We start from the raw sequence: 115343 nt of genomic DNA, 5'->3' as shown, positions 1-115343 counted from the left end.
GCGTCTAAAATGTCTCTGACGGTCTCTTCTGCTTGGCGAAACTCTAAATCGCGGGTGCGATCCCGAATGCGCTTAAGCTCTGTTTGTGCCTCAGTCTGCTGAGTTATAATTCGCAGCATGGAGTCCAAATCCCCACTCTTTGCAACGGCTGGCTAGTCTAGTATAGTAATTGAGAACTGTTTCGGCATCAGTGTAAAAAACACTCTTTGCCTTACCGATCCCAATAGTTACCTTCTAGCTTACCTTGGATTTCAGTTTGCTCGCCGAATTGGCTGATCAGATCAAACGCCCTCTCTAAAACCGATCTATTGTGACTGCTGACACAACTTGTCAAGGATCAGATAAAGTTGTTATAATGGCAGTTCTGATCCGTTTTTGTCAATGTTAACCTAAGCAACCGTTTTATAAGTACGACTGTGGCCAATATAAAGTCTGCAATTAAACGTATTGAAATAGCTGAACGCAACCGCCTGCGTAACAAAGCCTATAAATCAGCCGTGAAAACGCTGATGAAAAAATTCTTGGTGGCGGTAGATCAACATACGGCTAACCCGAGCGAAGAAAGCCAAGCAGCCGTAAATCAAGCTCTATCAGCCGCCTATAGTAAAATCGATAAGGCAGTCAAACGGCGAGTATTGCACCGTAACAACGGAGCGAGGAAAAAAGCTCGACTCGCTAACGCGCTCAAAAAGGTAACGGCGGCTTCATAAGCTCATCGGTTCCCGATGCGATCGCATCGGTCCTAAACTGAGAGCCGTCATAAAAAGTTCCCTCCACCTGAACAAAAAATCCAATTAATCATTACCATAAGAAATGGGCTGTCTGAACAGCAATGAGGGGTAAATGAAGTTAATAGATACTCATGTTCACTTAAACTTCGATGTCTTTGGTGGGGAGCTAACCTCGTTATCGAGTCGCTGGCGAGAAGCTGAAGTAGTTCATTTAGTTCACTCCTGCGTAGAACCTGGAGAATTTAAGAGCATAAGAGCGATCGCCGATCAAATCCCGGAACTTTCTTTTGCCGTTGGACTTCATCCCCTAGATGCCTCGAAGTGGAAACCCGAAATGGCATCAGAAATTTTAAGCCTTGCTAAATCAGATCAGCGAGTCGTGGCCATTGGGGAAATTGGCTTAGACTACTATAAAGCCGATAATATCCAACAGCAAAAAGAAGTTCTCTGGACACAGCTAGAAATCGCCCACCAATTAAATAAACCCGTAATTATCCATTGTCGCTCTGCCGCCGCCGCCTTGAGAGAACTGTTAGAATCCTTTTGGAGTCAATATGATCCAGTAGAAGGAGTCATGCACTGTTGGGGAGGAAACAGCGAAGAAACCCAATGGTTTTTAGATTTAGGTTTTTATATCAGCTTTAGTGGAATTGTGACCTTTAAAAAAGCCAATTCAGTGCAAGAATCAGCCTTAATCGTTCCCGAAAATCGTTTATTGATCGAAACAGATTGTCCTTTTTTAGCCCCGGTGCCCAAGCGAGGAAAACGCAATGAGCCGGCTTTTGTGCGTTATGTGGCCGAAGCGGTTGCCCAAATTAGAAATGTTTCTTTAGAAACTCTCGCTCAACAAACAACCGAAAACGCCTGTAGGTTATTTAAATTAAACATAGAAACTGCTGAAAAAAATGCTAATAAAAATTAAAAGTTATGCTTTTAGCCTCCTGTGGGATTTAACCCACTAAAGAGGGTTGATGGTTGATAACGGGAAAATCTAACCTTAGATTTGAGCCAAAATTAACCCTCAACAACAGACCGCTAATCACCCACCCTTAACCTATACGAAAATCCGACCTCATGAGCAACCTAACTTATAACCTTCTCCCTGATTTAATCTCCATACAACGCTCGAGTTTTCGGTGGTTTCTCGAAGAAGGATTAATCGAAGAACTAGACAGTTTTTCCCCCATTACTGACTATACCGGTAAATTAGAATTACACTTTTTAGGACAAGACTACAAACTCAAAGAGCCTAAATATGCTGTAGATGAAGCTAAGCGGCGCGATAGTACCTATTCAGTACAAATGTATGTTCCCACCCGCTTAATCAACAAAGAAACGGGCAATATCAAAGAACAAGAAGTATTTATTGGCGACTTGCCCTTGATGACAGAACGGGGAACATTTATTATCAACGGGGCCGAACGGGTCATTGTTAACCAAATTGTCCGCTCACCGGGGGTGTATTATAAATGCGAATACGACAAAAATGGTCGTCGGACCTACTCGGCTTCTTTAATTCCCAACCGGGGAGCTTGGTTAAAGTTTGAAACCGATAAAAACGGATTAGTCTGGGTCAGAATAGACAAAACTCGCAAACTATCGGCACAAGTTCTCTTAAAAGCCATCGGATTATCCGATAATGAAATCCTTGATGCCCTACGTCATCCCGACTTCTATCAAAAAACCCTAGACAAAGAAGGCAACCCCAGTGAAGAAGAAGCCCTCTTAGAACTCTACCGCAAACTGCGACCCGGGGAACCCCCAACCGTAAGCGGCGGACAATTATTACTCGAGTCTCGTTTCTTTGACAACAAACGCTACGATTTAGGAAGAGTCGGACGATATAAACTCAATAAAAAACTGCGGCTAAACGTAGCAGATACCATCCGAGTCCTCAGACAAGAAGATATCTTAGCCGCTATCGACTACCTAATAAACCTAGAATTCGACATTGGCAGCACCGATGATATCGACCATTTGGGCAACCGTCGGGTGCGTTCAGTGGGAGAATTACTACAAAACCAGGTCAGAGTAGGACTCAACCGCCTAGAAAGAATTATTCGCGAACGCATGACAGTCAGTGAAGCCGATAGTTTAACCCCGGCTTCTTTGGTCAACCCCAAACCCCTCGTGGCGGCTATTAAAGAATTTTTTGGTTCGTCCCAACTCTCTCAATTTATGGACCAAACTAACCCCTTAGCAGAATTAACCCACAAACGACGTTTATCAGCCCTTGGGCCAGGAGGACTAACCCGAGAACGGGCCGGCTTTGCGGTGCGAGATATTCACCCCTCCCATCACGGAAGAATCTGCCCTGTAGAAACCCCAGAAGGCCCCAACGCCGGCTTAATAGGCTCTTTAGCCACATATGCGCGAGTCAATCAATATGGATTTATAGAAACTCCCTACTATCGCGTAGAAAACGGACGAGTCCGTCGAGAATTAGCACCTGTTTATCTCACCGCCGATGAAGAAGATGATTTTCGCGTAGCGCCTGGGGATGTAGCTACCGATGAAGCTGGGGTTATTGTTGGGGAGAGTGTGCCGGTCCGTTACCGTCAAGAATTCTCTACCACTGAACCCGAACAAGTGGATTATGTCGCGGTTTCGCCGGTGCAAATTGTCTCAGTAGCGACCTCCTTAATTCCCTTCCTAGAACATGATGACGCAAACCGCGCCCTGATGGGATCTAATATGCAGCGTCAGGCAGTGCCGCTACTGCGTCCAGAACGTCCTCTCGTGGGAACAGGTTTAGAAGCCCAAACAGCCCGAGATTCAGGGATGGTCATCGTCTCGCGCAGTCACGGGGTAGTAACTCATGTAGACGCGACGACCATCAGAGTTAAGGTTAAAAGCGAAGAGCGAGTGATTGAATATGAATTGCAAAAATATCAACGCTCTAACCAAGATACCTGTCTCAATCAACGTCCCCTGGTATATATGGGAGAAGAAGTCGTGCCCGGGCAAGTATTAGCCGATGGTTCAGCCACCGAAGGCGGAGAAATCGCCCTAGGACAAAATATTCTAGTAGCTTATATGCCTTGGGAAGGCTACAACTATGAAGATGCTATCCTCATCAGTGAGCGGCTGGTCTATGACGATGTTTATACCTCCATCCACGTAGAAAAATACGAAATCGAAGCGCGCCAAACTAAACTAGGGCCAGAAGAAATTACCCGAGAAATCCCTAATGTAGGCGAAGACGCTTTAAGAAACCTAGATGAACGAGGCATTATTCGCATTGGGGCCTGGGTAGAAGCCGGAGATATTCTGGTAGGAAAAGTGACCCCCAAAGGAGAATCAGATCAGCCGCCAGAAGAAAAGCTCTTACGGGCAATTTTCGGCGAAAAAGCTCGAGATGTGCGCGATAATTCCCTGCGAGTGCCCAACGGAGAAAAAGGACGGGTAGTAGATGTGCGCGTGTTTACCCGAGAACAAGGCGATGAATTACCCCCCGGCGCGAATATGGTAGTCCGCGTCTATGTGGCCCAAAAACGAAAAATCCAAGTAGGCGATAAAATGGCCGGTCGTCACGGCAATAAAGGGATTATTTCCCGTATTCTGCCCATAGAAGATATGCCCTATCTGCCCGATGGTCGCCCGGTCGATATTGTTCTCAACCCCTTGGGTGTGCCCTCACGGATGAACGTCGGACAAGTATTTGAATGCCTTTTAGGATGGGCCGGCGAAAACTTAGGGGTACGCTTTAAAATTACGCCCTTTGATGAAATGTATGGAGAAGAAGCCTCCCGAGAAACAGTACATGGACTGCTAAATCAAGCATCCAACCGCCCCGGCAAAGAATGGGTCTTCTCTCAAGACCATCCCGGCAAAATAATGGTCTATGATGGGCGCACCGGCGAACCTTTTGACCGCCCCGTCACCGTCGGACAAGCTTATATGCTTAAACTGGTTCACCTAGTAGATGATAAAATTCATGCTCGCTCTACAGGACCCTATTCTCTGGTTACTCAGCAACCCTTGGGCGGCAAGGCGCAACAAGGTGGCCAACGCTTCGGAGAAATGGAAGTATGGGCGCTCGAAGCTTATGGCGCGGCTTATACCCTCCAAGAACTGCTAACAGTAAAATCTGACGATATGCAGGGACGAAATGAAGCTCTTAATGCCATTGTTAAAGGAAAACCCATTCCTCGCCCCGGAACCCCTGAATCATTTAAAGTCTTGATGCGAGAATTACAATCGTTAGGCTTAGATATTGCCGTTCATAAAGTAGAAACCCTTACCGATGGAACCTCTCGAGATGTAGAAGTAGATTTAATGGCTGACATGGGCCGTCGTACTCCTTCTCGTCCTACTTATGAATCTTTGACCACCGAAGACCTACAAGAAGAAGAAGCCTAAATTAGTCCTTAGTCAATAGTCAATAGTCAATAGTCCGCGCGTAAAGAGGATTTCATCTTACATAATCCCTTTGCTTATAACCAATAACTAATAACGCTCCGACTAACGACTAACGACTAATGACTAACGACTAATGACTAATAACTTAACTGTTAACTGTTAACCGAAAAAAAGATGTTCTACAATTACATTGTCGATAAAGGACGCTTAAAAAAACTCATCGCCAGAATATTCCGCGAACAAGGTTCTGCCCGTTGCGCTCAATTAGCTGATGAACTGAAAAATCTCGGCTTTCGTTTTGCCACAAAAGCCGGTGTTTCTATCAGCGTCGAAGACCTGACCGTGCCGCCCGCTAAACGGAAAATGCTCGAAAGCGCCGAACAAGAAATTCGCATCACCGAGCAACGTTATGCCCGAGGCGAAATCACAGAAGTAGAACGCTTTCAAAAAGTGATCGATACCTGGAATAGCACCTCAGAGCAACTCAAAGATGAAGTAGTCAGTAACTTCCGCCGCACAGATCCCCTCAATTCAGTGTATATGATGGCTTTTTCTGGGGCACGGGGAAACATGAGCCAAGTGCGGCAGTTAGTCGGGATGCGGGGCCTAATGGCAGACCCTCAAGGGGAAATTATTGACTTACCCATTAAAACCAACTTCCGCGAAGGGTTAACCGTAACTGAATACGTCATCTCCTCTTATGGGGCGCGTAAAGGCTTAGTAGACACCGCCCTGCGAACGGCAGATAGTGGATATCTCACCCGTCGTCTGGTGGATGTCGCTCAAGATGTGATTGTGCGCGAGCATGATTGTGGCACTAACCGGTGCATTGTAGTAGAACCGATGAAAGACGGGGACCGCGTTTTAATACCCCTGTCTGACCGCCTAATGGGACGAACTTTAGCCGAAGATGTCGTGGTAGATGGCAAAATCATCGCTCAGAGAAATGACGAAATAGACGACGATACCTCCATCTTTATTGGTAAGCAAGTAGAGCGCGTAAAAGTCCGTTCTCCCCTCACTTGTGAAGCCGTGCGCTCGGTGTGCCAAAAATGCTATGGTTGGAGTCTAGCCCACAGCTATCTAGTAGATTTAGGCGAAGCAGTGGGAATTATTGCCGCTCAATCCATTGGGGAACCCGGTACACAATTAACCATGCGGACCTTCCACACAGGCGGGGTATTTACCGGCGAAGTCGCCCGTCAGGTAAAAGCCAGCCAAGACGGAACCATTAGCTTAAAAGGGATTAGTACCCGTCGAGTCCGTACCCGTCACGGAGAAGAACGCGAACAGGTGGAAGTCGCTGGCGACCTAGAACTAATTGTAGCTGGAGAAAAAACTCCGATCAGCTTCTCCCTGACCCCCGGCTCACTGATATTTGTCGAAGATGGGCAGCAAGTCGAAAAAGGACATCTTCTGGCCGAAGTCACCAGTGCAAAAGTTCAACGCTCTACAGAAAAAGCCACTAAAGATGTAGCCACAGATTTAGCCGGCGAGGTAGTTTTTGCCAATGTGGTGCCAGAAGAAAAAACCGACCGTCAAGGAAATACTACCCGTATCGCTCAAAGAGGCGGCTTATTGTGGGTATTATCCGGCGAAGTCTATAATTTACCCCCAGGGGCCGAGCCGGTGGTGGCTAATGGCGATAAGGTAGAAGTGGGCAGCGTTTTAGCAGAAACAAAGTTAGTCTCGGCCAATGGGGGTGTAGTGCGCTTTGACCCCAATAGCCGCGAAATTGACATTGTCACTGCTTCGGTATTGTTGGATCAAGCTCAGGTAAAAATTGAAAGTAGCGCCGGGCGCGATCAATATGTTATTTACACCACTGATGGACAGCGATTTTTACTCAAAGCGACCCCAGGCACTAAAGTTCAAAATCATGCGGTAGTGGCGGAGTTGATCGACGATCGCTATACCACTAAAACTGGCGGCGTGATTAAATATGCCGGGGTTGATGTGGCTCGGGGAAATCGTAAAATCGGTTATGAAGTGGTGCAAGGAGGTACCATTCTTTGGATACCTGAAGAAACTCATGAGGTGAATAAAGATATTTCTCTGCTACAAGTAGAAGATGGACAGTATGTCGAAGCCGGTGAAGAAGTGGTAAAAGACATTTATTGTCAATCCTCCGGCGTAGTAGAAGTGATTCAGAAAAATGACATTTTGCGGGAAATTATTATTAAACCTGGAGAACTTCATCTCGATTTAGACCCCGATGAAGTGGGCATAGAAAACGGACAAATCGTCGCTCCAGGAACAGAGGTATTACCCGGCATAGTCACCAGCGAACTGCGCCAAGCTGAATGGATAGAAAGCACCGAAGGATTGGGCTTATTACTGCGTCCGGTCGAAGAATTTACGGTTTATGATGAACCGGCGGCCCCTTCTCAAGGTTCTATTAATCAAGAAGGCGGGCGCTCCATTGAATTGCGCTCAGTACAACGTCTCTATTTTAAAGATGGAGAACGGGTAAAATCCGTCGATGGCTGTCAGTTACTTAGCACTCAATTGGTCTTAGAAATTGGCAACGAGGAAACCGATTCTGTAGCCAGCAATATTGCCGCAGATATTGAGTTAAAAGCCGATGAAAATGATGGCCAAGAGCGGCTACAGTTGGTCATTTTAGAAACCCTCGTGCTGCGCAGAGAAACAGAAATTGACCCCCTAGGCGGCAGTGTTCAAACTCGCGTCTTAGTTCAAGATGGCGATGAGATTCCCACTGGTGCGGTAGTGGCCCGTACAGAAATCCAATGTAAAGAAGCCGGACAAGTGCGAGGGATTAAAAGCGGCATAGAAGCTATTCGCCGCATTTTGATCGTCAGAGATTCAGACCTTAAGCAAGTGACGGTACCGTCTAAACCATCGGTTAGTTTTAATGATTTGGTGGTGGCCGGCACAGAAATTGCCTCAGATTATCAAATAGAAGAATCAGGCCAGGTTATTTCTATTGAGAAAAAAGAGTCAGAGTATGAAATTACCCTACGCATAGCCCGTCCTTATCGGGTGTCTGCCGGTGCCATTTTACACATCGATGATGGCGATTTGGTGCAACGGGGGGATAACCTGGTGCTGCTGGTGTTTGAACGGGCGAAAACTGGGGATATTATTCAAGGTTTGCCGCGTATTGAGGAGCTTTTAGAGGCTCGCAAACCGAAGGAAGCTTGTGTGCTGTCGCGTAAGCCCGGAACCGCTCAGGTAGAATATTGGGAAGATGAGAGTGTGGATGTCAAGGTGATTGAGGAGGACGGAACGATCACTGAATATCCGATCTTACCCGGACAAAATGTTATTGTCAGCGATGGGCAACAGGTGACGGCGGGGCAACCTTTGACGGATGGGCCGGCTAATCCTCATGAGATCTTGGAAGTCTTCTTTAATATGTATGTGGATATTAAGGGGGTTTATGAGGCGGCTTTGATTGGTTTGGAAAAAGCTCAGTTGTTTTTGGTGGCGCAGGTGCAGTCGGTTTATCAGTCTCAGGGGATTGATATTTCTGATAAACATATTGAGGTGATTGTGCGGCAGATGACTTCTAAGGTACGCATAGATGATGGGGGTGATACCACTATGTTACCGGGTGAGTTGGTGGAGTTGCGCCAAGTTGAGCAAGTGAATGAGGCCATGGCCATTACTGGAGGTGCGCCGGCCCGTTATACTCCTGTGTTGTTGGGGATTACGAAAGCGTCGCTGAATACGGATAGCTTTATTAGTGCGGCTTCTTTCCAAGAGACCACTCGGGTGCTGACAGAGGCGGCTATTGAAGGCAAGTCTGATTGGTTACGAGGACTTAAGGAGAATGTGATTATTGGGCGCTTGATTCCGGCAGGGACTGGGTTTATTCATAGTGAACCCCAAGGATTAACCCCTGTAGAGGCGGTTGAAGATTATAGTCCAAGGATGTCTCCTTATGATACAGGTTCATCTCGGTTATTAGTCAAAGACTTAGAGGATGATGGGGATATGATTCTCGATGATCATATTGCTCGCGCTTATACTGAGGGCGATGATCTCGATGAAGATGAGTTTGATGGGGACCTCTTTGCTACCGATGATGGTTATGATGAGGATGATTTTGATGATTTTTCTGATGATGAAGATTAAAATTTTTGTCTAAATAGACACAATTATTCTCATCTTTATCACTATTAGCACAGGTCTAGTACCTGTGTTTTTTTTTAGAATACAATTATCAACTATATTGAATAATATGACTTATCCTCTCGCACCTTGGACATTAGAAGGATATGCTTTTTTAAGCGTTTATTTAGTGGATATCGACGTGAGCCGATCTTTTATTCCTTCTGAATTAGAGATTATTTCAGTTTGGCCAGGAAAAACCCTAGGGGGTGTATATTTTGCTAATTATCAAGGCGGCTCGGTTTTAGAATACAATGAATTAATTGTTGTGCCGGCATTCGTTCGTTATCAGGAAAAAGTTGGCAGTATCATTTCTCATATTTACGTTGATCATCAGGACTCGGTATCCGGTGGCCGAGAAATTTGGGGTTTACCTAAAGAATTGGCTCAATTTACCTGGGATAATCAGGGCGTAAGTATTTCTCAAAATCATCGCCAGCTTTGTCATTTTCGTCATCAGAAAGGTTTTTTTAATCTATCCACTGGATGGCGGCAGCAATTGAGCGGCGAAAGTTTTGGCGGTTTAGAAACTGATTTACTATATTTTAGTAGTACATTTAAGTCTCATATTGGTCTAGTGGAAGGTCACTTAGAAATTCCTCCCCAAAGCCCTTTTTATCAGTTAAAATTGAGTCAACCGATGTTAACTTTGCAATTAAGCCAGTTATCCTTAATGGTCAATCCTCCAACAATTGTTGGACAAAAATCTATTTGACAATCCATTTATGAAAGCTAAACATTCTATTAACCTTCACAAGGGACTTACTTTTGTATTTATCCTAGCTTTAATGGCTATTTATCAAAATTATAATCTTGGAGCTTGGGTTTATCTTGCTTTACATGGAACTTATGGGATATTATGGTTATTAAAGGATCAATTATATCCCGATAAAAAATGGGAATAAGAACTCTCATTTGGGTTAGCTATTATTACCTTTTTGCTGTTGAGTTTATTCTGGGTTGCCCCTTTTATATTAATTAGCACCCGTTCTGAACCTTCACTTCCTTTAATGGCTGCTGCTATTTCATTAAATCTTCTTGGAATTTTTCTTCACTATGGCAGCGATGCTCAGAAATATTATACTCTTAAATACAAATCTGGATTAATTACCGAAGGCTTTTTTGCCCGTTGTCGAAATCCAAATTATTTAGGAGAAGCTTGTATTTATATTAGCTTTGCTATGTTAGCTCAACATTGGCTTCCTTTTCTCATCCTAGGATTTATGGTGGCTATGGTATGGATACCGAATATGTTAAAAAAAGATCAGTCTCTTTCTCGTTATCCAGAATTTGAAAATTATAAAGCTAATTCTGGCTTAATTTTTCCTAAGTTATGGTCAAAAAAATTTCAAGATTTAGAGGAGATTAGTTCGTAGAATGGGTTAGACGTAACGATAATTTTAAGGATAAACCGATGAGTTAATGGGCGTTTTTAACCCACCACAAAGGATTAGCCAAAATTGGGATGATGGGTTACGGGGGATGAGTAATTCATCGTTAGGTGTCAAGAGTTAAATGCCGCCTAACCCACAAGCGATGACAACTTTACTCAAAAAAAAGGGTATTCTAGTTATATCGTTATTAAATATCATCCCACTGGAGATAGAGGAAGAAATGCTATTTAGATTAATTGGTTTAGCTTTGCTATTGCTTGGAATATATTTACTCGGACAAAATATTTACTTTACCACCAATGTATCACCCTATTGGTGGCGCGGCATTGCCGCAGATGGTTCTATCCTATTTTTAACAGGGGGTATTGTCGCCTTGTTTTTCTTTCCCTCTGGGGTTAAAAGTGTAGGGTGGATGTCTTTATTAATCGGAATTTTATTGGTGTTTATTAGTAGTCGTGCCATTCTCAATCCTACAAGCTTGTGGGAGTTTTGTCTATCTATAGCCTGTTTTATGGGAGGTTATCAGTTATTAACTACCGGTCGTCTTAATCTTTAATGATAATTGTAGTCGCATCTTTTAAAAGTGTTACTCTACCTTTATTCCAATTATTTAAAAGAGGGTCTCTCAAAGCAGAAGTTAGGGCGGCAAAGTCATTTATCCTTGGGTATCAAAAGTTAAAGCCGCCTCACCTACCCGACGAATTTTCCTTTTAACCTTTACCTAAACCATTCATTTTGAGTGTAGCCGCCAAAAACGCCCATTTATCAGCCACTTCTTCAATCATTTTCGCAGTGGGTTTACCGGCACCATGTCCGGCTTTAGTTTCAATGCGAATTAAGACCGGGTTTTCTCCTTGATGAGACGCTTGCAAAGCTGCCGCAAATTTAAAACTATGGGCCGGCACCACCCGGTCATCATGATCAGCAGTGGTTATCATAGTAGAGGGATAAGTTGTACCCGGTTTGAGATTATGTAAAGGAGAATAGGCATAAAGAACTTTAAATTCTTCCTCATTTTCCGGCGAACCATATTCAGAACACCAAGCCCAACCAATGGTAAATTTATGAAAGCGTAGCATATCCATCACCCCTACAGAAGGTAAAGCCGCCGCAAATAAATCTGGGCGTTGTGTCATACAAGCACCCACCAATAAGCCGCCATTACTTCCCCCACCAATAGCGAGTTTTTCCGATGAGGTATAGTTATTTTCAATTAACCATTCGGCGGCGGCAATAAAATCCTCAAAAACCGTTTGTTTTTTTAACTTCATACCGGCTTGATGCCATTCTTCGCCATATTCGCCGCCCCCTCGTAAATTAGGCACAGCATAAACCCCTCCCATCTCCATCCAGACAACATTACTAACCGAAAAATTCGGCGTTATCGAAACATTAAAGCCGCCATAAGCGTAGAGATAAGTGGGGTTATTCCCATCTAGCACTAATCCTTTTTTATGAGTAATAAACATGGGGATTTTTGTCCCATCTTTACTGCTATAAAAAACTTGTTCAGTCACATAATCATCCGGGTTAAAGTCTACCTGCGGCTGACGAAACAGGGTACTTTTTCCACTAATGAGATCATAACGATAAATAGTGGAGGGCATGGTAAAGCCGGTAAACATATAAAAAGTTTCTGTATCGTAGCGCTTTCCGTTGAATCCGCCTACACTTCCGAGTCCGGGTAATTCTACCTCTCGCACCAATGACCCATCTAAGTTAAAAATTTTAATCGAGCTATGGGCATCTTTGAGATACTCTACCACAAATTGATTATTGAGAAGGCCCACTGATTGAAGCGTGTCTTCTGTTTCGGGGATAATTTCTTGCCAATGGTTTTTATCTGGGTTATTAATATCAATAGCAATTACCCGACCTTTAGGTGCCATTAAATCCGTCTGTAACCAAAAAATTGAGCCTTCATGATCAATTACACTATAATTGGCTTCAAACTCATTAATTAACTCAATAACGTTGGCCTCGGCATTTTGTAAATCTTTATAAAAAATTAAGTTTTTCTGCTCAGTCCCTTTCCAGACACTAATAATTAAATAGCGTCCATCTTCTGTCACTCCTCCATTAAATCCCCATTCTTTTTGATCTCGACGTTCATAAATGAGAAGATCTTCAGATTGAGGAGTTCCTAAACGATGATAATAAAGCTTTTGAAAATAATTAAGGTCTTCTAACTTAGTTTTTTCATTCGGTTCATTGTAGCGGCTATAGAAAAAACCTTGATTGTCGTGAGTCCATGCCGCACCGGAAAACTTCACCCATTTGAGATGATCGGCTAAATCTTCGCCGCTTTCAATATCTTTAACTTTCCATTCTATCCAATCTGACCCCGAAGTTGATAACCCATAAGCCAGCAAATTTCCGTTTTCACTAACGGCTAATCCCGACAGAGCAACCGTGCCATCTTCTGAAAAAGTATTCGGGTCTAATAAAACTCGCGGCGTATCATCTAAAGACTGTAAAGTATAGAGAACACTTTGATTTTGTAGCCCATCATTTTTAAAATAAAAATAACGCTCACCCTGTTTAAAGGGCACACTATATTTTTCATAATCCCAAAGTTTCGTCAGACGTTCTTTAATCTGATCACGGGCAGAAATTTGCGCTAAATAGGCAAATGTCACCTGATTTTCTGCTTCTACCCAAGCACGAGTTTCTTCTGAATCGGGGTCTTCAAGCCATCGATAAGGATCAGAAACTTCAACACCGTGATAAGAGTCTACTTGATTGTCTTTGCGGGCAAGGGGATAGTTAAAATTGGAGTGAGTTGATACCATATTTTGAGGTTATTGACAACTTAAAATATTATAATCGATCACCTAGCCGTGTCACAAATATTAGATAATAGAAAAGCCATTGCTGAATTTTTAATATGTTAAACGAAGCCTTACCAGATGCTTCAGAAATCAAAGCATTATTTGATCGCATTGCCCCAGTTTACGACCAAATGAATAATTGGTTAAGTTTAGGGCAACATCGAATTTGGAAACAGATGACCGTTAAATGGAGTGAACCCCGTCCTGGGGACCGGGGGTTAGATGTCTGTTGTGGGAGTGGGGACCTCAGTCAACTGTTAGCGCGACAGGTGGGGAAAAAGGGCCAAGTTATCGGAGTAGACTTTTCCCCTCAACTTTTGGCGATCGCCCGTCAACGAGCCGCCCTCACTAGCCCTCATCTTCGCCTAGAATTTGTAGAAGGGGATGCCCTAAAATTACCCTTTGAGAATAACACTTTTCATTGTGCTACGATGGGATATGGACTACGCAATGTAACAGATATTCCCCTTTGTCTGCGAGAGTTACATCGTGTTCTGTCGTCAGGAGCCAAAGTAGCGATCTTGGACTTCCATCAACCCCAAGGGCAACTGATGCAAACCTTTCAACAGTGGTATTTAAAAACCATTGTGGTATCCACTGCCGAACGTTTGGGGTTAACGGCGGAATATGCTTACATCACCCCTAGCTTAGAACGATTTCCTACAGGCCAACAACAAGTTAAACTCGGGCTAAAAGCCGGATTTAGCCATGCAATTCATTATCCCATTGCTGGTGGCATGATGGGGGTGCTAGTCCTCACTAAATAACGCTTAATTTTCAATTTTTAATTGCCTTGGAACTATCAACGATATGGACAATAGCACTTCCCCCTATTACTGGGGCAATTATTGGCTATTTCACCAATGATATAGCCATCAAAATGCTATTTCGTCCCTACAAACCTATCCTAATTTTTAAGCGGCGCGTACCTTTTACCCCGGGTTTAATTCCCCGCAACCAAGAAAGACTTGCCCAACGAGTATCTGATACCATTATGGGGTCTTTACTTACCCCAGATGAAATACAAAACTTAGCGCGAAGATTACTGAAAACTGAACGAGTCCAAGCCGCTATTTTATGGTTATTACAACTATTTTTAAAGCAAATTCGCGCTGATAAAGAACAGAAAACCGCTAAAATTTTAGCCGATATTTTAAGAGATTTATTTGGGCAATCCCTCCCGAGACTCTTAAAAGTATTAGCCCGTCGAGAGGATTTTTTAGAAGATCAGATCAATCATATTTTTGAGCAAATTTTACTCGAATTTAAGTTGACTGATGCTCAAGCGCGGCAATTAGCAGATTGGCTAATTGATAGTGTTATTCCTCCGGATATCCTCAGACAAGCCTTAATAGACTTTCTCACTGACCGCAATATTCAAGTCATTGATGAAGGTTTCCGCGAAAAAACAAGCGGCACTTATTGGGTGGTGGCCAATATATTTGGACTACGTAATACCTTAACGCGCTTAAGGACATTTTGTCTCGATGAGAAAGAAACCGCTAATACTCGTCTAAAAGAATTATTGCTATCTCTAGAAATGCGTAACCGTTTAAGAGACTGGTTAAAAAGTTTGTCTCTACAAAATTTGCCGATTTCTACAGTCCGTCAACTCCGTAAGACTACTCGGGATACCGTTCGCTTATACATTCAAGAAAGCGGTTCCGAATTTTTACAAGAGTTTGGTCAATCTATTGATTGGGAAAAATTATCGATTGTGATTGTCAATCGTCTCCAATCTTCCACAACTTTTACAGGGTCTTTAGATCTGATTAGCCAAGAGTTAGCCTTAATTTTGGAACGATATTTAGAAGAAGATTTAGAAAAAATTGTCAGCGAAGCGATTCCGATTTTATCAATTGATCAGATCATTGTTGAGAAAATTGTCGCCACTTCTCCGGAAGAATTAGAAACGGCAACCGAAGGAATTGTTAAAAGCGAGTTACAAGCTATTGTAAATTTAGGAGGAATTTTAGGTTTTTTAGTGGGAATTATTCAGACAATAATTTTGTTAGTGCGTTGAAGGGTTTAAAAATATGATCCCCCTGCCGGGGGATTTATCGATGTTAATAACGGAAAACAGCCGCTAAGGATGCGCCATCAGGTACCTGTTCCGGTTCAACCGCGTAGACTGTACCGCCATTAAGAAGCGTTTGAACGGCGGCAGAATTTAATAAATCTTCGTCTCCGGGTTCAGGTTCAACATGAATTTGTAACTGGTTAGCTTGGGGGTCAAAATTGCCCCATTGTTGTTGTCCAACCGCGACAAATAATTGCGCCACACGACCATAATAAGCGGCAGAAACCACTTCAGTTAAATCATTAGAAGCTTGTCCGAGTCCGATTAATTCTTGATACTGGTTGATGGCTGTTTGTTGATCTTGAGTAAAGTAAGGCTCTACAATTGGCCAGGCTAGAGTATGTAATTCTTCTGAATCGAGCGTTTTTGGGCTGCCGGTAATAGCATCTTCAAGCAGATGTTTATAAGTATTCGCTTCTTTGTAAATGGGTAAAAGATAGTCAACTCCCATCAACACTAACGGCGCTCGTTTATTAGTAAGATATTTCTGTACCCCACTGTCAAGCTGAAGAAAAAATTGCAGAATATTACGTCGATTATCATCGGTATCAGGACTTCCTTGGCCGTGAAACTCTCCCGCTTGTTGAAAAGGATTATTTGTTCCGCCTTTTGAGGTTGAAATGCGATTTTGTAGGGTATTTTCTGGCGTATCGTATTGTAAAGCCTCATCCATATTCTGGGGGACATCTTCCATCTCGATTTCTTTAACACTATGGCGAGTTCCCGCAAATAGTCTCACTTCCTTTTGACTTAAGGCGAGGATATAAAATTCTCCATCTCCTGTCAGTAGCGGCATTAAAGGTTTAAGATGAAACTGATCAGCTACCACCACTAACTCTTCAAACTGAAGGGGTAAGCGGTAGTAATGCAAGACGTTTTCCGCTATAAAAATCGCTAAACCTTGGTCTTGTTGCTGCCAAAACTCTTCTTTATCTAAGTCTATTGCCGCTTGCAATAGATTTTCAGCATTTGTGCTTCCCAATTGGTATTGTTCTTCTAAATAATTCTCAGCTTGTCTAATTAAATTTTTAAACCGGATCGGATTTTGTCGGATTTCTGGCCCGGCTTTGCAAGTCGGCATATAAATAGAGACACATAGTCCTTGCGGCTGTTCCACTAAGGTTTTCAGTTCATCAATTGACAACAAACTCATAATTTTAACTCGGCTTCAACAAGGTTTTTTCTTAACGGTTTTTATCAAAAATTTTTAAATGGTTTAAAACTTACGCTAGACTAATTTACCTCCTAGTTCACGTAAGTTTTTTTTCTTTATTTCCTTAAAGAGTAACGAGAGTTATTTGAACAAATCTTCTTTCTTAAGACTGAACTGAGGTGAATGCTTCTAACTCTTCGGTAAGATTTAAGTCACTATTGCTCCTCCTTCACTTCCCTCTTTTCGTCGGAGAGGGGAAACAATTAATCGGAAAAAGATTTGATTAGCTCGCTATTTTTGGCTCAAAACTTAACAAATCTGTATATTTATTGACACTTCCTACAGGAGATTAACATACTGGTTATCAGTTGAGCCTTACTTAAAACCCTTTTCCATCCATGAATAATAAGCACTTATACTTAGGAATTTTAACATTAACAGGATTGATAGTCTTGACTCTCATCTCACAAGTCAAACCCGATCCAGTTTTAGGCGATACAAACCCTTCAACCGTAGATCAACTCAGGCACAGAGAACCACAACCTTTAAGATGGCTTTTAGCCGCTAGTGAAGAAGAAAAAATCCGCATCCAAGTGTATGAACAAGCTAGTCCGGCAGTGGTTACCATTATGACATCTGATGCGATGGGTAGCGGTTTCATCGTTTCCAATGATGGGTTAGTGATCACCAATGCTCATGTGGTTAGGGATGCCACCTCACCGGTTAAAATTGTTTTAGCCGATGAAAGAGAAGTCGTGGCTGATCTTGTGGGTTTTCAGGGACAAGGGTTAGATTTAGCCGCCTTAAAAATTCGCAATCCTAGTAATTTAAAAACATTGCGTTTAGGCGATCCAAAAGCGGTTAAAGTCGGACAATCAGTCTATGCAATTGGGACTCCTTTAGATCCTCAACTTCAAAATACTTACACCAGTGGAATTGTGAGTCGTGTCGATCATAAACGAGGATTTATTCAACATGATGCCGCCATTAATCCGGGTAATTCAGGAGGACCTTTACTCAACTCTAATGGTGAGGTAATTGGCGTTAATACCATGTTAATTAATCCCAGTGGCAATACGAATATTGGTATTGGTTTAGCCATTTCCATCGCCGAAGTACAACCCTTTTTAGTCGCGCTACAAAAAGGCGATAGTTCAATGATTGCTCAACAACCCCCTCAACAAGAAACCGAAGAGACGACCACCATCGCTCAATTACCTGTTGACGGTCAACCGATCAGCGCAACTCTCAAAGCCGGAGATCAGGTGTTACCCAATAATACCTATGTTCATTTGTATGCTTTTCAAGGTCGCAAAGGTCAACAAGTGGTTATTGAAATGACCAGTAAACAAATTGATCCATCTCTATTTTTATATTTAGCGGATAAAGAATTATTAATTGAGCAAAATGATGATGAGTCAACGTCAAATTTTAATGCTAAATTAGTAGCGACTTTACCGGAAGATGGACTTTATTTAGTTTTAGCTAATGCTTATGAAGCTGGAGAAACAGGCAGTTACGAATTACGGGCAATTGTTAAATAAAAATTTTTTAGAGTTCGTGGTTGAAGTAGATTCCACTTGAAAAACTGAACCAAATATAAAAAAGTAGATTTTTTCTAGGAGGACAGACCTTATGACACTGAAACTTTGCACAACAGGACTGGCATTCATAGTAATGGCGCTTGTTCAAATAAGCGAAACAATTCCACAAGCGATAGCACAGCAACGGGTAAAGTTTATTTGTGGGACAAGTTTTGATGCTTCTCGTAACCAGCGTTTCCCGGCTACTTTAGCCTGGACACCAGCCAGAAAACAACCCATTATTGTTTGGACGAAACCGGTAGCAAACTACACCCCTCAACAGCGATGTGAAGAGGTTTCTCCTCGCTTTCAAGAAGCTTATCAAACAGGAACATTACAATTCATTACTAATGGGTTTATGCGGGGTCAACAGGTTATTTGTGCCGCCAAAGGTTATAGACAACCTTGTTCTACTTTATTAATGACTTTACGACCCGGTGAAAATTCTTTAGAAGCATTAAATGAACTACGAGATATTCTTAATGGTCGTCAAGTCGGCCCGGCACAACATAGTTCTGGAACTCCCCAAATGTACTACGAAATTAACATAGACGAAGTTCTCAAAAATGCTCCCGTTGAAAATGAGTAAAACATAACCCTCTTGTCAGTGTGGGGAAATAGAGAACATAATAATTCTGTTGTCCTTGCTGTTTCTTCCCACACGGCCACACTCATCTTCATAAAAAACTATCTTTATTCATCTGCTAAGTAGGTGGACATAAATAAATATCTCTGTGTTAAAATTAGAATAATAATAACTGAAACTAGATGAAAAATGCTCAGCTAATAATTTTATTAATTTATCTATCATTATTTGACATCAAGCCGTCTTTATCGTTAACCACTTTCTTACCCATTACCACCTCAAAAGAAATCTCTACCATATCCCCTCCCGCTAACTCCCCTGAAACTGATAACAATTTAACCTTTGCCGAGGGAAGTATTAAAGTAATTGATGGGCAGATTTGCCTGAATGAAGTTTTACAAAATGAATTAGACCGGCAAATAGAGGAAGCCAAACAAGAATTAAACCGTTTAAGAGAAACCCTTGCCCTAGATTTTACAGAAGAATTGGGATTTGCCTATTTTCATCAGGGTCAAAACCGATGGAGACTTAGATTTACTTATGGGGGCTTACTGCTGAAAACTTCGGCTAAAATTTCTCTTCCCACTGAACAAATATTTCGCTTAAAAGAGGTATTTGATCATACAGAATGGATAGAAGTTAAAGGGATAAAATATAAGACGACTGGTTCAATGCGGCAGTTAGGACCGATCCTGCATGAAGAATAATTAATAATAAGTTATACAGATGATTTATTCCCCCTTCCCTCCTAGAAAAGGGGGCTAGGTCTTTTTTTTGCAACAAAGGAGTAAACGATTAAACTAACAATAACCCTAAAATCATCCCACTCAATAAAATAAAACCGATCCAAACATTCTGAGCAAAAATTTGTCCATAAGCCACCCTAGGAATCTCATTTTGACGCAGGCGAATATATTGCCCAACCCAAGCCACCACAGCAATTAACCAAGCACTCCAAAACACCATATTTAAGTGCATTTCTACCCCCACACAAGCCAATAAACCGGCTGTAGCGGCAAAAAAGAAACCGATAGCATCAGCCGCATAATCTCCAAAGAAGATCGCACTGGAATTGATCCCAATTTTTAAATCATCTTCGCGATCCGAAAGGGCATAAACCGTATCAAAACCGAGAGTCCAAAAAATCGTTGCTCCCCACAGTAACCAAGTAGAAGTTTCTAACGAACCTGTAACAGCACTCCAGCTAATTAACACCCCAAACCCCCAAGCAATAGACAACACTAACTGAGGAATGGGAAAAAAACGCTTCGCTAGGGGGTAGCCAATAATCACCGGCACCGCCGCCACACACAACCAAAAACTCAGGGAATTTAGATAAAATGCTAATATGGCCGCACAAGCTAGAGCAATAAAGGCAATAATGATAGCAACCCTCACCGACAAAGCACGGGAGGCAATGGGGCGGTTACGGGTTCTTTCCACTTGCGGATCGATATCGCGGTCCCATAAATCATTAACCACGCAACCCGTCGCACTGGTGGCTAAAGTTCCTAAAATAATAACGCCCACCAAAGGTAAAGGCGGAGTCCCTTGGGCCGCCAAAAATACTGCCCACAAAGCAGGAATCATTAAAATGAGTCGTCCTGCGGGTTTATCCCACCGCAGCAAGCGAATAATGGTTAACCAGGTAGGTTCTAAAGCTTGTTGTGATTGAGTCATGTGAGTTTGTTTCCGGATGAATTAACTGATGTTAAGTTCTGTATTTCCACTAAACATTTAAACATTATCAATAGCGGCCAGCAATAAAGCCTGTTCCTTGCCCCAGCCGCACCAGGAGCCTTCATCGCCGGTCATCTGGATTTGATTTCTGATTGTTTTGTAAAAAATATGTGAATGTTTTTGAAAAATTATACAATTAAATTAAAATACTTATATTTTCAAGTTACGAGAGTACAAATGCAGTTATTTTTTCAATCTCCCGATGCAAAAACAAAAAAACCTGAAAAATCTAAAACCGATGCTTCAAGAGTCCGAGAGCATTTAGCCAATGAGCGAACCTATTTAGCCTGGATGCGAACCGCCATTAGTTTAATGGGGTTTGGAGTCGTTATTTCCCGCCTTAAAAGCGCTCATGCGGCTTTGGTGCTTCGTTTTGGTTATGCATGGAAGTTAGGATTAGTTTTTGCCATCGTTGGTTTGTTGACGGTGTTACTATCTACTCAGCATTATTTCGCTGTTCGACATGATATTGAAGAAGATACTTATGAATTTGCCGAGCGCTGGCTCATTCTTTTAAGTATTACTGTAATTCTCTTGGGAACGGGAATTATTTATTTAGTCGCCACGAGTCCCTAAGTCAAATCATGGGCATTAAACTTCTAGAGTTTGGTCACTGTTACAGTTGAGCATGATTAAACTCATACTGCTGACTATTAAAGTTAAGATAATTAAGGCAGGATTTTCTAAAGTATGACTTTCGATTAAAATGGTTAAACCCAACCCAATTAAAACAAAGGGAACTAGATAGTTACCGTAACGAGTCAAATTATCAGCAATGACCGGCACACGAGTTAAGCCATAGGCCACATAACACCAAACACCTATTAAACAGAAAAATACGCTTAAAATAATTAGAAGATTTTGCGGAGTACAATGGGCAAATAGAGGTACATAAATTCCCACATTATCACCACCATTGGCCAAGGTAACTGCTGCTACTCCATAGGTTTGAGGAGATAAAAAATTCCCCCAAGCAGAATGTCTTTTAGGTTGAGAAAGGGTAGGTTTTTCTTCTGATTCGTCGTTGTCTCCATTCAGTAAACGATTAATCCCTATGGCTATGGGTGCAAGTCCTAATAATCCAATCCAAGACTCAGGAAGTAGTAAGCCGCCAAAGAAACCTGTCAAACTAACTAGCACTAATGCCATAACGCCTAAATATTGACCGATGACGATTTGGCGACGGGAAAACAGGGATTTTGCCTGAGAAAAGAACAGCATTAAAATCAGAATATCATCTAAGTTTGTGGCACTGAAAGCGGTTATTCCAGTAGCAATTGCCGTGATTATGTTAGTCATTTTTCTTGGCTTAAGGTTCTAAGATTTCAACAGTTTACTTGAGGGAAAAAAATAGGGTATGGTAGGCAATGTCGGTCAATATTTTGGATTTTTTATCGAGAAATCTTTATCGATATTGCCCACCCTACTATTAAATAAGACCATCTACTTATCCAAGTTCATTGGATGAAGGCCTAAAAAGGGATTTTGTGAAGCGTGAGTGAAAAGACCTTGGTTGATTTGAGGGGTAGAACTGTTAGCATTTACAGTAAAATCCACTAAAAAGGGTAACTCAAAATTGGGAACGACAGTTTCCGCTTTTTCTTTTTCCATTGCCGACCCGGCTTTGGCAGGTAAAACAACAACTTTGATTTCATTGGTGGCGGCTTGCTGTTGCTTCAGGATTTCCATCATTTCTGATAATTTCTGAGAGTATATCTCATCCATTTTTGCATGCAATAGTTCTATATTAGAAGCCGCTTGTAAATTGACTTCATGATTCAAGGAAGCATTTTTACGGTCTTCATCAGATTGACGATTTTGACTCATTAAAACAATGGGGGCTGTATAAGCAGAGGCAAAAGAAAAAACCAAATTCAGTAGAATAAAAGGAGATTCATCCCAATGAGGAAGTCCAGGGGTTAAATTGATGCCAACCCACCCCGCTAAAATGGCACTTTGTCCAATCAGAAACGGCCAAGAACCCACCTTAGAGGCTAGTCTATCCGCTAACTTTTGTCCGAAAGTTAATTCTTGTTTTTCGCTTTTTTGAGCTTTAGATTTGAGGGATTTTTTGGCTACATTCAGGGCGGGTTTGTTTCTATGGTCGTTATTCATTTTGGCAGTAGAGTTAGATAAAATCATGGCAAATTTCCTAACAATTCAAGTTTTTTCTATACCTTCACTTTATTCTCATAAATCAATAAAAGCAAATAGTCTTTTTTCTTAATTTAATAAATAAAATTGATGATTTTTTTTCAAATCCTTACTCCTAAAGCTCTTACCCTATTTGTGTGATAAAATGAAGACCTCACCCTTTAAGGGCGGAGTTTAAATTAAGCTCACTTTCTCTGTGAGTGGCATCAAGTACAAAACCACTTAAACTCACCATACTTTATCAAGTTAATTTGATGCAAGTTAAGACTTCTTCTGACTTAACCACTGTTCTAGCAGGTTTTCATGCTTTGTCAGACCCAATCCGACTTAATATTCTAGATTTATTACGCTCTCAGGAATTATGCGTCTGTGAGCTATGTGAACAGTTGGATCTCGCTCAGTCTAAGCTTTCTTTTCACCTCAAAATTCTCAAAGAAGCAGGGCTACTCATGTCACGTCAAGAAAGACGTTGGATTTATTATCGTCTTAATTTGGCACAATTTATCGTTTTAGAGCAGTATTTAGCCGACTTTAGGCGCTATGCTTCCCTATTGCCCGCCCGTCCCTGTCCAGACTTAGAAGATTAGCCTTGTACAGGCATGGGTAAACCCTTAACATTTTTTTACTTTGACATATCAAAAAAAATTGATATAAATGGTAAGCTTAGTATTAAGTCAACCTACTTGAGAGAGGAAACAAGCGCAGAGTTTTCCCTACTGATCAACGCTTGTCCTTGCTGTATCTCCTATTGTTTTTGTTTATGGCTAATCAGAATTTTCCCATCAATCCAAAAGCCGTCAAGGCCGGAGGAACCCTCAGCGTTTTTGAAAAATATCTCACTGTCTGGGTTATTTTGTGTATTCTTGCCGGTATTGCTTTGGGGCGATTTTTCCCGGGGGTTGCTCAGACATTAGATGCCATGAGTATCTATCAAGTTTCTCTTCCCATTGCCATCTGTCTTTTTTTTATGATGTATCCCATCATGGTTAAGATAGATTTCTCTCAAACCGTCAAAGCCGCCAAAACCCCTAAACCTGTCATTCTGACTTTAGTAGTAAACTGGCTAATTAAACCGTTTACGATGGTGGTATTTGCTCAGTTTTTTTTAGGCTGGTTGTTTCTGCCCCTCTTAAAAACCACAGAATTTATACACGGACAGCAAATTACTCTGGCTAATTCCTATATTGCCGGTTGTATTTTATTGGGAATTGCTCCCTGTACGGCGATGGTTTTGATGTGGGGCTATTTATCTTACAGTAATCAGGGACATACTTTAGTGATGGTAGCTGTTAATTCTTTGGCCATGCTTTTTTTGTATGCACCGTTAGGAAAGTGGTTACTGTCTGCTAATAATTTAATCGTCCCCTGGCAAACGATTGTCTTATCGGTTTTAATTTATGTCGGGCTTCCTCTCGCCGCCGGTATTTATAGCCGCTATTGGATTTTTAAACATAAAGGGCGGGAGTGGTTTGAAAGAAAGTTTTTGCATTATTTAACGCCGGTTGCTATCAGTGCTTTACTGATTACTTTAATTTTGTTATTTGCCTTTAAAGGAGAATTAATTGTTAGTAATCCTCTGCATATTTTGTTAATCGCTATTCCTTTATTTATTCAGACCAATTTCATTTTTTTAATCAGTTATGTAGCGGCTCAAAAACTGAAATTCACTTATGAAGATGCCGCGCCGGCGGCTTTAATTGGAGCGAGTAATCATTTTGAGGTGGCTATTGCTACGGCGGTCATGTTATTTGGCTTAAATTCGGGAGCGGCTTTAGCGACGGTTGTGGGGGTATTAATTGAAGTTCCGGTGATGTTAATGTTGGTAGAAGTTTGTAAAAAAACCGCTTTTTGGTTTCCCAGAGAACCCGAAAAAGCCAGCTTATTAGATCCGCGTTGTATTAGTTCAATCAAGTAAATAAGGAAAGGGAAAAATGAAACGAGTGATGTTTGTTTGTAAAAGAAATTCATGCCGCTCTCAAATGGCCGAAGGATTTGCTAAAATTTTAGGTCAAGGTCAGATAGCAGTGACCAGTTCAGGATTAGAATCGAGTCAGGTTCATCCCACAGCGATTAAAGTCATGCAAGATATAGGCATTAATCTTAATGACCAAACTTCTAAACCCTTGAGTAATTTTCAGGCGCAAGATTATGATGTGGTGATTTCTTTGTGTGGTTGTGGGGTTAATTTACCGCAAGATTGGGTATTACGAGAAGTATTTGAAGATTGGCAGTTAGAAGATCCCGATGGTCAACCCCTTGAGACGTTTTATCGGGTTCGAGATGAGATTAAAGAACGAGTGGCAAAATTGATTCAACAGTTAAACCCTTAAACCTATCGATAAAAGATTAGCTACCATATAGGAGTGTTAAGAAATGTAAAGAATATTAAAATGCCAAAACAGCAGGAAGGCGAGAAAACTCGTGTTATCGTGGTGGGGGCAGGCATAGGAGGATTAACCGCCGGTGCCTTACTGGCGCGTCGAGGGTATGATGTCACCATCTATGATCAGGCAATTTTACCGGGCGGCTGTGCCTCAACCTTTACTAGACGCGGCTTTACCTTTGATGTAGGCGCTACTCAGGTAGCCGGGTTAGAAGAAGGGGGCATTCATAAACGGATTTTTGATGAGTTAGAAATAGAACTCCCCCAAGCAACGCTATGTGATCCGGCTTGTGCGGTGTTTTTACCCGGTGAAACACAACCCATTAATGTGTGGCGAGATCCGCATCAATGGAAACTCGAAAGACAAAAACAGTTTCCCGGCAGCGAACCCTTTTGGCAATTAATCGATAAATTGTTTGAGGCAAGTTGGCAGTTTCAAGCCAGAGATCCCGTATTACCGCCGCGTAACCTTTGGGATATGTGGCAATTAGCCTCGGCTGTGCGTTTAGATACCCTCATTACGGTTCCTTTTACCCTGATGACGGTGGGGGATGCTTTAAAGTTATATGGGTTATATGGGGATAAGCGGCTTTTAACCTTCCTGGATATGCAGTTAAAGCTTTATTCTCAAGTAGGCGCAGATGAAACAGCCCTGTTATATGCGGCTACTGCCCTATCCGTTTCCACTGCACCCCAAGGGTTATATCATCTACAAGGAAGTATGCAAAGCTTAAGCGATCGCCTAGTAGAAGGATTAAGCAAATACGGGGGTAAGCTTTATATGCGGCATACAGTAGAACAGATTAACACCGAAGCCGGGCGGGTTAAGGGGGTAAGAGTTCGCCATCAAAAAACCGGGGAAGTGTTCACACAAAGCGCGGATCAAGTGGTGGCTAACGTAACCGTACAGAATTTAGTCTCGTTGTGTGGAGATAATGCCTTTAATGGGTTGAATGGTTTCGCTTACAAGACGAGAGTAGATAAACTGGCTGAACCTTCGGGCGCGTTTGTGGTGTATTTGGGGGTAGATCAAAAAGCGATTCCTCAAGGATGCCCGCCTCATCTTCAATTCCTCTATGATTATGAGGGGGTGATCGGGGAGAATAACTCTTTGTTTGTTTCTGTCAGTAAACCCGGAGATGGTAGGGCACCCTCGGGAACAGCCACTGTGATCGCCTCTTCTTTTACGGATGCGGCTATGTGGTGGCAAGGCACAAAAGAACATTATCAACGCTTAAAAGAACAATATACCTCTGAAGCCATCGCCCGTTTAGGAAAGTATTTTCATCTAACTCCAGAAACGATTATTCATACTGAAGCCGCTACGCCTCGCACCTTTGCCCGCTTTACCGCGCGGAAAAATGGTATTGTAGGGGGAATTGGTCAACGGATCTCCACTTTTGGGCCTTTTGGCATAGCGACGCGCACCCCCGTCAAAAATCTCTGGCTAGTAGGGGACTCAACCCATCCCGGAGAAGGCACAGCAGGGGTTAGTTATTCAGCCCTGACAGTGGTTCGACAAATTACTGCGCTTGTATAGCTTTAATAAAAGCAGATGTCAAGCTAAGATCAACAGTAAATATCAATCTTATTGAATAAAGGATAAATTGCCGTTCATGAGTTCTGAAATCTTATTTTTTCTGGGTACGATTTTGTTACGATTTCTGCAAATCTATTCCCTGGTCTTAATTGTTAGGATTTTACTGACTTGGTTTCAAGGGGCTGACTGGGCTTATCAGATTATGTCTTTCTTAAGTCCCATTACCGACCCCTATTTAAACATTTTCCGTTCTTTTATCCCCCCCTTGGGAGGGATAGATTTTTCGCCGATTCTAGCGATTTTTCTCTTGCAAATCCTTCAAAGCCTGGTAGAGTCTTTCGCTTACGGAAGTCAAAGCGTTTCCGCGATGTTTTAGTTGATTAACGGGCTAACTCTACCGGCAAAACCCGTAGCTTTAAATTGTTCCAACTTTAAAGGCGTTGGTTGATTAGCAGGCACCGAGATCCTGACTTCAAAGTCACTAACGCCTGGGGGAACTTCTGCAATAGAACCCACTCGGGAACGGTTTTGTAGCACCGGTTCGCCATTAGCATCATAAATACGCCCAAAGACATCAGCATCAAATACTGACTTACCCGATGGATTTTTAGCTTTACCTGTAATTAAATAACAACTCGCTGGTAGGCTATTTCCCCCACTGGTGACATTTCCTTTGGCTAATTCGGGGGGGCAATCTTTGTAAGATACGTTAGATAGCTTAATTTGTACAAGTGCCCAAGAAGGAGGGGAGACAGTCCAACTGGCTAAAACAAAGAAACAAGTCACTAATAGTACAGCTAATGGTCGAAATTTCATTGATTTTATTGTCTAATAACTATAGATCTTTTTCTCAGCTTAACCCGAATTATCATCTAAGTTAACAGGAATTTCTGCTGTCTTCGACCCTTTATGAATCAAGCTGAGATTGAAACAGCCTTAAAAACCGCTTTTTTTGAATGTGAAAAGGCTTTTTGCCCTTTAAATGACCGGCAAAAAGAAATTATCTTGCAAACTTTGCTGGCTCCCTTTAGTCGTCCCTGCGATCTTTTAGAAAATCCTTTAGATCAACTCACATCTGAACAACGACAGGCATTACTGACTTTTATTCAAAGCCAACAAGAACAAAATTTATCTTGGAAAATTACTTTACTCAATGATTGGCTCAATAATCAAGACTCCGGAGCCGTACAATTTATTCGGGATGAATATGGGATGGTTTGGATCAATCAAATTCAACCCGTTCATCTGGAAAAGTTTTTAGCACAGGAAAGGCAAAAGCGCTTACAGATCGGCGATCGCCTAGAAGTGTGTAACGGGTTATGGGAATGGGTGCAAGAAGAAGGACCCTGTTTTCCGGAATGGTTTCCCTGTGTGGTGGTAGGACTATCTCAAGTCGATGATGGAGAATCGACTTATACTAGCTGCGTCGTTCGCTTTGAAACAGGCACAGAGTTTGAAATTCAGGGCGTTTATGAGTGGAATCAGTCTTACTGGCGCTTTGCTCCAAGCGTAAGCTAATTTATCTACAGCGAGGTTCACCATAAATCTGATCCCATCCCTTTTGATCAGGGTTCCCCCGGGAGGGGGATAGACCCGAACCTGCCCGCTAAAATTACTTTTGCTTCAGTTTACGCTTAAAAGCCGCACCAAAAGCCATTGCTGTTCCTGCACCCAAAAGCGTCAAAGGTTCAGGAACCCCATAAACAGCAGCACGCGCCGCAAAGGCTATATCAGGATTATCGCTAAACATCCCATCAAGTCCTGTCTGATAATATCTTTTAAATTCTTCTTCTGGCTGATTTTGTAAATTGGCAGGTAAGAAATTATTTTCTCGACGAAATGTCCAGGAATGAACCAATAATCCAGCCGCGTGAGCATCATCCACAAGGGTAGTAGGAGATAATAAATTTCCCTGTGCATCCCTAGGAATAATTAACCATTTATAAGCCCCTATTCCATCAGCATAATTGGCAATATCGGCTAAACCTGTGGCAGTAATTAAATCCCCATAAGTCCTTGCATCTCCGCTTAAGACAAAATCATAGGGTTTGTTTTCAGCACTATCAATCAGTTGGATTAGAGGGACATCGATTAAAGTATTTAATTCCTGTAAATTGCTCACTTCAAAAGACTGAATAAAAACCGGTGAGGTTTGGCTGTTATATCCATTAGCTTTTAAAATGTTTACTAACGGTTCTTCTAAAGATAAGCCAATGGAATCAAAATAACTGGGATGTTTGGTTTCTGGATAAATCCCAATCGTCCGCCCCAGTTCAGCACTTTTTTGCTTGGCTAAATCAATCACTTCTTGTAAAGTAGGAATTTCAAATAGCCCGTTATAAACGGTGTTTTGTGGGCGAATATTGGGAATTCTTTCTTTTGCCCGTAGCGTTTTTAATTCGGCTAAAGTAAAATCTTCCGTAAACCAACCGGTTAGGGTTTGTCCATCAATAATTTTGGTGGTTTTACGGTCAGCAAATTCGGGATGATTAGCAACATCAGTGGTTCCAGAAATTTCATTTTCATGACGAGCAACCAGGACACCATCTTTAGTAGAAACTAAATCAGGTTCTATGTAATCAGCCCCTAATTCAATGGCTAATCTATAAGATTCTAAAGTATGTTCAGGGCGATAGCCGCTCGCGCCTCGATGTCCAATGACTATAGGGAGTTCACCGGTCAATGTTCCTGCTAGGATTTTTTGGGTTGGCATAACCGTTATTGTAGCTGATCCTAACAAAAGTATGGCAAAAGTTCGCAGCATCATATCTCCTCACAAGGGTGCGGTTAGGGGAAAAAATGTACACAGTAGCTCAATTTGCTACCTTGACTAAAACTTTTAGGGTAGGTAGTTAAAGATACTTATTTCAGGTTAAAAATGAACGGTTAAACTCTAGTTATTTTTTAATTGTCTTTTGCTTAAGTTTTAATTTAAAGCCCTAAATAATCTCGTAAAGCTTGACGCATTACCCCGATAACTGCATCAGGAATCGGTTGATCTAACCAGATCGAAAGTGCCGAGGCTCCTTGCTGCACTAACATTTCTAAGCCATCAATAATAATTGCCCCTTGCTGTTGGGCTTGCTTTAAAAATAAAGTCGGATTGGGTTTATAAATTAAATCATAAGCAATGGTTCCTGCTGGTAATTTTTCTAGGGTTGTTACTTCCACTGGAGAGAGATGACTCTGCTTATCCATTCCTATAGGAGTGGCATTGATCAAGAACTGAGTTTTTGATACCAACCCCGGTAAATCTTCCCACAGATGAACCCTTAAAGCCTCTTGAATAGGGGTATTCGCCCAACTTTGATAAAAATCATCTAATTTCTGTTTATTGCGCCCTACAACGCTAATTTCAGGGCATCCTAACTGATGACAACCCACCACCACCGCTCTAGCGGCTCCTCCATTACCTAAAATAACGGGAGTAACTTGACTCCAAGGAAGAGTGATGTTTTGTAAAGGAGAGAGAAACCCTTCTAAATCGGTATTGGTGCCATGCCATTCGTTATCTTTCTTGTAGAGGGTATTGACAGCACCGACTAATTTTGCGGTAGTCGAGATGTGTGAGGGCGATAGCAGAGGAATAATCGCCTGTTTATGAGGAATGGTAATACTAAATCCTACAACACCAATGGCTTCAAATCCGGCGAGCGCTGTTTTTAAATTTTCAGGTTTAATCAAAAAGGGAACATAGACAAAATCTGCCCCTAACTGAGTAATGGCCGCATTGTGCATCACAGGAGATAAAGAATGTTCAATCGGATCACCGATCACCCCAAGGAGTTTAGTTGTACCAGTAATAGGCGGCATAGTTGCTCTGGAAAAAGAATAGATCTATTATAAGAAAAATTCAATTTGTTTCTAATACTTCAGCCGCTATCGCTTGTCGTAATTGGGGAAAAGCGGCGAGGCTTTTAGATAAATTTTCATCGTCAAAAGTTTCAATTAGAGTAGTTAATTCTTCCCCATAAGCTGACAATTGTTTACAGTGATGTTTTTCTCCTAAATATTCTAAATTTTTAGCAAATTTTTCTAATTTTCTGATAATCATTCTTTGGCAGAGTTCTTCCCAGATTGTCTCTTGGATTTGTTGTAATTTTTCCAAGAGTTCTAGACCGTCTTTAATTTCTTTTTGCTCTGGGTTCGCATCGGAAGTATCTCCTAATTGTTGAATTAAATCTGTTGCCTTTTCTAAGCGAGGTAAAAACAACCGAAGACAACTATCTAATTGAGTGCGACTGATGGGTTTATACAAAAAACCTTGACAAAGATTTTTTCCCGCATTTTGTTCTTTATAGTCTGAATAAGCTGTAACAATTACAATGGGAATTTTAGTCGTCTGTGGGTCTTCTTTTAATAATTCAGTGGCTTTATATCCATCAATATTAGGCATACGTAAATCCATAAGAATCAGATCGGGTTGATTAATTTTGGCTAAATCAATCGCTTCAGCACCATCTCTTGCTAGTAATAAACGATGAGGTGTTCCTTCAAAATAACTTTGCAGCAGTTCACGATTAGATTGCACATCATCCACCACTAAAATAGTCGAGGGTTTAAATTGGCTTAAATTGATATTTGATGAACTTTCTCGAGGTGGCTTTTTCCCACTGGTAACGGATTGAATTTTCGGAAAAATCAGGGTAAAAATACTGCCTTTACCTAGCTCACTTTGTAGGATGATCTGACCGCCTAACATTTCTGTCAAGCGCTTTGTAATGCTTAATCCTAATCCCGTTCCTCCATATTTTCTTGTACTTTGTCCTTCACTTTGAGTAAACATATCAAAAATGCGATCCTGCTGACCGGTGGCAATGCCAATTCCTGTATCTTCTACAGAAATTTTTAGCTGAATGTAGTTGTTATTTGTGGCTAAATTTTCAGAAAAAACAGTAACTTTAACATAGCCTTTTTCAGTAAATTTGAGAGCATTACCAATGATATTAAACAGGATTTGCCGTAATCGGACTTCATCAAAGTTTATTACATGAGGTACATTCGGCTCAAATTCAGTGAGTAATTGTAATTTTTTAGTCTGAGCTTGGGTTGAGAAAATTTGACAAACGTCTATAATTAATTCTCTTAAATTGATGGGTTCGTAATTTAGTTCTAATTTGCCGGCTTCGATTTTAGAAAGGTCTAAAATATCATTAATTAAGGCTAAAAGAGTACGACCACTCGAGGAAATTGATTGTATATAAGACAGAGTACGCGGGTCATTATGAATGTTTAATAAGAGTTCGCAGAAGCCTAAAATTGCATTCATCGGTGTGCGTATTTCATGGCTAATATTAGCGATAAACTGGCTTTTTATTCGATTAGCAATTTCTGCCGCTTCTTTGGCGGCTTTCAGTTCTTCTTCTGCTTGTTTTTTAGCGGTAATATCTGTAATTGTGCCGACCATTCGATAGGGTTTTCCTTCTCGATCATGCAGACATTTTGCTTTGGCTTCAACCCAAATATAGTGACCTTGGCAGTGTTTGATGCGATAAGTCTGTTCATAAATGGGGTTTTTTCCTTCTAGATGATTTTGGATAGAACTCAAAACTAAAGGTAAATCTTCACTGTGAATATTTTCTTGCCACAGTGACCAACAATTAGAATAATAATAATTGTCCTCGCCTGAAATTTTCATCCATACGGGAGAATAATAAACGGAATTTGTCCTCAGATCCCAGTCCCAAATGGCATCATTGCTTCCCGAAACTGCTAAAGAATAGCGTTCTTCACTTTCTCTAAGATCGGCTTCTATTTTTTCTTTTTCTCTAATTTCTTCAGCTAAATCATGATTTACTTTTACAAGTTCTTCTGTTCTTTCTTCTACTCTTTTTTCAAGGCTTTCATTAATATGGTAGAGGGCTGTAAATTGTCTTTTTAGTGCCTTGATCATGGTACTAAAATTATTAGATAAGATCGCTATTTCCTGGATGGGAGAGCGGGGAATATGAGTCTCATCCCAGTCTTCAATTACTTTTTGAGGTAAATCAGTGGTGATTTTGCCTAATTGGATTAGAGGTAAGGTTATTTGATAGCTAACTAATTGAGATACCCCTAAGCCCGTTACAGCAATAATCAAGATTAACAATAAATTTTTTATATATAAAGATTCCAAATATTTAATATAGTTTTCAGTGGGAATTTTAATCACTAATCGCCAAGGAATCTCATTACTAATGGGCACGTCCTTAACATAAAAAGACTTTTTCCAGCGCACCATTATGGGAGTTTCTTGTGAGGGTTTAGGAAGCCATTGAAAAGATTGATCATTTAGGAGCTTAATTTCTCCATTTTGTCGAGGATTAAAAAAGGTTTTTGGACTGAGGCTAAAACGGCTATCTACAATAACCTGATTGTATTTATCTAAAAGAATTATTTGTATTCCCGGGATCTCTATATTATTTTTCAGTAAAGAATAAACTTGACTAAAATTTAGCGTCCCATAAGCAATTCCTTGAAAACCCTTTTGAGTGATAATGGGAATTTTTAAATCAATATAAAAAACCGTTGATGCGGGATTTTCATAAACATCACTAATGGTGGGTTTTAAGGTTTTAGCCATCTGCTCAAGGTCAAGATTTACCTTTTTTTTCCAATCTTCACTTATCTCAGTAACAGGGAGAGCAGATGCCACCATTTCTCCTTGCTTATTGATGACATAAAAGTTGAGAAAAGAAGGAAAGGCTTGTTTTAAAGATAGGGTCAAGTTTTCTAGTTGTTTGGATGGATTCAGGTTAGAAAGAGCGGCTTGCTCAGCGAGGGTATTGACGGCTTGTAAATGATTGCGATACCAGAGATTAAAGTTACTAATAATGGGGCGTGCTGCGGTATTCAGTTCAGATTGAATTTCTCGGGTAATATTATTTAATGCCTGTTGTCCGTTTAAAGCTGACAAAAACAAGGTAGGAATAAAAATAAACGTAATTAAAAGATTAAAGAAAATTTCTTGAAAAGATAATTTAGGATTTTTAGACTGAAAACCCAAAAATTTAGCGATAGGAATATAAGTAATGATGAGATTAGCAATAATGGCATTAAAAATTCCATTAAGCGCTTGTTTGAGTATGACTAAATTCATTTGGGTTACGGGAACCTGCTTGATCAACCCATAACAGAGATAAACGAGCGACGTACCAAAGACAAGCCAATAAAGGCTACAAAGTAATACAATACTCCTCTGACGGCGGCGCAACATCAAGCCAACAAATAAAGCCTCACCTGTGATAATTAAAGCCGCATAAGGATGCCCCCATAATTGATAAGTATAACTGCCGGCAATTAGAGCCGCTATCACCCCCCAAACTGTTCCATAAAAATAAACGACAACTAAGCTAAAAATACTCCCAAAAAGAAAATCTATGCCAAAAAATAAGGAGTAATGATAGTAGTTGCCTAAATATCCAGCGAGAATCAGTAAAAATAAAAGCAGATAAGATTTGAAAAAAACTTGGGTCATCAGCCGATTTAAAATTATATCTCCAGTTTTTTACAGAACCAAAATTTTGAATTCAACCCCCTAAAAGTTTAGGGGGTATAAGCATTGAATGGATTAAGTTTATCGACCGTCTATTCCCAAATCGGACAACTTAAATCGCCAGCTTTTTGAGAAAAACGCAGATTTTCGCCGTAGTCCACAGGACAATCAATCACTGCTGGAACATCCTGTTTTAAGGCAGTTTCTAAAATGGGAATGAGGTCTTTCGCTGATTCCACACGATAGCCTTTTAATCCCATACTTTCAGCAAATTTGACAAAATCGGGATTGGTAAACTTAATAAAAGACGATTCTCCGAACTGATTCATCTGTTTCCATTCGATCAATCCATAGCCATTATCATTAAAAATTAGAGTCACAAAAGGCGTGCCTATCCGCAATGCAGTTTCTAATTCTTGAGAGTTCATCATGAAACCGCCATCGCCGGTTACCGCGACAATTTTTTTATCCGGATGAACTAACTTAGCCGCCAGTGCCCCAGGAATGGCAATACCCATCGCCGCAAACCCGTTAGAAATAATACAGGTATTGGGGGTATCACAATGATAATGACGTGCCATCCACATTTTATGAGCCCCCACATCAGAGATCACGATATCTTCTGGCCCCATCACCTGACGCAAATCATAGATAATTTTTTGGGGTTTAATGGGAAAACCGTCATCATTAGCATAGTATTCATATTCGGCCCGCAGTTCAGCCCGTAAACCCGCCGCTACCCGGTTCTCTTTGCCTTGACGATCAGCGCGTTTGAGGATATCCATCAGAGAATCAGATATATCCCCAACGGCTTCCACTAAAGGAATGTAGCTACTGTCAATTTCTGCCGGGGCTAGTCCGACATGAATAATCTGTTTTGTTCCGTCCGGATTCCAGCGTTTTGGGGAATATTCCACCAAATCATAACCCACAGCGATAATTAAGTCCGAGCGCTCAAAGGCACAGGTGATAATATCCCGTTGTTGTAATCCTACTGTCCAAAGGGCGAGAGGATGGGTGTAGGGTATGGCCCCTTTGCCCATAAAGGTATTGGCAACCGGAATATTTAAGGCTGTGGCAAATTCGGTTAAAGCTTCACTAGCATGGGAGCGAATGATGCCATTACCCGCCAAAATTAAGGGATAATTGGCTTTTGAAATAGCTGTGGCTGCCATGTTCAGACTGCGATAGGAGGCGTAGGTTTTTTCCTGACTATCGATTTTTAAAGGCAGTCCTTGAACCGGCATAGCTGCGATATTTTCCGGCAAGTCGATATGAACCGCGCCCGGTTTCTCGCTTTGGGCAACTTTAAAGGCTTTGCGGACCACTTCTGGCGTAATGCTAGGGCGAACAATTTGCTTATTCCATTTGGTGACGGGAGCAAACATGGCTACTAAGTCTAGATATTGGTGGGATTCTATGTGCATACGATCTGTTCCCACCTGTCCGGTAATGGCCACCAAAGGCGCGCCGTCAAGATTCGCATCTGCTACCCCTGTCATGAGGTTTGTAGCTCCCGGACCCAGCGTAGAAAGACAAACGCCAGCTTTACCCGTTAAACGCCCGTAAACATCGGCCATGAAAGCGGCTCCTTGTTCGTGGCGAGTAGTAATAAATTTAATTGGAGAATGTTTTAGGGCTTCTAGAATATGTAAGTTTTCTTCCCCAGGCAGTCCGAAGATGTATTCAACCCCTTCATTTTCCAAACATCTTATTAGGAGTTCGGCTGTATTTAATTCCCCCATAATAATTTCCCCTTCTTTAAGTTCAACCTTAGTCTGAATATCCAGAGATATTTGCTCCCGAAGGACGATTCAAAACGTGAATGGACCTCCGGGAGTTTAATAGTGATTCGCTTATCCAAAATAGTGAATCAATTCTGGTTTGATGTACTAACTATCATCCTACTTGATCCAAACGCTTTTGGCCCTGAGCAATTCTCGAATCCGATGGATTCCTGACTCTTGGCTCTGATTAAAACATTTGATCTTACCATAAACGAGGATAGGGTTTTACCATGCTATTGCTCCTAAGAACACAGCAATAGCGATAATCAATCAAATGTGCTGGCTAGTTTGGATAGTCGGTTAATTTACTCGTCCCAAGCCTAAAGGAGATCAACTTATCTCTCATATTGGCTCGTTAGTTAAACGTTTGGTCTTCTCGAACCGGGCTTATCTAGGTGGCGCGAGTTGACCTTATTTCAGTTTAGTCTCTTGGGGGGGATTAAGCTTGGTTTTGTGAGGATATTTAACAAAAGTATATAGTTGTAGGGAACAGGCAACAGAATTAAGGCAAATTAGATTTATGCAAGAGGTCTAATCTGACTTTTCAGGGTATCTTGTAAAATAGTCATGAGAGAAGTAAAAAGAGGTAATAGCAAGGAGAACCTGAATTTTAAACTTTTACGGCTCTTTTTTTCGCCCTTTCAAGGGGATTCATCGCCGCTTCTAACCACTTAAAAGCGATCGAGGATAAGGAAGTCAGAATCAGATAAACCAACGCCACAGCAATATAAACCTCAAAGGCCTTATAGGTAACCGCAACAATTAACTGTCCTTCTCTAAACAACTCCTGAAACCCGATCACCGCCGTTAAACTGGTATCCTTAATTAAAGTAATAAATTCATTGCCTAAAGGCGGTAAAATTCGGCGAAAAGCTTGAGGAAAAATGACATCTTGCATGGTCTGCTGAGGAGTCATTCCTAAAGACTCACAAGCTTCCCATTGTCCTCGATCGATAGACTCAATTCCCCCGCGAATAATCTCTGCTAAATAAGCCGCAACATTTAAACTTAAAGCGATCACCGCCGCCGGAAAACGCGGCAAACTCCATTCGATTCCTAAGTGGTCTTGAAACAAAGCCGGCAACCCAAAATAAATAATAAAAAGTTGCACTAACATCGGCGTTCCCCGAAAGAAATCCACATAAATTCTACAGAGTAAACGCAGAAGAGAATAAGGAGAAATTAAAGCCAGCGCAATTAAGGTTCCTCCCATCAAACCAAACAAAACAGAAAAGGCCGTCAATAAAACTGTAATGCCAGCCCCTTTAATCAGATTTTGAAAAAGATTAATATAAAAACTTTGCGGGTCAAATTTTTCTGATTGACTGTCTAAAGACGGGGCCGTTAACGGTAATTCCGGCGGTTGAGTTCCAAACCATTTCTCATAAATAGATTGATAAGTGCCGTTTTCTAACAGACGTGCAATGCCATCATTAATCTGTTTCAGATAAGGAGAATTTTTCGGTAATGCTATCCCATAATATTCTTCGGTTAATAACTCTCCCACCACTTTCACCCCGGGTAAACCGGCTTTTTTAATGGCATAAAGGGTAACCGGCGCATCATTCACCACTGCATCTACTTTGCCATTGACTAACTCTTGTAACGCTAAAACAGCCGAATCAAAAATCGAAATTTCTGCCCCTTCAATTTGGGCGGCTTGTTTGGCTCCCGTTGTGCCAATTTGAACCGCTATTTTTTTTCCTTTTAAATCATCAAAACTTTTAATACTGTTATTATCTTTGCGAACGGCAATAGCTAAACCCGCTTTAAAATAAGGACGGGAAAAAGATAAGGTTTGTGCCCGTTCGGGAGTAATGGTCATGCCGCTAATAGCCGCCTTAACTGTACCAGCTTGCAAAGCCGGAATAATCCCATCAAACGGTAAACTTTCAAAGGTAATTTTTAAGCCGGCTTCTTGTCCAATAGCCTTCATTAATTCCAGATCAAATCCGGTTAACTCTCCCGTTTTTTGATCGGTCATTTCAAAAGGCGGAAAAGCCGGTTCTGTGGCAACGGTAAAAGCTTTTCCCGTATCTTGAGAAAAACCCGGTAAAATCAACCAAGAAATGGCTAGAATAAAACTGAGTAGCGATAAAATCAAATAATGTAGGAATTTTAACGGTTTTAAATGATGGGTTTTCACGGATTATCCTCGGGAAGAAAATTAGTCTAAAAAAATTAATTTAGTATAAATTTTAAGCAAAATGAGACATTAATACTGTATAAAAATAAGAAAATTCATATACTAATCAACTCACACGACTACCGCTCCTATTCTAAATAATCTACCATTAAATAAACCCTTGAAATATATTTATGCCCGATAATATTCCCATTATAGTTTGTGAAAATCTCCGCAAAAGCTACGGATCATTAGAAGTGCTAAAAGGCGTAACCGGCACACTTCATAAAGGCGATGTGGTTTCTGTGATTGGTCCGTCTGGATGCGGAAAAAGTACCTTTTTGCGTTGTCTCAACCGTCTAGAAACCATCAACGGGGGACGCTTAGAGGTGTTGGGGGTAGATATGGCTTCACCTCGCATCAATCAAAAAGTGTTGCGGCAGTTGAGAAGTAAAGTCAGCATGGTGTTTCAACACTTTAACCTTTTTCCTCATTTAACAGTGTTAGAAAACTTAATGCTTGCTCCCCAAAAAGTCTTAAAATCTTCTTCTTCTGAATGTAAACAACAAGCTTTATTGTATCTCGACAAAGTTGGGTTAGGGGATAAAGCCCACTATTATCCTGATCAACTTTCAGGAGGACAAAAACAACGAGTTGCCATTGCGCGTAGTTTGTGTATGAAACCAGAGGTGATCCTCTTTGACGAACCCACAAGCGCTTTAGATCCGGAATTAGTCGGGGAAGTATTAACCGTTATGCGAACTTTAGCACAAGAAGGCATGACGATGGTAGTGGTCACTCATGAGATGCAGTTTGCTCGGGAAGTCTCCAATCTAGTGTTATTCTTTAATCGAGGAGTCATTGAAGAACAAGGCGACCCGAAAAAAGTCTTTACAAACCCCCAAAGTGAGCGCTTAAAAGCGTTCTTAAGCCGCCTAAACCCGAATTAACGCGGGCAACCCAAGAGAAAATAGAGACGTTATCGAGAGCGTCTCTAAGCACATTACACAATTTTTAAGTGATCGTTAGGAAATTACCGTCCAATACCGATATAACGGAACCCAATGCTTTCTAATTTTTCTCGATCTAAGAAATTACGACCATCAATAATCACAGGATTAATCATCAGGTTTGACATCTTAGTATAGTCGAGAGCAAGAAACTCTTTCCACTCGGTTACCAAAACTAAGGCATCACATTTATCAGCCAACATTTCTGGGTTAGTTTCGATAATAACATTAGATAAACCATGACTTAAGCCAGATTGAGACACAATCGGATCATAAGCTTTAATTCTGGCTCCTAGGCGGTTCAGTTGCTCAATTAAACTCAAAGAAGGAGCATCCCGCATATCATCAGTATCAGGCTTAAACGTCAGACCTAATAAGCCGACTGTTTTTCCTTTAAGAATTTTTAATTCGTGTTGCAGTTTTTCTAGAACAATTAAACGCTGACGTTGATTAACACTAACAGCCGCTTTGAGTAATTCGGTTTCATAACCATAATCATTAGCGGTATGAATTAAAGCGGAAACATCCTTGGGAAAACAAGAACCGCCCCAACCAATACCAGCGTTTAAAAACTTATTCCCAATGCGAGAATCTAAGCCAATTCCTTGACCTACTTGAGTCACATCAGCCCCAACACGGTCACAAATATTGGCTACCTCATTAATAAAACTAATTTTCGTGGCGAGGAAAGCATTAGCCGCATACTTAATCATTTCTGCTGAACTGAGGTCTGTCACCACCACCGGCACAGGAGGAAGAGAAGGATCTTCCCCAAACTTACGTTCTACTAGGGGAGCATAGAGTTCCTGCATCATTTCGATAGCTTTTTTACTATTGCTGCCTAATACGATACGATCAGGGTTAAAGGTATCATAAACGGCTGAACCTTCCCGTAGAAACTCGGGGTTACTGACCACATCAAAATTAGCCGGACTTTGTTCAATCAGTCGATTAACTTCCTCTCCTCCGCCTACGGTTATCGGCGTTTTTTTCCGTTCTGCCATTCCATCAAGGACAATCATTCTCACCCAGTCACCAGAACCGATAGGAACAGTCGACTTATTAACGATGACTTTGTAACCGCCATTGAGATGCGCCCCAATTCCTCTGGCCACTGCTTCGACATAGCGCGTATCACTTTCTCCAGTGGGTAAAGCCGGAGTTCCTACTGCAATAAAAAGAATATCTCCGTGTTCGACTCCCTCTGCTAGGTCTGAGGTAAATTCTAAGCGTCCGGCTTGAGAATTTTCTTGCATCAATTCAGATAGGCCAGGTTCAAAAATAGGAGACTGACCGGATTTCATTAATTTAACCTTTTCGACATTATTGTCTACACAAATAACATGATGACCAATATGGGCTAAACAAACTCCTGTCACTAACCCAACATATCCTGTACCAATAACACAAACTCGCATGAATTTTACCTCTTCTCTATTTAAACGGTCATTGTTGATAGTTTAGCCTCACGTGAAACCATGAGGAAAATCGCCAAACTTATTTCCCTAAACGTTGTTGAAAATCTTCAATGGTTAATTGTAGTCCTTCTGCTAGAGGAACTTTAGGTTCCCAACCCAACCAATTTTTAGCCCGGGTAATATCAGGTTGTCGTTGTTTAGGATCATCTTCCGGTAGTGGTTTATAAACTAGCTCGCTATCCGGATTAATTCTATTTTGGATCATTTGAGCTAATTCGAGAATAGTATATTCACCGGGATTCCCTAAATTTACTGGTCCGACATACGGACCATTCATCAATCGTATTAACCCATCTACTAAATCAGAAACATAGCAGAAACTGCGGGTTTGAGAGCCATCCCCATAAACAGTTAAGGGTTCTCCTTTAAGTGCTTGGACGATAAAATTACTGACGACACGTCCATCATTTTCTTGCATACGAGGCCCGTAAGTGTTAAAAATTCGGGCTACCCGTATATCTAGTTTATGTTCTCGATAATATTCAAAGGCTAGGGTTTCAGCCACTCGCTTTCCTTCGTCGTAACAAGCACGCGGCCCGATACAATTGACATTACCTCGATATTCTTCGGTTTGGGGATGCACATCTGGATCGCCATATACTTCAGAAGTAGAAGCTAATAAGAATCTGGCGTTAACCCGTTTGGCCAACCCTAACATATATAAAGTTCCAATTACATTGGTTTTAATGGTTTTGACTGGATTAGACTGATAATGCACTGGAGAAGCCGGACAAGCTAGATGATAAACTTGCTCCACTTCTAAGCGAATCGGTTCAGTGATATCATGCCGCACCAATTCAAAATAGGGATGATCCAGCCATTTGAGGATATTCCGCTTATGGCCTGTATAAAAGTTATCTAAGCAGAGGACTTCATGTCCTTCTTCCATCAACCGATCAATTAGATGGGAACCGATAAAACCAGCACCGCCCGTAACAAGGATTCTCATTTATCCAACTATATAAGATAGTGAAATTATTCTTAAGTTATCCTTAGCTTGTTGTTCTGTCTAGTGTAGCGGCTAACCAATTCAGGGTAAAAACTCCACTAGGCTTGAAATCATAAGGGTTTGGGAGTTGCTGCTTCAAATCTGATAGCACTTTTGAATAATTATTAATAAAATTTATTAATAGTGGCAAATTAATAATCCTTGTATTATAAGCAATAACGATTAAAACTCTTGATGAATACTAGATATTCACGCCTCAGAAAATGTCAACAAAGATCCCGCTTATTGCCTGGGGTGCGGAACGAGTTCCGCACCATTATTTAGGGTCTTTTCCTCTGATGGTTCTATCCGATTAAGTTGTTCAACTCCTGACAACTCAGATTGAGTTGGATCATCAGAAATTTTTTGGTAGGGAATCACAAAAACAGTAATTTTAAAGCTTTGATGTAATTTTTCAGCTAGAAATTTTTCTACTTTTCTGATTTGGTTGACAGTCAAAGCCGGTTGATCAGAAATTCTTAAAACAAATAAAGTCAGTTGAGAAGGCTTTTTACTCCAAGGTAAACTCCATTGGACATTGAGCTTACTCAATTGGGCTTGCTGTCCAAAAGTAATGGTTTCTGAGCGAAGAAGTTCTTTAAGAATTCCTTCCAATCTTTTTTGTTGAATCAGATTAACAAAACTAAAAAATAAGGGAAATATTAATACGACTGTTAAAGAAATTAACCATAATAAAGCCACACTCGTTTTTCTAAAATTAAAGGAGTATCCGCCCCAAATATACACGAGCATACAAGCTAAAGTAATTCCTAAAAAATTCGTTAAATATAATAAAAAAGCCCCTCCAGCCGCTCCTAAATCTGCTTGAGAAAGACTAATTCCCACCACACATAAAGGAGGCATTAAAGCAACAGCAATAGCCGTTCCTGCCACAGCATCGCTAATTTGGGGACGAATTTTCGCAAAGCCGCAAACTCCGCCGGCTGCCAGTGCTACTCCTAAATCCGCTAAATTAGGTTGAGTACGAGCTAAAATTTCTGAACCAAAAGAAAGAGCCGGCACCCCAAAAATTTTCCCCACTAAACCGGAAATTAAAATAGAAACTAAAGTAGCGATTCCTAACGTCATTAAACTGCGAGCTAACAATTTTATATCCGCTTCTAAAGCTCCCAATGCCAAACCCCTTAAAGGCATCATTAAAGGTGCAACTATCATTGCTCCGATAATCACACCGGTACTATTCATCAATAATCCCAAAGTCGCAATAATACAAGCACTGACTGCCAAAACTAAAAAATTTGTATTCAATTCAGCATCGGCGAATAACTCTTGATAAAGTTGTTCGAGGGTTTTAGTGGCTTTTTTTTGTGGTTTTGAGTTAATTTCTGCGGACATAATGAAGAAGAATAAAATAATTTTTAATCAACTTTATTTTTCTTCGGGGCAAGCGGCTTACCTCCTTTAGAGGGAGGAATTCCTTCAAGGGAAATTAACGCCTCGATCACCGATTTAGCAATAGGTGCGGCTACCGTAGAACCAAAGGTATTACCTCCTTGAGGTTCATCCACCACCGTCAACACCACATAACGAGGTTTATCCACCGGAAAAATAGCCACAAAACTGGTAATTTTAGCATTGGGAATATAGCCGCCTCTCGCCCCGGCTTTTTGAGCGGTTCCTGTTTTGCCGCCAAGGCGATAATAAGGAATTTGAGCCGCTTCTCCTGAGCCATCAGTCACCACTGTTTCCATCATTTTCACCACTGCCTGACTCGCTTGTGGGGAAAAAACCGTTCTGATCGGATAATCAGGTTTCCAGTGTAAATGGCCCTGTGCATCGGCTAAACCCTTAACCACATGAGGCGTTACTAACTTTCCTCCATTGGCTAAAGCGCCGTGAAGTTGAACTAACTTAATGGGCGTAAGAGAAAACCCTTGCCCAAAGGCGGTTACTGCCGGTTCAATGGCTCTAGCGGTAAAAAGCTCCTCACTTTTGAGATTTCCTGTCGCTTCTCCAGGCAAATCGATCCCCGATTTTTCATTGATCCCTAACTTTTGTAGGCGCTGATAATAATCTTTGGCACTCAAACGATTCATAATCTGAATCATGCCCACATTACTAGAGACTTGCAGCACCTTAGCAATATTGATCGTGCCATTGCCGGTTTTACTGGCGTTATAAATTCGCCAACCGTCTACCACCGCCAGCCCCGAGTCATTAACATAAGTATCAGGTTTAATCACGCCCGCATCAAGAGCCAGTGCAACATTGAGCGGTTTAAAGGTCGATCCCGGTTCATAAAGATCAGACACACTCCAATTTTTAAACAGTTCAACTTTAGACTTATAGTATTCGTTCGGATTAAAAGTCGGCTCACAAACGAGGGCTAACAGAGAACCATCAGTCGCATCCATCACAATCACAGCACCCCGTTTAGCCTTGTACTTTTTTAGTTGCTGTTGTAAAGCCTCTCGGGCGGCTCTGTGCAGGCGTAAATCAATTGTCAATTCCAGTTGTAAGCTATCAAAACTGAGATTAGCATCAGGCAAAAAAGCCGGCATAATCGCCCCATTGCCGGCCCTTCTGATATAGAGATCTAACAAATTCCGTTCTAAGATGCGTTTTTGACCTAATTCTAAACCTGCTTGACCTTTGTGGTCGCGATCCACATAGCCCACCACATCAGCCGCTATTTGCTCTTGAGGGTAAAAGCGAGCATAATTTTCCAGTAATTCCAGCCCATCTAGTCTGAGGTCTTCAATTTTGGTAGCATTGGCTTCGCTTAGATTGTCCGTTACTTTGATGCCTGTATCCCGTTCTTTAAACAGTTGAGTTAACCCTTGTGGCGTTTGCTCAAGAATTGGCCCTAACTCTTGTGCTACTTCGGGTAGCGGTTTAGAAAATAATTTCGGATGGGCATAAAGAGTATAGACGATGCGATCAGTTGCTAATACATTTCCTTGACTATCGATAATTGAGCGCCGGGGAATGTAAGGCCGTAAGGTCATCATCTGCTGCTGTTTGGCTCTTTTTTCCAGTTGGGCAGATTGGGTAATCTGGAGTTGATACAATCTCCAACCCAAGCCAAACATCCCCAACACTAATAGTCCCCACACGAGGAAAAGTCGCCCTTTAGGTAGGGGGGGCGGCTGTTTTTTAACACGAGTTCCTTTTGTTGAGGTCGGTTTTGCCGAACGGATTTTTTCTGTTGACGGTTGAGTGGGTCTTCTTTTTTTGCCCTTCAAACGATTTGAGGGAGAAGAACCTCTTTTTCTGGCTTGTTGGAGTCTAGCTTTTGGATTAGTCATTAATAGGGAGTAAGGAGTAAGGACTAAGAAACACCCGAACACCCGAACACCCGAACAGTCAAAAAAGAGAAAACGGGTAACTGGTGATTGATTACGCTTGCTGTTAGAGTGCCGAACAAAGAGAGTTTTTCGAGCGGCGGTGTTCCGCGCTAGGCACAGTGGCTACCTTTTGCTGGACACCCATTTCCCCACTCATGATGGTCCACTGTGTAACTAATAACAAGTATAGCTAATAAGATACTGGAGAATCGGGTATAAAAGGTTTATTTTGAGCAGAATTGCTGGGTGTTGCTGTCCGAACGGCAGGTTCATTGGTTTGAGGCAGAAAAATCGCTTGCTCGGGTTTAGGATTGATTAAACCGGCTTTGGGTTCTTCAGCTTGTTGAGCCAATTGATTTTTGATCGTTTCATTGGCTGCCGTCAGATGCCGCTCATGACGTTGTAAGGTTTCTAAATTTCTGTATTCCTTACTCCAGAGGCGCGGTACATAAACTGTCCAAGCATAAATTCCCAGAGTAGCGGCTATCAGACAAAAAGTGATCACCGAGGAAACTTTCTGTAACTGTAACATGAAGCGTAACTGTGGGGAGATCATACGCGAGCTACTTTTGAGAGACTCGACAGTGGGTTGGCGCTTGTGAGAAGAGCCTTCGAGGGTTGTTAAATGAGTCTCTCGTTTATTCCTACCCAGGCGACGAGAGCTTCTTGTACGGGTTCGATATTTTTTATAGCGGGTAGGTTCTTCAGGAATAATGGGGTAAGGAGCTAAAGACATATCTTAATTCAACTACAAATACTTTGATATTGTACGTGTTTAACCATTATCTTTAGCAACAAAGGTCTGAAAAGATTCTAAATTTGTTCCTTCTTTGGGGGCAGTTATTTATAAATTTTTGGGGATCACTCCTCTCATTTGATCTCAGGAGTGGTTAATATGGTTGATGAAGACTCCGCCCCTTAAGAGCGGGCTTTTAATGAAGGCTTCAACCCTAACCCGCCCCGGTCAACTTCTCTTGTTAATTATGTCTAGAAAACCCCCATTAGCAAAGCCTATTTGGCGACGGTTAACTCATCAATTCTCGGAACTCCATAGACGCTTTAAGCAACTCGAGAAAACTAATGATTTAAAATCAAGCCAAATTGAACAACAAAAAGCTTTATTGGCGGTTATAGCCAAAATAAGAGAATCTCTCGATTTAACCACGATTTTTAATTCTACAGCCCAAGAAGTCCGTCAACTGCTCAAAGCCGATCGAGTGGCGATCTTTCGTTTCAAGCCAAAAACCCAGGGCACTGTCGGGGAATTTGTGGCTGAAGATGTTCTTCCCCCTCTCTCATCAGCCCTTAACATTACCATTGAAGACCTCTGTTTTGAGCAAAAACATCGAGACAAATATCAGCAAGGACGAATTCATACCTTTAGTGACATTGAACAGATCACCCTAGAAGACTGTTATCGGGACCTGCTCAAGCAATTTAACATCCGGGCTAACTTAGTGGTTCCTTTACTCAATGAAAAAGAACTTTGGGGTTTATTGTGTATTCATCAATGCTACCAACCGAGGCACTGGCAAGATGGAGAGATTGAATTTGTCAGACAAATCGCCCTTCATTTAGGGATTGCGGTACAACAAGCCGAACAAATTGGTCAACTTCAACGACAATCTGAGCAACTTGCCGCTTCAATTCAACGAGAACAAGCCATTGCCGCAATTATCAACAAAATTCGACGCTCACTAGACCTCAATACGATTTTTCAAACCACTACCGGCGAAGTTCTACAGTTAATTAAAGGGGATCGCGTAGCAATTTATCGTTTTAATCCTGATTGGAGTGGAGAATTTATTGTAGACACCGTAGCTCACGGATGGACTTCTTTAATGGACCTTCAATTTTCTCATCTAGAACTGTGCGGCAATATCAGCGAATGTAGTGTTAAAAATCTCGTCAATCCTCAACTGACAGATACTTATTTAAAAAACACTTCTGGGGGCTTCAGCCAAAATGATTTGTTTAGAGTGTGTAATGATATTTATAACGCCGGTTTTTCTGAATGCTACATTAAGATCTTAGAAATCTGTCAGGCAAAAGCTTATGTAATCGTCGCTATTTATGAAGGGGAAAAGTTATGGGGATTACTCGCCACTTATCAAAATTCAGGCCTTCGTCATTGGGAAGAGACGGAAATTAATTTTTTGGTTCAAATTGCGGCACAATTAGGCGTAGCGATTCAACAAGCCGAATTACTCGCCCAAACCCAACAACGCTCTGCACTCCTACAAACGACCCTCGATACAGAATTACAAAAACGGGCAAGGGAGTTAGCCCAAGAAGCTCAACAAGAAAAAGCTTTAGCTGAAGTCATTGACAAAATTCGTAACTCCCTAGAACTGGCTACCATTTTCCAGACAGCCACTCGCGAGATTCGTCATCTCCTCGGAGCCGATCGTGTGGGAATCTTTCAATTTTATGCTAGTTCCGGCTACCAAGAGGGAGAATTTGTCTCAGAAGATGTGATCTTTCCTTATAGTTCTGTTTTAGCCAAAAAAATCCAGGATCGCTGTTTTGGAGAACATCATGCCAATTATTATCAAGAAGGTTACGTTTTAGCCATCCCTGACATTGAGCAAGCGGGTTTGAGTGATTGTCACCTAGAGATTCTCGCCGAGTTTCAAGTCAAAGCGAATCTCGTTTTACCCTTACTCAAAGGGAATGAACTTTGGGGGTTACTGTGTATTCATCATTGTTCAACAGCACGCTCTTGGCAGCCACAAGAAATAGAATTTGTCCGCAAAATAGCCATTCAATTAGGGGTTGCCTTACAACAGGCAGAATTATTAGTTCAGGCACAAAATCGCTCCACAGAGCTTCAAATCGCTTTAGCCCAAGTAGAGCTTCAAAAAGAACAACAGGCACAAGTAGCTCAACAAGAGCGTACTTTAGCCCGAGTGATCGAAAGAGTTCGTCAAACTTTAGATATTGATACAATTTTTGAATCCACCACTCAGGAACTTCGACAAATTTTTAACTGTGATCGGGTAGTTGTTTATCGTTTCTTTCCTGACTGGAATGGAGAATTTGTCTATGAATCCCTTGCAGAAGGTTGGATTCCTTTAATTGTGGGCAACACAAAAACCGTCTGGCGAGATACCTATTTCCAAGATACCCAAGCCAGCCGCTACCATAATCATGAAACCTTCGCCGTTGATGATATTGATCAAAAGAAGCTTAGTGCCTGTCATCTGGAACTTTTAAAAATTTTTGAAATCCGAGCCTATCTTGTGGCCCCGGTTTTTGTTGGGGAAAAACTTTGGGGGTTATTAGGCGCTTACCAAAATCGAGTCCCTCGTCACTGGGAAGACTCAGAGATTTCTTTATTAACTCGAGTCGGAGATCAGTTAGGCGTGGCCCTACAGCAAGCTGAACTCATTGAAGAACTCAAAAAAGCCAAAGAAAGGGCTGATGCGGCTAACCAAGCCAAAAGCGAATTCCTGGCTAATATGAGTCATGAATTGCGAACGCCTCTTAATGCTATTTTAGGCTTTACTCAACTTCTAGCCCGTGATTCATCTTTAAATCAAAAACAACAGGACTTTGTGGGAATTATTGGGCGCTCTGGAGAACATTTACTTAGTCTGCTCAATGATGTGCTAGAAATGTCCAAAATTGAGGCCGGTAGAATTACTTTAAATGAAAATGATTTTGATTTGTACCGCCTTTTAAATATTTTAGAAGAAATGTTTCAATTAAAAGCTCAATCGAAAAATTTACAACTCATTTTTCACTGTGATCCAGACGTTCCCCAATATATCAAAACCGATGAAAGTAAACTTCGTCAGGTGTTAATTAATTTGATTGGGAATGGAATAAAATTTACTGAAACCGGTAGCGTCATGTTACGAGTTCGAGTCTCGCCAGAAAATTCCCAAGCTATTCTTTTTGAAGTGGAAGATACTGGCCCCGGGATTGGGACTGAAGAACTCGATATTTTATTTCAAGCGTTTGTTCAAACGGTAAGCGGCAGAAAATCTCAAGAAGGCACGGGTTTAGGCTTACCTATCAGTCAAAAATTTGTAGAATTAATGGGCGGAAATATTTCTGTCAATAGTACACTCCATAAAGGCTCAACTTTTAGTTTTGAGATTCCGGTTACTCACAGCGAATCTACCCGAGTTTCAAAACCGAATCAAACTCATCAAATTATAGGTCTTGCCCCATCACAACCGCCCTATCGCATCCTAGTAGCTGACGATAAATGGGAAAGTCGTCTGATGTTAGTTAATCTTTTATCTCCTCTGGGTTTTCAAGTTCGTGAAGCTGAAAATGGACAACAAGCTGTGGAAATTTGGGAAAGTTGGCATCCGAATTTAATTTGGATGGATATGCGAATGCCGGTTCTAGATGGGTATCAAGCGACTCGACAAATTCGAGAAAAAGAGTCACTCAGTGCGGAACTCGTTCCGCACCCCAGTCAAAATCAACGACCAACTAAAATTATTGCTCTCACAGCCAGTGTGTTAGATACACATAAGATGACAGTTGTCAAGGCCGGCTGCGATGATTTTGTCGCTAAACCTTTCCGAAAAGAAAAAATTTTTGACAAGATAGCTGAACATTTAGGCGTTCGTTACCATTATCAACAGTCTGATGCCATTGGAGTTAGCGATTCTTCTCGTCTCGAGAATTTAAGATCAGAAATTCAAAAAATGCCTGCTGAATGGAGAAAAACCCTACAAAGTGCTGTACTCAGTGCCAGAGAAAAACGAATTGATCAATTAATTACCCAAATTCCTCAACAGGATTCTCTGTTGGTTAAAACTCTAACATCCATGCTAAATAAATTAGCTTTTGATGAAATATTAGAGTTAATAAACATTGAAGATGAGCAATGATAAAAGAAAAACCAGACAGAACACGACTACTTATCTAGAATTGTTTGCTAATAAAAACTAAATTACAAGCAATATAACCAATTAATAACGGTTTTTTTCCTTGCAATTGCCCTAAAAGTCGTTCGAGAATTTGTTGAAGTTCTGGCCCATATACTCGCCACAATTGCTCCCGAAGTCGACTTAACAGGTAATCCCCAACAAATACATCAGTACCCGGACGTAATAAGCAATGAGTTCTTAACACGTTAAAATAACGAAGATCATTAGTTTGTAAAACCTGAGAAATTTCGGCGGCGGCTTGCTCAACCAATTTATCTTTGACTATCTTCATAAGTAACGGTTGTAGGGTAAAAGAGGGTTGCTCATCACTCCACCATTTTTCTAATAGTGATCGCCTTTCTAACGCCACAATGGCTTCTAAAACTTCACAGGGATCAGTAGATGGTAGTAAATAAGATTGCAGGCGGCACAAGGAAACCGGCTCTTGCCAGATAGCTAACCAGTAAAGAAGATCACGCTCTAAGCAAGAAAGCCGCTCAAATTGTTGCTGAAAAATGTTTCGTAATAGCTCCCCAACAACCCAGGTATTTTGACTGAGAAATGCACTCACATTTCCCCCAAAAAGAGATTGAATCAAAGGAGTAACCATTTTCAGGGCTAAGGGATTACCTCGGTAAATTTTAATTAAGGCAGATAATCCTAGTTCTTGACCGTTAAATCCTGCGGCTTTTAGTAACATTAAAGCATCTGCTGCTTGTAATCCTTTTAAACTCAAACAGCGTGCTTTTGTCTCAATTTCAATGACAGATGGTTTCTCGCGGCTAGTGATTAATAAGCAACTTTGGTGACGAGCATGGCTTAAACGTTGTAAGAATTGATGATAAGTTGGTTTCTGTTCTGCCTCTAGCGTGGTTTCCCATCCATCTAAAATCAACAAACAGCGATGTTTTTGCAAATAATCTAGGAGTTGAATGATGCCCTGTTCAATCTGAGCGGCAGTTGGGTTATCCAAGGTGTTTAGAAGGCTATCCAATAGACTAATCAAGGGGCGTGGAGTTTGAAGGGATTTCCAGATGATTTTTTCGAATTTTTGTTGAATATGATCGCTTAAAGCCAGTGCTAGTGAAGTTTTGCCAATACCGGCAAGTCCAACAATAACGACTAATTTACAGCGATCATTGATAATCCACTGTTCTAATTGATCTAATTCCTCATGTCGCCCGTAAAAATTTTCGAGATCTGGGGCTTCATCCCAATGAAAACGAGGAGTAGGAGAGTCTGGAACCTCATTAGCGGCTGTGATCGCTTGCCAATTACTAATTCCCACTGCCTGACAAATAGCAATAAAAATATCTTGTTGAATACGCTCACCCTGCCAGAAGCGGCGCAGAGTGGCCCTAGAAGTATGGGCATCTTGCCACCATCGAGCCGTGCTAGTTTTCGTCCAACCCCGACGTTGCCTTGCTCTATCTACGATTTCCAGTCCTTGTGTTGATGCTCGTAGGGAATTCGCCATAGATTTGTTGAGATAGCCGATTATATTTATTGTGGCTCAACTAGCATCAGGTGGGCACAGTAAATTTACACTGTACATTAAAAATCCCCCCAACAAGAGCGTCAACTTGGGGGGCTAAAGTTAGGGGAAAATTAATAGCATGATCAAGAAGTCAATAAATTACTTGACGGACTCTGCCATGCCTTGTTGAATTTTGCTCTTAGCCGCTTTAAAACGAGTTGCCATTTGCTCTTTTTGTTCATCAGAACAATTTCTATCAATGGCCATAAATAACGTGCTTTCTTCCTGACGAACGTGATCGCCGACTACATCCATTAAGTCTTTAATTTTTGATCTGAACTGATCAGCATTAGTCGGATCAATAGCTTTAATTTCATCGAGCATTTGCTTCATTTGTGCTTGCTCATCATAAAGCTCTTGCGTGTCGTTATCACCATAGAATGAGCGAACATTGGGGTAAACCTCTTCTTCTTCAGCTTGAGCGTGTGCTAGTAAATCTTTGTACAGTTGCCCGAAATACTCTTGAAGTTTTTGAGGGTCTTTGGTAGCTCCGATTTCAGTAAAAATAGTATTTACCTTGTTATGATCCAGCCGAATAAGAGTCTGGATGTTCATATCTTGTTTATCGGTATTTTGAGTCATGACGCTACCGGCCACACCAGATAAAGCGGCAACAGCATCTTGCACCCGTGCCCAGAGTCCTTGATCAGCATCTTGGCCGGTCATTTCGCGGACACCTACTTGTTCGAGAATACCTTTAAGCTGTTCTTGGTGAGCGCGATTTTCAAAATTGACGGTATTTAGAGGGCCAAGGGCCACTTCAATATCAGCCCCAACTTTTTGAGCGGCTTTGTGAATAACAATTCCACTCATACATTGACCATGTTTAAGGGTTTCAAGCTGAATGAATTTTTGGTATAAACTTATGTCATTGCTCGACATCAATTGCTCATACTGCTCGATGATTTTTTGACTAGCAGGATTAGGCTCAGATTGAACGCCGTACTGAACAATTACTGTGTCGATAATGCCTAAGTTTTTTTGGTCATCAGAGAGCATATTCTGGAGACGTTCACGGAGATCTTGATCTTGACAAGTCTCGAGCAGTTTTTGCTCATTGGAGATAATTAAATTTTGAAAGGCTTTAACGTCCGCTAATCTTTCAGCGATTGCTTGTCGGTTTTTATTTTCTAAAGTTGTTACCATGTTGAGTTTTCCTCTAATTCAATCCTTAAAGTATTAAGCCTAAAACAGCTTTAATACTTTACATATTGACTAAAATTCGGAAAAATTCCCCCTAACCCGGGTTAGATGTTCAGAGAAAATTAAAACAATTAATCTTCTTTTTTGTGGAGATGATCTAACTAAAGATGGTTTTTAGGAGTGACAGAAAGCTTAAAGCCCAAATCATCTATCATTTTTAATAACGCAGGAACATCTAAATTTGATTGTTGAGACAGGATTTGTTGAATAGTGTGCTGATGGGCGGCTAAATGTATGTCACCATTAGCAGCAATTTGAGCCTCTGCCACATTATTTAAGGCTAATTGCAGAATTAGCCCACCCTACCGATATATACTGAGCCGCTCCTGAACACAAAACTGAGCATTCTTGACCCGGTAACGCCCCTACACTGAAGACAAGAAGATAAATAAGCATATAGGAGCGTGTATTATGACTCAAACCCTTGAACGCCAACCCGCCGGTTTATATGTCCAGACTCCTGAAGGTCAGCAAATTGCTTTTCCCCTCAAACACACTGAAGTAGAGGCTAAAATTGCTGGTAATATTGGGCGAGTAGAAGTTACTCAAAGTTTTGAAAATCCCTTTACAACTACTCTAGAAGCCGCTTATATTTTCCCTTTACCGGATGAAGCGGCTGTAGATGATATGCTGATTCGCATCGGTGAACGCACCATACAAGGCAGCATCAAAAAACGTCAAGAAGCAAAAGCCATCTATGAACAAGCGAAACAACAAGGACGAACAGCCGGCTTACTCGAACAAGAACGAGATAATATCTTTACTCAGTCTCTTGCTAATATCAAACCTGGTGAACAAATAGATGTCATCATCCGTTATACCGATAGCCTAAATTTTGAGGGCGGTAATTATGAGTTTGTCTTTCCGATGGTTGTCGGACCGCGTTACATTCCGGGTATAACCATCGAAGAAAGCCCCACCGGTAAGGGTTCAGCCCCCTCCCCCATGACTCAAAATCAAGATACTGATCTCGTGCCGGATGCTTCGCGCTTGAATGCGCCTATCGTTCCCCCCGGAACCCGCTCTAGACATGATATTAATGTGACGCTAGAAATTGATGCAGGGGTAGAAATTGCGGCTATTAGCTCACCTTCTCATCAAATTCAGATTGAGTCAAAGGAACGGATTAAACAGGTAAAATTAGCTGGCGGCGATACGATTCCTAATAAAGACTTTATTTTGCGTTATCAGGTGGCAGGTGATCGCACAGAAGCGGCTGTTTTAACTCAAGGAGATGAGCGAGGCGGACATTTTGCCCTGTATCTTATTCCGGCTATTAAATATCAACCGAGTCAAATTGTGCCTAAAGATGTGGTGTTTTTGATAGATACTTCTGGCTCTCAAATGGGCGCTCCTTTAGCTCAGTGTCAGGAGTTGATGCGGCATTTCATCAATGGACTTAATCCGGATGATACCTTTAGCATTATCGATTTTTCCGATACCACTCAACAACTTTCACCGGTGCCTCTGGCGAATACATCTCAAAATCGGTCTTTGGCCCTCAATTATATCAATCGCTTAACGGCAGGGGGTGGAACGGAATTAATGCGGGGTATTCGTGCGGTTTTAAATTTTCCGATAACAGATGCGGGGCGTTTGCGGAGTATTGTACTGTTAACGGATGGGTATATTGGCAATGAAAATCAAATTTTAGCCGAAGTGCAACAGCATTTGAAGCCGGGAAACCGTCTCTATAGTTTTGGTGCTGGAAGTTCGGTTAATCGTTTTCTACTTAACCGCATTGCTGAGATAGGACGGGGTCTTGCTCGCATTATACGCCACGATGAACCGGTTAATCAGGTGGTAGAGCAATTTTTCCGTCAGATTAATAATCCGGTTTTAACGAATATTCAATGGCAATGGCTAGGGGAAGGTGAATCTCCGGTTATTTATCCTTCTGTATTACCAGATTTGTTTGCAGAACAACCTTTAGTGCTGTTTGGACGTAAGAGCGCTCGCTTGGCGGGAAAATTACAAGTCTCTGGCATAGCGGCGGGTGGTACGGGTTATCAACAGACTTTTGAGTTGAACTTTCAAGAGACAGGAAATCCGGCTATTGCTCAACTTTGGGGACGTTCTCGCATCAAAGCATTGATGAATCAAATGGTGCAGGGTGACACGAAAGCCGGAGTAGAGGCGGTGATTGATACGGCTTTGAAGTATCAACTTTTGTCTCAATATACAGCTTTTGTTGCCGTTAGCGATGATGTACGGGTTAACCCTCAAGAGGCCTCTGTGTCGGTTCAAGTTCCTGTGGAAATGCCCGACGGAATTAGTTATGAGGGGATTTTTGGCGGTGTTGCTCAAGCACAGGTGTTGAGGAGCATCGAACCTGCTCCTAAAATGGCAGAAAGAATAGCACCTGTTAGTAGTTATTTATCAGATTTTTCTGTACCTCCTCCTGCGGCTGCTCCTATGCCTCCTGGAGTCCCTTCTAATGATGAGATTGATAAGATCATCGAGCCTATTCAATATTATCTACAGCGTTCTGAGAGCCTGTCGCCCTCTAGTCCGAATTTTTACAAGCTTAAGATAGTTAAAGTGACTGGACTTGATGCGAGTGCTATTGCTCTATTGACTCAACATTTGGAGTCTGTGCAGTTACTTGTGGGAGCGACTGGGGATGTGGTTTTTGAATTCGATGTCGATGAGGGACGGGTGAGGCGGCTTGTTGTTGATGAGACGTTATCTTCTTTACCAGATAAGAAGGTTGTTGGGGCTATTCGCCGAGCTTTGCTCCGTTGGCGAGCGGCTAAGTCTGTTGTGGCTCATGTTTGTTTGGTAATACAAGTTTCTGTGTAGAGTTTTTCGCGCAAAGCCGCAAAGAGTTTTTAGAGTGGGCACGGTAGGTTAATTTTAAGCTCAGGTTTTAACCTCTCTTGTGTCCACTTTACCTAGCTATTTTTGCTGGATTTTTTCTTGAATGATTTTTCCTATTTCTTCAGGGGATATATTGGCAGGATAACGTTTTGTGTTACGGTTGCGGCTTAATAGTTCTCCCATGCCTTGACTAAATGCTTCATTATCATTTCTGTTATCTGACAGGTATTTTTTTAATTCAGATCTTGTCATTTCTTTGAGGTTAGCCATTAGAAAAACTCCTGATCTCGATGACCTCTCCCCCAACCCCTCTCCTACAAGGAGAGGGGAGTACAATCTTTATTCTTGTTGAACTATATGCACAACAATTTATTTTATACAATAATTTGTTACTAAAATTCATATTAATGAGTATTGCAGAAAATAGCAAAATAACGTCTTTTTTAGCCGCTACATCAATCTCAAATGTGCTACATTAATAATACATATTGGTAAGAAGGTAGCTTATGAAACCCACCCTACGTTATTGTTCATATTTTCTAGCTTGATGCTACTTACTTTTATGAATAATTTTTATCTTTCATGTATATAACGTCGCAAAACTGAGTTAATCATAGTTTTATATTCTTTTCCTTGCGCTTGAAACCATGCAAGTACATCAGAGTCTAGTTCAATTAAATTGCTACTTTTATTAGCCGGTATTGTCAATGTAGCATTTTCAAAAAATTCATCAGTTAAGGGCGCAATATCAGAGTAATCAATCTCCTCATCAGTCATTGCTTCAAGTGCATCCCAATCAGTACGTGAGGTATTTTTCGAATCGTTGACGTTCATATCGGTTTGCTTTTCGTGCAGAAATAATACGAATTATATTGTTTTGTCTTTCCGTCCAGACGACGACTACTACAAGATTTTGTAAAAATCCGATGCTGATCCACCGATCTTCGCCGTAGTTAGTCCGTTCGTCAAGTTCAGTGAGCATTGAACCATCAAACATGGCAGGAATATCCGCGAAGTCTATTCGATGTTTACGAATATTTTCTAAATTTTTCGCTTCATCCCATTCAAATTGCATGAAAATTCAAAACTACTGAACAAGTACAAATCTATTATCACCGATCTTGTTGAAGTTGATCCACTGAATCAAACGTTAAAAATCAAATAAGGTGGGCACTATTAACCTTAAAAGCTTGGTATACAATTGGTCGGATGTGACCACCCTAGGAAATATATGTTACATTGATAATACAAAAACCGGATTGTGATGAAGGTATGCCCATATCAGTTTTAAGATGGGAATAAGTTAAAAAAGCGCAGGTGGAGAAATAGTTGTGGAGTCCCAATACAACGCAGAAGCGATCGAGAAAAAATGGCAACAGACTTGGGTAGAGATGGGGATAGACAAAACCCCAGAAGACAAGACGAAACCCAAATATTACGCTTTATCCATGTTTCCCTATCCCTCTGGAAACCTACACATGGGGCACGTTCGGAACTATGTAATTACCGATGTTATCGCTCGTCTGAAGCGGATGCAAGGGCACCGGGTTCTCCATCCGATGGGTTGGGATGCGTTTGGACTACCGGCAGAAAACGCCGCTATTGAAAGGGGTATTCATCCGGCGAAGTGGACTTATCAAAATATTGCTCAGATGAAGCAACAACTCCAACAATTGGGGTTATCCATAGATTGGAACCGGGAAGTTACTACTTGTTCCCCAGACTATTACAAGTGGACTCAATGGTTATTTTTACAGTTTTTTCAGGCCGGACTCGCTTATCAAAAAGAAGCGGCGGTAAACTGGGACCCCATCGATCAAACCGTATTAGCAAATGAACAGGTCGACGCTGAAGGAAAGTCTTGGCGTTCGGGTGCTAAAGTAGAACGAAAATTATTGCGTCAGTGGTTCTTGAAAATTACTGACTATGCTGAACAACTCCTTAATGACTTGGATAAGTTAACCGGTTGGCCCGAAAGAGTTAAACTGATGCAGGCCAACTGGATCGGAAAATCTATTGGCGCTTATTTAGAATTTCCTGTCGTGGGAATGGATGAAAAGATCGCTGTCTTTACTACCCGTCCAGACACGGTTTATGGGGTGACTTATGTGGTGTTAGCGCCTGAACATCCTTTAACCCCTAAAGTGACTACCCCTAAAAATAAGAAAGCGGTAGAAAAGTTTATTAAAGAAGTCACCAGCGAGAGTGAAATAGAACGTACCGCCGAAGATAAACCGAAAAAGGGGATCTTAACCGGCGGGAAAGCAATTAACCCCTTTACTGGCGAACAAGTCCCCATTTTAATTGCCAATTATGTCCTCTATGAATATGGTACAGGGGCAGTGATGGGCGTACCGGCCCATGATGTGAGAGATTTTAAATTTGCTAAGGAAAATAAGCTTCCTATTCGGGTGGTTATTGTTCCCGAAGACGCAGGGGATAAGGATACTCCCCTAACTGAAGCTTATACCGACCCCGGAATCATGGTCAATTCCGATTCATTTAACGGTATGGACTCTACCAAAGGCAAAACCGCTATCATAGACTATGCAGAAAATAATGGGTTCGGTAAAGCTAGGGTACAATATCGCCTCCGAGATTGGTTAATTTCTCGTCAACGCTATTGGGGTTGTCCTATTCCGGTGATTCATTGTCCCAGTTGTGGAACAGTTCCGGTGCCGGATGCAGATTTACCGGTGAAGCTTCCAGAAGATGTGGAGTTTAGTGGCCGGGGTGCTTCTCCTTTGGCAAAATTGGATCACTGGATCAACGTTTCTTGTCCGAGTTGTGGGGAACCGGCCAAACGAGAAACCGACACGATGGATACATTTATTGATTCGTCTTGGTATTTCCTCCGCTATAGCGATGCCAATAATGAGCAAGAAGCGTTTAATTTAAAAGAAGTAAATGATTGGATGGCGGTGGATCAGTATGTAGGCGGTATTGAACACGCGATCTTGCATTTGTTGTATTCTCGCTTCTTTACTAAGGTGGTACGGGACCGGGGTTTAGTCAATATTGATGAACCTTTCCAACGCCTGTTGACTCAGGGGATGGTCCAGGGGATGACTTATAAAAATCCTAAGACGGGTAAGTATATCCCTTCTGCTCAAGTTAACCCCAATGACCCTAAAGATCCAGAGACCGGCGATCCTTTAGAAGTCTTCTATGAGAAGATGTCTAAGTCTAAGTATAATGGTGTCGATCCGAAGCAGGTTTTAGGGAAATATGGGGCCGATACGGCACGGATGTTTATTCTTTTTAAAGCGCCGCCTGAAAAGGACCTTGAATGGGATGATGCGGATGTGGAAGGCCAATTTAGGTTTTTGAACCGAGTTTGGCGGCTGGTTGGGGATTATATTGCTAATCATAAACCGTCTAAGAAAAAGAATGACTCTTTGACCAAGGTTGAACAGGACCTCCGCCGCGCTATCCATATTGCGATTAAAGAAATTTCTGATGATTTGGAGGGAGAGTATCAGTTTAACACGGCTGTTTCTGAGTTGATGAAGTTGAATAATGCTCTTTCTGAGGCGAAGTGTTATGAGTCGCCGGTTTATACCGAAGGGGTGGAAACGCTGTTAATTTTGTTAGCGCCTTTTGCTCCTCATATTGCTGAAGAATTATGGCATCAGTTGGGAAATTCTGATTCTGTTCATCGGCAAAGTTGGCCTCAGTTTGATCCGTCTGCTTTGGTGGTAGATGAAATTACTCTGGTTATTCAGGTTATGGGTAAAACAAGGGGGACTATTCAAGTGCCTTCGAGTGCTTCTAAGGAGGAGTTGGAAAAGTTGGCGCTTAACTCGGAACTTGCTCAACGTTATCTGAAGGATCAAGAGGTTAAAAAGGTGATTGTTGTGCCGGGTAAGTTGGTTAATTTTGTTGTTGGTAAGTAGTGGCGAAGGGAGTAAGTTAATTCTTACTCCCCCCTTAATAAGGGGGGTTGGGGGGGATCTAATTTAAAATTGTCCGCAGATGAATACAGATGATTTTAAGAGGGGAATAAAGGAGGGTAGAAAGTGTTATGTTTTTGGAGTTGAAGCGGCTTTATGTGCCACCGGGAGAAAGGGTTTTATTGAGGGATGTTTCTTGGCAAGAGTTTGAGGAAGTTTTGCGAGAGTTGGGGGATGGGAGAGCGGCTAGGTTGTCTTATAGTTATGGGGTTTTGGAGATTATGACTCCTCTGCCAGAACATGAAAAGGTTAAGGGTTTGTTGGGAGAGTTTGTTAGGATTATTGTTGATGAATTGGGGTGGGAATGTGAACCTTTTGGATCGACTACTTTTAAGAGTGAACGGATGGATCAAGGGGTGGAACCGGATGAGTCTTTTTATTTTCAAAATACGGAGTTAGTGAGAGGAAAGGATAAGATTGATTTGACTGTTGATCCGCCGCCTGATTTGACCATTGAAGTTGATATTACTTCTCGTACTCGTTTTGATAATTATTTACTTTTAGGGGTTCCTGAGTTGTGGCGATATGATGGTCATAGGTTACAAATTAATTTGCTTCAGGAGGGTGTTTATCTTGAGTCTAAGGTGAGTAGTATTTTTCCGATGTTGTCTTTAGTTGATCGGATTCCTGAAATGATCCGACCGTGTAAAGTTTTGGGCAGAAGTGCGACGGTTAGAGCTTTTCGGAGTTGGGTTAGAGAACAGTTAAATAAGGCTGAATAGGAGATTTTATGTTAAAGGATTTAAGAATTAAAAATTATCGCGGCTTTGAGGATTTTTATATTGATGGGTTGGCTAGAGTTAATTTGATTGTTGGTGATAATAATATTGGTAAGACGAGTTTTTTAGAGGCTATATATTTATTAGTTAAACAACCTCTTTCACCTAATGAAAAATCAGTATTACTTGAAATTTTAGAGAGAAGAGGAGAATTAATTAAAGAAATTGTTGTCAAAACATCTAGCGAAAAAGTAATTACTGATTATATTTATGAAAATTTGCATTTTGGATACCAAATAACGGAGCAAAATCAAGAAATTAAAATATCATCTAAAATTGACATAAAAAATTTAATAGTTTTTTCAATAAAATACCAAACAGAGTTTGAAAAAATAAATATTTCTTTTATGGAAGAAGCTAAAGCAGAAAAGATGCCTAACGTAATTTATAGAATTAATTACCAGTTAGTCAAGAAAGAAAATAATAAGCGAGAATATAAAAATAATCTCAAAGAAATAAAAGGACAATTAAATACTTTTAATGCTTCGTTATTTTCTCCAATTTCTATTATTTTTATTGATGATGAAAAAATTGATACACAAAACATTAGAAACCTGTGGGATCAAATCAACTTAACTCCTAAAGAAGATATAGTTCTAGATTCATTAAAAATAATTATTCCTAACTTACAAAAAATAGCTTTAACAGTGAGTCATACTCCTCCACAAGTTAGACTAAGAATTAAAGATAGTGATAGCCCTATTCCTTTAAGTAGTATGGGATCAGGAATGAAAAAAATATTTCAACTCGCTATGTCATGCTTAACAGTAGAAAATGGAATATTGTTAGTTGATGAAATAGAAACAGGATTGCATTATGAAGCTCAAACTGATATGTGGCGCTTACTCATAGAGACAGCAAAAGAATTAAATATACAAATCTTTGCCACTACTCATAGTTGGGACTGTATTTGTGCCTTACAAGAGGCTTTAGAGGGCATAGAAGATAAATCGGTTGCCAAATTATTCAGATTAGATAAAAAATATGGTAAACTTCGTTCTGTTGAATATACCGCAGAAGATATAGATATTGCTGTTCGTCAAAGTATTGAGGTTCGCTAATGCCAAAAAGAATACAGCCGCCTAAACCTAAATCTCAACAATTGTTAGTAGAAGGAAAAGATGATAGGCACGTTATTTGGGCATTATGTGAACGGTATCAAATTCCCGAAACTTTTTCTATAGAAGTTCCTAAAGAAGAAGATGAAATGGGCGGCGTTGAAATTCTTCTAGAAGGTTTACCAAATAAATTAGAACAAAAAAGACTACAAACATTAGGCATAGTTGTAGATGCCGATCAAGATTTACAAGCTAGATGGCACTCTATTAGAAGTAAACTTGAAATAGTAGGCTATCAAAATATTCCTAATATTCCTAGTCCTGAAGGTTGGATACATACACAAGCAGAATTACCTAAAATTGGCGTTTGGATAATGCCTAATAATCAATTACCAGGAATGTTAGAGGACTTTGTTGCTTATCTTATCCCTACAGATGATCAATTGCACCCAAAAGCAATAGAAATCTTAGAACACCTTGAAGAATTAACTATACATCGCTACGCTGAAGTAAAACGTCCTAAAGCTTTAATTCATACTTGGTTAGCTTGGCAAGAAAAACCAGGAATGCCAATGGGACAAGCAATAACCGCACAAGTCCTTACTTGTAATTCAACTATTAGTGAAACTTTTATTAATTGGTTAAATAGTTTATTTAATTCACAGGATACGGATACATAATTGATACAAATTTTCCCTAAACCTGAATATAATTGATCCCCCCAACCCCCATTAATAAGGGGGGCTTAAAAATCCCTTAATAAGGGGGGCTTAAAAATATTTACAATCAATCAAAAATAATATTAGCCCGCGTAGGATTGCTCTGCTCGGTTGGCCCTCACCCTTCAGGGTGTAGGGCAAAAGGAAGAGGTCCCAATTACAGCGCTCCCGCCGCCGTTTGATCCAAAACTCCTCCCCCTAAATGATTAGTAATATTAATCGCTTGTAAAACCGGTTTAGTGCCAGGTCCTTGAAGATAATCAATAACACTTACTGCTCCATTACCTTGTTTAATATACCAAAAATTAGCTGGTTCTAAGCCTAATAAATAACAAACAATAACCTTATTAATCGCATCATGAGCAACAACAATACCGGTTTGAGGATTTTCTGGGTCATCATATTTTTTTACCAATTCCTCCCAACAAGCAACCGCCCTATCCCATACATCTTGTAAATTTTCTCCCTCTGGCATTTGTACGGTTTCGGGTTTTTCATCCCATTGCTGTAATAACCCTGGAAATTCTTGATCAATTTCTGTCTTTAATTTTCCTTCCCACAGTCCATGACAAATCTCTATCAGTTGCGGCTGAAGGTCTAACTCAATGTTAGGATGATATTGCAAAATAATTTCAGCCGTCTCTTTAGGTCGTAACATCGGGCTACTCACCGCAAAATTTAGCTCGATATCTTTTAAAAATTCTGCCGCTTGGCCGGCCTGTTTCTTTCCATTTTCATTAAGCGGAATATCTCTAATCCCTTGAAACCTAGACTCGCGATTCCATTGGGTTTCTCCGTGACGAATTAATAAAAAACGCGGGCCTTTATGGGAAGGACGATAAGAAGGAATTTTTACGCCTAAATGAGCGGTTTGATTTAATGATTCTAACTGAACTGGTTCACCCCATCCCCCTGTAAAATTCAACACATTAATACAACAATTCGATTGCTGAATGGATTGATAATAAGAGGGTTTAATCCCAAGAGCGCTCATAATTAAACAGCGATTAATGCCATTATGAGCCACAATTAAAATGGTTTTTCCCTCATGTTTCGGTAAGATTTCTCGCCAAAATTGTTGCGCTTGTTCGTAGAGAGATAATACTGGGTAATGTTCCTGTTGTCCCTCCAAAATCATCTTAAACTCGTGAGGACGTTCATGCCAACAACGATACTCTTCGGGGAATTTTTCGGCGACTTCCTGCTTGAGCATATTTTCCCACAACGGCAAATCAATCTCCATCAATTGATTGAGCGGCTGTAAAGGGGGAGAATTTTTGAGATAAGAGTGTATAATTTCGGCTGTGGCCTTCGCTCGTTGGAGAGGACTACAGTAAACTGCATCAAGATCTAGATTACTTAGAGAATCTCCCAATATTTGGGCATCATCACGCCCTTTATCTGTTAATACAGACTCATCACAACGGCCTTGAATCTTCTTTTGAGCGTTGTAGCTGCTTTGTCCATGACGCACGATAATAACTCGAGTAGTCAAGCGGCTTATCCTCCCTTATTTTGCCTATCCCTGTCTAGATTACAAGGTTTTGGCGATTAAAGTCATTCCACAAATTATCGGATTTATACTGAGTTTAATTACTTAAGCAGTCTTACTCAGCAAATTATGTTATGATTTCATGACAATTGATCCCCAAGGTGTTGATAAAATCGTGAATAGCTCTTAGATTGTAGAAAAACCCCCTTGACGTATAGCAGACCGGTTCTGTTACATAATATTAAGAAAACGATCCCCAGTGATCCCTTTTATCGTAGGAATCATGGGTCTAGACAACTCGCCCTCTCGTATAACCCCCGCCAGTTTTAGAGGACTGTCAACCGCTAAATCTCGGCAAGTGAATCTGAGTAAGAGTGCTATCTAGTTCCCAAGACTGGGAAAAGCACGATCAAAAAACAGGACAAATTCATCTAAATATGAGGTTAATCGTGAGGCATCTTGTCCTAGCCATTTAAAATCACAACCCCCAGGAGCTAAATACCGTTCCAAATAATCGGAGAGTGTACTTCATGGTACAAGAACGCCCACCCCTAGAAGAGATGACATTAAGGCAGCTACGAAAAGTTGCCAGTGAATGTAACATCTCTCGTTACAGCCGAATGCGTAAGGCTCAGTTATTAGAAGCCGTTAAAACAGCATTAGAAGCTCAAACTACTTCTCAAACTACTTCTCAATTTACATCTCAATTTACGTCCATATCTACTGATCAGGAGGAGCAAACAGTGGAAGCATCTAAATTTGATGTCGGTCAAGAAGATCAAATCGGAGGTCCTTTATCTTCCGTCGATGATGGTTTAGGGGACCTGCCCGGTGGCTACGGAGAAAGCCGCATTGTTTTGATGCCCCGCGACCCCCAATGGGCTTACACTTATTGGGATGTTCCCAATGAGCATAAAGAAGAACTCCGTCGTCAAGGAGGACAACAATTAGCCCTGCGGATTTACGACGTAACTGATATTAATCTAGATTATCAATCCCCCCACAACATCCAAGAGTATCTCTGTGATGAGTTGGCACGGGAATGGTATATGCCTATTCCTGTCAGTGACCGCGATTATGCAGTGGATATCGGCTACCGTTGTGCGGATGGTCGTTGGTTAGTGTTGGCTCGTTCTGCGCCGGTGCGTATTCCTCCGGTTTATCCTTCTGATTGGGTAGAAGATATCTTTGTTACGGTTAATTGGGAGGAAGACTTACGCGATAAGACGGTTTACACTCTGGTTCCTCCTGCTAAACGTCAAGCGGTTTCCGCAACCGACAACCCCATCTACAAGCAAATCTTTAACATGGCTCAAGGTGCAGAAGCACAGCGCGTGGCCGGTTCTGTCTACGGTTCTATGCAGCACGTTGCGGGTTCGCTCATGTCTTCTTGGGCGGTCACTGGCGAACAAGCCATCAGTTCTTATGTCTTCCCCTCGGGTGCGGGAATGTGGGCATTGCCTACTGTATCCGGTTTAAATATGTCCGGTATCGGCATGACCGCGTCTGGAGTAGGTATGGGAGCTTCTGAAATTCCCATCCGTCCTCGTAAGTTCTGGTTGGTTGCGGATGCGGAATTAATCGTTTATGGGGCTACTGAACCTGATGCTACTGTTACAATTGGTGGTCGTCCCATTAAGCTCAATCCTGACGGGACTTTCCGCTTCCAGATGTCCTTCCAAGATGGGTTAATTGACTACCCCATTATGGCAGTGGCGGCTGACGGTGTTCAAACCCGTTCAATTCAAATGAAGTTTACCCGCGAGACTCCCTCTCGTCATACCAATACTAAGGACGAAGCTATCTTAGAATGGCCCAGCTTAATCTAAACAAAAATTGATTTAAAACCTTTTAAATCTTAAAATAGCCAACTCAATTAATCCCCTAACTTTCCGCAGTTGGGGGTTCAATTTTGCTGTGGTCGCTCATTTATTTATCTGACTTTTTACGGCATCTAACCCGGTTCGAGGCTCGGTGTTATACCAATTTGCACTTTATAAAAATTCTCTGTATTTTTTTAAAGAAGTACCCCTAATATAATAATTATTATACTAATATACGATCATAACTGGATTTTTCTTGATGTTCGTTGCTCAACAAATTTTATTAATTTCATTGGCTTATGTCTGATCTAAAAGAAACTAATCTAACAATTGAGGAAGCTTTAAAACTTCTAAGGGAATATAGTTGTATCCAGGTTAAAACAGTAGACGCAAAAATACAAAAAGAGCAACTTCGGGAAGCATTACTGCTGATTACGAGTGTTTCAGAATACGAAAATATAGGCGTTTGTGCCAATAATGCTCAAGAGGGATTAGCCGCCTTATTCAGCTATTTAAAGGCCTTCGGATATCAGACTAATTTTGAGGCAACTGAAAAATTTGAGGAGCATCAGCCCGTCTATATTAAGTACAATACTCAAAAGCAATCTCACTATCTTGATTCCTATGCGGGAAGTTATAGAGGAGTATTGATTTCTTGTCAAGCCGATGATGATGCCTTAGTGGGAACTTATGGTCATTTTCCTCTCGATTTGTTTATGTAACTTCTTTGAATTTAAGCTCTGTTACTTCATGATTTAAAAAGTTTTTAATCCTCCTGGAGACGTTGACTACGTCGAGTACAACGTCTCTGAAATTAGGAGGTTTATCTGGCTTAACTCGATCATGGATGCTCATTTTATTAGTTAATATTCAAATTTTGATTTAAGCCTTTTTTCACCCAAGTTAAACAATCATAAGCTGATAAAAATATTTTGGGTGCGGCGATATTTTTGAGTTCATGGGGAGGATAATGATCATAAAAACACTTTCCTCCTTCTTGATGAATAATAATTAAATTGTTTTGATAAGTATAACGTTCTTTAAAATAATCTGTATTGCTAAATTTTTCGATATTTTTATCTAAATGTTGTTTAGCAATATCTATAATATCTTTAAAATTATTCGAGTAAAGTTCAGACGGATTAGTCGCCTTATGAAAAGGACTTTTATCTCCGTCCTCAGAGAGTAAACAATAAGAATAAATAAGTTCTCCTACCGTAATAGTAAACAGAAAAGGTATAATTAAATTACCTTTGTAAGAAACCGATTTTTCATAAAGTAATCGACTCATATACACAGGATTCACGAATAAATTTAGTAGATTTTCAAGTTGGCCGCTCAGGAAGTAGCAATAACTCATGAACCAACCCCACTTGTAGAAGTAGGCAAGCGTCGGAAACAAGTTGCCGACCCCAGGCTTTGGTAAAATAATACCTCACCCAGAGGCTGTAGGATAAAAGAATGTCAGACCTTGAAACTCTAATTGTACAAATTCGCACTGAAGCTGAGCGAGAAATTTTTCCCATTGATACAGGAGTTTATAAAGCCGCCGGTAAAGAACCCACTCAGCCTATTCTATATTTTGGCAACCTTAAGAGTCAAATTTGCTTTTTCGGGCGAGATTTAGGGCGAGATGAAGTCTATGCCGCTCAACCTTTAATCGGGGCTGCCGGAACCCTGGTTAGACAAGGGTTTTATGAAGCCATCTATAAAAAAAAGCCGAAAACGAAGAAAGATTTAGAAACGGTAGGTGATCGCGCCATTTTAACCAATACAGTACCCTACAAACCCCCAGGAAATAAAGCTTATTCCATTGAGGTTAAAGAACGTTTTCGTCCCTTTATAGAGCGTTTATTGGTACTGCACTGGGAAGGAAACCAAATTATTACATTAGGCACAGAAGCCTTTAAATGGTATGCTCCCTATGGAGCCAAAGGAGAAATCAATAAATTTTTTTTGCGAGAAGACCGCTATGAGGCTAAGTTAAAAGTTACTTTGGCGGCTACTGATGAGCAAAAAATGACCCATAAACGAGAAGTAACCCTTCTGCCTTTGCCCCATCCCTCTCCTCTCAATCAAAAGTATTATGAACTGTTTCCCCAGTTATTGCAGGAGAGGTTAAATGAATTTGAGTTTTGAGAGAGGTTAAATTTTTAGGTGGGCACTGCCATTGATTTGAACTGAGTCATAGGCAATGCTCACCCCCAAAGTACCAGTGCGGCTTGTTGATGTCCAGCTACTCAATTTAGTCAAAATAAAACAAAGTAACTAACTTGCGTTGTTCTTCTGCTTCCTGACAGGTATGTAGTAGGGTATGGCTGTCGTGAAAAGCAAAACAGATTAACTGCTGGCATCGAGAAATAATCTCACGGTTACAGATGGCGCTGGCTTCTCCTAGAGACAGATGGTCATTTTCGGGGTTTTCTACCAGATGAATGACTTGTCTGAGTTGTTCTTGAGACTCCCTCGGTTGACGTTCTAAACTTTGGGGGAGAATAACTGTCACTAAATTAGGATCAGCCCGCATAGCCCCTTTTATCGCTGCGGAATTGGTGCCGGTGGCTCCGGATGTCATAATCCGATTGCCCGATAATACAAGGGCATAACTCATCATCTCGATTAACTGTTGATGAGTGATAGGAACATGACGAGATCCTAGTAGAGCAATCCGTTTCGACCCGGTTTGCTGAATAGCTGCCAGTTCCTGGGTTAAAGTATCTAGGGTGGGAATATCGACTGACTGACTCAAAGATTTTCTCAATTGGCGAATGACCGGATGTTATTGTAGCAAATGTTGCGAGTGACAAGTGTTTGATGTAACAGTTTTTTGGAATCTATTTAAGTTTTTGAGACTTTTTTCGCTAACCGCTTGCTTTTAAATTTCGAGGTGTGTTAATATAGATTTCCGCATGGACGTATAGCTCAGTTGGTTAGAGTACATCGTTGACATCGATGGGGTCACTGGTTCGAATCCAGTTACGTCCACTCCTTTTATAGTTCTCCTTTAAACGCTTTGTCTAAGATGGCGGGAAGGAGGGCATTAAGTTCTTTTAGGGATTCTTGTCTTAAGCGCTTCATTTCGTCTATTTGGGTTTGTAGGTTGTCGAGGTAGGTTACGATTTCTTGTTGTTCAGAGAGAGGAGGTAAAATAATAGGTAATGCTTTCAATTTTTTCGCATTAATATTTGCTTGTCCCGTCATTTGTTTACGCTCATTAAACATATAAGTTCGCCCAAGAGATGAATTAATATACATTGCTATTAATGTAGGGTTAGCTTGAGCTTTATCAAGCCGTAAACGAATTATATATGATGCAAACCCATATTCTCCTTTAAGATTAAAAACTGCACATTTGCCGACTAATTCTGCGCTATTTGTACGATTAACTAGAATATCTCCTTTTTGAAGAATTAATTTATCTTTATTTTTTTCATGAATATCTAAATATTTTAACTCACTAACATCTAATATACCATTTTGAATATTGCCCATTCTTAAAATAGGAATTCCTACTTTATAATCATGAGTTTTTTCAGATGTGCCATAACAGTCATCAATAACGATATCTCCTAATTTTTTATTAGCCCAGTGTGTGTTTTTACAGATAGTAAATAAATTATAAATTTCAGCATTTATTAGCATCTCACACTCCCTAATTCCCGCTTCCTTTAACCCTCGTGCCTCTTCTATCTTGGCGACTAACTCTTCTATTTTGGCTATGATTCGCTGTTGTTCTTCGAGTTTAGGCAAAGGAATTTTCATAGAAAGAAATTTATCTTCCTTGAGGCGAATGCGATTAGTAGTACCTTCACTAGCAACTTTACACAGTTCTATAAAAGTAGGCGTTTTACTCATCCAGTTAAGAAAATGAGGTAAAATCCTATTAATATTTAGATTAAAAACAGGAAAATCATTAGTAACAATTGCACCATTGAGGCAATCTGGAATTAGGCCAAAAGAACCATGACGAGCATCAATTCGAGAGACAATAAATTGTCCTGAACGAACTTGTAATCGTTGTGAAGCTGCAATTTCTGTCCCTATTACTTCATTTCGTTCAACTACACCTTTACCCCAATATTTTACAGTAATTTGTTTATATTTTTTATTTGCTTCTATTTGAATCCAAGTATTAGATTTAATTAATATTTCTCCTAACGGCACTAAATCCCAATTCTGACTCATTCTTTACCCCTCTTTTTTTATTATTGTACTTAATTTCTTGTGAAACGCCCTAACCCTGAAGGGTTGGGCTATACGAGCAAAGCCCGCCTGCGCGGGCTAGATTAAGAATATAGCGTTTTACATACTCAAAATCTCCTGAATTTCCGCCATAATTTCAGCCACCCGTAAATCCTTAGCCATAATATCTGCTACTAACTTATCAGGGGGTAAATGTTCAAAATCCTGCCCTGAATTAGGGTTCTTTTGGTCTAAATTAAAAACCCTCCAGTAAATCTCATCCCCCTTAGCTTGTTCCTCCTTAGCAACACCCCGATAACGTTGTTCCTCAGCTTGAATGATACTTATTTTCCCTTTCAATTCCTTAATCTGTTTCTCAAGTAATTTTTTCTGTTCAACAGGGGTAAAATCCAGATTAGACACTTCTAAAACCTTAATTTTTTCCTCTAACTGTTTTATCTGCTTACTACATTTATCCGCCATTGCTAACGCTTCATTCGCCGCATCCCAATGAGGTTGTGCTTTTGCCTTAGCCGCCTCATAAACTGCCCCAAAATTATAACGCCATGCTTGCCCATTTTCCTCTCGATTATTCCACCATACTAAACACTCGTCAAAATCTCCATCTTGCATCGGTTTAGTTTTAGTAAATTTCTTCATTCCCTCTGGTAAAGCAACCTCATAATACCAAATTTCCTCCGTACTTCCAGACGCATCAAAAAATAACAAATTGGTGGGAATACTCGTATAAGGTTCAAATACCCCATTAGGCAAACGGACAATGGTATGTAAATTAAACTGAGTCAATAATTGTTCCTTCACCTTAGCACAAATTCCATCCCCAAATAACACCCCATTAGGAACAACAATACCTCCTCGTCCCGGTTTGGGATGTTTCTTCAGTAACCGCATAATTAACTGAAAAAACAATAACGCCGTCTCAGAGGTTTGCATTTTGGGCGGGAAATTATTCTTGATTTTTTCTTCTTCTTCACCTCCGAAAGGAGGGTTAGTTAGGATAATGTCTACTTGGTCTTTTTGCCCTAAATTAGTCAGAGGTTGCCCTAAACTATTTCGGTGTTCTACATCAGGGTATTCAACCCCATGTAAAAGCAAATTCATCTGAGCTAACATATAGGGCAAAGGTTTAGCCTCAACCCCAGATAAACTCGCCTGTAACATTGCCCATTCATCCGCCTTACATTGACCCTTTAAATACTCATAAACCTCAATTAAAAAACCAGCCGTCCCGCAGGCCGGATCGTGAATAGTTTCTCCTAATTTGGGGTCAATAACTTTCACCATAAACCGCACCACAGGACGAGGAGTATAAAACTCTCCTGAATCTCCCGCCGCGTCGCGCATTTCTTTGAGCATCGACTCATAAAAGTTGCTCAGTATATTGACTTCTTCAGAACTATCGAAATGAATATCATTAATTTTATTGACCACATCCCGCAATAATGCCCCACTAATCATGCGGTTATTCACATCCCGAAATACTTCTCGGATAAGGTCTTGTCGTTCTCTTCCTGTATTACTCTGAAGACTTCGTAAATAGGCAAATAGCCCGTCAGATTCCTTGCCATCTGGTAAAATAACTTTTTCATTATTAATAAACTGTAGAAACTGGTCACCGCTTAACAAATGAAGGGTTGTTTCCGGTTGATTGGGCTGTTTTACCCAGTCGCGCCAACGGTAAGGATATTTAAGTAAAGATTGATAGATTTTACCTTCTAAAAATGCCTCATCTTCCCTCACTTTTTCCATATCATCAAGTAGCTTGAGAAACATTATCCAAGTGAGTTGGGGAAGGCGGTCTAATTCTCCATTTAACCCTTTATCCTTCCGCATGATATCACGGGCAGATTTAATGACGCTGCCGAGGCGTTGGGCAGTTGTTTGGGATTGTTTTGAGGGGTTGTTGGTACGTTTGGGCATTTTTAGTTAGGTAAATAGTTCTCATTTAGAACTTCTTCTAAGGAAACAGAACATAATTCAGGGAAAATGTCAAGAGCTAACCCTGTCTCACTAGCGGCTAATTCTCTAGCATCTTGATAAGATTGAGAAAAAACTTCCTGCAAAAAAGGCTTTAAACTTGGGCTAGTTTGTAGGGCATCCCTCAATCGTTTTCGATGTTCTATGATAGTATAGAGCCAGCTATTAGTCCGTTTTTCAGCTTGATATTGATATTTTAGCAAGTGCATTAAGAGAATTCTCAAATTACTTTTACAAGCATTTTTTTCGCTTCTGCCCATACTTTCTAGTTCTTCAATTAAATTCTCATAGTCAACTTGCTCTAAATTTTTTTCTCTAAGTAATTGGGTCGTGGCTGTTAACCAAAGTAAAAAATCTTGTTCATAAAGAGTTTTAAGTGATAAATTGAGAGAAACTTTCATAACGGTTAGTCCTATTTAAGCCGCATACAATAAACTTTGTAACTGTTCAATAGCCTTTTTTAATTGTTCTGCCCCTCCAAACTTGTTGGAGATTTCCCGAATATTGCCAAACCTCTCCTCTACTGCTTTAACCTTCAGCGCTGCGGGTAAGACAAACTGCTGTGGCCCACCTTGAGCATAATTTTCTAACAATATCTCTAGGATAGCTCTTGCTTCCTGCCCATACTGCTCAAAAAAACTCTTTCCCTTGCGTTTTAGCTGTTCTGCACGTTGTTTACAGGTCATTATTGGTGCATCAAAAGCTATATGACATAATAAATCAAAAGGATCTGCTTCTGGTTGGTTCGTCACCTGTTTAAGGTCTTCAAAATCAATCCCTCTGTCTCCTAATTGTTCAATAATCTCCGAACGCCTCTCTGTATCTATCCACCGTTGCTGTATTTCTATACTAGACCGATAAAGAGTTCTAACTTGCTCTTTTGTATAATCGACTAACTTAAAACTCCGCAACCGGTTACCATTAGGGTCTAATTCATAAACAATTTCCCCAATTACCTCACATTGACCCCCATCATAATAATATTTCCGAGGGACAATATCTTCATCTTCAGCAATGCCTGTAAACCCTAATGGGGCATCATCTTCTGGCACATCCTCAGCCGCTTGTGGATTTTCAATAACCTCCTCTGTTCCCTCAACCGTTTGCCCCTCATCATCCATTTCTTCGGTTTCAATGCGTGTCGATTCTCCATCAAAAGCAGGGTCAGCAAAGAGTCGGGTGCTGTTAGTATAATCCAATATATAAAAGAAAGACTTACCGGCATCTTCTTCAACACGAGTACCACGCCCAATAATTTGTTTAAAATCGGTCATAGACTTAATAACCTTTGCCAACACCACATTTTTACAAGTCGGAACATCTACCCCTATAGCAAGTAACTTCGACGTTACAGCAATCACTGGGGTTTGAGTTAAAACATCCTGAAACTGATAGAGATATTCTTTCCCCACTTCTCCGGCAGCAGAAGTAATGCGGCAAACATAATTAGGATATTGACGCGCCAAATCAGCATTAAAATTATTCAACGCCCTAACCATTTCTTGAACATGGGGTTCATCCACACAAAAAACAATGGTTTTAGCAAAACGATCTGTTTTTTTGAGGAAATTAGTAATATGACGGGCTATTGCTTCAGTTCTCACTTTTAAGGCTACTGCCCGTTCAAAATCGGGGGTTTGATATTCTTCATCAGGAATAGTGCGCCCATACCTATCTAATTCATCAGGGTTAGGCCGCCACCCAAAGGCATCAAAAGTCGTCGTTACCCGATGAACGGTATAGGGGGCTAAAAATCCATCCCCTATTCCCTGTGCCAAAGAATAAGTATAAAGAGGATTGCCAAAATAACGATAGGTATCTACATTATCATCTCGTTTCGGCGTTGCCGTCAGTCCTAACTGGTAAGCCGGCTGAAAATACTCTAAGATTTTTCTCCAGTTGCTTTCATCCCTGGCACTACCTCGATGACACTCATCAACAATAATGAAATCAAAGAAATCAGGGCTATACTCTCGATACAAACCAATGCTCTTTTTATCCCCGGCGATGGCCTGATAAATAGCAAAATAAATTTCGCGGCTATGAATAGCTTCTCCTGCTATTTTATGGATAATATCTTCGGGAAATACAGCAAAATCCTTAAGCATGGGTTGGTCTACCAAAATATTTCTGTCTGCTAAATACAAAATTCTCGGCTTTCTATATTCCCTGTCCCGATTCCATCCCATCGTCCATAGCTTTTGACAAATCTGAAAGGCGACTGTGGTTTTCCCTGTTCCCGTCGCCATTGTCAGTAATAGCCGCTTCTGCTGTTGGAGAATAGCTTGAATAACCCGATTAATAGCAATCCGTTGATAATAGCGAGGGATTTTTCCACCGGTTAAATCAAATGGCGTTAAAAGCTTATCAGCCACTTCATCCGTCAATCCCTCTGCCTGCCGTTGTCTTGCCCAAAGTTCCTCCGGACTGGGAAATGAATCAATTTCTGTGATAAGCCCTGTAGTGTAGTCGAATTCAACAATTCCGGTGCCATTTGTGGCATAAGCGAACTTTAAGCTTAATAACTCCGCGTATTCCTTAGCCTGTTCTAATCCATCATAAGGGGATTTGAGTTTCCGTTTCGCTTCTACTACCGCTAAAGGAAAATCACGGGTATAACAGAGTAAATAGTCGGCTTTTTTCCTACGCCGTCGTCGAATCTTTTTGCTTGTACTTAGAATGCGCCCTGCATCAATATAATACTGTTCTGTAATCAAGTGGGGTTCAGGCTCCCAAGCACTTAATTTAGGTAAAACGTATTTACGACAAGTATCAGCTTCGTTAAGAGACATAGTTGTAGTGAAGTTAAATAAAATTTCAGCTAATAGTGTAAGTACCTGGACATAAATAAAGCTCACTATGTTAAGAAATGTAAAAACATTGAAAGTCTTACCTGTTCCCTGTTCCCTGTTCCCTGTTCCCTGTTCCCTGTTCCCTGATCACACAGTTAACTTTAATTGTGTCCAGGTACTTATCAATCTCATAAACTATAATTTATACCAGCAACATTGAACCTAACAACCGAATATTTCCGTATTTTTACTGGTTTTTTAACTGTTTTGTCAAAAAGATATTATTAATTTATATTAAAGCGTCTGGCTGATTATTCGTTTTAAGCATTCTTTAAATGAGCCGATTACCTTTCGCCGTAGGAATTATATTTTTTATTGATAAAAAATAGAGAGTTTTTCTTGACTCTCTTATTTGCTCATATTTAATTTTTTCAGAAAGCATTATTAAGAAAAAATTACTAATTCTTATTGCTTCAATTATTTCAGAAATTTTTTTTCAAGAGTTCCAAAATTATTAAACAATAAAAATTTAGTCTGACTTTTTCGCTTTTTGCCTCTTAAAAAACCCGCCAAAGCTTATAGCCATTCCTGTACCTAAAATAGTCAAAGGTTCGGGAACATAGCCGGTAGGGATTTGACGCAAGGTAAAGGCGGCGTTACCGTTAGCATCAATGGGTACATTCAAGACAAAAAAGGGAGCGGTTAGACTCCGAAATCTAAAACGATCAGAAATAATACTACCATTGTCAAAAGAAATATTAGTTCCCGAATTTGTCACCTCAGCAAAGCCTAGAACATCATCTATTAAATTAAGCACATCAAAAGGTGTAGAAAACGGTCCAAAAAAAGTAGTGAGAGCAAAAAGACCACTACTAGGGTCTGATTGAACAAATGTATTTCCTTTACCTGTCCCTATACTAATATCAAACTTTGTCCAAGTTTCATTAGAATTGTTCTGAAGTAGGTTGAAAAAGTCAAGCTCGACAGAGCTATTGGGTGTATATCCTGTCAGTTCAATTTCTACATCGAAAGGGCCTAAGTCTGTAGCTTCTTCAGTCAAAAAAAATTGATCGTTGCCCGACAAAAAACTCTCAGGATTGTATCGCGTTCTTACAATGTTCCAATTTCCATAGTATCCTATTACTGAAATATCAGCCGCGTGAATAGGTTGAGCCGCTAAAGCGAAGGAGGCTAGTCCGCTTACTAGAACACTCCCCCCTATACAGAGGTTAAGTTTAACCATCTTTATATTGTCTCCGAGTATTGTTTTAACCTAAACCCCGCCGTTGGTAGGCGAAGTGTAGATCAAAAAATTGTACAGCCATCCTGTTAGAGTTAAAGTTAGTTTTACCTTCAATCAAGTATAAGTTCATGTAAAAGTTATGGAGGCATGGAAAATTATTAGCATCAACCGCCTCCCCTCCAACTAAGTATTTTTCCTTATAATAAATAACGAACCAAAAGAAAAAATCAGAACCCGAGGATGAAAACGATCAAATCTCTACTACTAGGCGTAACCTTAGCCACCGTAGGGCTATCCCCCCTACCCGGTGCAGCACAAGTCAAAGACACCCAAGTAAACGCCCTGGTATCAGCCCTAAAACAAGCCGCACCCCCAAACCGTCCCAATGACGGAATGTATAGTTCTTGGCAAGTTCTCCCTGGCATTATCCCGAGTTGGACAAAACAATGTCTAGGTAAAGAAATGACCCCACAACAATTTGAGACCGATGAAAATGCAGCCCGTCAAGTGGTTAGCTGTATCGTAGCGCGAGAACTCAAAACCCAGTATAAAACCACTAATAATGAAACCCAAGCGGTGACGAGTGTAGCTTGCTGGTGGATGACCGGCAAAACCACAGGATGTAATCAAGGAAACACAGGGACTTATGTCAACCGAGTAGTTAGTTTATACAAACAGCAAATGAAAGCTAAATCCTAAAAAACTCGGGGTAGGCGGATGTGCCTGCGCCTGCCCTAATTAGCTGACCTTCATCTCTAAACGCTAAATTTTGTACTTGGAGGGAGTTTTCAAGTTTATATAAAAGACGATTACTAGCTTAAAAAATTTATAGTAAGCAAATAAATCAATTGAATCTAGGAAATTGAGCCACAAAAAATGTTCTAGACTCAATTAAAATAAAACCGCCCTGCTTTTGTGTAGGGTAATATGGAATTAATTCCAGGAGTTATAAGTATGACTTTGCCATTAAGTAAGCAAGCAATGATCATTCGTACAGAGCGCGGATTGACGATTGCAGGCACGCGCATCACTCTTTATGATGTGATGGATTATGTAACGGCTGGATATCCACTTAAATTTATTCGGGGTTTATTCGATCTTACAGAGGAACAAATTAACGCTGCTTTAGCTTACATTGAAGCAAATCCTTCAGAGGTGGAAACCGAATATCAGCAGGTTCTCAAAGAAGCCGAAGAGCTTCGACAATACTACGAGGAGCAAAATCGTGAGCTAATTGCCAAAATTGCGGCACAACCGCCCAAGCCTGGAACCGAAGCGGCTTGGGAAAAATTGCGGGCAGCTAAGGCAAAGCGCGAATCAAGGGTATGAATTTTCTGATCGATCACAATCTTAAAGGTCATGCCTTAATTCTTTTTGGTGCTATTGCTAGTCAAGGCTGGCTTGATCTCGTCCCGATTCGGTTTGTGACATTTGCGGAGATGGAATTATCGATCAATAGTGACGATAGGGTTGTTTGGCGACTAGCTCAAGAAAATCAGATGATTTTGCTTACAGCCAATCGCAGCATGAAAGGAAAGGATTCTCTAGAGCAAGTCATGCGTGAAGAAAATACCTCAGCATCTTTGCCTGTGATGACGATTAGCAATGCTGACCGGCTACTAAACGACTCTCAATATCGAGATCGGTGTGTTGAGAGGCTGATTGAAATTGTACTTGATATAGCAGAAGTCAGAAGTCAGAAGTCCCCAAGTCAGAAGGAAAAAGCTTATTGCTATTAGGTTTGAGGTGTAAAAGATGTCCTAAGCACAGGAGCGGTTGCTATATTGATAGTTATCGAGGGGTAAGGCGAATTTTTATCCCCTAACTTGCTTGAGTATTAAGTGATTGCCCTCATATCGTTAGGTAGCATGACATTTGTCCGACTACTTAATATCAAATATAAAACAAAAGGGTAGTGCTACTGATTGCCTACCCCTAAACATAGATAAAAAATATTTAATTTTAAGCCGGATAAATTCTCAGCCTGCGGTTAGGTTCTTCCCCTAAACTATCCGACTGTAAGCGATAATGTTCGACTAACTCATGCTGCATCTTACGAATTTTTGCAGAACGAGGCAGCAACTCAACGGGCTGACCTGTAGGAATGACAATTTGTTCTACTGCTAGTCTTGCCTCTTCTAAGGCTTCAATTTCATCATCATTGCCGCCTCGGGTAAACAAGCGTAGATCAAACGCTTCTGGTAATTTTGGGTCATCCATCCCTAACAACCGTTGTAACCCCCGAGAAATTTGAGGAATGGTATTCGATTTAATTCCATAGATGGGAACTTGACGCGCCTTAGAAATTTGACGGAGTTTAGAATGGTTTTTCACGTGCGAGCGCAACGCTAACACCGCATCCGCCCCATTTAAATCTTTAGTCACCGATACAGGCAGATTTAATAAATCTATTACTTGATCTAACTGTGAGCGGCTGATCCCATAAGGATAAACATACACCGGCAAATCTTCCCCATTAGGGCCAGGAGTCCGTACCTTCTCAGTCACCGGTTCTTCCTGCAACCAAGACTGCTCCAGCATTCGATCAAACTCGAGGGTTTTACCATTTTTGTGTGAGGAAGCGAGCGGCGTTACTGGAGCCATACGGCCTGATGCTCGCCATCCCGTCGGGCGTGCGGGCGCTACAGATGTAGCACTCTTTGCCATTGTTCCATTGATCACGGGTTGGGATTCTTCTTGGGTAATTTTAACTTCCCCATGCTCATCAACGGTTCTCACTTGCAGGACCGGTTCCCGTCCCCGTAGTAAGTTATCAACGGTTTCGGCCACATCCTCATGCACGACCCAGCGTTGCCGCTCTAACATTTCTACCGCTATTTGGAATGTAGGAGGCGCTTTTCGCTCTAAAACGGTCTTCTGTGAACCTCGCCGACGCGCTTCTTCATCCCCTAAAGTCACCGCTTGAATACCGCCCACTAAATCCGATAAAGTTGGGTTTTTAATCAGGTTTTCGATGCGATTTCCGTGAGCCGTTCCCACTAATTGAACTCCTCGTTCAGCAATGGTTCGAGCGGCTAAAGCTTCTAATTCTGTGCCAATTTCATCAATGACAATCACTTCGGGCATATGGTTTTCCACTGCCTCAATCATCACTTGATGTTGTAATTCAGGGCGGGCTACCTGCATTCTACGGGCGCGACCGATGGCCGGATGAGGAATATCTCCATCGCCGGCAATTTCATTAGAGGTATCGATAATTACCACCCGCTTATTATAATCATCGGCTAAGACTCGGGCAATTTCTCGCAGGGCAGTGGTTTTTCCCACGCCAGGACGACCGAGCATCAAAATAGATTGACCGGTTTCTACCAAATCCTCTATCATAGAGATTGTGCCGAAAATAGCCCGGCCAATGCGACAGGTCAAGCCAATAATTTCTCCTGTGCGGTTACGGATAGCACTAATTCGATGTAAAGTGCGCTCAATTCCGGCTCGGTTGTCGCCGCTAAAGCTACCTACCCGATGTATACAATGTTGTAAGTCTTCTTTAGATACGGGAGTATTTCCCAAATCTATAGCAACATCGGCAAAACGGGCTTCAGGAAGCCTTCCCAAATCCATCACCACTTCAACTAAGTGAGAGTGTTTTGGATGCTGCTCAATGATCTCCCGAATCTGGGGCGGTAAAATGGCAAGTAATTGATTTAAATCGTCTGTAATTTGCATCCGTTGGGAAGGGAATTTTTCTGGCATTAATAACAATGGTTCTGTGTTAAAAATTGTTGATGTTGAAATGTTGTTTGTCTTGGGGTCTAACATAACCACTGGGTTTTTGTCAATGGGTTAGGGAATTATTTAACTTTGTTTAAGAGAAAAATCAGAGAATTAAAAGAATATCAATCTTCCACAGAGAGCAACTTGGGCATTTTGAGCGGCGCAACCAGCGAGTGAGCTTGTTGTACGGCGGCCCAAAGTAATTGCGGATGGTTTTCGAGATTTGAGTGGGATTGATGGGTGGTTTCTAGTTCTTGGAGAATAGACGATAGCAGCGAACGGGCATAACTCCCATAGGCAACACCTGAAACAAAAGAAGATTTAAAATTTTTTGTGGTTAAATTCGCCACAGGCCCACTGTTAAGTCCCTCAAGTGGTTTTAGGAGACCCATCTGTCTCAGTTTAGTGACTGTATAATGATTCGTTCCCCCGGCCAATTGAACATAACCCGGTATGCGGGCCTCTAAAACCTTCTGCGCCATCTCAATAGCGGGGTGGGTCGTTCCTTTGCCAATATCGCCACTCATCGGGCGACCATCGGTTTGCCACAACAGGGGACAGCTTAGAGGAGAAATCACTCGATAGAGAAACTGGAGATACTCAATTAACTCTTTATGGTCCTGACAACTAATGGCCAGGAGTTTGAGATGCTTACTCACTGGAGCGATCGCACTCCAGAGTCTGAGAAAATCTTCTCCGTGTCCTACTTGAGTATGGATTTCGATCGCATCAATTCCCATCTGTTCAATTAGAGGCGCGATCACTGTTGGGGTTGATACATAAGACCGAGCCGTAATTAACTGACTCGGACAGACCGGCAGACAGCGACCACACCCATAGCATCGCTGATCTATCACCCCGTCAAATGTAATCGCTTGTGCTGGACAAATTCTCTCACAGGGACGGAGACAGTCAGAGGGACATTGGGTAGCATCAAATTCAGCTTTGCGAAAATGAGGGTCTTCTCCGTCATTTAAACTCACCATTAACCAGGGTGATCTATGGCTGAGAAATCCTTTTTTTGCTGCCGCCTCTGATAATTGACTGGCTACCCTTAGCGCGTCCGATGCGGCTCTAATTACGGCAGGATCAGCCGCCACATCAATGCAGTCAGCACCGGCCAGACTATAGGCTAAGGTGAGACTACGGATAGCGGGAAGGTCTTGGAAACTTGCCCCACAAATCAGCTTAAACCAGTGACCTTCGGATAAAGCTTGCCAAGGAGAATACAGATTGTTCACCCTTCCATGCTAAATCTTTTAGGTAAAAATGGTGAAGTAGATTTTTACCGATTCCATATAGCTTAACCCGTTCATAATTTTTTCTATAACTTAGATTATTTTTGTATTATTATTGTAGCATAAAAACAAAAAAACAAAACAAGAGACAGGAGAGACAATAGTGCCTTTTTCCTTGTACTCTTGTTGACTGTTGACTTTTCGTCTATTAATCGGTTATCGCGCTCAACAACACCTCAGCCAGAGATAGGTCTTCCATATCATCAATAGTGATAGTATCGACGATATCAAACGGTGCCCCGACACTTTGGAGTTGATCATCAAGCGCCTTGAGGAATTCAGTAGCTTGCTTATCCTTACCCACTTGAATCAGAGAAATTCCTAATTCCTCCTCCCGTTCAACTTTTCGAGATGCCTCAATAATTTGCCGCATAACTGCTTTGCGATCATCCGGTTCTCCATCAGTGACAACTAAGACAGTTTCTCCATTAGCTTTAGTTTGTCCGGCTGCCTTACGCTGAAAATAATTTTCTAAAGCATCTTGTAAAACACTCGCTAAGTCAGTATGCCCCATTGGGTCATTTTCGGCATAAATTTGAGAAACTTTATCTGAAGTAACGTTATCGTAGCGTTTAAAACGGCCTGAGAAGAGATAAACCGTTATGCCATCTGGATCAATCTGTTCACATTTTCTTGCTAAAGCCAGGGTAGACTCTTGGGCAATTTCCCAGCGAGATTTTCCGCCAGGTTGATCGGAGATAGACATACTGCCGCTTTTATCAATAATAAGGGTATAGTCCCGGTCTTGAACTACAGAATCTGCCGCCATATTTGGCTATAACCTCCGTTCAATGTAACTCTTTCTCTCTTAGCCTATTACGAAGCTTGGTTAGTCCCTGAAAAAATTTTGATTTTTCTTACATTTTAGGAAACACCCGAACACCCGAACAGTGATCTTTCGCGCCGCGAGGGAGGGAACTGGGAACAGGGGAAAAGGAAGGGAGAATGACTAATAACTGGTCAATATACGATGACTTAAAAAGCCGGAAATGTAAAGTGTTGTAAACAGAGTTTATAAAAATCTTTAAAGATCCGCTAAAACCGGATTAACGCTTTAATGTAGTACATCACAGACGTATATTCAAGGATATGGCAATGGAGCAAGAAGCACAAAAGTATCGCATGATCTGCACCTTAACTTTTGGTGACATCTATGGTCAAATTATTGTTTGGTTAATTGTTATTTTTCTCAGTTTAGCATCAGCTTTAGCACTGTGGAGTACCACCCGTCAAATTTACGCTTTAGCGACTGTGGGGATAGTTTTAGTGCTATCTTTACCGTTTTTGCTTTTTGCTTTTGTCACAACTTTACTGAATCACATTGAGTTTACGCCCATTGAACAAGGCGCTAGCACTCGTCAATTTACTCCTGGGGGAACACTCAAAGCAACCAGTCAAAAATCTGCTCAAGCGGCAGGGTAATAATACTTATTAAGTTAACCGTTAACAGCTAACAGTTAATGGAAGTCAAAAAGACTTATAACTTGTATCACTGATTTTTGATTACTGTTAACGGTTAACGGTTAACTCATTAGGCTCCCATACCCGAATAATGTTTTAAACCTCTTCGCCATAACCAACGGTTAACAAACAAAAAAATCACACCCCAACCTAGAATAATGAAAATTCCTCTGATGAAATTAACCGGTAAACCTGTTAAAAGTGCGGCAGGAAAATAAATAAAATAAGGGAAGGGAGTCCAAAAAACCAATTCTTTAACCAAAGGAGGAAAAACATCTAAAGGAGCAATCATGCCGGCTAGAAAAATATAGAATAAAAACCAAAATTGTTCAATAGCCGTTGCTCTCTCAGTCCAAAAAGCCAGCATAGCAAAGGTATATTGAATAATAAATCGAACAAAAAAAGCGACAATGATGGCAACAGTAAACAAAAATAAACGGCTGTAACTGGGAACCCAAGCGGATTGAGGATATAGCACAAAGAACAAGATAATAAAAAACAACACGACAGGAATACGAGCGACTTTTTCAGATAAATGTCTAGCCAGATGATGCCATATAGGGTCAAGCGGTTGTAACAGTCGAAAAGAAAGAACACCCTCTACAACTTCTTTCTCAAAATCCCAGATTACCCAAACAACCGTCAGTTGTCGCACCAAAAAAACGGCAAAAAAGTAGCGGACAAACTGAAGAGAATCAAGTCCAAAATGGCCATTTTTTGATGCCTCTATCCAAACTCCCATTAAAATCAGAGGCAAGGAACCTGATAAAGCCCATAAAAAAATTTCCGCCCGATATTCCAACATATGGGCATAATAAGCGCCTAGTAAAACAATTGCTTTCTTAAACAGAGGCTTCATAATCAAACAGAAAAAACTACTAAGAGGTAAGAGAAACTTTGCCGCTTAAAAACAAACGCCCAATAACTTCTTCTATGGGAGGTTCACTCACACTTAAATCTAACACCTCTAACTGTGCCAAAATTTGAGCGATGGTGGTGGTTAATTTTTCCCGTTGGATTAAAAAACGGACTTCTTGCCCATCAATGGCTTCAATTTCGCCAAATTGGGCTAAATGTGCTTTTTCTACCGGATGAGCTAACTCTACCTTCACCTCGCGACAAGGAGCAAACCGTTCTAATAATTCTTCCAAAGCCCCATCATACATTAATTGTCCTTGATGGATGAGCAACACGCGCTTACACAAAGCTGTAATATCTGCCATATAGTGGCTAGTGAGCAGAATTGTTGCTTGATAGCGTAAATTATACTCTCGTAAAAATTCTCGCACAGCCACTTGTGCATTCACATCTAACCCTAAAGTCGGTTCATCCAAAAATAAAACCTGGGGATGATGAAGCAAAGCCGCTAATAATTCAGCTTTCATCCGTTCCCCTAAAGAGAGTTTTCTCACTGGTTGAGTGAGTTTTTGTTGTAAAGAGAGCATTTCCGATAACTCTCCTAAACGTTGCTCAAAAACCTGATCAGAAAGATTATAAATGGCTGCATTGATTTTTAAAGAGTCCAGAGCCGGTAAATCCCAGAGTAATTGCTGTTTTTGCCCCATCACCAGGCTAGTTTTGCTTAAAAATTGGGGTTGGCGGCGAAAGGGAACATAACCCGCTACTCGAACCTGTCCTGATGAAGGGTGAATTAGTCCAGTGAGCATTTTCAGGGTGGTGGTTTTGCCGGCACCATTAGGTCCTAAAAAACCCACCATTTCCCCGGCTTCAATGCTGAAAGAAATATCTTGAACCGCTTTAATTTCTCGGTATTGACGCTGAAAAAAGTGTTTGAGGGTGCCTTTAATTCCAGGTTGTTTAATGGCAACCGGATAAATTTTGCTGAGATTTTCAACTCGAACAATAGTCATGCTCAATAATAATAGGAGTCGGTTCTATTCGATCCTAATGAATTATTCAATAAAAAAGCTCGTGCTACTCAAGAGCTAAAAAAAGAGGGGGTATTCTTTGATCGGAAAACCCCTACCTAGCACTATAAATTGTAACTGATCGATGTTATTGGTGTGGATATGGCTCAATTGCGGTTTTTTCTGCTTTTAGCTGGCTATTTTAACTTAATGCTGCATGAGAACGATCGTAGGTTGCCCTGAAACTCGACTGCGGCTTACCCTGTATTGTACTCCAATATTCTACTTCGTCCATTTCTAAGCCAATTTCTGCGGCTGTACGTCCTAGCATTGATTGTTGACGATTTTTGATGATCTGATGATGGCGAGCCATGAGAGCGCGAGCTTGTTGTTGAGCAGACATAATCCTTGCCTCCAAATTGCTGATGGATTTTTTAGGGGGTTTACTTAGCCTCTTTAATATATATAGCATATAATTCTGTATCAAATTTTACTAAATCTCAAAATAATTAAAAAACTTAATAAAAGTTTCGGGATCGTTCCAGGCACAGGAGTAATCTTATTATCACAAAAATTGCAATAATACAATGGCTCTTAACATTTTTTATAAATTGACTTGATATAAACTTTAAAAAGGAAGACTATTGGTAAAAAAGTTTAAAGTTTTCTTGAAAAAGCCAAATAGTTGAAGTGAAATTGCTCATTTAGCCTGAATAAATTTTATAATTAATTTAGAGTTATCAATTTACTTTTTTAGTAAAAAATCATTCCAATCATCAAAAATCCTATAGCTATAGCGTAATTCAACCTCAAGAAACTTAAATATGAAACAAAATCTTAATCACTAAGTTTATGTACCTAGGGGCACTAAGTTAAAAGATTCCCCTTGGAATCCATAACTTAACACTCGTTCAAAAAAATTCCTATTTTACTAATGCTATCCCAAGAGCAACAGGCCAGTCAGAGTATCTATGAGCTATCATCTCGCTACAGAAAGTCTTAATTTAAGTCTAGGAGGACTCGTGTTATTTATCCTAATCTCTTGGATAATAAAATTGAAAAAATATTCCAGTTTGGCTCAATCTCTGGCTTATTCAAAAACTCAATTAGAAGAAAACTTATTAGAAGCACAAATAAAAATTAAATCCCTGGAAGAAGAATTGCAGGCAGCTAGAGAAGAAAACAAATTACTAGAAACAAAGCTTAAAATAAGACAACATTTGTTAGAGTTTCAAAAAGATAATTTGAAACAAAATGGTCTAAAAAAGCTCAGAGAATCTAGTCAAGCAGCAAAAACCTGTCAGGTTATCCTAAAAAATTATAGCCAAGACGAGCAAGGAAATTGTACCAATTGTATTGGCGTTAAAACTGATGTTACCGAACCTAAACAAGCTGAAATACAACGAGAGCGTTTTTTTACGCTTTCATTAGACCTACTTTGTATTGCTGGATTTGATGGCTATTTCAAATGCTTAAATCCTGCTTGGGAAACTACGCTAGGATATTCTACAGAAGAACTCATAAGTCAACCCTTCATAGAATTAATTCATCCTGATGAACGAGAAGCCGCCTTAACAGAAATCGAACGACTAGGTAGAGGACAATTAACTTACCACTTTGAAAATCGCTATCGCACTCGAGAAGGAACTTATCGCTGGTTAACTTTGACAGCCGTTCCTTATGTAGAAGAAGGGTTAATTTATGCTGTTGCTCACGATATTACTAAGCGAAAACAGACTGAGGCAGAAATTCAGCAAACCCGCAATTTTTTACAAACGATGATTGACCATTTACCCTTAGCGGTCTTTGTTAAAGATGGTAAACCCGAAACATTTAGTCAAATAATTTTATGGAACAAAACCTGTGAAAAAATTTTTGGAATCAGTGCCACAGAAGCCATCGGTTCAACAACTTTTGAGCATTTCTCTGACTCGCAAGCCGAATTTTTTTACCAAAAAGATCGAGAGACTTTTGCCCGCCGTATGCCGCTAGAAATCCCCGAAGAAGAGGCGGATAGCTACTCGTTAGGAAAAAGACTACTTCATACCGTAAAAATTCCCCTTTACGATGAGCAAGATCAACCGCAATATTTACTCTGTATTTCTGAAGATATTACTGAGCGAAAACGAGCCGAAGAAGCCCTTAAAAAAAGTGAAGAACAATTCCGGCTAGTCTTTCAACACTCGCCTATAGGCATAGCCATAGCTACTCCAGAAGGAAAATTAGTGCGAGTTAATGAGGCATTTTCTCAGATGATGGGTTTTACAGAAGCCGAATTACTCAAGCGCACTTGTGGAGATTTAACCTATCCTGATGACCTAAAAAATGAAATACCTCTCCATCAAAAATTATTAGCCGGAGAAATTGCCTACTACCGTCTGGAAAAACGTTATTTAACCAAAAAAGGCCAAGTTCTTTATGGAATGCTTCACGTAGGATTGATTAGAGACGAACAAGACAAACCCCTAAATTTAGTGGGTCAAGTGGTGGATATTAGCGAAAAAACTCAAGCCGAGATCGCCTTACGAGAAAGTGAAGATCGTTTAAGCCGCATTATTACCACTATCTCTGATGGGTTAATTGTCGTAAATAACCAAGGAAATATTAAATTTATTAATCCCGCAGGCGAGAAACTTTTTGGACGTTCTCAAGAGGAATTGCTCGAGCAACATTTTGGTGTTCCTTTTGTGGATGGAAAAACCACCGAAATTTTTATTCGTCATGCTAACCAACAACTGATTGTTGCTGAAATGCGGGTAGGGCTAATTATCTGGGAACAGCAAAAAGCTCATTTAATCTCTCTTAGAGATATTACTGAGCGCAAACAAATAGAAAAAGCTCTCTCTGAAAGTGAGCAACGCCTAGAAAGTATTCTTAATTCTATTGAAGATGTCGTTTGGTCAACTTCGGCCACCACTTTAAACCTGATTTATCTTAATCCCGCTACCGAAAGAGTATATGGCTGTTCGATTGAGCAATTGTTGGCAGAAGGAAATCTTTGGTTTAACCTGGTACACCCTGACGATCAAGCACTTATCGATGCTCATTTCAAAGCTCTCGAGGACACAGGACATAGTGAATATGAATATCGCATTGTGCGACCAGATGGAACAGTTCGCTGGCTTTACAGTCGTTCTCGTACCATTTATGACCCTACTGGAAAACCGATTCGTTTTGAGGGAATTGATAGCGATATCACTGAGCGCAAATCCTTTACCGAACAACTTCAATATAATGCCTATCACGACCCCCTCACCAGTCTACCCAATCGTATCTTTTTATTGGAAAAATTAGAAGAAGCCCTGAAAAAAAATCAAAACCGAGAAAATATTTTTTTTGCGGTTCTTTTCCTCGATCTCGATGACTTTAAAGTGGTTAATGATAGTTTAGGTCATATTGTCGGGGATCAACTCTTGATAGCCATCGCTCAACGTCTAAAAACCAGCTTGAGTGTGCCGCATACTCTAGCCCGGTTTGGGGGTGATGAATTTACCATTCTCTTAGAAGAGATTCAAAGTACCGATGAGCCGCTCAAAGCCGCTCAAAAAATTCACAACGACCTGACTCAGCCTTATGACCTCAATGGTCAACAAGTTTTTATCAGTACCAGTATTGGTATTGCGCTGAGTGATCCCAGTTATATTCATCCACAGGAAATATTACGAGATGCCGATACCGCCATGTATCAGGCTAAAAGATGGGGAAAGGGAGGTTATGCAGTTTTTGATCAACAAATGCACCTACGAGCCGTTAAACGTTTACACTTAGAAATTGAACTGCGGCAAGCCATTGAGCTAAAAGAATTTTTATTATATTATCAACCAATTGTGTCCTTAAGTACGGGTTATTTAACTGGGTTTGAAGCCTTAATTCGTTGGCAACATCCGAAAAAAGGATTGATCTCCCCGGTTGAGTTTATTCCTATTGCTGAAGAAACAGGTTTAATTGTACCGATGGGAAAATGGATTACTCAACAGGCTTGTCGCCAACTTAAATTGTGGCAAGAGCAATATAACCTGAAAAATCCCTTGCAAATTAGCGTCAATCTTTCTAGTAAACAACTGAGGAATTCTCATCTCATAGAAGAAATTGATGAGATTTTGGCACAGACCGGCATAGACCCGAGCAGTTTAAAATTAGAAATAACGGAGAGTATGTTAATGGAAAATGTGGATATAGCCATGAATATTCTCATTGAACTGCGAAAGCGTAATATAGAATTATGCTTGGATGATTTTGGGACGGGATATTCTTCTTTAAGTTATTTACATCGTTTTCCGGTGACTACCGTTAAGATTGATCGCTCCTTTGTCATGCAGATGCAGCCGGGCAATAGCAATGCAGAAATTGTTCATGCCATCATTACTCTGGCACACTCTTTAGAGATGACAGTGACCGCAGAAGGCGTAGAAACTCAGTTGCAATTACAGCAACTCCAATGGTTAGAATGTGAACAGGCACAGGGTTATTTCTTTTCTAAACCTTTGCCGCCAAAAGAAGCAGGCACTTTAATTCAAGCTTTTCCCTGTTGGAAATAACTAATGACTAAACAAGGCGATCTCGTGGAAATTGAAATTACTGACCTTAGCAGTAGTGGGGATGGTGTAGGACGTATTGAGGGATGGGTGGTATTTGTTCCTGATACGGTGCCTGGTGATCTCGCCTTAGTACGTTTAATTAACTTTAAAAAGCAATATGCTGATGGAAAACTCGAGCAATTAATCGAAGCTTCTCCTCATCGCATTCGCCCCCGTTGTATCGTGGCTGATAAGTGTGGCGGCTGTCAATGGCAACATATTAACCCAGAATACCAAAGAACCGCTAAATCCCTAATGGTAACCCAAACCTTGCAAAGAATCGGAGGGTTTTGTGATCCTCCCGTAGCCCCAATTTTAGGAGAGGGAAACCGCCCCGAACTCAAGCCGCTTGAATATCGCAATAAAGCCAGTTATCCGCTCGGAATTTCCGCTCAAGGAACCGTTAAAGCTGGCTATTATCGCCGCCAGACTCATCACATTGTTAATCTTAATCAATGTCCGGTGCAAGATCCCCGCCTCAATCCTTTTTTAGCCAAGATCAAAGCCGATATTGCCGAGCGGAAATGGACAATTTATCAGGAAAAACACCATCAAGGACAATTGCGCCATCTGAGTTTACGCATCGGACGACGCACCGGCGAAATTTTATTAACTTTAGTAACAACTGATGTTCACTTAAAAGGCATTGAGGAACAAGCCCAAATTTGGTTAAAACGCTATCCGGGATTAGTCGGAGTTTGCCTCAATTACAATCCGAGCAAAACTAATGTGATTTTTGGGGAGCAAACCCAAACCGTTGCAGGTCGCCCCTATTTACGAGAAATTTTTGCCGAACTCGAGTTTGAGTTACGTCCTGAAACCTTTTTTCAAGTTAACACCGAAGCCGCCGAGGCTCTAATTGACGTTATTTTTGATAAACTAGAATTACAGGGAACAGAAACTCTCGTTGATGCTTACTGTGGCATTGGCACGTTTACATTACCCTTAGCTCGACGGGTAAAACAAGCGTTCGGTATAGAACTTCACAGTAGCTCAATTATTCAAGCTCAAAAAAACGCACAAATTAATGGACTCTCGAATGTTAGCTTTATGACTGGAGCAGTGGAGACGTTATTGCCCCTTGTAGATATGACCCCCGATCTAGTGTTGTTAGACCCGCCCCGTAAAGGTTGCCCTCCCACAGTGATCGATACTCTTTTGAAACTTAAACCGCCACGTATCGTCTATATTAGTTGTCAAGTGGGCACTCTCGCCCGGGACCTAAAACAACTTTGTGACAAAGGCAGCTATCATTTAACGTTTGTGCAGCCAGCAGATTTTTTTCCCCAAACCTCTCATGTCGAATGTGCGGCATTTCTGAGTCAAGAATCCCTTAATATGATATGATACTAATGGTTGAAACAACTGAAAATTTTCCCTAAAATACCTATTTATAGGGGAATAGAATGCTAGACATTCTAACCCAAAAATTGCCTAAGTTGTTAACCAAAATCTAATCTATTAGGGATTAGAAAAACCTTAAAATAAGTAAAAAATTTTTAATGAAAAGCCAAGCACACTTGACCTAGACGACAAAATTATCGATAATGTTTTTTGGGTAAATGAAGCTAAAACGAGCTTTAACTGTACAAATCAAACTTAAGCACATCCTTAAACAACTATGAAAAGAGCCATCTTGTTTAAAGGAGAAAACCTCTTAAATAAAAAGAAAAATAAGCTTAAAAAAAACCACGAGGATGAAAAATGGAAGGATGAATAGCCATCTTGATTAAAACCATCTCAGAAAGCATTATCTACGCAAGATAAACCTTGCCACCAATAAGCAAAAATTTACTTAATATACAAATTTAGAGGTAAAGCCCGTGATCGCTATTTCACCATCTTCCGCTCAACCTAAGTGGAGTACAATGAGCTTCGCTTCCACCCTCTACCTCTGCCCAGTATTAGATTTACTGCTGGCAAATATTCCTAAACAATTGCAGCCAGAGATTAGGTTAGGGTTACAAGAAGCACTCGTGAATGCAGCTAAACACGGTAATAAATTAGATCCAAGCAAAACAGTTGTCGTTCAATTCTCAGTGACAAAAGAAGGATACTCTTGGGTAATTTCTGACCAAGGTAGCGGTTTTGCTACTGAGCAAGTCAATAGATGCAATTGCGATAATGATTGCGATAGTCATTGCGATAGTCATAGCAATAGTCATTCATTACCCGATTTACCGCCAGAGGAATCAGAAAGCGGTCGAGGGTTGTGTATCCTTCATCAAATCTTTGATCAAGTCCACTGGAACCGCCAGGGGACTCAACTGAGACTTTCTAAGCAAATTAAAAAAGGTAAACGTCAACCTTTATTTAATTGAATGATTGCCATGACTTGGACAAGGAGGCGCAGAAATAGACCGATCTAGCCATCCAGTAGCTTGCTCAAGCCGCTCAAGAGCTTCTTGAGGTTGGTCCTTAAGCAAAAAAACTAGAGCCGCCGCCAATAGCTGACTAGCTTGGGCGTTGCGGTTTGCTTTTAAACGATGCCAGTCATTAGGAGTGATGGTCAAACGTGCGGCTAGTGCTTGAGCTAGTTCAACAGTGCTAACGTCTTGTAGAAGCTCGTCGTGAGATAGCGAAGTTTGTTGAGACATAAAAATTTAGATTTGAGAATGATTATGGAAGCAAAAAATCTACTATATATAGTTTAAGCAAGCATTGTAAAACATGACAGAATGTCTCATAGCAGCCCAAACCCTCTTAACGACTACGGTGAAGAATTTGAGCAAGATTTAGCTAAAGCTGAACAAGCATTAGAAAAACTTAAGCAACGCTATGCACTCATCTTAGAACAAAGCCAAAGGCAAGCCGAACTGCACGAACAGCGCTCCTTAAGCGAACAAGCATGGCAAAATCATCCCACACCTGAGCTAGAAGTAGAATTAAGGCAAATTGAAGCGCAAATACAAGAGTTACAACTGACGCTAGAAAGTGCATTACTCTCTAGTGACGACCTCAAGCGGCTATTTTGGCAAGGGTTACGAAGTGGGCTGCTTAGTGAATTATTTTGGCAGATTGTTCGATTTGGCGGAATAGGGATCATTATTGGTTGGATACTCAAATCTTGTAGCAAATAAGGATTTAAATGGATAATTTTTTAAAAATACCTGCAATTTTGCCTGATGAGGAATATTTTCAGACAATTTTATCGAATCAAAACCTCAAAATAGAGCGTATTATTTCTCGAGGCCAAACTACACCCGAAGATCAATGGTATGACCAAGAGCGGGACGAATGGGTAATTTTACTACAAGGAGAAGCCGAACTCTCTTATCAAGATGGCTCAAAAATTCGGCTCAAAGGCGGCGACTATTTGTTGATTCCTGCCCATGAAAAACATCGAGTAGATTACACTAGCATTGATCCTCCCTGTATCTGGTTAGCAATTCATGCTAATTTAGCTAGTATAAGTTAAATTTTGGCATTCAAGAACCAATGGCATACAGAAACATTACTCTTCAACCCGGTACATTATGGAAAAGAGTGATAGAGCAAAGCGAAAAAGCTCTTGAACTCGGGGCACTTCAACCGATCCCCACTGAGTATGAATTTGTTGAGCAAGAGGGTATGACTTTTTTAGTCAGGATCATCTCTAACCTTGCTCGTAAAGAAGAAGCCAAAAAAAAATCCACAGAACAAAAAGCCTTTAACCCGTTTCTTCCTTATGAAGAAGATTTATTTGTCAGCGATATTTCACAGACTCATTTATGTCTGTTAAATAAATACAATGTTGTGGACCATCATCTGCTGATCATTACTCGCTTGTTTGAGGACCAAGACAGTTGGCTAACCTTAGAAGATTTTGAGGCTTTGTGGGCAACTTTAGCAGAAATAGATGGGTTAGCTTTTTATAATGGTGGTCGAGTAGCAGGGTCTTCTCAGCAACATAAGCATTTACAGTTAGTGCCTCTTCCTTTAAGTCCCATCGGCGAAAAAATCCCTATTTATCCCGCTATTGCCTCAACGGTCTTTGAGCCAAATTTAATCGGTAGGAGCCTCTATTTGCCCTTTATTCATGCCATCGCCAAGTTAAACCCTGATGGCATCAATTCACCAATAGATGCAGCCGCAACGAGTTTAGCGTTATATTATCAATTATTAAAAAGTGTAGGACTAATTGAAGATGAAATTAAAAGTCCCAAACAGACAGGTCCTTATAATTTATTAGCAACGCGAGAGTGGATGATGATTATTCCTCGAAGGCAGGAGTTGTTTCAATCTATTTCTGTAAATTCTCTCGGTTTTGCTGGTGCTTTATTAGCCAAAAATTCCGAACAAATGCAATTTATTAAGGATTACGGGCCGCTAACCATTCTTAAAGAAGTTTCTTTAAATAGGCAAGAGGCGCTCTTGCAAGAGAAAACAGGGAAAATGACTCAGTAGTCGAACACTCATTAAAGTTAACTGTGAGGTTAGGGTGTGGGGTGTGGGGTGTGGGGGAATTGTGAGCGTTTGACAATTCTTTATACAGAGTCCTTTATTTATGTCCAGGTACTTAATAACTAATGACCAATGACTAATGACCAATGACTAATAACTAATGACTAATGACTAATGACCAATGACTAATCATTCCAGAGATAATTAATATGAGTTTTTTTGAAAAATTACAAAATGCCATTGCTCAAAATCAAAGTTTACTGGTAGTAGGACTCGATCCCAACCCTGAAATGATGCCTTTAGAGCAATCTTCTCCTGAAGACCCTGATAATTTGCTCACGGATTTGTGGGAATGGTTAAATTATGTCATACAAGAAACCTCGGATTTAGTCTGCGCCTATAAACCCACATTAGGCTTTTATCAAGCTTTAGGAATTAAGGGATTAGAATTACTTTTAAAAGTCCTAGATAGAATTCCTCAACATATCCCCATTATTTTAGATGCTAAACACGGGGACCTCAATACTAGCACGGTGTTTGCTCGAACCATTTTTGAACAATGGAAAGTGGATGCGGTCACCTTAAATCCTTATGCTGGTCTGGATCATGTTGCTTCTTTTTTAGTCTATCCAGATAAAGGAGTATTTATTTTATGTCATACCAATAATGCCGGAGCGATCAACCTACAAGAATATCCCACTGCTGAAAATCCTTTTTATTTACAAGTAGTCAGAGAAGCTCAAACTTGGGGTTCTCCCGAGCAACTCTTTTTAGAAGTAGGAACTACCAAACCCGAAATTCTTAACCAAGTACGGAGTTATGCCACTGAAAGAATTATTTTGATACGAAGTATTTGGGATAAAGGTAATAATCTTAAGCCAATTTTAACGGCAGGTTTATCTCAAGAAGGGAATAATTTATTAATTCCTGTGCCGCAAGACTTCTTGCTCAAAAAGAATGTCGCTCAAGAAATAAAAGCTTTAAGAGAAGAAATTAATCAAACTAGAACTGAGATAGCAAAAGAAGATTTGCCGGCTCAACTTTGGACTCCTAACGTCTGTTTTTTAAAGCAACATCCCCATCAAAATTTGATTTTACAGCTATATGATATAGGCTGTCTTTTGTTTGGAGACTATCTACAAGCATCGGGGGCAACTTTTTCTTATTATATTGATCTACGTCGTATTATTTCTAATCCCCAACTCTTTCATCAAGTCTTAGATGCTTATGCAGAAATTCTTCTAACTTTAACCTTTGATCGCATTGCCGGCATTCCTTATGGTTCATTACCCACTGCTACCGGCCTATCTTTACTTTTACATCATCCCATGATTTACCCTCGTAAAGAAGTCAAAGCTCATGGCACTCGTCGAGTGATTGAGGGAACTTTTCATCCTGGGGAAAAAGTGGTGGTGGTTGATGATGTTTTAATTAGTGGCAAAAGTGCGATGGAAGGGGCAGAAAAATTAAAATCAGCCGGTTTAAAGGTAGAAGATATTGTCGTTTTTATCGATCATGAAGAGGGCGTGAAAGATAAACTTAAAAATCATGGCTATAATGCTTATTCTGTTTTAAGTATTTCTGAGATCACAGAAACCCTTTATGAAGCCGGTAGAATCAATGAACATCAATATCAATGTTTAGCGAAAAAAGATTCCTCTCAGTAAATAAAACCCCGTCCTCCCTGAGTGAGGTTTAAATTTTTAGGACTTACGCACTGTAATGAAATCAGTAGGGTTTGAGATGACATAAAATCATTGTTTTTAATTAGGAGTGCGTAACTCCTAATTTTGCCTGAGAAAGTTTTTAAGGGGAATTACCGCTATTTTCCCCGAGTGAAGAGGAATAGCGGCACATAATACAGTTAGTGTTAGATTAATTAATTGCTGGAAAAAGAATAGGCAAGAAACCCGACATTAAACTAATCCCAAATCTAATCTCTCACTTCTATTAGAATTAATAGTCGCCGCCACCACGACGAGAAAAATTATTATTTTTGCGATAGCCGCCACCTGATCCACGATTACTGTCCCTGTTGTCATTTTCCCGAGGTCTAGCTTTGTTGACTTTTAGCTGACGACCCATCCATTCAGCACCGTCTAAGGTTTCGATTGCTTTGTCTTCTTCATCATCTGTCGACATTTCTACAAAGCCAAAACCCCGTTTTTTCCCCGTTTCTCGGTCTTCAGGTAAATAAACTCGCCTCACTGTACCATATTCCGCAAAAACCTCACGTAATTCCCCTTCTTCTACCTCGTAGTGTAAATTACCAACGTAAATCGCCATGGATTATCTCCAAAAATCAAATCACAATGCAGTAGAGCCATGTCAGAAACAACAGCCAGCCTATAACCTAGCGATGAAATCCATCAAGATTAGAAACAATTGCCGCAACTGAACCTAACTCTTATTTATTAATAACCTAACACAGGTTTAGAGATTTCTGACCATGCCTTATGGAAAAAATGTTACAAACTGCAAAGTTAGAATAGAAAAAATATGGAGCAGATGACAATGAATCAAAAAAATCCCCCTCGATGGGATGCCGGACGATTTTTTGAAACGTTAAATTATTTTGAAGTTATTCCTTTTTTCAGTTGCTGGCAACGACTGTTTAGAGGTCATCAACAAACTCAAACTGTAAATTTGGGGAAAAAGAATATGGGAACAATTTTGGTAGCCGGGGCAACAGGCGGAGTTGGTAAGCGCGTGGTTCGTCGTTTATTAGACAATAAATATCCTGTACGTGCTTTAGTCAGGGATAGTCAAAAAGCGAGGGAAATATTAGGGGATAAAGTAGAACTGTTTGAAGCCGACCTGACTCTTAAAGAAACCTTAACCCCAAAGTTAATGGAAAATGTAGCGGCGATAATTTGTTGTACAGGAGTGCGGGTACAACCGGTAGAAGGAGATACGCCTAGCAGAGAAAAGTATTATCAGGGAATAAAATTTTATCTACCTGAAGTGGTAGATAGCCCCGAGATGGTGGAGTATCAAGGCATTAAAAATCTAATAGAAGCGGCGCAAAAATATTTAAAATTTAAACTTCCAGAAAGAACCCTTTTTGATTTCACTAAGCCCAGCACTGAGTTAAAAGAAACATGGGGAGCGGTGGATGATGTGGTGATGGGAGGAGTCAGCCAAAGTTCTTTGCGACTCGACTCAAAACGAGCAGTTTTTTCAGGGAATGTGTCAACAGATAATAACGGGGGCTTTGCTTCTGTGCGGACCCGCAATTTAGAGCCGCCTTTGGATTTATCTGAATACGAAGGAATTGAACTGAGGGTTCAAGGAGATGGTAAACGTTATAAATTTATTATTCGTTGTGAGGGGAAATGGGATGGTATAGGTTACTGTTATTCTTTTGATACGATTTATAACTTTACCCAAACTATACAGATTCCTTTTGCCGATTTAATTCCGGTTTTTCGGGCTAAAACGGTTCCCGAAGCCGGCGCTTTTGATGCGAGTAAAGTTTATTCCATGCAGTTGATGCTGAGTAAGTTTGAATATAATGGGGGACTCAATCCTAAATTTTCGCCGGGATTGTTTGGCATAGAAATTGAGTCAATCAAGGCTTATGGCGGTAAACCTAAACCCCAATTTATCATGATTAGTTCGGCCGGAGTAACTCGTCCGGGTCGTCCTGGGATTAATTTAGAAGAAGAACCGCCGGCGGTGCGGATGAATGATCAATTAGGGGGTATTTTGACTTGGAAGTTTCGAGGAGAGGAGGTTGTGCGTTCAAGTGGGTTAGCTTATACCATTGTTCGCCCCTGTGCTTTAACCGAAAAACCCGCAGATAAAGTTTTAATGTTTGCTCAAGGGGATAATATAAAAGGTCAAGTGAGTCGGGAAGCCATCGCCGAGTTATGTGTGGAAGCTTTAGAACTTCCTAATGCCTGTCATAAGACTTTTGAAGTGAGAGAAGAGGAACAACAAGCGGCTTCTATTAATTGGCCAGATTTGTTTGCTCAGATTAATCGTGATTTAAGTTAAATAGCACTAACGCCGGTAAGCTAAAGCAAAGCGCTCAATACCGGCAAAGTCTGGGAAAATTTGAATGTTTTGATAACTTCCTTGACACGCTAATAATTGAGCGACTTGCTCCGCTTGTCCGGCCATCATTTCAATTAACCAAATGCCGCCAGAACGTAAATATGGCGGCGAACTTTCAATTAAATAACGAATAGACTCTAAACCCCCTTCACCCCCATCTAAAGCTATATGAGGCTCATGATAAGCCACTTCAGGGTCGAGAGTCGCAATTAACTCTGTGGGAATATAAGGCGGGTTAGACACCATCCCGTTCACTTGTCCCCTTAAAAATTCTAACGGTGTCCACCAAAAACCTTGTTTAAAATGAATTCTCTCGGCAAAACCCCACTCGATGGCATTGTCTTCGGCAATGTCTAAAGCTCCCCTACTCCGATCTACTGCATAAATTGTTGCATTTGTCAAGATATCGGCGAGTCCCAGAGCGATCGCGCCGCTACCGGTACCTAAATCTACCCAATTTCCTGATGCAATATCGAAAAGGGGGCTTTCTGGGATAGCTTTCAGCACGATATCGATAATATATTCGGTTTCTGGGCGAGGAATGAGGACATCTGGAGAAACTTTAATTTTAAATTTACGCCAAGGTGTAACACCGACTAAATACTGAACGGGTAAACGACAGGTTAAGCGTTGTTGCCATAAATCGGTTAACTCGGATAGAGACTGTTTGAGGGGAATTTTTGACCTATTCTTAAAGGTTTCTAAGCGCAGTTCTAAATGGGTTAATTCTGCCACTTCTTGAAGTAACCAATCAACTTCATTGGGGGATATTTTTGAGGCAATAGATTCTTTTTTTGCCCAGTTTTGCCATTGACTTAGTTGTTTTCCTGATACAGTTTCTCCCATATTTTTATGAATAAAAACTTTCTGAATTATTTTTAATACTATCAAATAATGTCCTTATTACTGATCATCAATAGGGTTAATTGCCGCTTGAGGATTTTGATGGGATTGTAAATAGCGGCGGAACTCTTCACTCAGTAAGGGGCGACTAAAAAAGTAACCTTGTGCATAATCACACCCTTCAGCTTCAAGGATATTTGCTTGCTCAGTGGTTTCTACACCTTCTGCTATTACTTGCAATTTTAGCCCATGTCCCATAGCAATAATGGTTTTTACTAATGCCAATACTTCTTGATTGTGGGGGATATCAGCGATAAATGAACGGTCAATTTTCAAGCGATTAAACGGAAATTTGATCAGATAACTTAAAGCGGAATATCCCGTCCCAAAATCATCGATTGAGAGACGAAAATCCATCTCATGCAATTGCTCAATGATGCCTTTAGAGCCCGGAAAATCTTCTAAGAGCAATTTTTCGGTTATTTCTAGCTCTAAATAATGATTAGTAATGCCATTGAGCGTGATAGCATTGCTGATGATTTCTAGAAGTTTTGACTCTCTAAATTGACGAGGAGAAAGATTAACCGCTACCCAGATGGGTGATCCTTGTGTCTGCCAGTTCACCACTTCTTGACAAGCTTGAGAGATCACCCACGCTCCTAATTCACTGATTAACCCGGTTTCTTCGGCAATAGAAATGAATTGATCAGGACTAACTCGGCCGAGTTCGGGATTATTCCAACGCAGTAAAGCTTCTGCGCCAATGACTGTCTGGAACCTTAAGTCAATGATGGGTTGATAAACGAGGTAAAATTCATTTTTTTTGAGAGCATAACGCAGTAATTTTTCTATCCGCAGGCGAGATTGCGCTTCTTCATTCATACCCATCGTATAGAATTTAAAATCATTGCGTCCTCCTCTTTTGCCTAAATACATGGCAGCATCTGCATTCCGCATCAGCACACTAACATCGTTTCCATCATCCGGATAGAGAGTAATGCCAATACTTGCAGAAATAAAAGCTTCTTCTGTTAATAGGTTAAAAGGTTTTTCTAAGCTAGAAAGAATTTTACTAGCAATGAGTTTACAATGATGGGTTTCTCGTAAATTGGGAAGAATAATTAAAAATTCATCTCCGCCTAATCGAGCTACTGTATCACTTTTTCGTAAACACTGCTTGAGACGTTGAGAAACTTTTTGCAGCAGTAAGTCGCCATATTCATGACCTAGGGTATCGTTGACATCTTTAAAGTGGTCTAAATCGATAAACATGACCGCTACTCGTTTTTTTTGACGGTCGGCTTGCAAAATTGCCTGTTTCAGTCTATCTATGGCTAGAAAACGGTTTGGTAAGCCGGTTAGAGCATCATAGTTAGCTTGATAAGTGAGAGTGGTTTGTTGCGCTTTGCGTTCGGTAATATCTTCTTTTACTGCTACAAAATGGGTGATAATTCCTTCTGCATTTTTGATCGGTGAAATAGAAGCCGCTTCCCAAAATAGCTCTCCATTCTTTTTTTTATTGTGAAATTCTCCATGCCATTCTTGCCCTGATGTAATGGTTTTCCAAATTTGTTTATATTCTTCCGTCGTGGTTTCACCGGACTTAAGGATACGTGGGTTTTGCCCGATTACTTCTGCTCGTTGGTATCCGGTGATTTTCTCAAATTTGGGATTGACATATTCTATAGTTCCTTCTGCATCAGTGATGACTACTGAGACAGGACTTTGTTCGGTTGCTTGATAAAGAATTTTTAATTGTTCTTGTGCCTGCTGAATATCTGTCACATCGACTAAAGAAGCGAGAAAAGCGTTTTTTTCTTGCCAAATAATTTTTACTAATCGCATTCTGACTATAATTAATTTCCCGCTCGGCTGGAGAATTTCTATTTCACTGTAATTATTGACAATAATAGGAATTCCTAAAATTTGCCCCATCAAATCTTCTTGTTTTCTGCCAAAAAGAATTTCTGCGGCTGGATTCACAAAAAGAACTTTGCCTTGTAAATCTAAAATCAATAGCCCATTAGGATTGGTTGAGATAATGGTTTTTAGTCGTTCTTCACTTTCTCTTAAAGCCAGTTCAGTTTGTTTGCGGTCACTAATGTCTCGAACAACGGCAATGGTTTCTACAGGACTCAATCGAACGATACGAGCATCAAAAAATCGTTTCTGTAAGGCAATGATGAGAAAATATTCTATGCTGACGATTTCTCCACTGACTAAGGCTTTTTGCACTCCTTCATACAGTAAATTTCCCACTGATTCCGGTAAGACTTCTTGAACAGTTCTGCCGATAAACTCTTGAGGAGAACAATATAAAGAGTGATGGTCTTGAGTTTTATAATCTAGAATGGTTCCTTGTTGGTCGATGCGAAATAAAATATCGGGAAAAGCATCAAAAATTGCCTGCATTTGAGCATTAATTTTGTTGGTGGCTTCTTCGGCATTTTTTCGTTCTGTAATATCTGTTAATGTGCCTAGGTAGCCGACGATTTTTCCCTGTTCATCCATTTCAGGAATCGCTTGTACTAAAACCCAGGTATTATTACCGTCTGAGTGTCTATAACGATATTCTGTCCGCCATGAGGTTTGAGTTTGTATCGATTTAATCCATTCATTGAAAACTCTGGCTCGATCATCATTGTGTACATAGTTGGCCCATCCCATGCCAATTGCTTTATCTAAGCTAATTCCACTGATTAACAGGGCTTTTTCGTTAGCATAAAGCCATTTGCCGCTTTCATCAGCCCGAAAAATTCCTACCGGGGCGGCTTGAGTTAAATTTGTATAAAGTCTTAGCAGTTTTTGTAATGATTCTTCTGTTCCTTGTTGTTGGCTAACGTCCATCACTGAGATCATGATATAAATAGCGATATTAGCCTCATTTTTGACAAGATTTGCTGATACTTGAGCTTTAAATAAACTTTTATCTTTCTTTTTTGCTATCAATTCTCCTATCCATTGACCACGAGTGCGGATAGTTTGTATTAAGGTTTCCCCTTGTTGGTCAATTTGCCAAAAGTTCAAAAAAGGTTTTCCTAAAACTTCGTCATCGTTGTCATATCTCCACATTTCCAAAAAGGCTTGATTAACATAAGTTAAATTTCCTTGTAAATCTCCTATAGCTATAGCACTAATTGACGAAGTTATCGCAAATTCTTTAATGCTTATACGATTTTCTGAGGGTGGGTTATGAGGGTTATCTTTGGGGGTCACTTCGGGTTTTAATCTTTTTTCAAGCTGTTGAACATTAGTTTGGCTATCTGGGAGATCAAACAAGCGAGTTAAAGTTACTGCTGTTCCCTCTGCTCTCCTCGTAAATTTAGCCTCAAATCTTTGTTGCTCTAGTTGGGTTTTAATGAAAATTTTACACTTGTTTTCCTCTTGATTTGAGCGGCTAAACTGTTCGATTTGAGTTTTTAACCACAAGAGTTTTCGCTTCATCTCTTTTTGCAGAAAAATTAAGGCTTCTGCTTGATTTTTGCCTCCCGTTAAAATGATTGCTGCTGGTGAGTTTAAGCTAATGATTTTATGATTTTTATCAAACAGTAATTCGGCTTCATTTAGCTCAATATTTTTTGGGTTTTTTAGAGATTGTTTTTCTTTAAATAAAGCAAAATTTTTCTCGGAAAATATCGGTATTTTGGGGTCTATTTTTTGAATCCATTTTTGTTTATAAATCTCTAATTCCAACGCTTCAAAAAAGCAACTTGTATTTCGTTTTAATTTTGGCTTATTCTTTTCATTTAAATCGGATAAATTTATGATTTTTAGATAAAATTTACAACAGATTTTTAGAAAGTCTTTAATAATATTTAAGGGTGGGGGTTGCTCGGGAGCATCAGTTTTTATAATAAAGTTATCAATGATTGTTAAAATTTCCTCAAAGTTTGAAGCGAATTCTTGCCGCTCCGAGCTAGTTTCAAGGGCTTCTTTTAAAGCCAAAGATATTTGGGGGATAGCCATTTTAGCCAAATCACTCATCATTAACTGATAAGAGCTATCAGCGCATTGGGGCCGAGAAAAAGTTTTCGACTGCTTTATCGTTTCGAGAAGTTGATCGATCAACTCGTTCTCGTGATTATCCATCAAGAGGTAAAGACGTTGGACAGACTTATTCACAGATTTTAAAAAAAATGAATTTAAACTGTTTCCCCTTGCTCCTTCCTAGCGACAATCGGGGTAACTGTCGGAAGGATAATATTAAATTGTCGGCTTAGAGAACTAGAAGCAGTTCAAAACATATAATCTCAACAGGACAATAGACTTTGCTTATCTATTATTTTATCTGATCTTTCCCGACTCCTACTGCTGAAAAATCCTTAAAATAGATTAAGCCCTATCTGTAAAGAATTATAAACTGAGGAAATTTTTTTCTCAGTTGTAGAGACTTCCTCAAAGCGACGACCTCAATTTTTGTGCCGCTAAAGTTTAGTGCTTAAAACAGTCTCTAAGACTCTGCTCTAATTGGTGTGTATGCTGTATATTGATCGCCTGTATCAGTCCGGAAGAAATTAAGGTGTCTGTAGGAGCATCACAGAGTTCTTCTCGTAGAGCCGCAGCGATTTGATCGGCTGTTCCTCCACTGCCGGCTAGAATCAAGGTGGGGCGGCCTTCTCTAACACTAAAGTTAATATCGTGCCAAGTAATTTCCCCTCCATTAATGACTAGAGTGACTGAAGGCGATGTCTCAGAAATAATACTAGGGATACGAGCTAACCATTGAGACTCATCTCCCCAACGATGACCCGGAACTAAAACAAAATGGGTATGATAAGGATCAAGACAAGCCGCGTCTCTATTGAAAGTCATTAGTCCTGGAGTAACCACTGTTCCGTAGGCGGCTACCCCGAGTAGGGGAAAAGTCCCTTCAATGGAAGCACGCGCTTTTCCCATTAAGCGCATAATGCCGGTATCTGTCCCCCCATCAACCACCGTAATTTGTAATGATTCTGCCAAAGGAGCTAAAATTCTGAGAAAGATTTTTTGCACGAGGGCATAGTCAGACTCGCTGATTTTTCCGGCACCACCGACTAAAACGAGGGTGGAATAAGAGCGGGTAAATCCAAGCAGTTGCAAGGCTTGAGGTAATTCTTGCCAATCACGGACCTGAACGGCTTTAGTGTTTAATCCGTTGTTAAAATTATATTCAAAAAGCTGTTTCATCGGGTCTTTAAGATTTTTAACAATTCCTACGCTGCCTAGTGCAGTTAAGATTTTTGACTTGCCTTTGCTATATTTTTCACCTTACCATGTTTTGATATTGTCTAGTTTAAAACAATGTTGCCCTTGAACGGGTGATCTTTATCACGAATTGAACACGACTCGATCACTCAATCAATAATTTTTAACCATATATTTTTTAAAGGCTATGGAACCTCGAATTCGAGCTATACCCATTGATAAAATTCATCCCACTAATACCGCTCTACTGATTATTGATATGGAACGGGATTTTATTGATGTAGAGGCTGTACAGGAAACCCCAGGAGGACGAGATTTAGTCCCTGTGATCAATCAGTTGATTGAGTGGGCAAGATTTCATACTCTACCAGTCATTTTTACTTATGAAATGCACCGGGCTGATCACAGTGATTTTGGCATTGAGCTTGAATTTGATACTTTACATTGTCTTGAGGGTACGCCAGGCTGTGAGTTAACCGATGGGTTAGATATTCAACCATCTGATTACCGTATCCTCAATAAGCGTCGTTATGATTGTTTTATGGGTACTGAGCTTGATTTGTTGCTACGCTCAAAACGCATTGAAAATTTGATCTGTTGTGGGGTAACGGCTCATGTCTGTGTGATGAATACTGTTTATACGGCTCGTAATCTCGATTATCGGGTAATTGTGCCTAAAGATGCCATCGCCGGCATTTCTCGTGAGTATTATCAGGCGGCTTTACTCTGTATGAGTGATGTTTTTGCTTATGTTTCTACGACTGATGAGGTGGTTAGCTTGTGGAGTTGATCCCTCTGCCACGCCCACATCGGCTAGTGTTTTTTTTAGTAATGGCTAAAATAAAAGATAAAATTCCGTTTTTCAAACCTTATCAATCGCCCAAGGAACTACCCAGCGAAATAACAACTTAAATAACCAATCAATCCCCAAACCAATCAACCCAATCAAAATAATCCCGAGAAAAATCTCCTCAGTTTTCAACACCCGTTGCGCCATTAAAATGCGATAACCCAGACCACTATTAGCCCCGATTAACTCTGCCACAATCACAAAATTCCAAGCACTAGCAATATTAATTCGTAAAGTATCAATAATACTCGGTAAAGTCGCCGGAAAAATCACCTTAAAAAATATATCTTTCTCGGTAGCCCCTAAAGTATAACTAACCTTAATCAAATCACTGGGGACAAATTTAACTGCATCTGCGGTCATCAAAACATTATAAAAAAATGTCCCTAAAAAAATAATCGTCACCTTAGCCGGCTCATCTAATCCTACCCAGAGAATCACCAAAGGAATAAACGCCGCCGCCGGCATATAACGCATTAACCCTAAAATCGGCTCTAATAAGCCCTCCATTGTTTTAAACGTACCAATTAACAAGCCAATAGGAACACCCAAAATTGCAGAAAACAAAAAGCCCCAAAGAATTCTAGAAACACTCACTAAAGTATCAGAAATCAGTTGACCATTACTTAAAACAACGATCGCCTGTTGAATCACTTGGGTAGGCGTAGGAACAAAAAGAGGATTAACCAATTTGCCATAAGTCAACAGGACCCAGATTAACAAGGGAATTAAAAGAGATAACCCCACCATCGTGTAATACAGTCTGACGGGAACATCTGAGCGCACTTTCCAAAAGACAGAACTTCTTTTTTTCGGCTTTTTGCTAACCGGTTTCTGTTGGCTTGTTTGATGATTGACGGGCTGATTTTCCAACGGTTTATCCTCGAGCTAAAAAATATTTAATTAAAGATTGTCACCCAAATTTTTTAAGGCTGTAGAGATTTAAGAATCTGCCGCTTAATTTGCCAAAAATCTTCACTCATTTTAATCTCTAAATCCCGTTCTGGAGGCAGTTCTATCTTAAATTCATCCTTAATTCTGCCCGGATTAGCTATCATTACATATACCCGCCCAGATAAAAAAACTGCCTCCTCAACATCATGAGTAATCATTAAAACCGTAATATGGGTTTGCTCCCAAAGTTCTAAAAAAAACTGCTGCATTTGCTCTCGAGTTTGAGCATCTAATGCACCAAAAGGTTCGTCCATCAGTAACACTTCTGGATGATTGGCTAAAGCACGAGCAATGGCCACTCGTTGCTTCATTCCGCCTGATAATTGTTTAGGATAGGCCTTAGCAAATTGAGTAAGACCTACGATTGACAAATAGTAAAATACTTGCTCTTTAATTTCTCCTGAAGATAAGCCGCGTAACTTCAACCCAAAAGCCACATTATCAGCTACAGTCAGCCAAGGAAAAAGGGTGTAATTTTGAAACACCATTCCGCGATCTGATCCGGGTTCTTCAATGACTTCCCCATTCATCAAAACTTGTCCGGCCGAAGGGGGAATTAACCCGGCAATAATATTCAGTAAAGTGGATTTTCCACAACCCGAAGCCCCTACAATAGAGACAAATTCATTCGGGTATACTTGAATATTAATATCTTCCAACACCGATAAGTTTGTTTTCAGGTGTGGAAAATGTTTAAACACCTTTTCAACCTCTAACTTAGGTTGAGAAAATGTTTCACCAGTCTGACTAGATAAATCCAGACTATCAATTGCAAAAAGATCGCTCATCATTCATCAACCCAAGAAAAAACCTATTGTTAAAATTCTAAAGCGATTTGACCACCGAATCAACTAAAGCGGCTTTAACATCAATTTCCTGGGGTATTAAATTCATCTGTTTGGCGGATTTTGACGCAAAGTCTATACTATTAAATAATCCCATCGGTTCACTAGCATTAAAAGAAAGGGTTTTATTCATGTCTAGATCATAAAGCTTAACCCCTGCCATTTGTTCGGGGACTTCTGCCGCTTGAATACTTAAATTTTTGGCAATAATATCAGTAAATTCAGACGGTTTAGCTTTAATCAGCTTGGTGGCTTTATCAATGGCCCTTAAATATGCCTGTAACTCCGCTTGACGGTTTTGAAGGACATTGTCTCTGACCATCAACCCATCTGGCACAATATTAGTATCTTTTGTCGAAAAAACCACTTCTCCTTTGCCTTCAGATGCCGCTTTCGTCATCCAAGGTTCAAAGGTAACCGCTATATTGACTTTACCGGCAGTAAAAGCCGCCGCCGCATCAGCCGCCGTTAGATCAACCGTCGTCACATCTTCACGAGTTAATCCCATTTTTTCAAGATAGCGGCGTAGAATTAATTCTTCAAATAAAATATTTTCTCGGGCTACCTTTTGCCCTTTTAAATCTGCGGGTTTTTTAATATTGCGGCCAAGGATGCCATCTGCACCATTAGAATAGTCACACTGAAAGACAATTTTAATCGAAGGATCACGGCTAATTTGCATAACAGCATTGGGTAATCCTTGCCAACTCAAATCCACTTTACCCGCTAAAAAAGCCGCATCAGAATCGCCTTGATTGGGGAAAAATATTTCTTTGACTGTTACCCCTTCAGTTTTAAACATATCTTTGGCCATGGCCACATAATGGCCCGCATATCCAGGCCAAGGCGAAACCCCTACTGTAAGGGTTTGAGCAGAAGATGGGCCTGAATTACAGGCAATAGGCAGAATTCCACAAACTATAAAAAGTAATAAATAGATTAACCCCTTTAGTGAGCGCTTTCTGAAAAATTTAATCACTCATTCCTCCGAGAAAATGCTAGTTTGAATATAGTATAAAATGAGGATTACCCTGACAATCACTATGTCTAAACTGATTGCTCAACAGCCTCCGGAATTTAATAATCTGCAAGATGAGCGACTTTACCGTAAACAAAGATTAGCCGCCGCCTTACGTTTGTTTGCTCATTACGGATTTGATGAAGGCGTTGCTGGACATATTACAGTACGTGACCCCGAGTTGAGCGATCATTTTTGGGTTAACCCTTTTGGAATGTATTTTGGTCACATTCGCGTGTCGGATTTACTGTTGGTAAATCACTTGGGTGAAGTAGTCGAAGGAAAGAAAACGGTTAACGGAGCGGCTTTTGCCATACATTCTAGAATACACCAAGCTCGTCAAGATATAATCTCTGCTGCCCATGCTCATTCTCTTTATGGGAAAGCTTGGTCAAGCTTAGGAAGATTGTTAGACCCCATTACTCAGGATGCCTGTGCTTTTTATCTTGACCATGCTTTGTTTGAGGACTATACAGGGGTGGTGTTAGACTTCGAAACGGGTGATCGCATTGCTGCTACTCTAGGGGAAAAAAAGGCGATTATTTTACGCAATCATGGTTTATTGACGGTGGGTCATTCGGTAGATGAGGCGGCCTGGTGGTTTATTACGATGGATAGGTCCTGTCAAGTACAATTAATGGCCGAAGCAGTGGGAAAACCGATTTTAATCGAGCCAAATGTGGCCAGTTTAACCTATAGTCAGGTGGGAAATGATTATTTAGGTTGGCTGAGTTTTCAATCTCTCTATGACAAAATAGTTCATCTAGAACCGGATTTATTAGATTAAAGCGAGCGGCTTCTATTCGATCTTAACAATCAATTCTTGAGGATGATAATTTTGCACAAACCGGTTAATTAAATTGCGGTCCGCTTTGTTGGTTAAGCCAATACAGCCGGAGGTTCCATCTTCTCCATTATTTTGATTGAAGCTAGGGTCATAATGAATGCCTAAATCTCTTCTTCCAGTCTGAAAAAGAGGATAGACCGGAATAAATGTTTCACCCACTTCTCGCATTGAGCCGCGCTGAATTCGCTGACTAATGCGATATTCCCCATCCGGAAGCGGTGCTTCTGTCCCGGCTATATTGCGATTTCTTTGTTGAGAATAAGCTCTCCCGCTAACAGCTTCTAAGGTATAAATGATTTGTCCATCAAGATAAACTTCCAACAAATAAAGCGGATTTCCCAGTTGATTTGTCCGTTCTTGCGGGTCCCGAATTAATTGCAGACAGGTTTCACAGGGAGAAATATTTTGAGCAGTAATTTCCTCGTTTTTTTCGGCTGAGGCAACATTATTAATGTAAGCGCAAACTCCTATAAGAGATAAGATTGAAACAGCAAGTATTGTCTTTTTCACGCCGTAATCCCTCTTTTTCTGAGAATTGGTATAAGTTAGCAGTTATTGAGCTTATAGTTCAGTTTTAACAAGACTTTTATTAAATGCGCTCTATCTTTAGATTTATTTTGTATTACTGTCACAGCCAAACCTTATATAGCATTTCTCATTTTAGTGAGGTACATAGTTTTTCGATTTTAGGGAACAGGGAACAGGGAACAGGGAACAGGGAACAGGGAACAGGGAACAGGTAATAAAAAATAAAATTGAGGTGTACCTCATTGATTTGAGAAACGCTATAACTAAAATAAGATGGCTATAGGATAGGAAAAAGTAACGCATCAAAAATACTAAATGTGCATTGATACGTTACCCTGCGTCGCTAATCAACTATTTCTAAATTCCCTAAAATCTAATTATGCTTGTTTGATGAGCGGCTTTTTGCGCTTCCCTTGAGTCATTTAGAACACAACAAAACGCGCTTGTCCTTTGAGGAAAATGGTTTCATAAGTTTGAACCGCACCATCCACGAGATCAGGCCCACCAATAGTGGTTCTCGAGACAGTTTCAATAGCAATAGTTTGAATTAGGGTTTGCAAGTCTTCCCCGCGCAAATTGACGAGTGGAACCAGTAAACTTAAAGTTCGGGTTAGTAAATCCGGAATAGTTTCTAGAGTCACAGTCACTAAGCTACCAATTTCTGTCTCTTGAACTCTAATTTCATCTCCTTGAAAATTGAATTTTTGGTCCTTGTTAAGGTAATTTAGTTGTGGACGACCACTAAAGCTAGTGGTAGAATAAACAATCTGCACACAATCGTTGCTTAATTCAAACAGATTCGCTTGACGAACTGATGTCGCTGGGGTTTGAACCATGTCTCTATATCCTGTAATTATTCTTATTAGATAACCACATCAGTTTTCTGTAAAATTACTAATTTTAAATCGGCTTTGTTACAAAACTTTACATTGAAAGCGGCGGCTCATTCTTGAAATTGTTGAGCATAAAATTGAGCGTAACGTCCGCCCCGGTTTAAAAGTTCGCTGTGAGTACCAGACTCAATGACTTGGCCTTGTTCTAAGACTAAAATACAATCGGCACGCCGCACGGTACTGAGACGATGAGCAATAATAAATACAGTACGGTTTTGCATGACTCTTTCTAGGGCTTCTTGAACTAAAGCTTCTGATTGAGAATCTAAGGCTGAAGTGGCCTCATCTAAGATTAAAATACGGGGATTAAGAAGTACAGCGCGAGCAATGGCCAGGCGTTGACGTTGACCTCCTGATAAGTTTACCCCTCTTTCTCCGACCCAAGTGTGATAACCTTGGGGTAACTGAACAATAAACGCATGAGCATTGGCAATTTTAGCCGCTTCTTCGATGGCTGTCCAATCTAATTCTTCTTGTCCGTAAGCAATATTTTCAGCAATGGTACCGGAAAAAAGCGTGGTATCTTGAGGAACAATTCCCATTTGATGACGCAAACTGGTTAAAGTAACGTTTCGGATATCAATACCATCAATGAGAATTTGCCCCGACTGAGGGTCATAAAACCGTAACAATAGATTAATCAGAGTGGTTTTACCCGCACCGGATGCACCCACTAAAGCAATCACTTCTCCGGGTTGAACTAACAGAGAAAAATCATTGAGAATCGGCTTCTCAGGTTGATAGGCAAAACAAACGCCATGATATTCTACCTTACCCGTCACCGGCGGCAGAATGAGAGCATCTTTTTTCTCAGACAGACTCGGTGTTACATTCAACAGTTCAAAGACACGATCAACAGAGGCTTCTGCTTGCTTATACTCATTGTAATTACTGATCACTAAATCAATCGGCTGTAGGAGTAAAGCCACTGCGGCTAGGTAACTAATAAAGTCTTGAGAACTCAGTTTTCCTTGAGAGATTTGCCAACCCCCCAACAAAAACAGCAACATAATACTCACCGCTTCCAAAAAACCCACTACTGGGTACTGTGTGGCTTTTACTTGATAGGCGCGATACTTGGCTTTGCGATTTTGTTCAGCTTCCTGGCTAAAACGCTTGACTTCATAATTTTGGGCGGCAAAGGCTTGTACAATACGGATGCCGCCGAACACTTCTGTGAGAAGGGCCGATAAATTGGAAATCTGATTTTGACTGCGGCGAGATAACACCAATAACTCTTCACCAAAACGACCAATTAACCAAGCCATCAAGGGAGCTAAAATAAAACTTGCCAAGGTTAAAGGCCAGTTCAGATAAAGCATATAGATAGGGATAGCAATAATCTGTAAAGCACAAGAGAGAAACTGGTGAGATAACTTATCCACCACCTCACCGATGCGATCAAGGTCTTCTGTTAAACGATAAGTCAAGTCTCCGGTTTTTGCCTGTTCAAAATAATCTAACCCGAGTTTGTGCAGATGGGTATAGACTTGTTTTCGCAAAGCCAAAACCATATCTAAAGAGGCAGAAATCATAAAGATATTTTGCCCATATTGAAACAGTCCCCGAATCAAAAACACCCCTGTGGTTATCCCTATCCAATAGGCCACTTCCTGAACATTTCCCTCACCAACAAACGCTGACACCTTTCCGGCAAGCGAGGGAAGTACCAAAGTGGCTAAGACAAATCCTAAAATACAGGCCAAACCTTTGGCTATTCTCGGCCATTGGGGCCACAGATAAGGCAATAACTGCCAATAATTAGAACGGGTTTTCATTTCATCTCACTTCACTAGGAAACAGGGAACAGGCGCAGGCTTTGGGGGTTTTTACATTTCAAAACACATAGAGTGCTTTATAGAGTGTCCAGGTACTTAATCCAAATAACTTAACACAAGACGAGCAATTCTATAAGATGCCCCGGGTGGCCCGAGTCGATTTCTGCCATTTTCCACACAAGCCGCCAAATAATCAGTATCTTGCAAAGTTTCAACCACTCTAACGGCGGCTATTTTAAGAATCTGGGGGGTAGCCGGTTCTGTGCCGATAGTTTGTACTGAACTCCCTAATAGTCGGGTTTGAGATTCGGCATATTGATAGGTAAACTGTGGTCCGCACCCTGGAACTTGAATAATCGGTTTTCCGATGGCCACCGCTTGGTCTACGGCTAATCCCGCCATACCCAGCACAAGGGTACATTGATCCACAATGTCGCTATAAGCATCCGAGTAACAAAGGATTTCAGCGATAGGCGGCTGATGCGGCTCATTTCCTGGGGGAGAATAAGTGAGTTTTCCTTGCTCATGTTGCCACCCTTGACTATAAGCTATCTCGTCTAATTGAGACATCAGCGAGGAAACTAAAGCCGCGCGAAACTGTATTTTTTCAATGGGCAGGACTTTAACAATTTCTAAGACGAATTGTAGCTGTAAAATGAAATTTCTGGTGGCTTCTGGCAGTCTTGAACCTGGTAGCAAAGCGATCATCGGAAGACCACTTTTCAGTTGCAAATCTTTGCCGGTGGGTTTGAGTCGATCGAGGCCTGGGATGCCGCCAAAGTGAACTTTAGTTAAGCCTTGACTCTTGAGATTTTCGGCCGTATAAGGGTCACGAGTAATTACTGCTTTACAACGATTCGATTTAAAATAATGCCATAAAAGTAAATCGAGATTTAAATGTCCTTCGTAGAGAGCAGAAAGACAAGAGATAAACGAGATAAAAGGACGACCCGTTAAATAAGCAAAAGTTTGTCCCACTGTATCCCCAGTGGCCATGACGAAATCACACCCGCGAGCATACTTTAAGGTAGCTTGTAACTGTTGCCAGGTCAAGCCGATCAGTCCTGCTTGAATGTCTTTGAGTAGTAGAAGACGATTCATATAGGTAAAGCCGCCACTAGGCATAATTTTTGTCGGGCCAATAATGGGGACATTGATGTTACGGTAAGCCTTTCCTTCCCCTACAATAGACATGGCTGCTGGTTCAATGGTAGGACACAGTTCCAGCAAAGATTGGATCACCCCGGCGGTGTGGGTATCCTCTCCGTGTCCGTTACTGATAAATAGGATTCGTTTTGAGGAAGGCATCGATATTAGATCAGGACTAACCATAAGTTGTATCTCATCATAAAGATGAAATCCTCTCAGCTAAAGTTTCGAGAGCCATTAACGGTAATCAAAAGGCAACAGGCAACACTTCGGCACCGCGAGGTGCAAGCGGCGAAGGGAGAAGGGGGAAGGGGGAAAGTACCAATGACTAATGACCATTAAATAGAAGAGTCAGATTGTTTAAGAGCTTGTAGATTGAAGCTATCTAAAACTTTATCAGGTAAGCGTAGATTAACTGGCATCAAAGTCTCTAAAATATATTTTAGAAGTTTTAAAAAATGCTGTATCAGTTGTTTTTCTGCCTCTAAAGTTTGTTCAAATTCAGAATTTTTTAGCAGCAGCGATCCTAAGCTTTGTTCCACCGATTTTTTCAACCCTTCAGAACCCGAAAATTGATAAGACTCTATTTTTTCTTTTAATTCTAATAACTGATCTTCTAAAAAAACTTTTAAATTAAAAGATTTAATATTTTGAATTTCTTGCAAAAATTTTTCTATCTGTGTTTGAAAAAACCTTAATTTTTCTGGGCTTATTTCAGTTTCTTTATTGCCGAGATCTAGGGCACAGAGTTCTAAAATATGAAACCCATTAGAATTAGGATTATTTAAGAAAAAATGCTCGTGTGACATAGTTTCCCAACTTCTTGAAAGATCGGTTTTAGAAATATTTTTGACAATTTCTTCTAGGGCTTTTTTATAGATATGATATTTGGCTTCAGGTAATTGTGTTATGTCTTTTTTTAATTGGTCAATCAGGCAAAATAATTTTGCCCAAGCGCAATAAAAAGCACTGATGTCTCGTTTAGTCTGCATCGCACTAGCAAAAATATCTCTGATGGGTAACTCAGGACGTTCTTGCCCAAATAAATGAGTTTTGTTAAGAATCATCAAAAGTCTGTTAGCAGAATTGTAGGGGAGTTTTGCTGGTTTCATGGTTCTTTTTCTTAAAATTGACGAATTTTTAGCTTCAGTTCATTGAGGTGATCATTCCTCTAATCTATTAATCTGTTTCTGGCTGATGATTACTGAGTAAGGGCAATGACTGGCTAGATGTTTTTGCTGTTATTTATGGGTGGTTACTTTTTCTAGCTACAGTTATTTAAAATTAAAGCACAATAGCGTCTTATTGCCACTGTCCATTAGACAAATTTATAAGTACCCAAGCAACAGATTGTACATAAGCGTGCTATTCCCTCTTCTCTGTTCGAGTGTTCCCTATCTCAACTATCAAATTTATCAAAGCACGACTTAATCCACAGACTCGATCTTGAAATGTAAAAACCCCTGAACTCGGGCCTTTGCTGTTTATAGAACTGCTGTTCCCTGTTGTTTTTTTCACCCAGATAACTTTAATGAATGTCCACCTACTTATAAAGTAAATAGCATTAAAAGAGTAGGGAGCAAGAGAAAGATGATGAATAGGCGCTTTTACTTGGTCCCCTACCTAACCTATTCTTTAATTGTAACGTCAACTACGGGCCGATTTTTTGGAGATCATCCAACATTTGCTGGCAATTGCCCAGTCTTCTTCAGTATGAATCACTAATACTCGCACGGTAGAATCAGAAGCCGCAATATCTGCATCCACAGGATGAGCTTGATTGAGAGTCTGATCCAATTTTAAGCCCAAAAATTGGAAAACCTCACAGGTTTTTTCTCGAACGAGAGCGGCATTTTCCCCTACGCCGGCGGTAAAAATGAGAGCATCTAAACCCCCTAAAGAAGCTAACATCGCTCCTATATAAAACTGTAACCGATGAATATAGATATTAAAGGCCAGTTTCGCTTGTTCATTTCCTTCGGATATGGCTTGAATGACGGCTCTTAAATCTGAAGATACCCCAGAAACGCCTTTTAATCCTGACTGGGCATTGAGCATAGTCCTAACTTGTTCGGGTGTTAAACCTGATTCTCGCAGCAAAAAAAGCGGAATTTCTGGATCAATGGAACCACTTCGACTCCCCATCATTAACCCCTCTAGCGGTGTAAAACCCATCGTCGTATTAATACTTATGCCCTCTTTAATGGCGGCTAAAGAACAGCCATTCCCTAAATGACAACTAATCAGTTTTAAAGTGTTTAAGGGTTTTCCTAAAATTTGAGCCGCCCTAGTGGCGCAGTATTGATGACTGATTCCATGAAATCCATAGCGTCGAATTCCCTTTAGATACCACTCATAAGGAATGGGATAGACAGCCGCTTCAAGAGGAATAGTGCTATGAAAAGCGGTATCAAAAACTGCTACTTGTGGGGTATTTCCTAAAACTTTCTCAATGGTTTCTATTCCTTCTAGATGAGCCGGGTTATGGGCAGGGGCGAGGGGAATTAAGCGAGCAATGGTTTCTTTGACTTCTGGGGTGATCAACGTTGCTTGAGAAAAGTCTGTTCCTCCATGCACCACTCGATGACCGACAATATCAATTTCAGATAAATTCTTAAGGACTTTAGTCTCTCCTTGTATTAAAGTATCTAACATTTGGGCAATTCCTTGGCGACGATCCTCTCCGCCCAGTTTAATTTCTTGATTAATGCCATTAGCTTTTACTTTTAAAAGTCCGTAGTCTCTAGCTATAGTCCAATCAATATCAGCTTTCCATATCGGTTTTGCAGGGTCTTGAGGAAATGTCTCCCCATTTAAATCATACAAACAGCTTTTTTGCGTGCTAGAGCCGGCGTTCAGTACCAAAATTTTCATAGTCAAATTTTGATGAAGATTTACTCCGCATTTTAGCCATTTTAGATTAAGTGGAGTTAAATTATTAGGAACTATCGGTCTATTGTAGAGGTTTTATTAATGTTCAGGTTTTCATTTCCCTAAGCACCCGAAAAACTTAAAAAAATATTAAAATACTGTATGCCTTACCCACGAAACTTTTAAGATTTTTTTAATAAATAGATTGACAGCTTGAATGAGCGCAAATGGGTATTATCTCTATTTTCTAAGGGTTTACTAGAGATTTATGCTTCTAACCCCTTTTAAGAAAAAGATTTAAACAAGCAACTGTAGCCGTTTTCACAAGAATTACTTGTAGCTAAATTTTCTCAAACAATAACCTAAACTTAAACTTATAAATTAGGTATAAATATTGCTTTTCTTATAGCCCTATGATATGGTTGAGTCTGCTAATGTTTCTATCCATAATCTCAGAGCAAAAACATGTTTAATACTATTAAATCCTTGGCTTTAGCCACAGGAACAACGGCTATGGTCTTCGGTGCTGTTGCTTCCGCTCAGGCATTCACGGTTTATACAGATCGCGCCGCTTGGCAAGCAGCAGTAGATGCCTTTGCCGGCAGTGTGACTACGACTGATACGTTTAGCAATAATATCCCCAAAGCTCAAAGCATAACCCTAGATTCAGGAATTACCTCTACCAATTCTCTTCCCCCTGATGTTTTAGAAATAATCTTTAATAATAATGCTGTTGAGGATGGTGTGTACCTAAATGCCACCGCTATCGCTAGTAATACGGCTTCTGAGAGTATTACTTGGACTTTCCCCACATCGGTGTTCGCCTTCGGAGCCGATTTTTTCGACACTAATGCGGGTCGTTTAACA

General features: G+C 40.6%; 95 protein-coding genes, 1 tRNA gene and 1 pseudogene (2 of these 97 running past the window's edge). 46 read left to right on the top strand and 51 right to left on the bottom strand.

Annotated features, from left to right (window positions below; all coding sequences use genetic code 11):
• Positions 1 to 119: the 5' end (the start) of a histidinol dehydrogenase gene (gene hisD, locus CYAN7822_RS26015; protein WP_013325245.1), read on the bottom strand. The gene continues 1201 nt to the left of window position 1, outside the view; the window shows 119 of its 1320 coding nt (coding positions 1–119); its start codon is at positions 117 to 119; its stop codon lies beyond the left edge, outside the window.
• Positions 120 to 416: 297 nt separating this feature from the next.
• Here hisD and rpsT point away from each other — a divergent pair, with 297 nt between their 5' ends.
• The 8 genes and pseudogenes from rpsT to CYAN7822_RS25980 all read left to right on the top strand — a co-directional run bounded on the left by rpsT (position 417) and on the right by CYAN7822_RS25980 (position 11180).
• Positions 417 to 710, top strand: coding sequence for a 30S ribosomal protein S20 (gene rpsT, locus CYAN7822_RS26010; RefSeq protein WP_013325244.1), 294 nt, complete (start codon positions 417 to 419; stop codon positions 708 to 710).
• Positions 711 to 843: 133 nt separating this feature from the next.
• Positions 844 to 1653: a TatD family hydrolase gene (locus tag CYAN7822_RS26005; RefSeq protein WP_013325243.1), complete on the top strand. Its 810-nt coding sequence runs from the start codon at positions 844 to 846 to the stop codon at positions 1651 to 1653.
• Positions 1654 to 1805: 152 nt separating this feature from the next.
• The gene (gene rpoB / locus CYAN7822_RS26000; protein ID WP_013325242.1) at positions 1806 to 5093 is read left to right on the top strand and encodes a DNA-directed RNA polymerase subunit beta; all 3288 of its coding nucleotides are present in this window, start codon (positions 1806 to 1808) and stop codon (positions 5091 to 5093) included.
• Positions 5094 to 5267: 174 nt separating this feature from the next.
• Positions 5268 to 9116, top strand: a pseudogene (locus CYAN7822_RS25995) (DNA-directed RNA polymerase subunit beta'); the annotation flags it as partial.
• A 184-nt stretch (positions 9117 to 9300) separates the two neighbouring features.
• On the top strand, positions 9301 to 9945 hold the full coding sequence (locus tag CYAN7822_RS25990; RefSeq protein ID WP_013325240.1) for an acetoacetate decarboxylase family protein: 645 nt from the start codon (positions 9301 to 9303) through the stop codon (positions 9943 to 9945).
• A gap of 10 nt (positions 9946 to 9955) precedes the next feature.
• Positions 9956 to 10135 (top strand): hypothetical protein, encoded by a 180-nt coding sequence (locus CYAN7822_RS40375; RefSeq protein WP_342635683.1) that lies wholly within the window; start codon positions 9956 to 9958, stop codon positions 10133 to 10135.
• A gap of 33 nt (positions 10136 to 10168) precedes the next feature.
• A complete protein-coding gene (locus tag CYAN7822_RS25985) occupies positions 10169 to 10606 on the top strand; it encodes a methyltransferase family protein (protein ID WP_342635682.1) in 438 nt (145 codons plus the stop codon).
• Between the two features lie 238 nt (positions 10607 to 10844).
• Positions 10845 to 11180, top strand: a complete 336-nt coding sequence (locus tag CYAN7822_RS25980) for a hypothetical protein (protein WP_041934026.1) — start codon at positions 10845 to 10847, stop codon at positions 11178 to 11180.
• A gap of 154 nt (positions 11181 to 11334) precedes the next feature.
• Here the strand turns inward: CYAN7822_RS25980 and CYAN7822_RS25975 are convergent, their stop codons facing one another.
• Complete coding sequence (locus CYAN7822_RS25975) at positions 11335 to 13416, bottom strand: prolyl oligopeptidase family serine peptidase (protein ID WP_013325238.1); 2082 nt, start codon at positions 13414 to 13416, stop codon at positions 11335 to 11337.
• A 95-nt stretch (positions 13417 to 13511) separates the two neighbouring features.
• On the opposite strand from CYAN7822_RS25975, the gene ubiE reads away from it, so the two are divergent.
• Both ubiE and CYAN7822_RS25965 read left to right on the top strand, forming a co-directional pair.
• On the top strand, positions 13512 to 14222 hold the full coding sequence (gene ubiE, locus CYAN7822_RS25970; RefSeq protein ID WP_013325237.1) for a bifunctional demethylmenaquinone methyltransferase/2-methoxy-6-polyprenyl-1,4-benzoquinol methylase UbiE: 711 nt from the start codon (positions 13512 to 13514) through the stop codon (positions 14220 to 14222).
• A gap of 26 nt (positions 14223 to 14248) precedes the next feature.
• Positions 14249 to 15478 (top strand): DUF445 domain-containing protein, encoded by a 1230-nt coding sequence (locus tag CYAN7822_RS25965; RefSeq protein WP_013325236.1) that lies wholly within the window; start codon positions 14249 to 14251, stop codon positions 15476 to 15478.
• Positions 15479 to 15521: 43 nt separating this feature from the next.
• Here CYAN7822_RS25965 and CYAN7822_RS25960 read toward each other — a convergent pair whose 3' ends face one another.
• Positions 15522 to 16688, bottom strand: a complete 1167-nt coding sequence (locus tag CYAN7822_RS25960; protein WP_013325235.1) for a baeRF3 domain-containing protein — start codon at positions 16686 to 16688, stop codon at positions 15522 to 15524.
• 398 nt (positions 16689 to 17086) lie between these two features.
• Here CYAN7822_RS25960 and CYAN7822_RS25955 point away from each other — a divergent pair, with 398 nt between their 5' ends.
• From CYAN7822_RS25955 to CYAN7822_RS25945, 3 genes are all read left to right on the top strand, one after another.
• The gene (locus CYAN7822_RS25955; RefSeq protein ID WP_013325234.1) at positions 17087 to 18232 is read left to right on the top strand and encodes a trypsin-like peptidase domain-containing protein; all 1146 of its coding nucleotides are present in this window, start codon (positions 17087 to 17089) and stop codon (positions 18230 to 18232) included.
• 91 nt (positions 18233 to 18323) lie between these two features.
• Complete coding sequence (locus CYAN7822_RS25950; protein WP_013325233.1) at positions 18324 to 18860, top strand: COP23 domain-containing protein; 537 nt, start codon at positions 18324 to 18326, stop codon at positions 18858 to 18860.
• A 179-nt stretch (positions 18861 to 19039) separates the two neighbouring features.
• Entirely contained in the window at positions 19040 to 19564 is a 525-nt protein-coding gene (locus CYAN7822_RS25945; RefSeq protein WP_013325232.1) for a hypothetical protein, read from the top strand.
• Between the two features lie 88 nt (positions 19565 to 19652).
• Here CYAN7822_RS25945 and CYAN7822_RS25940 read toward each other — a convergent pair whose 3' ends face one another.
• Entirely contained in the window at positions 19653 to 20537 is an 885-nt protein-coding gene (locus CYAN7822_RS25940; protein WP_013325231.1) for a 4-hydroxybenzoate solanesyltransferase, read from the bottom strand.
• Positions 20538 to 20774: 237 nt separating this feature from the next.
• On the opposite strand from CYAN7822_RS25940, the gene CYAN7822_RS25935 reads away from it, so the two are divergent.
• Positions 20775 to 21173, top strand: coding sequence for a YidH family protein (locus CYAN7822_RS25935; RefSeq protein ID WP_041934025.1), 399 nt, complete (start codon positions 20775 to 20777; stop codon positions 21171 to 21173).
• 15 nt (positions 21174 to 21188) lie between these two features.
• On the opposite strand, the gene CYAN7822_RS25930 is transcribed toward CYAN7822_RS25935, so the two are convergent.
• Positions 21189 to 21896: a cadmium resistance transporter gene (locus CYAN7822_RS25930; RefSeq protein ID WP_013325229.1), complete on the bottom strand. Its 708-nt coding sequence runs from the start codon at positions 21894 to 21896 to the stop codon at positions 21189 to 21191.
• 144 nt (positions 21897 to 22040) lie between these two features.
• Positions 22041 to 22739, bottom strand: coding sequence for a DUF1003 domain-containing protein (locus CYAN7822_RS25925; protein WP_013325228.1), 699 nt, complete (start codon positions 22737 to 22739; stop codon positions 22041 to 22043).
• A 266-nt stretch (positions 22740 to 23005) separates the two neighbouring features.
• Between CYAN7822_RS25925 and CYAN7822_RS25920 the strand changes: the two genes are divergently transcribed.
• The 5 genes from CYAN7822_RS25920 (at position 23006) to CYAN7822_RS25900 (ending at position 27050) form a co-directional block, all read left to right on the top strand.
• Positions 23006 to 23338: an ArsR/SmtB family transcription factor gene (locus CYAN7822_RS25920; RefSeq protein WP_013325227.1), complete on the top strand. Its 333-nt coding sequence runs from the start codon at positions 23006 to 23008 to the stop codon at positions 23336 to 23338.
• A 173-nt stretch (positions 23339 to 23511) separates the two neighbouring features.
• Positions 23512 to 24666 (top strand): ACR3 family arsenite efflux transporter, encoded by a 1155-nt coding sequence (arsB, locus tag CYAN7822_RS25915; RefSeq protein WP_013325226.1) that lies wholly within the window; start codon positions 23512 to 23514, stop codon positions 24664 to 24666.
• Between the two features lie 16 nt (positions 24667 to 24682).
• On the top strand, positions 24683 to 25081 hold the full coding sequence (gene arsC, locus CYAN7822_RS25910; RefSeq protein ID WP_013325225.1) for an arsenate reductase, glutathione/glutaredoxin type: 399 nt from the start codon (positions 24683 to 24685) through the stop codon (positions 25079 to 25081).
• Between the two features lie 60 nt (positions 25082 to 25141).
• Positions 25142 to 26674, top strand: coding sequence for a C-3',4' desaturase CrtD (gene crtD / locus CYAN7822_RS25905; protein ID WP_013325224.1), 1533 nt, complete (start codon positions 25142 to 25144; stop codon positions 26672 to 26674).
• 76 nt (positions 26675 to 26750) lie between these two features.
• Positions 26751 to 27050, top strand: a complete 300-nt coding sequence (locus tag CYAN7822_RS25900) for a YggT family protein (protein ID WP_013325223.1) — start codon at positions 26751 to 26753, stop codon at positions 27048 to 27050.
• On the opposite strand, the gene CYAN7822_RS25895 is transcribed toward CYAN7822_RS25900, so the two are convergent.
• Positions 27047 to 27490: a hypothetical protein gene (locus CYAN7822_RS25895; RefSeq protein ID WP_013325222.1), complete on the bottom strand. Its 444-nt coding sequence runs from the start codon at positions 27488 to 27490 to the stop codon at positions 27047 to 27049. The two genes, CYAN7822_RS25900 and CYAN7822_RS25895, sit on opposite strands and share 4 nt — an antisense overlap.
• Before the next feature lie 93 nt (positions 27491 to 27583).
• On the opposite strand from CYAN7822_RS25895, the gene CYAN7822_RS25890 reads away from it, so the two are divergent.
• Positions 27584 to 28192, top strand: coding sequence for a hypothetical protein (locus CYAN7822_RS25890; protein WP_013325221.1), 609 nt, complete (start codon positions 27584 to 27586; stop codon positions 28190 to 28192).
• A gap of 94 nt (positions 28193 to 28286) precedes the next feature.
• Here the strand turns inward: CYAN7822_RS25890 and CYAN7822_RS25885 are convergent, their stop codons facing one another.
• The 5 genes from CYAN7822_RS25885 to CYAN7822_RS25865 all read right to left on the bottom strand — a co-directional run bounded on the left by CYAN7822_RS25885 (position 28287) and on the right by CYAN7822_RS25865 (position 38081).
• On the bottom strand, positions 28287 to 29441 hold the full coding sequence (locus CYAN7822_RS25885; protein WP_245602646.1) for a PEP-CTERM sorting domain-containing protein: 1155 nt from the start codon (positions 29439 to 29441) through the stop codon (positions 28287 to 28289).
• Positions 29442 to 29605: 164 nt separating this feature from the next.
• Positions 29606 to 30487, bottom strand: coding sequence for a shikimate dehydrogenase (locus tag CYAN7822_RS25880; RefSeq protein ID WP_013325219.1), 882 nt, complete (start codon positions 30485 to 30487; stop codon positions 29606 to 29608).
• A gap of 40 nt (positions 30488 to 30527) precedes the next feature.
• Entirely contained in the window at positions 30528 to 34130 is a 3603-nt protein-coding gene (locus CYAN7822_RS25875) for an ATP-binding protein (RefSeq protein WP_013325218.1), read from the bottom strand.
• Between the two features lie 110 nt (positions 34131 to 34240).
• Positions 34241 to 35893: an acetolactate synthase large subunit gene (locus tag CYAN7822_RS25870; RefSeq protein ID WP_013325217.1), complete on the bottom strand. Its 1653-nt coding sequence runs from the start codon at positions 35891 to 35893 to the stop codon at positions 34241 to 34243.
• Between the two features lie 652 nt (positions 35894 to 36545).
• Entirely contained in the window at positions 36546 to 38081 is a 1536-nt protein-coding gene (locus tag CYAN7822_RS25865) for an ABC transporter permease subunit (RefSeq protein ID WP_013325216.1), read from the bottom strand.
• Positions 38082 to 38254: 173 nt separating this feature from the next.
• On the opposite strand from CYAN7822_RS25865, the gene CYAN7822_RS25860 reads away from it, so the two are divergent.
• Positions 38255 to 39010 carry an amino acid ABC transporter ATP-binding protein gene (locus tag CYAN7822_RS25860; protein WP_013325215.1) on the top strand — a complete coding sequence of 252 codons (756 nt, stop codon included), beginning with the start codon at positions 38255 to 38257 and terminating at the stop codon, positions 39008 to 39010.
• A gap of 83 nt (positions 39011 to 39093) precedes the next feature.
• Here the strand turns inward: CYAN7822_RS25860 and CYAN7822_RS25855 are convergent, their stop codons facing one another.
• The 5 genes from CYAN7822_RS25855 to CYAN7822_RS25835 all read right to left on the bottom strand — a co-directional run bounded on the left by CYAN7822_RS25855 (position 39094) and on the right by CYAN7822_RS25835 (position 45580).
• Positions 39094 to 40488, bottom strand: a complete 1395-nt coding sequence (locus CYAN7822_RS25855; RefSeq protein WP_013325214.1) for a UDP-glucose dehydrogenase family protein — start codon at positions 40486 to 40488, stop codon at positions 39094 to 39096.
• A 79-nt stretch (positions 40489 to 40567) separates the two neighbouring features.
• The gene (locus tag CYAN7822_RS25850) at positions 40568 to 41497 is read right to left on the bottom strand and encodes a UDP-glucuronic acid decarboxylase family protein (protein ID WP_013325213.1); all 930 of its coding nucleotides are present in this window, start codon (positions 41495 to 41497) and stop codon (positions 40568 to 40570) included.
• Positions 41498 to 41779: 282 nt separating this feature from the next.
• Positions 41780 to 42892, bottom strand: a complete 1113-nt coding sequence (locus CYAN7822_RS25845) for a TIGR00341 family protein (RefSeq protein WP_013325212.1) — start codon at positions 42890 to 42892, stop codon at positions 41780 to 41782.
• 23 nt (positions 42893 to 42915) lie between these two features.
• Entirely contained in the window at positions 42916 to 44805 is a 1890-nt protein-coding gene (locus tag CYAN7822_RS25840; protein WP_013325211.1) for a peptidoglycan D,D-transpeptidase FtsI family protein, read from the bottom strand.
• 229 nt (positions 44806 to 45034) lie between these two features.
• Positions 45035 to 45580: a hypothetical protein gene (locus CYAN7822_RS25835; RefSeq protein WP_013325210.1), complete on the bottom strand. Its 546-nt coding sequence runs from the start codon at positions 45578 to 45580 to the stop codon at positions 45035 to 45037.
• Positions 45581 to 45827: 247 nt separating this feature from the next.
• Here CYAN7822_RS25835 and CYAN7822_RS25830 point away from each other — a divergent pair, with 247 nt between their 5' ends.
• On the top strand, positions 45828 to 49697 hold the full coding sequence (locus tag CYAN7822_RS25830) for a GAF domain-containing protein (RefSeq protein WP_041934022.1): 3870 nt from the start codon (positions 45828 to 45830) through the stop codon (positions 49695 to 49697).
• Between the two features lie 34 nt (positions 49698 to 49731).
• On the opposite strand, the gene CYAN7822_RS25825 is transcribed toward CYAN7822_RS25830, so the two are convergent.
• From CYAN7822_RS25825 to CYAN7822_RS37955, 3 genes are all read right to left on the bottom strand, one after another.
• Complete coding sequence (locus CYAN7822_RS25825; protein WP_013325208.1) at positions 49732 to 51213, bottom strand: NB-ARC domain-containing protein; 1482 nt, start codon at positions 51211 to 51213, stop codon at positions 49732 to 49734.
• Between the two features lie 159 nt (positions 51214 to 51372).
• Complete coding sequence (locus CYAN7822_RS25820; RefSeq protein WP_013325207.1) at positions 51373 to 52419, bottom strand: hemerythrin domain-containing protein; 1047 nt, start codon at positions 52417 to 52419, stop codon at positions 51373 to 51375.
• A 158-nt stretch (positions 52420 to 52577) separates the two neighbouring features.
• Entirely contained in the window at positions 52578 to 52745 is a 168-nt protein-coding gene (locus tag CYAN7822_RS37955; protein ID WP_157871852.1) for a hypothetical protein, read from the bottom strand.
• Between the two features lie 142 nt (positions 52746 to 52887).
• Between CYAN7822_RS37955 and CYAN7822_RS25815 the strand changes: the two genes are divergently transcribed.
• Positions 52888 to 55278, top strand: coding sequence for a VIT domain-containing protein (locus tag CYAN7822_RS25815; protein WP_013325206.1), 2391 nt, complete (start codon positions 52888 to 52890; stop codon positions 55276 to 55278).
• Between the two features lie 96 nt (positions 55279 to 55374).
• Here CYAN7822_RS25815 and CYAN7822_RS25810 read toward each other — a convergent pair whose 3' ends face one another.
• The 3 genes from CYAN7822_RS25810 to CYAN7822_RS25800 all read right to left on the bottom strand — a co-directional run bounded on the left by CYAN7822_RS25810 (position 55375) and on the right by CYAN7822_RS25800 (position 56371).
• Complete coding sequence (locus CYAN7822_RS25810; RefSeq protein ID WP_013325205.1) at positions 55375 to 55566, bottom strand: DUF6887 family protein; 192 nt, start codon at positions 55564 to 55566, stop codon at positions 55375 to 55377.
• 303 nt (positions 55567 to 55869) lie between these two features.
• Positions 55870 to 56130, bottom strand: coding sequence for a BrnA antitoxin family protein (locus CYAN7822_RS25805; RefSeq protein ID WP_013325204.1), 261 nt, complete (start codon positions 56128 to 56130; stop codon positions 55870 to 55872).
• Complete coding sequence (locus CYAN7822_RS25800) at positions 56093 to 56371, bottom strand: BrnT family toxin (RefSeq protein ID WP_013325203.1); 279 nt, start codon at positions 56369 to 56371, stop codon at positions 56093 to 56095. Before CYAN7822_RS25800 ends, CYAN7822_RS25805 begins: the two co-directional genes overlap by 38 nt.
• A gap of 256 nt (positions 56372 to 56627) precedes the next feature.
• Here CYAN7822_RS25800 and leuS point away from each other — a divergent pair, with 256 nt between their 5' ends.
• The 4 genes from leuS (at position 56628) to CYAN7822_RS25780 (ending at position 61766) form a co-directional block, all read left to right on the top strand.
• On the top strand, positions 56628 to 59192 hold the full coding sequence (gene leuS, locus CYAN7822_RS25795; RefSeq protein WP_013325202.1) for a leucine--tRNA ligase: 2565 nt from the start codon (positions 56628 to 56630) through the stop codon (positions 59190 to 59192).
• A 128-nt stretch (positions 59193 to 59320) separates the two neighbouring features.
• On the top strand, positions 59321 to 59971 hold the full coding sequence (locus CYAN7822_RS25790; RefSeq protein WP_013325201.1) for a Uma2 family endonuclease: 651 nt from the start codon (positions 59321 to 59323) through the stop codon (positions 59969 to 59971).
• A gap of 8 nt (positions 59972 to 59979) precedes the next feature.
• Positions 59980 to 61089, top strand: coding sequence for an AAA family ATPase (locus CYAN7822_RS25785; protein WP_013325200.1), 1110 nt, complete (start codon positions 59980 to 59982; stop codon positions 61087 to 61089).
• A complete protein-coding gene (locus tag CYAN7822_RS25780) occupies positions 61089 to 61766 on the top strand; it encodes a DUF3226 domain-containing protein (RefSeq protein WP_013325199.1) in 678 nt (225 codons plus the stop codon). The genes CYAN7822_RS25785 and CYAN7822_RS25780 overlap by 1 nt, the downstream gene beginning before the upstream one ends.
• Positions 61767 to 61962: 196 nt before the next feature.
• Here the strand turns inward: CYAN7822_RS25780 and CYAN7822_RS25775 are convergent, their stop codons facing one another.
• On the bottom strand, positions 61963 to 63300 hold the full coding sequence (locus CYAN7822_RS25775) for a histidine phosphatase family protein (RefSeq protein WP_013325198.1): 1338 nt from the start codon (positions 63298 to 63300) through the stop codon (positions 61963 to 61965).
• A 527-nt stretch (positions 63301 to 63827) separates the two neighbouring features.
• On the opposite strand from CYAN7822_RS25775, the gene CYAN7822_RS25770 reads away from it, so the two are divergent.
• Complete coding sequence (locus CYAN7822_RS25770; RefSeq protein WP_013325197.1) at positions 63828 to 65126, top strand: DUF4912 domain-containing protein; 1299 nt, start codon at positions 63828 to 63830, stop codon at positions 65124 to 65126.
• Between the two features lie 293 nt (positions 65127 to 65419).
• Positions 65420 to 65842 (top strand): DUF1824 family protein, encoded by a 423-nt coding sequence (locus CYAN7822_RS25765; protein ID WP_013325196.1) that lies wholly within the window; start codon positions 65420 to 65422, stop codon positions 65840 to 65842.
• Between the two features lie 137 nt (positions 65843 to 65979).
• On the opposite strand, the gene CYAN7822_RS25760 is transcribed toward CYAN7822_RS25765, so the two are convergent.
• Positions 65980 to 66411 carry a hypothetical protein gene (locus CYAN7822_RS25760; RefSeq protein ID WP_041933392.1) on the bottom strand — a complete coding sequence of 144 codons (432 nt, stop codon included), beginning with the start codon at positions 66409 to 66411 and terminating at the stop codon, positions 65980 to 65982.
• A 170-nt stretch (positions 66412 to 66581) separates the two neighbouring features.
• On the opposite strand from CYAN7822_RS25760, the gene CYAN7822_RS25755 reads away from it, so the two are divergent.
• The gene (locus CYAN7822_RS25755) at positions 66582 to 67259 is read left to right on the top strand and encodes a uracil-DNA glycosylase family protein (RefSeq protein ID WP_013325194.1); all 678 of its coding nucleotides are present in this window, start codon (positions 66582 to 66584) and stop codon (positions 67257 to 67259) included.
• 106 nt (positions 67260 to 67365) lie between these two features.
• On the opposite strand, the gene CYAN7822_RS25750 is transcribed toward CYAN7822_RS25755, so the two are convergent.
• Positions 67366 to 67869: a DNA-processing protein DprA gene (locus CYAN7822_RS25750; protein WP_013325193.1), complete on the bottom strand. Its 504-nt coding sequence runs from the start codon at positions 67867 to 67869 to the stop codon at positions 67366 to 67368.
• A gap of 162 nt (positions 67870 to 68031) precedes the next feature.
• Between CYAN7822_RS25750 and CYAN7822_RS25745 the strand changes: the two genes are divergently transcribed.
• A tRNA-Val gene (locus tag CYAN7822_RS25745) sits at positions 68032 to 68105 on the top strand.
• Between the two features lie 6 nt (positions 68106 to 68111).
• Here CYAN7822_RS25745 and CYAN7822_RS34855 read toward each other — a convergent pair.
• The 5 genes from CYAN7822_RS34855 to CYAN7822_RS25720 all read right to left on the bottom strand — a co-directional run bounded on the left by CYAN7822_RS34855 (position 68112) and on the right by CYAN7822_RS25720 (position 75335).
• A complete protein-coding gene (locus CYAN7822_RS34855; protein WP_013325192.1) occupies positions 68112 to 69305 on the bottom strand; it encodes a restriction endonuclease subunit S in 1194 nt (397 codons plus the stop codon).
• Positions 69306 to 69422: 117 nt separating this feature from the next.
• Positions 69423 to 71243, bottom strand: a complete 1821-nt coding sequence (locus tag CYAN7822_RS25735; protein ID WP_013325191.1) for a class I SAM-dependent DNA methyltransferase — start codon at positions 71241 to 71243, stop codon at positions 69423 to 69425.
• Positions 71244 to 71245: 2 nt separating this feature from the next.
• Positions 71246 to 71701, bottom strand: coding sequence for a DUF29 domain-containing protein (locus CYAN7822_RS25730; protein WP_013325190.1), 456 nt, complete (start codon positions 71699 to 71701; stop codon positions 71246 to 71248).
• 15 nt (positions 71702 to 71716) lie between these two features.
• Entirely contained in the window at positions 71717 to 74092 is a 2376-nt protein-coding gene (gene hsdR / locus CYAN7822_RS25725; RefSeq protein ID WP_013325189.1) for an EcoAI/FtnUII family type I restriction enzme subunit R, read from the bottom strand.
• Between the two features lie 529 nt (positions 74093 to 74621).
• Complete coding sequence (locus tag CYAN7822_RS25720; protein WP_013325188.1) at positions 74622 to 75335, bottom strand: PEP-CTERM sorting domain-containing protein; 714 nt, start codon at positions 75333 to 75335, stop codon at positions 74622 to 74624.
• A gap of 240 nt (positions 75336 to 75575) precedes the next feature.
• On the opposite strand from CYAN7822_RS25720, the gene CYAN7822_RS25715 reads away from it, so the two are divergent.
• From CYAN7822_RS25715 to CYAN7822_RS25705, 3 genes are all read left to right on the top strand, one after another.
• On the top strand, positions 75576 to 76034 hold the full coding sequence (locus CYAN7822_RS25715) for a hypothetical protein (RefSeq protein ID WP_013325187.1): 459 nt from the start codon (positions 75576 to 75578) through the stop codon (positions 76032 to 76034).
• Between the two features lie 255 nt (positions 76035 to 76289).
• On the top strand, positions 76290 to 76664 hold the full coding sequence (locus CYAN7822_RS25710; protein WP_013325186.1) for a DUF433 domain-containing protein: 375 nt from the start codon (positions 76290 to 76292) through the stop codon (positions 76662 to 76664).
• The gene (locus CYAN7822_RS25705) at positions 76661 to 77074 is read left to right on the top strand and encodes a hypothetical protein (RefSeq protein ID WP_013325185.1); all 414 of its coding nucleotides are present in this window, start codon (positions 76661 to 76663) and stop codon (positions 77072 to 77074) included. Before CYAN7822_RS25710 ends, CYAN7822_RS25705 begins: the two co-directional genes overlap by 4 nt.
• A gap of 223 nt (positions 77075 to 77297) precedes the next feature.
• Here the strand turns inward: CYAN7822_RS25705 and CYAN7822_RS25700 are convergent, their stop codons facing one another.
• From CYAN7822_RS25700 to CYAN7822_RS25690, 3 genes are all read right to left on the bottom strand, one after another.
• Positions 77298 to 79115: a R3H domain-containing nucleic acid-binding protein gene (locus tag CYAN7822_RS25700; RefSeq protein WP_013325184.1), complete on the bottom strand. Its 1818-nt coding sequence runs from the start codon at positions 79113 to 79115 to the stop codon at positions 77298 to 77300.
• A gap of 77 nt (positions 79116 to 79192) precedes the next feature.
• Positions 79193 to 80311, bottom strand: coding sequence for a circadian clock protein LdpA (ldpA, locus tag CYAN7822_RS25695; protein ID WP_013325183.1), 1119 nt, complete (start codon positions 80309 to 80311; stop codon positions 79193 to 79195).
• A gap of 205 nt (positions 80312 to 80516) precedes the next feature.
• The gene (locus CYAN7822_RS25690; protein ID WP_013325182.1) at positions 80517 to 81137 is read right to left on the bottom strand and encodes a vWA domain-containing protein; all 621 of its coding nucleotides are present in this window, start codon (positions 81135 to 81137) and stop codon (positions 80517 to 80519) included.
• Positions 81138 to 81463: 326 nt separating this feature from the next.
• Between CYAN7822_RS25690 and CYAN7822_RS25685 the strand changes: the two genes are divergently transcribed.
• Positions 81464 to 81790 (top strand): hypothetical protein, encoded by a 327-nt coding sequence (locus CYAN7822_RS25685; protein ID WP_013325181.1) that lies wholly within the window; start codon positions 81464 to 81466, stop codon positions 81788 to 81790.
• 109 nt (positions 81791 to 81899) lie between these two features.
• Here the strand turns inward: CYAN7822_RS25685 and CYAN7822_RS25680 are convergent, their stop codons facing one another.
• The 3 genes from CYAN7822_RS25680 to gifA form a co-directional block, all read right to left on the bottom strand.
• Positions 81900 to 82688 carry an ABC transporter permease gene (locus tag CYAN7822_RS25680; protein ID WP_013325180.1) on the bottom strand — a complete coding sequence of 263 codons (789 nt, stop codon included), beginning with the start codon at positions 82686 to 82688 and terminating at the stop codon, positions 81900 to 81902.
• 19 nt (positions 82689 to 82707) lie between these two features.
• Positions 82708 to 83700, bottom strand: coding sequence for an ABC transporter ATP-binding protein (locus tag CYAN7822_RS25675; protein WP_013325179.1), 993 nt, complete (start codon positions 83698 to 83700; stop codon positions 82708 to 82710).
• 199 nt (positions 83701 to 83899) lie between these two features.
• Entirely contained in the window at positions 83900 to 84100 is a 201-nt protein-coding gene (gifA, locus tag CYAN7822_RS25670; protein WP_013325178.1) for a glutamine synthetase inactivation factor IF7A, read from the bottom strand.
• Between the two features lie 568 nt (positions 84101 to 84668).
• On the opposite strand from gifA, the gene CYAN7822_RS25665 reads away from it, so the two are divergent.
• The 3 genes from CYAN7822_RS25665 (at position 84669) to CYAN7822_RS25655 (ending at position 90595) form a co-directional block, all read left to right on the top strand.
• Positions 84669 to 88235 (top strand): PAS domain S-box protein, encoded by a 3567-nt coding sequence (locus tag CYAN7822_RS25665; RefSeq protein WP_013325177.1) that lies wholly within the window; start codon positions 84669 to 84671, stop codon positions 88233 to 88235.
• Positions 88236 to 88238: 3 nt separating this feature from the next.
• Complete coding sequence (rlmD, locus tag CYAN7822_RS25660) at positions 88239 to 89621, top strand: 23S rRNA (uracil(1939)-C(5))-methyltransferase RlmD (RefSeq protein ID WP_013325176.1); 1383 nt, start codon at positions 88239 to 88241, stop codon at positions 89619 to 89621.
• A 521-nt stretch (positions 89622 to 90142) separates the two neighbouring features.
• The gene (locus CYAN7822_RS25655; RefSeq protein WP_157871851.1) at positions 90143 to 90595 is read left to right on the top strand and encodes an ATP-binding protein; all 453 of its coding nucleotides are present in this window, start codon (positions 90143 to 90145) and stop codon (positions 90593 to 90595) included.
• Here the strand turns inward: CYAN7822_RS25655 and CYAN7822_RS25650 are convergent.
• Entirely contained in the window at positions 90584 to 90871 is a 288-nt protein-coding gene (locus CYAN7822_RS25650) for a DUF6439 family protein (RefSeq protein ID WP_013325174.1), read from the bottom strand. The genes CYAN7822_RS25655 and CYAN7822_RS25650 overlap by 12 nt on opposite strands.
• Before the next feature lie 81 nt (positions 90872 to 90952).
• On the opposite strand from CYAN7822_RS25650, the gene CYAN7822_RS25645 reads away from it, so the two are divergent.
• The 4 genes from CYAN7822_RS25645 (at position 90953) to CYAN7822_RS25630 (ending at position 94324) form a co-directional block, all read left to right on the top strand.
• Entirely contained in the window at positions 90953 to 91354 is a 402-nt protein-coding gene (locus CYAN7822_RS25645; protein ID WP_013325173.1) for a sll0565 family protein, read from the top strand.
• 8 nt (positions 91355 to 91362) lie between these two features.
• Positions 91363 to 91692 carry a cupin domain-containing protein gene (locus CYAN7822_RS25640; RefSeq protein ID WP_013325172.1) on the top strand — a complete coding sequence of 110 codons (330 nt, stop codon included), beginning with the start codon at positions 91363 to 91365 and terminating at the stop codon, positions 91690 to 91692.
• A 20-nt stretch (positions 91693 to 91712) separates the two neighbouring features.
• A complete protein-coding gene (locus CYAN7822_RS25635) occupies positions 91713 to 92660 on the top strand; it encodes an ATP adenylyltransferase family protein (RefSeq protein ID WP_013325171.1) in 948 nt (315 codons plus the stop codon).
• A gap of 206 nt (positions 92661 to 92866) precedes the next feature.
• On the top strand, positions 92867 to 94324 hold the full coding sequence (locus CYAN7822_RS25630) for a bifunctional orotidine-5'-phosphate decarboxylase/orotate phosphoribosyltransferase (protein ID WP_013325170.1): 1458 nt from the start codon (positions 92867 to 92869) through the stop codon (positions 94322 to 94324).
• Positions 94325 to 94613: 289 nt separating this feature from the next.
• Here CYAN7822_RS25630 and CYAN7822_RS25625 read toward each other — a convergent pair whose 3' ends face one another.
• A complete protein-coding gene (locus CYAN7822_RS25625; protein ID WP_013325169.1) occupies positions 94614 to 94943 on the bottom strand; it encodes an RNA recognition motif domain-containing protein in 330 nt (109 codons plus the stop codon).
• A gap of 228 nt (positions 94944 to 95171) precedes the next feature.
• Here CYAN7822_RS25625 and CYAN7822_RS25620 point away from each other — a divergent pair, with 228 nt between their 5' ends.
• The gene (locus CYAN7822_RS25620) at positions 95172 to 96656 is read left to right on the top strand and encodes a CIA30 family protein (protein ID WP_013325168.1); all 1485 of its coding nucleotides are present in this window, start codon (positions 95172 to 95174) and stop codon (positions 96654 to 96656) included.
• A 6-nt stretch (positions 96657 to 96662) separates the two neighbouring features.
• Here CYAN7822_RS25620 and prmC read toward each other — a convergent pair whose 3' ends face one another.
• The 3 genes from prmC to CYAN7822_RS25605 form a co-directional block, all read right to left on the bottom strand.
• Positions 96663 to 97562 (bottom strand): peptide chain release factor N(5)-glutamine methyltransferase, encoded by a 900-nt coding sequence (gene prmC, locus CYAN7822_RS25615; RefSeq protein WP_013325167.1) that lies wholly within the window; start codon positions 97560 to 97562, stop codon positions 96663 to 96665.
• Between the two features lie 57 nt (positions 97563 to 97619).
• Positions 97620 to 101681 (bottom strand): PAS domain S-box protein, encoded by a 4062-nt coding sequence (locus CYAN7822_RS36965; protein ID WP_157871850.1) that lies wholly within the window; start codon positions 101679 to 101681, stop codon positions 97620 to 97622.
• A gap of 309 nt (positions 101682 to 101990) precedes the next feature.
• Positions 101991 to 102725 carry a hypothetical protein gene (locus CYAN7822_RS25605; RefSeq protein WP_013325165.1) on the bottom strand — a complete coding sequence of 245 codons (735 nt, stop codon included), beginning with the start codon at positions 102723 to 102725 and terminating at the stop codon, positions 101991 to 101993.
• A 205-nt stretch (positions 102726 to 102930) separates the two neighbouring features.
• Between CYAN7822_RS25605 and CYAN7822_RS25600 the strand changes: the two genes are divergently transcribed.
• Positions 102931 to 103533, top strand: coding sequence for a cysteine hydrolase family protein (locus CYAN7822_RS25600; protein ID WP_013325164.1), 603 nt, complete (start codon positions 102931 to 102933; stop codon positions 103531 to 103533).
• A 72-nt stretch (positions 103534 to 103605) separates the two neighbouring features.
• Here CYAN7822_RS25600 and CYAN7822_RS25595 read toward each other — a convergent pair whose 3' ends face one another.
• Genes CYAN7822_RS25595 through CYAN7822_RS25585 form a run of 3 tightly spaced genes read right to left on the bottom strand, consistent with a single transcriptional unit; the run spans position 103606 to position 106371 of the window.
• The gene (locus tag CYAN7822_RS25595; protein WP_013325163.1) at positions 103606 to 104466 is read right to left on the bottom strand and encodes an ABC transporter permease; all 861 of its coding nucleotides are present in this window, start codon (positions 104464 to 104466) and stop codon (positions 103606 to 103608) included.
• A gap of 53 nt (positions 104467 to 104519) precedes the next feature.
• Positions 104520 to 105335, bottom strand: coding sequence for an ABC transporter ATP-binding protein (locus CYAN7822_RS25590; RefSeq protein WP_013325162.1), 816 nt, complete (start codon positions 105333 to 105335; stop codon positions 104520 to 104522).
• Between the two features lie 37 nt (positions 105336 to 105372).
• Positions 105373 to 106371, bottom strand: a complete 999-nt coding sequence (locus CYAN7822_RS25585; protein WP_013325161.1) for an ABC transporter substrate-binding protein — start codon at positions 106369 to 106371, stop codon at positions 105373 to 105375.
• Positions 106372 to 106435: 64 nt separating this feature from the next.
• On the opposite strand from CYAN7822_RS25585, the gene CYAN7822_RS25580 reads away from it, so the two are divergent.
• Entirely contained in the window at positions 106436 to 107197 is a 762-nt protein-coding gene (locus tag CYAN7822_RS25580) for a class II aldolase/adducin family protein (protein ID WP_013325160.1), read from the top strand.
• A gap of 12 nt (positions 107198 to 107209) precedes the next feature.
• Here CYAN7822_RS25580 and CYAN7822_RS25575 read toward each other — a convergent pair whose 3' ends face one another.
• The 6 genes from CYAN7822_RS25575 to CYAN7822_RS25550 all read right to left on the bottom strand — a co-directional run bounded on the left by CYAN7822_RS25575 (position 107210) and on the right by CYAN7822_RS25550 (position 114479).
• Positions 107210 to 107767, bottom strand: a complete 558-nt coding sequence (locus tag CYAN7822_RS25575; protein WP_013325159.1) for a L,D-transpeptidase — start codon at positions 107765 to 107767, stop codon at positions 107210 to 107212.
• A gap of 440 nt (positions 107768 to 108207) precedes the next feature.
• Positions 108208 to 108621 (bottom strand): hypothetical protein, encoded by a 414-nt coding sequence (locus CYAN7822_RS25570; protein WP_013325158.1) that lies wholly within the window; start codon positions 108619 to 108621, stop codon positions 108208 to 108210.
• Positions 108622 to 108728: 107 nt separating this feature from the next.
• Positions 108729 to 110456 carry an ABC transporter ATP-binding protein gene (locus tag CYAN7822_RS25565; RefSeq protein WP_013325157.1) on the bottom strand — a complete coding sequence of 576 codons (1728 nt, stop codon included), beginning with the start codon at positions 110454 to 110456 and terminating at the stop codon, positions 108729 to 108731.
• A gap of 96 nt (positions 110457 to 110552) precedes the next feature.
• A complete protein-coding gene (locus CYAN7822_RS25560; protein WP_013325156.1) occupies positions 110553 to 111788 on the bottom strand; it encodes a lipid-A-disaccharide synthase-related protein in 1236 nt (411 codons plus the stop codon).
• A 155-nt stretch (positions 111789 to 111943) separates the two neighbouring features.
• On the bottom strand, positions 111944 to 112717 hold the full coding sequence (locus tag CYAN7822_RS25555; RefSeq protein WP_013325155.1) for a hypothetical protein: 774 nt from the start codon (positions 112715 to 112717) through the stop codon (positions 111944 to 111946).
• A gap of 535 nt (positions 112718 to 113252) precedes the next feature.
• Positions 113253 to 114479: an acetate kinase gene (locus tag CYAN7822_RS25550; protein WP_013325154.1), complete on the bottom strand. Its 1227-nt coding sequence runs from the start codon at positions 114477 to 114479 to the stop codon at positions 113253 to 113255.
• Between the two features lie 462 nt (positions 114480 to 114941).
• On the opposite strand from CYAN7822_RS25550, the gene CYAN7822_RS25545 reads away from it, so the two are divergent.
• Positions 114942 to 115343 carry the 5' portion of a PEP-CTERM sorting domain-containing protein gene (locus CYAN7822_RS25545; RefSeq protein ID WP_013325153.1) on the top strand. 258 nt of this gene lie beyond the right edge of the window, so the window shows 402 of its 660 coding nt (coding positions 1–402); it begins with the start codon at positions 114942 to 114944; its stop codon lies beyond the right edge, outside the window.

This window comes from Gloeothece verrucosa PCC 7822 (genome assembly GCF_000147335.1).
Classification (GTDB): Bacteria; Cyanobacteriota; Cyanobacteriia; order Cyanobacteriales; family Microcystaceae; genus Gloeothece; species Gloeothece verrucosa.
Note: the sequence above shows the minus strand (reverse complement) of the source record. Positions and strands in the feature narration are given on the sequence as shown.

Coding starts and splice junctions, on each gene's coding strand:
- CYAN7822_RS25805 (WP_013325204.1), bottom strand. CDS start 56,130: ATGAACGTCAACGATTCGAAAAATACCTCACGTACTGATTGGGATGCA.
- CYAN7822_RS25935 (WP_041934025.1), top strand. CDS start 20,775: ATGCAGTTATTTTTTCAATCTCCCGATGCAAAAACAAAAAAACCTGAA.
- arsC (WP_013325225.1), top strand. CDS start 24,683: ATGAAACGAGTGATGTTTGTTTGTAAAAGAAATTCATGCCGCTCTCAA.
- CYAN7822_RS25630 (WP_013325170.1), top strand. CDS start 92,867: ATGAGTTTTTTTGAAAAATTACAAAATGCCATTGCTCAAAATCAAAGT.
- CYAN7822_RS25735 (WP_013325191.1), bottom strand. CDS start 71,243: ATGCCCAAACGTACCAACAACCCCTCAAAACAATCCCAAACAACTGCC.
- CYAN7822_RS25895 (WP_013325222.1), bottom strand. CDS start 27,490: ATGAAATTTCGACCATTAGCTGTACTATTAGTGACTTGTTTCTTTGTT.
- CYAN7822_RS25650 (WP_013325174.1), bottom strand. CDS start 90,871: ATGTCTCAACAAACTTCGCTATCTCACGACGAGCTTCTACAAGACGTT.
- CYAN7822_RS25555 (WP_013325155.1), bottom strand. CDS start 112,717: ATGAAACCAGCAAAACTCCCCTACAATTCTGCTAACAGACTTTTGATG.
- prmC (WP_013325167.1), bottom strand. CDS start 97,562: ATGGGAGAAACTGTATCAGGAAAACAACTAAGTCAATGGCAAAACTGG.
- CYAN7822_RS25830 (WP_041934022.1), top strand. CDS start 45,828: ATGTCTAGAAAACCCCCATTAGCAAAGCCTATTTGGCGACGGTTAACT.
- CYAN7822_RS25605 (WP_013325165.1), bottom strand. CDS start 102,725: ATGAAACAGCTTTTTGAATATAATTTTAACAACGGATTAAACACTAAA.
- CYAN7822_RS25600 (WP_013325164.1), top strand. CDS start 102,931: ATGGAACCTCGAATTCGAGCTATACCCATTGATAAAATTCATCCCACT.
- CYAN7822_RS40375 (WP_342635683.1), top strand. CDS start 9,956: ATGAAAGCTAAACATTCTATTAACCTTCACAAGGGACTTACTTTTGTA.
- CYAN7822_RS25835 (WP_013325210.1), bottom strand. CDS start 45,580: ATGTCTTTAGCTCCTTACCCCATTATTCCTGAAGAACCTACCCGCTAT.
- CYAN7822_RS25690 (WP_013325182.1), bottom strand. CDS start 81,137: ATGGCGGCAGATTCTGTAGTTCAAGACCGGGACTATACCCTTATTATT.
- CYAN7822_RS25825 (WP_013325208.1), bottom strand. CDS start 51,213: ATGGCGAATTCCCTACGAGCATCAACACAAGGACTGGAAATCGTAGAT.
- rpoB (WP_013325242.1), top strand. CDS start 1,806: ATGAGCAACCTAACTTATAACCTTCTCCCTGATTTAATCTCCATACAA.
- CYAN7822_RS25710 (WP_013325186.1), top strand. CDS start 76,290: ATGACTTTGCCATTAAGTAAGCAAGCAATGATCATTCGTACAGAGCGC.
- CYAN7822_RS25855 (WP_013325214.1), bottom strand. CDS start 40,488: ATGCGAGTTTGTGTTATTGGTACAGGATATGTTGGGTTAGTGACAGGA.
- CYAN7822_RS25550 (WP_013325154.1), bottom strand. CDS start 114,479: ATGAAAATTTTGGTACTGAACGCCGGCTCTAGCACGCAAAAAAGCTGT.
- CYAN7822_RS25810 (WP_013325205.1), bottom strand. CDS start 55,566: ATGGCTAACCTCAAAGAAATGACAAGATCTGAATTAAAAAAATACCTG.
- CYAN7822_RS25765 (WP_013325196.1), top strand. CDS start 65,420: ATGTCTGATCTAAAAGAAACTAATCTAACAATTGAGGAAGCTTTAAAA.
- CYAN7822_RS25565 (WP_013325157.1), bottom strand. CDS start 110,456: ATGAAAACCCGTTCTAATTATTGGCAGTTATTGCCTTATCTGTGGCCC.
- CYAN7822_RS25570 (WP_013325158.1), bottom strand. CDS start 108,621: ATGGTTCAAACCCCAGCGACATCAGTTCGTCAAGCGAATCTGTTTGAA.
- CYAN7822_RS25590 (WP_013325162.1), bottom strand. CDS start 105,335: ATGAGCGATCTTTTTGCAATTGATAGTCTGGATTTATCTAGTCAGACT.
- crtD (WP_013325224.1), top strand. CDS start 25,142: ATGCCAAAACAGCAGGAAGGCGAGAAAACTCGTGTTATCGTGGTGGGG.
- CYAN7822_RS25685 (WP_013325181.1), top strand. CDS start 81,464: ATGGAGCAAGAAGCACAAAAGTATCGCATGATCTGCACCTTAACTTTT.
- CYAN7822_RS25675 (WP_013325179.1), bottom strand. CDS start 83,700: ATGACTATTGTTCGAGTTGAAAATCTCAGCAAAATTTATCCGGTTGCC.
- CYAN7822_RS25945 (WP_013325232.1), top strand. CDS start 19,040: ATGAAAAATGCTCAGCTAATAATTTTATTAATTTATCTATCATTATTT.
- CYAN7822_RS25560 (WP_013325156.1), bottom strand. CDS start 111,788: ATGGTTAGTCCTGATCTAATATCGATGCCTTCCTCAAAACGAATCCTA.
- CYAN7822_RS25655 (WP_157871851.1), top strand. CDS start 90,143: ATGAGCTTCGCTTCCACCCTCTACCTCTGCCCAGTATTAGATTTACTG.
- CYAN7822_RS25785 (WP_013325200.1), top strand. CDS start 59,980: ATGTTAAAGGATTTAAGAATTAAAAATTATCGCGGCTTTGAGGATTTT.
- CYAN7822_RS25620 (WP_013325168.1), top strand. CDS start 95,172: ATGAATCAAAAAAATCCCCCTCGATGGGATGCCGGACGATTTTTTGAA.
- CYAN7822_RS25940 (WP_013325231.1), bottom strand. CDS start 20,537: ATGACTCAATCACAACAAGCTTTAGAACCTACCTGGTTAACCATTATT.
- CYAN7822_RS25930 (WP_013325229.1), bottom strand. CDS start 21,896: ATGACTAACATAATCACGGCAATTGCTACTGGAATAACCGCTTTCAGT.
- CYAN7822_RS25780 (WP_013325199.1), top strand. CDS start 61,089: ATGCCAAAAAGAATACAGCCGCCTAAACCTAAATCTCAACAATTGTTA.
- CYAN7822_RS25665 (WP_013325177.1), top strand. CDS start 84,669: ATGAGCTATCATCTCGCTACAGAAAGTCTTAATTTAAGTCTAGGAGGA.
- CYAN7822_RS25815 (WP_013325206.1), top strand. CDS start 52,888: ATGACTCAAACCCTTGAACGCCAACCCGCCGGTTTATATGTCCAGACT.
- CYAN7822_RS25635 (WP_013325171.1), top strand. CDS start 91,713: ATGGCATACAGAAACATTACTCTTCAACCCGGTACATTATGGAAAAGA.
- CYAN7822_RS25720 (WP_013325188.1), bottom strand. CDS start 75,335: ATGGTTAAACTTAACCTCTGTATAGGGGGGAGTGTTCTAGTAAGCGGA.
- CYAN7822_RS25890 (WP_013325221.1), top strand. CDS start 27,584: ATGAATCAAGCTGAGATTGAAACAGCCTTAAAAACCGCTTTTTTTGAA.
- arsB (WP_013325226.1), top strand. CDS start 23,512: ATGGCTAATCAGAATTTTCCCATCAATCCAAAAGCCGTCAAGGCCGGA.
- CYAN7822_RS25925 (WP_013325228.1), bottom strand. CDS start 22,739: ATGATTTTATCTAACTCTACTGCCAAAATGAATAACGACCATAGAAAC.
- CYAN7822_RS25885 (WP_245602646.1), bottom strand. CDS start 29,441: ATGATGCTGCGAACTTTTGCCATACTTTTGTTAGGATCAGCTACAATA.
- CYAN7822_RS25870 (WP_013325217.1), bottom strand. CDS start 35,893: ATGGGGGAATTAAATACAGCCGAACTCCTAATAAGATGTTTGGAAAAT.
- CYAN7822_RS25800 (WP_013325203.1), bottom strand. CDS start 56,371: ATGCAATTTGAATGGGATGAAGCGAAAAATTTAGAAAATATTCGTAAA.
- CYAN7822_RS26005 (WP_013325243.1), top strand. CDS start 844: ATGAAGTTAATAGATACTCATGTTCACTTAAACTTCGATGTCTTTGGT.
- hsdR (WP_013325189.1), bottom strand. CDS start 74,092: ATGTCTCTTAACGAAGCTGATACTTGTCGTAAATACGTTTTACCTAAA.
- CYAN7822_RS25770 (WP_013325197.1), top strand. CDS start 63,828: ATGGTACAAGAACGCCCACCCCTAGAAGAGATGACATTAAGGCAGCTA.
- CYAN7822_RS25625 (WP_013325169.1), bottom strand. CDS start 94,943: ATGGCGATTTACGTTGGTAATTTACACTACGAGGTAGAAGAAGGGGAA.
- CYAN7822_RS25900 (WP_013325223.1), top strand. CDS start 26,751: ATGAGTTCTGAAATCTTATTTTTTCTGGGTACGATTTTGTTACGATTT.
- CYAN7822_RS25645 (WP_013325173.1), top strand. CDS start 90,953: ATGTCTCATAGCAGCCCAAACCCTCTTAACGACTACGGTGAAGAATTT.
- ubiE (WP_013325237.1), top strand. CDS start 13,512: ATGTTAAACGAAGCCTTACCAGATGCTTCAGAAATCAAAGCATTATTT.
- CYAN7822_RS25845 (WP_013325212.1), bottom strand. CDS start 42,892: ATGTCCGCAGAAATTAACTCAAAACCACAAAAAAAAGCCACTAAAACC.
- CYAN7822_RS25760 (WP_041933392.1), bottom strand. CDS start 66,411: ATGAGTCGATTACTTTATGAAAAATCGGTTTCTTACAAAGGTAATTTA.
- CYAN7822_RS25990 (WP_013325240.1), top strand. CDS start 9,301: ATGACTTATCCTCTCGCACCTTGGACATTAGAAGGATATGCTTTTTTA.
- CYAN7822_RS25730 (WP_013325190.1), bottom strand. CDS start 71,701: ATGAAAGTTTCTCTCAATTTATCACTTAAAACTCTTTATGAACAAGAT.
- CYAN7822_RS25875 (WP_013325218.1), bottom strand. CDS start 34,130: ATGACCCAAGTTTTTTTCAAATCTTATCTGCTTTTATTTTTACTGATT.
- CYAN7822_RS25850 (WP_013325213.1), bottom strand. CDS start 41,497: ATGAGAATCCTTGTTACGGGCGGTGCTGGTTTTATCGGTTCCCATCTA.
- CYAN7822_RS25980 (WP_041934026.1), top strand. CDS start 10,845: ATGCTATTTAGATTAATTGGTTTAGCTTTGCTATTGCTTGGAATATAT.
- CYAN7822_RS25715 (WP_013325187.1), top strand. CDS start 75,576: ATGAAAACGATCAAATCTCTACTACTAGGCGTAACCTTAGCCACCGTA.
- CYAN7822_RS25640 (WP_013325172.1), top strand. CDS start 91,363: ATGGATAATTTTTTAAAAATACCTGCAATTTTGCCTGATGAGGAATAT.
- CYAN7822_RS25975 (WP_013325238.1), bottom strand. CDS start 13,416: ATGGTATCAACTCACTCCAATTTTAACTATCCCCTTGCCCGCAAAGAC.
- CYAN7822_RS25955 (WP_013325234.1), top strand. CDS start 17,087: ATGAATAATAAGCACTTATACTTAGGAATTTTAACATTAACAGGATTG.
- gifA (WP_013325178.1), bottom strand. CDS start 84,100: ATGTCTGCTCAACAACAAGCTCGCGCTCTCATGGCTCGCCATCATCAG.
- CYAN7822_RS25880 (WP_013325219.1), bottom strand. CDS start 30,487: ATGCCGCCTATTACTGGTACAACTAAACTCCTTGGGGTGATCGGTGAT.
- CYAN7822_RS25755 (WP_013325194.1), top strand. CDS start 66,582: ATGTCAGACCTTGAAACTCTAATTGTACAAATTCGCACTGAAGCTGAG.
- CYAN7822_RS25705 (WP_013325185.1), top strand. CDS start 76,661: ATGAATTTTCTGATCGATCACAATCTTAAAGGTCATGCCTTAATTCTT.
- rlmD (WP_013325176.1), top strand. CDS start 88,239: ATGACTAAACAAGGCGATCTCGTGGAAATTGAAATTACTGACCTTAGC.
- CYAN7822_RS25840 (WP_013325211.1), bottom strand. CDS start 44,805: ATGACTAATCCAAAAGCTAGACTCCAACAAGCCAGAAAAAGAGGTTCT.
- CYAN7822_RS34855 (WP_013325192.1), bottom strand. CDS start 69,305: ATGAGTCAGAATTGGGATTTAGTGCCGTTAGGAGAAATATTAATTAAA.
- CYAN7822_RS25820 (WP_013325207.1), bottom strand. CDS start 52,419: ATGGTAACAACTTTAGAAAATAAAAACCGACAAGCAATCGCTGAAAGA.
- CYAN7822_RS25960 (WP_013325235.1), bottom strand. CDS start 16,688: ATGAGTTTGTTGTCAATTGATGAACTGAAAACCTTAGTGGAACAGCCG.
- CYAN7822_RS25680 (WP_013325180.1), bottom strand. CDS start 82,688: ATGAAGCCTCTGTTTAAGAAAGCAATTGTTTTACTAGGCGCTTATTAT.
- CYAN7822_RS25700 (WP_013325184.1), bottom strand. CDS start 79,115: ATGTTAGACCCCAAGACAAACAACATTTCAACATCAACAATTTTTAAC.
- CYAN7822_RS25860 (WP_013325215.1), top strand. CDS start 38,255: ATGCCCGATAATATTCCCATTATAGTTTGTGAAAATCTCCGCAAAAGC.
- CYAN7822_RS25790 (WP_013325201.1), top strand. CDS start 59,321: ATGTTTTTGGAGTTGAAGCGGCTTTATGTGCCACCGGGAGAAAGGGTT.
- CYAN7822_RS25580 (WP_013325160.1), top strand. CDS start 106,436: ATGTCTAAACTGATTGCTCAACAGCCTCCGGAATTTAATAATCTGCAA.
- CYAN7822_RS25920 (WP_013325227.1), top strand. CDS start 23,006: ATGCAAGTTAAGACTTCTTCTGACTTAACCACTGTTCTAGCAGGTTTT.
- CYAN7822_RS25950 (WP_013325233.1), top strand. CDS start 18,324: ATGACACTGAAACTTTGCACAACAGGACTGGCATTCATAGTAATGGCG.